General features: G+C 67.2%; 113 protein-coding genes and 1 tRNA gene (2 of these 114 running past the window's edge). 93 read left to right on the forward strand and 21 right to left on the reverse strand.

Annotated features, from left to right (window positions below):
• The 3 genes from AC5RT8_RS07390 to AC5RT8_RS07400 form a co-directional block, all read left to right on the forward strand.
• A protein-coding gene (locus tag AC5RT8_RS07390; RefSeq protein ID WP_494095058.1) for a glycosyltransferase crosses the window boundary here: on the forward strand, positions 1–1042 show its 3' portion. Its footprint begins 158 nt before the window's first position; only the last 1042 of its 1200 coding nucleotides appear in the window; its start codon lies off the left edge, out of view; the stop codon is at positions 1040–1042.
• 53 nt (positions 1043–1095) lie between these two features.
• Positions 1096–1169: transfer RNA gene (locus tag AC5RT8_RS07395), tRNA-Ile, on the forward strand.
• 214 nt (positions 1170–1383) lie between these two features.
• The gene (locus AC5RT8_RS07400; protein ID WP_494095059.1) at positions 1384–2568 is read left to right on the forward strand and encodes an acyl-CoA dehydrogenase family protein; all 1185 of its coding nucleotides are present in this window, start codon (positions 1384–1386) and stop codon (positions 2566–2568) included.
• Between the two features lie 88 nt (positions 2569–2656).
• On the opposite strand, the gene AC5RT8_RS07405 is transcribed toward AC5RT8_RS07400, so the two are convergent.
• Positions 2657–3247 carry a M23 family metallopeptidase gene (locus tag AC5RT8_RS07405; RefSeq protein ID WP_494095060.1) on the reverse strand — a complete coding sequence of 197 codons (591 nt, stop codon included), beginning with the start codon at positions 3245–3247 and terminating at the stop codon, positions 2657–2659.
• 446 nt (positions 3248–3693) lie between these two features.
• On the opposite strand from AC5RT8_RS07405, the gene rpsB reads away from it, so the two are divergent.
• From rpsB to AC5RT8_RS07435, 6 genes are all read left to right on the forward strand, one after another.
• On the forward strand, positions 3694–4563 hold the full coding sequence (gene rpsB / locus AC5RT8_RS07410) for a 30S ribosomal protein S2 (protein WP_494095061.1): 870 nt from the start codon (positions 3694–3696) through the stop codon (positions 4561–4563).
• 129 nt (positions 4564–4692) lie between these two features.
• Positions 4693–5532, forward strand: a complete 840-nt coding sequence (tsf, locus tag AC5RT8_RS07415; RefSeq protein ID WP_494095062.1) for a translation elongation factor Ts — start codon at positions 4693–4695, stop codon at positions 5530–5532.
• Between the two features lie 142 nt (positions 5533–5674).
• The gene (pyrH, locus tag AC5RT8_RS07420) at positions 5675–6406 is read left to right on the forward strand and encodes a UMP kinase (protein ID WP_494095063.1); all 732 of its coding nucleotides are present in this window, start codon (positions 5675–5677) and stop codon (positions 6404–6406) included.
• A 185-nt stretch (positions 6407–6591) separates the two neighbouring features.
• The gene (gene frr / locus AC5RT8_RS07425; protein WP_227904371.1) at positions 6592–7149 is read left to right on the forward strand and encodes a ribosome recycling factor; all 558 of its coding nucleotides are present in this window, start codon (positions 6592–6594) and stop codon (positions 7147–7149) included.
• Positions 7150–7229: 80 nt separating this feature from the next.
• Positions 7230–8099, forward strand: a complete 870-nt coding sequence (locus tag AC5RT8_RS07430; RefSeq protein ID WP_494095064.1) for a phosphatidate cytidylyltransferase — start codon at positions 7230–7232, stop codon at positions 8097–8099.
• 184 nt (positions 8100–8283) lie between these two features.
• A complete protein-coding gene (locus AC5RT8_RS07435; protein ID WP_494095065.1) occupies positions 8284–8862 on the forward strand; it encodes a DivIVA domain-containing protein in 579 nt (192 codons plus the stop codon).
• A gap of 16 nt (positions 8863–8878) precedes the next feature.
• On the opposite strand, the gene AC5RT8_RS07440 is transcribed toward AC5RT8_RS07435, so the two are convergent.
• Genes AC5RT8_RS07440 through AC5RT8_RS07455 form a run of 4 tightly spaced genes read right to left on the reverse strand, consistent with a single transcriptional unit; the run spans position 8879 to position 12714 of the window.
• On the reverse strand, positions 8879–10357 hold the full coding sequence (locus AC5RT8_RS07440; RefSeq protein WP_494095195.1) for a sodium/solute symporter: 1479 nt from the start codon (positions 10355–10357) through the stop codon (positions 8879–8881).
• 27 nt (positions 10358–10384) lie between these two features.
• Positions 10385–10765 carry a DUF485 domain-containing protein gene (locus AC5RT8_RS07445; RefSeq protein ID WP_494095066.1) on the reverse strand — a complete coding sequence of 127 codons (381 nt, stop codon included), beginning with the start codon at positions 10763–10765 and terminating at the stop codon, positions 10385–10387.
• On the reverse strand, positions 10762–11499 hold the full coding sequence (locus AC5RT8_RS07450) for a LytR/AlgR family response regulator transcription factor (RefSeq protein WP_494095067.1): 738 nt from the start codon (positions 11497–11499) through the stop codon (positions 10762–10764). Before AC5RT8_RS07450 ends, AC5RT8_RS07445 begins: the two co-directional genes overlap by 4 nt.
• A gap of 9 nt (positions 11500–11508) precedes the next feature.
• Positions 11509–12714: a sensor histidine kinase gene (locus tag AC5RT8_RS07455; protein WP_494095068.1), complete on the reverse strand. Its 1206-nt coding sequence runs from the start codon at positions 12712–12714 to the stop codon at positions 11509–11511.
• 208 nt (positions 12715–12922) lie between these two features.
• On the opposite strand from AC5RT8_RS07455, the gene AC5RT8_RS07460 reads away from it, so the two are divergent.
• The 4 genes from AC5RT8_RS07460 to AC5RT8_RS07475 all read left to right on the forward strand — a co-directional run bounded on the left by AC5RT8_RS07460 (position 12923) and on the right by AC5RT8_RS07475 (position 15933).
• Entirely contained in the window at positions 12923–13294 is a 372-nt protein-coding gene (locus AC5RT8_RS07460) for a DUF485 domain-containing protein (RefSeq protein WP_494095069.1), read from the forward strand.
• Between the two features lie 68 nt (positions 13295–13362).
• Positions 13363–14919, forward strand: a complete 1557-nt coding sequence (locus AC5RT8_RS07465) for a monocarboxylic acid transporter (protein WP_494095196.1) — start codon at positions 13363–13365, stop codon at positions 14917–14919.
• Positions 14920–15070: 151 nt separating this feature from the next.
• Positions 15071–15481 carry a hypothetical protein gene (locus AC5RT8_RS07470; RefSeq protein WP_494095070.1) on the forward strand — a complete coding sequence of 137 codons (411 nt, stop codon included), beginning with the start codon at positions 15071–15073 and terminating at the stop codon, positions 15479–15481.
• A 32-nt stretch (positions 15482–15513) separates the two neighbouring features.
• Positions 15514–15933, forward strand: coding sequence for a hypothetical protein (locus AC5RT8_RS07475; protein WP_494095071.1), 420 nt, complete (start codon positions 15514–15516; stop codon positions 15931–15933).
• 12 nt (positions 15934–15945) lie between these two features.
• On the opposite strand, the gene AC5RT8_RS07480 is transcribed toward AC5RT8_RS07475, so the two are convergent.
• Entirely contained in the window at positions 15946–16416 is a 471-nt protein-coding gene (locus AC5RT8_RS07480) for an Lrp/AsnC family transcriptional regulator (RefSeq protein ID WP_494095072.1), read from the reverse strand.
• A gap of 167 nt (positions 16417–16583) precedes the next feature.
• Here AC5RT8_RS07480 and pdhA point away from each other — a divergent pair, with 167 nt between their 5' ends.
• Genes pdhA through AC5RT8_RS07495 form a run of 3 tightly spaced genes read left to right on the forward strand, consistent with a single transcriptional unit; the run spans position 16584 to position 20127 of the window.
• On the forward strand, positions 16584–17726 hold the full coding sequence (gene pdhA / locus AC5RT8_RS07485; protein WP_494095073.1) for a pyruvate dehydrogenase (acetyl-transferring) E1 component subunit alpha: 1143 nt from the start codon (positions 16584–16586) through the stop codon (positions 17724–17726).
• Entirely contained in the window at positions 17726–18742 is a 1017-nt protein-coding gene (locus tag AC5RT8_RS07490; protein WP_494095074.1) for an alpha-ketoacid dehydrogenase subunit beta, read from the forward strand. Before pdhA ends, AC5RT8_RS07490 begins: the two co-directional genes overlap by 1 nt.
• Positions 18742–20127, forward strand: coding sequence for a dihydrolipoamide acetyltransferase family protein (locus tag AC5RT8_RS07495; RefSeq protein WP_494095075.1), 1386 nt, complete (start codon positions 18742–18744; stop codon positions 20125–20127). Before AC5RT8_RS07490 ends, AC5RT8_RS07495 begins: the two co-directional genes overlap by 1 nt.
• Positions 20128–20192: 65 nt before the next feature.
• Here AC5RT8_RS07495 and AC5RT8_RS07500 read toward each other — a convergent pair whose 3' ends face one another.
• On the reverse strand, positions 20193–20660 hold the full coding sequence (locus tag AC5RT8_RS07500) for a GNAT family N-acetyltransferase (RefSeq protein ID WP_494095076.1): 468 nt from the start codon (positions 20658–20660) through the stop codon (positions 20193–20195).
• Positions 20661–20723: 63 nt separating this feature from the next.
• Positions 20724–21353, reverse strand: a complete 630-nt coding sequence (locus AC5RT8_RS07505; RefSeq protein WP_494095077.1) for a TetR/AcrR family transcriptional regulator — start codon at positions 21351–21353, stop codon at positions 20724–20726.
• 142 nt (positions 21354–21495) lie between these two features.
• Here AC5RT8_RS07505 and AC5RT8_RS07510 point away from each other — a divergent pair, with 142 nt between their 5' ends.
• The 21 genes from AC5RT8_RS07510 to AC5RT8_RS07610 all read left to right on the forward strand — a co-directional run bounded on the left by AC5RT8_RS07510 (position 21496) and on the right by AC5RT8_RS07610 (position 42538).
• The gene (locus tag AC5RT8_RS07510) at positions 21496–23100 is read left to right on the forward strand and encodes a carboxyl transferase domain-containing protein (protein WP_494095078.1); all 1605 of its coding nucleotides are present in this window, start codon (positions 21496–21498) and stop codon (positions 23098–23100) included.
• 6 nt (positions 23101–23106) lie between these two features.
• The gene (locus tag AC5RT8_RS07515) at positions 23107–25257 is read left to right on the forward strand and encodes an acetyl/propionyl/methylcrotonyl-CoA carboxylase subunit alpha (RefSeq protein WP_494095079.1); all 2151 of its coding nucleotides are present in this window, start codon (positions 23107–23109) and stop codon (positions 25255–25257) included.
• Positions 25244–26407 (forward strand): acyl-CoA dehydrogenase family protein, encoded by a 1164-nt coding sequence (locus AC5RT8_RS07520; RefSeq protein ID WP_494095080.1) that lies wholly within the window; start codon positions 25244–25246, stop codon positions 26405–26407. The genes AC5RT8_RS07515 and AC5RT8_RS07520 overlap by 14 nt, the downstream gene beginning before the upstream one ends.
• A gap of 59 nt (positions 26408–26466) precedes the next feature.
• The gene (locus AC5RT8_RS07525) at positions 26467–27249 is read left to right on the forward strand and encodes a CoA transferase subunit A (protein ID WP_494095081.1); all 783 of its coding nucleotides are present in this window, start codon (positions 26467–26469) and stop codon (positions 27247–27249) included.
• A 1-nt stretch (position 27250) separates the two neighbouring features.
• Positions 27251–27892, forward strand: a complete 642-nt coding sequence (locus tag AC5RT8_RS07530) for a CoA transferase subunit B (RefSeq protein ID WP_494095082.1) — start codon at positions 27251–27253, stop codon at positions 27890–27892.
• A 31-nt stretch (positions 27893–27923) separates the two neighbouring features.
• Positions 27924–28430, forward strand: a complete 507-nt coding sequence (locus AC5RT8_RS07535) for a MaoC family dehydratase (RefSeq protein ID WP_494095197.1) — start codon at positions 27924–27926, stop codon at positions 28428–28430.
• A gap of 43 nt (positions 28431–28473) precedes the next feature.
• Positions 28474–29286 (forward strand): HpcH/HpaI aldolase/citrate lyase family protein, encoded by an 813-nt coding sequence (locus AC5RT8_RS07540; protein WP_494095083.1) that lies wholly within the window; start codon positions 28474–28476, stop codon positions 29284–29286.
• 58 nt (positions 29287–29344) lie between these two features.
• Positions 29345–30016: an SDR family oxidoreductase gene (locus AC5RT8_RS07545; protein WP_494095084.1), complete on the forward strand. Its 672-nt coding sequence runs from the start codon at positions 29345–29347 to the stop codon at positions 30014–30016.
• A gap of 71 nt (positions 30017–30087) precedes the next feature.
• A complete protein-coding gene (gene dxr, locus AC5RT8_RS07550) occupies positions 30088–31332 on the forward strand; it encodes a 1-deoxy-D-xylulose-5-phosphate reductoisomerase (protein WP_494095085.1) in 1245 nt (414 codons plus the stop codon).
• Positions 31333–31369: 37 nt separating this feature from the next.
• Positions 31370–32713, forward strand: coding sequence for a M50 family metallopeptidase (locus tag AC5RT8_RS07555; RefSeq protein WP_494095086.1), 1344 nt, complete (start codon positions 31370–31372; stop codon positions 32711–32713).
• 225 nt (positions 32714–32938) lie between these two features.
• Positions 32939–33406, forward strand: coding sequence for a hypothetical protein (locus AC5RT8_RS07560; protein ID WP_494095087.1), 468 nt, complete (start codon positions 32939–32941; stop codon positions 33404–33406).
• 206 nt (positions 33407–33612) lie between these two features.
• Entirely contained in the window at positions 33613–34239 is a 627-nt protein-coding gene (locus tag AC5RT8_RS07565; RefSeq protein ID WP_494095088.1) for a MarR family transcriptional regulator, read from the forward strand.
• The gene (locus tag AC5RT8_RS07570) at positions 34240–34593 is read left to right on the forward strand and encodes a hypothetical protein (RefSeq protein ID WP_494095089.1); all 354 of its coding nucleotides are present in this window, start codon (positions 34240–34242) and stop codon (positions 34591–34593) included. It begins immediately after the preceding gene.
• Between the two features lie 59 nt (positions 34594–34652).
• A complete protein-coding gene (locus tag AC5RT8_RS07575; RefSeq protein WP_494095090.1) occupies positions 34653–34943 on the forward strand; it encodes a YciI family protein in 291 nt (96 codons plus the stop codon).
• 138 nt (positions 34944–35081) lie between these two features.
• Positions 35082–36248, forward strand: coding sequence for a flavodoxin-dependent (E)-4-hydroxy-3-methylbut-2-enyl-diphosphate synthase (gene ispG, locus AC5RT8_RS07580; RefSeq protein WP_494095198.1), 1167 nt, complete (start codon positions 35082–35084; stop codon positions 36246–36248).
• Positions 36223–37107, forward strand: a complete 885-nt coding sequence (locus tag AC5RT8_RS07585; protein ID WP_494095091.1) for a GNAT family N-acetyltransferase — start codon at positions 36223–36225, stop codon at positions 37105–37107. The genes ispG and AC5RT8_RS07585 overlap by 26 nt, the downstream gene beginning before the upstream one ends.
• Before the next feature lie 191 nt (positions 37108–37298).
• Entirely contained in the window at positions 37299–38099 is an 801-nt protein-coding gene (locus tag AC5RT8_RS07590) for a hypothetical protein (RefSeq protein WP_494095092.1), read from the forward strand.
• Between the two features lie 141 nt (positions 38100–38240).
• Positions 38241–38972: a hypothetical protein gene (locus AC5RT8_RS07595; RefSeq protein WP_494095093.1), complete on the forward strand. Its 732-nt coding sequence runs from the start codon at positions 38241–38243 to the stop codon at positions 38970–38972.
• Positions 38973–39046: 74 nt separating this feature from the next.
• Complete coding sequence (locus tag AC5RT8_RS07600) at positions 39047–39769, forward strand: hypothetical protein (protein WP_494095094.1); 723 nt, start codon at positions 39047–39049, stop codon at positions 39767–39769.
• 165 nt (positions 39770–39934) lie between these two features.
• The gene (locus tag AC5RT8_RS07605; RefSeq protein ID WP_494095095.1) at positions 39935–41734 is read left to right on the forward strand and encodes a proline--tRNA ligase; all 1800 of its coding nucleotides are present in this window, start codon (positions 39935–39937) and stop codon (positions 41732–41734) included.
• A 6-nt stretch (positions 41735–41740) separates the two neighbouring features.
• Positions 41741–42538, forward strand: coding sequence for a TSUP family transporter (locus tag AC5RT8_RS07610; RefSeq protein WP_494095096.1), 798 nt, complete (start codon positions 41741–41743; stop codon positions 42536–42538).
• A 7-nt stretch (positions 42539–42545) separates the two neighbouring features.
• On the opposite strand, the gene AC5RT8_RS07615 is transcribed toward AC5RT8_RS07610, so the two are convergent.
• The gene (locus AC5RT8_RS07615; protein WP_494095097.1) at positions 42546–43526 is read right to left on the reverse strand and encodes an aminoglycoside phosphotransferase family protein; all 981 of its coding nucleotides are present in this window, start codon (positions 43524–43526) and stop codon (positions 42546–42548) included.
• Positions 43527–43616: 90 nt separating this feature from the next.
• A complete protein-coding gene (locus AC5RT8_RS07620; RefSeq protein WP_494095098.1) occupies positions 43617–44801 on the reverse strand; it encodes a DUF4439 domain-containing protein in 1185 nt (394 codons plus the stop codon).
• 85 nt (positions 44802–44886) lie between these two features.
• Between AC5RT8_RS07620 and rimP the strand changes: the two genes are divergently transcribed.
• The 6 genes from rimP (at position 44887) to AC5RT8_RS07650 (ending at position 51632) form a co-directional block, all read left to right on the forward strand.
• Positions 44887–45513 carry a ribosome maturation factor RimP gene (gene rimP, locus AC5RT8_RS07625; RefSeq protein WP_494095099.1) on the forward strand — a complete coding sequence of 209 codons (627 nt, stop codon included), beginning with the start codon at positions 44887–44889 and terminating at the stop codon, positions 45511–45513.
• Entirely contained in the window at positions 45514–46485 is a 972-nt protein-coding gene (gene nusA, locus AC5RT8_RS07630; protein WP_494095100.1) for a transcription termination factor NusA, read from the forward strand. It begins immediately after the preceding gene.
• Positions 46486–46534: 49 nt separating this feature from the next.
• Positions 46535–46924 carry a YlxR family protein gene (locus AC5RT8_RS07635; RefSeq protein WP_494095101.1) on the forward strand — a complete coding sequence of 130 codons (390 nt, stop codon included), beginning with the start codon at positions 46535–46537 and terminating at the stop codon, positions 46922–46924.
• Positions 46925–47056: 132 nt separating this feature from the next.
• The gene (gene infB, locus AC5RT8_RS07640) at positions 47057–49978 is read left to right on the forward strand and encodes a translation initiation factor IF-2 (RefSeq protein ID WP_494095102.1); all 2922 of its coding nucleotides are present in this window, start codon (positions 47057–47059) and stop codon (positions 49976–49978) included.
• A 72-nt stretch (positions 49979–50050) separates the two neighbouring features.
• Positions 50051–50530, forward strand: a complete 480-nt coding sequence (gene rbfA, locus AC5RT8_RS07645; protein ID WP_494095103.1) for a 30S ribosome-binding factor RbfA — start codon at positions 50051–50053, stop codon at positions 50528–50530.
• A 142-nt stretch (positions 50531–50672) separates the two neighbouring features.
• A complete protein-coding gene (locus tag AC5RT8_RS07650) occupies positions 50673–51632 on the forward strand; it encodes an aldo/keto reductase (protein ID WP_494095104.1) in 960 nt (319 codons plus the stop codon).
• A 2-nt stretch (positions 51633–51634) separates the two neighbouring features.
• On the opposite strand, the gene AC5RT8_RS07655 is transcribed toward AC5RT8_RS07650, so the two are convergent.
• Positions 51635–52786, reverse strand: coding sequence for a pyridoxal phosphate-dependent aminotransferase (locus AC5RT8_RS07655; RefSeq protein WP_494095105.1), 1152 nt, complete (start codon positions 52784–52786; stop codon positions 51635–51637).
• Between the two features lie 72 nt (positions 52787–52858).
• Here AC5RT8_RS07655 and truB point away from each other — a divergent pair, with 72 nt between their 5' ends.
• The 8 genes from truB to AC5RT8_RS07695 all read left to right on the forward strand — a co-directional run bounded on the left by truB (position 52859) and on the right by AC5RT8_RS07695 (position 60811).
• Complete coding sequence (gene truB / locus AC5RT8_RS07660; protein WP_494095106.1) at positions 52859–53767, forward strand: tRNA pseudouridine(55) synthase TruB; 909 nt, start codon at positions 52859–52861, stop codon at positions 53765–53767.
• Entirely contained in the window at positions 53768–54142 is a 375-nt protein-coding gene (locus AC5RT8_RS07665) for a hypothetical protein (protein WP_494095107.1), read from the forward strand.
• Complete coding sequence (locus AC5RT8_RS07670; protein ID WP_494095108.1) at positions 54139–54588, forward strand: hypothetical protein; 450 nt, start codon at positions 54139–54141, stop codon at positions 54586–54588. The genes AC5RT8_RS07665 and AC5RT8_RS07670 overlap by 4 nt, the downstream gene beginning before the upstream one ends.
• Positions 54589–54670: 82 nt before the next feature.
• Positions 54671–55342, forward strand: a complete 672-nt coding sequence (locus AC5RT8_RS07675; protein WP_494095109.1) for a DUF4345 domain-containing protein — start codon at positions 54671–54673, stop codon at positions 55340–55342.
• A 106-nt stretch (positions 55343–55448) separates the two neighbouring features.
• Complete coding sequence (locus AC5RT8_RS07680) at positions 55449–56432, forward strand: bifunctional riboflavin kinase/FAD synthetase (protein WP_494095110.1); 984 nt, start codon at positions 55449–55451, stop codon at positions 56430–56432.
• Between the two features lie 133 nt (positions 56433–56565).
• Positions 56566–56835 (forward strand): 30S ribosomal protein S15, encoded by a 270-nt coding sequence (gene rpsO / locus AC5RT8_RS07685; RefSeq protein ID WP_227913993.1) that lies wholly within the window; start codon positions 56566–56568, stop codon positions 56833–56835.
• 349 nt (positions 56836–57184) lie between these two features.
• A complete protein-coding gene (locus AC5RT8_RS07690; protein WP_494095111.1) occupies positions 57185–59410 on the forward strand; it encodes a polyribonucleotide nucleotidyltransferase in 2226 nt (741 codons plus the stop codon).
• Positions 59411–60811, forward strand: a complete 1401-nt coding sequence (locus AC5RT8_RS07695; protein ID WP_494095112.1) for a M16 family metallopeptidase — start codon at positions 59411–59413, stop codon at positions 60809–60811.
• A gap of 69 nt (positions 60812–60880) precedes the next feature.
• On the opposite strand, the gene AC5RT8_RS07700 is transcribed toward AC5RT8_RS07695, so the two are convergent.
• Together AC5RT8_RS07700 and moaA are read right to left on the reverse strand one after the other, a co-directional pair.
• The gene (locus AC5RT8_RS07700) at positions 60881–61141 is read right to left on the reverse strand and encodes a MoaD/ThiS family protein (protein ID WP_494095113.1); all 261 of its coding nucleotides are present in this window, start codon (positions 61139–61141) and stop codon (positions 60881–60883) included.
• Positions 61142–62299: a GTP 3',8-cyclase MoaA gene (moaA, locus tag AC5RT8_RS07705; protein WP_494095114.1), complete on the reverse strand. Its 1158-nt coding sequence runs from the start codon at positions 62297–62299 to the stop codon at positions 61142–61144.
• Positions 62300–62337: 38 nt separating this feature from the next.
• Here moaA and modA point away from each other — a divergent pair, with 38 nt between their 5' ends.
• Genes modA through AC5RT8_RS07750 form a run of 9 tightly spaced genes read left to right on the forward strand, consistent with a single transcriptional unit; the run spans position 62338 to position 69655 of the window.
• Positions 62338–63162 (forward strand): molybdate ABC transporter substrate-binding protein, encoded by an 825-nt coding sequence (modA, locus tag AC5RT8_RS07710; RefSeq protein WP_494095115.1) that lies wholly within the window; start codon positions 62338–62340, stop codon positions 63160–63162.
• A 40-nt stretch (positions 63163–63202) separates the two neighbouring features.
• Complete coding sequence (modB, locus tag AC5RT8_RS07715) at positions 63203–64003, forward strand: molybdate ABC transporter permease subunit (protein ID WP_494095116.1); 801 nt, start codon at positions 63203–63205, stop codon at positions 64001–64003.
• On the forward strand, positions 64000–65571 hold the full coding sequence (locus AC5RT8_RS07720) for a molybdopterin-dependent oxidoreductase (protein ID WP_494095117.1): 1572 nt from the start codon (positions 64000–64002) through the stop codon (positions 65569–65571). Before modB ends, AC5RT8_RS07720 begins: the two co-directional genes overlap by 4 nt.
• A gap of 43 nt (positions 65572–65614) precedes the next feature.
• Positions 65615–66919 (forward strand): molybdopterin molybdotransferase MoeA, encoded by a 1305-nt coding sequence (locus AC5RT8_RS07725; RefSeq protein ID WP_494095118.1) that lies wholly within the window; start codon positions 65615–65617, stop codon positions 66917–66919.
• A gap of 46 nt (positions 66920–66965) precedes the next feature.
• Positions 66966–67460 carry a cyclic pyranopterin monophosphate synthase MoaC gene (moaC, locus tag AC5RT8_RS07730; RefSeq protein ID WP_494095119.1) on the forward strand — a complete coding sequence of 165 codons (495 nt, stop codon included), beginning with the start codon at positions 66966–66968 and terminating at the stop codon, positions 67458–67460.
• Complete coding sequence (locus AC5RT8_RS07735) at positions 67457–67948, forward strand: MogA/MoaB family molybdenum cofactor biosynthesis protein (RefSeq protein WP_494095120.1); 492 nt, start codon at positions 67457–67459, stop codon at positions 67946–67948. The genes moaC and AC5RT8_RS07735 overlap by 4 nt, the downstream gene beginning before the upstream one ends.
• Positions 67938–68375, forward strand: coding sequence for a molybdenum cofactor biosynthesis protein MoaE (locus tag AC5RT8_RS07740; RefSeq protein WP_494095121.1), 438 nt, complete (start codon positions 67938–67940; stop codon positions 68373–68375). The genes AC5RT8_RS07735 and AC5RT8_RS07740 overlap by 11 nt, the downstream gene beginning before the upstream one ends.
• An 18-nt stretch (positions 68376–68393) precedes the next feature.
• Positions 68394–69152, forward strand: coding sequence for a 4-hydroxy-tetrahydrodipicolinate reductase (gene dapB, locus AC5RT8_RS07745; protein WP_494095122.1), 759 nt, complete (start codon positions 68394–68396; stop codon positions 69150–69152).
• A gap of 8 nt (positions 69153–69160) precedes the next feature.
• Entirely contained in the window at positions 69161–69655 is a 495-nt protein-coding gene (locus tag AC5RT8_RS07750; protein ID WP_494095123.1) for a hypothetical protein, read from the forward strand.
• On the opposite strand, the gene AC5RT8_RS07755 is transcribed toward AC5RT8_RS07750, so the two are convergent.
• Positions 69652–70839, reverse strand: coding sequence for a heparan-alpha-glucosaminide N-acetyltransferase domain-containing protein (locus AC5RT8_RS07755; RefSeq protein ID WP_494095124.1), 1188 nt, complete (start codon positions 70837–70839; stop codon positions 69652–69654). The genes AC5RT8_RS07750 and AC5RT8_RS07755 overlap by 4 nt on opposite strands.
• A gap of 134 nt (positions 70840–70973) precedes the next feature.
• On the opposite strand from AC5RT8_RS07755, the gene dapA reads away from it, so the two are divergent.
• The 6 genes from dapA (at position 70974) to AC5RT8_RS07785 (ending at position 78236) form a co-directional block, all read left to right on the forward strand.
• Positions 70974–71891 (forward strand): 4-hydroxy-tetrahydrodipicolinate synthase, encoded by a 918-nt coding sequence (dapA, locus tag AC5RT8_RS07760; RefSeq protein WP_494095125.1) that lies wholly within the window; start codon positions 70974–70976, stop codon positions 71889–71891.
• Positions 71892–71895: 4 nt separating this feature from the next.
• The gene (locus tag AC5RT8_RS07765; RefSeq protein ID WP_494095126.1) at positions 71896–73581 is read left to right on the forward strand and encodes a ribonuclease J; all 1686 of its coding nucleotides are present in this window, start codon (positions 71896–71898) and stop codon (positions 73579–73581) included.
• Between the two features lie 95 nt (positions 73582–73676).
• Positions 73677–76562 (forward strand): FtsK/SpoIIIE family DNA translocase, encoded by a 2886-nt coding sequence (locus tag AC5RT8_RS07770; protein ID WP_494095127.1) that lies wholly within the window; start codon positions 73677–73679, stop codon positions 76560–76562.
• A gap of 20 nt (positions 76563–76582) precedes the next feature.
• Positions 76583–77173 (forward strand): CDP-diacylglycerol--glycerol-3-phosphate 3-phosphatidyltransferase, encoded by a 591-nt coding sequence (gene pgsA / locus AC5RT8_RS07775; protein WP_494095128.1) that lies wholly within the window; start codon positions 76583–76585, stop codon positions 77171–77173.
• Complete coding sequence (locus AC5RT8_RS07780) at positions 77170–77658, forward strand: CinA family protein (RefSeq protein WP_494095129.1); 489 nt, start codon at positions 77170–77172, stop codon at positions 77656–77658. The genes pgsA and AC5RT8_RS07780 overlap by 4 nt, the downstream gene beginning before the upstream one ends.
• A 152-nt stretch (positions 77659–77810) precedes the next feature.
• On the forward strand, positions 77811–78236 hold the full coding sequence (locus tag AC5RT8_RS07785) for a helix-turn-helix domain-containing protein (protein WP_304659435.1): 426 nt from the start codon (positions 77811–77813) through the stop codon (positions 78234–78236).
• Positions 78237–78445: 209 nt separating this feature from the next.
• Here AC5RT8_RS07785 and AC5RT8_RS07790 read toward each other — a convergent pair whose 3' ends face one another.
• Positions 78446–79021, reverse strand: a complete 576-nt coding sequence (locus AC5RT8_RS07790) for a MarR family winged helix-turn-helix transcriptional regulator (RefSeq protein WP_494095130.1) — start codon at positions 79019–79021, stop codon at positions 78446–78448.
• Between the two features lie 100 nt (positions 79022–79121).
• Here AC5RT8_RS07790 and AC5RT8_RS07795 point away from each other — a divergent pair, with 100 nt between their 5' ends.
• From AC5RT8_RS07795 to dapF, 8 genes are all read left to right on the forward strand, one after another.
• Positions 79122–79346, forward strand: a complete 225-nt coding sequence (locus AC5RT8_RS07795) for a DUF3046 domain-containing protein (RefSeq protein ID WP_494095131.1) — start codon at positions 79122–79124, stop codon at positions 79344–79346.
• 234 nt (positions 79347–79580) lie between these two features.
• Positions 79581–80633, forward strand: coding sequence for a recombinase RecA (gene recA, locus AC5RT8_RS07800; protein ID WP_494095132.1), 1053 nt, complete (start codon positions 79581–79583; stop codon positions 80631–80633).
• Between the two features lie 138 nt (positions 80634–80771).
• Positions 80772–81629: a regulatory protein RecX gene (locus tag AC5RT8_RS07805; RefSeq protein WP_494095133.1), complete on the forward strand. Its 858-nt coding sequence runs from the start codon at positions 80772–80774 to the stop codon at positions 81627–81629.
• A 178-nt stretch (positions 81630–81807) separates the two neighbouring features.
• On the forward strand, positions 81808–83040 hold the full coding sequence (locus AC5RT8_RS07810; RefSeq protein ID WP_494095134.1) for a coiled-coil domain-containing protein: 1233 nt from the start codon (positions 81808–81810) through the stop codon (positions 83038–83040).
• Between the two features lie 89 nt (positions 83041–83129).
• Entirely contained in the window at positions 83130–83753 is a 624-nt protein-coding gene (locus AC5RT8_RS07815; protein ID WP_494095135.1) for an aggregation-promoting factor C-terminal-like domain-containing protein, read from the forward strand.
• Between the two features lie 55 nt (positions 83754–83808).
• Positions 83809–85329, forward strand: coding sequence for a tRNA (N6-isopentenyl adenosine(37)-C2)-methylthiotransferase MiaB (gene miaB / locus AC5RT8_RS07820; RefSeq protein ID WP_494095136.1), 1521 nt, complete (start codon positions 83809–83811; stop codon positions 85327–85329).
• Positions 85330–85338: 9 nt separating this feature from the next.
• The gene (gene miaA / locus AC5RT8_RS07825; RefSeq protein WP_494095137.1) at positions 85339–86298 is read left to right on the forward strand and encodes a tRNA (adenosine(37)-N6)-dimethylallyltransferase MiaA; all 960 of its coding nucleotides are present in this window, start codon (positions 85339–85341) and stop codon (positions 86296–86298) included.
• A gap of 23 nt (positions 86299–86321) precedes the next feature.
• A complete protein-coding gene (gene dapF / locus AC5RT8_RS07830) occupies positions 86322–87281 on the forward strand; it encodes a diaminopimelate epimerase (protein WP_494095138.1) in 960 nt (319 codons plus the stop codon).
• On the opposite strand, the gene AC5RT8_RS07835 is transcribed toward dapF, so the two are convergent.
• Positions 87278–87889: a class I SAM-dependent methyltransferase gene (locus AC5RT8_RS07835; protein WP_494095139.1), complete on the reverse strand. Its 612-nt coding sequence runs from the start codon at positions 87887–87889 to the stop codon at positions 87278–87280. The genes dapF and AC5RT8_RS07835 overlap by 4 nt on opposite strands.
• A 167-nt stretch (positions 87890–88056) precedes the next feature.
• Here AC5RT8_RS07835 and hflX point away from each other — a divergent pair, with 167 nt between their 5' ends.
• Together hflX and AC5RT8_RS07845 are read left to right on the forward strand one after the other, a co-directional pair.
• The gene (hflX, locus tag AC5RT8_RS07840) at positions 88057–89631 is read left to right on the forward strand and encodes a GTPase HflX (protein WP_494095140.1); all 1575 of its coding nucleotides are present in this window, start codon (positions 88057–88059) and stop codon (positions 89629–89631) included.
• Positions 89624–91669 carry an ATP-dependent DNA helicase gene (locus AC5RT8_RS07845; protein WP_494095141.1) on the forward strand — a complete coding sequence of 682 codons (2046 nt, stop codon included), beginning with the start codon at positions 89624–89626 and terminating at the stop codon, positions 91667–91669. Before hflX ends, AC5RT8_RS07845 begins: the two co-directional genes overlap by 8 nt.
• A 96-nt stretch (positions 91670–91765) precedes the next feature.
• On the opposite strand, the gene lexA is transcribed toward AC5RT8_RS07845, so the two are convergent.
• Positions 91766–92560, reverse strand: coding sequence for a transcriptional repressor LexA (gene lexA / locus AC5RT8_RS07850; protein ID WP_494095142.1), 795 nt, complete (start codon positions 92558–92560; stop codon positions 91766–91768).
• 406 nt (positions 92561–92966) lie between these two features.
• Between lexA and AC5RT8_RS07855 the strand changes: the two genes are divergently transcribed.
• The 8 genes from AC5RT8_RS07855 to AC5RT8_RS07890 all read left to right on the forward strand — a co-directional run bounded on the left by AC5RT8_RS07855 (position 92967) and on the right by AC5RT8_RS07890 (position 99201).
• Complete coding sequence (locus AC5RT8_RS07855) at positions 92967–93359, forward strand: LysM peptidoglycan-binding domain-containing protein (protein ID WP_494095143.1); 393 nt, start codon at positions 92967–92969, stop codon at positions 93357–93359.
• A gap of 66 nt (positions 93360–93425) precedes the next feature.
• Positions 93426–94526 (forward strand): histidinol-phosphate transaminase, encoded by a 1101-nt coding sequence (locus AC5RT8_RS07860; protein ID WP_494095144.1) that lies wholly within the window; start codon positions 93426–93428, stop codon positions 94524–94526.
• Positions 94527–94693: 167 nt separating this feature from the next.
• Positions 94694–95311, forward strand: coding sequence for an imidazoleglycerol-phosphate dehydratase HisB (gene hisB, locus AC5RT8_RS07865; RefSeq protein WP_494095145.1), 618 nt, complete (start codon positions 94694–94696; stop codon positions 95309–95311).
• Entirely contained in the window at positions 95308–95946 is a 639-nt protein-coding gene (hisH, locus tag AC5RT8_RS07870) for an imidazole glycerol phosphate synthase subunit HisH (protein WP_494095146.1), read from the forward strand. Before hisB ends, hisH begins: the two co-directional genes overlap by 4 nt.
• Before the next feature lie 8 nt (positions 95947–95954).
• Complete coding sequence (locus AC5RT8_RS07875; RefSeq protein WP_229950136.1) at positions 95955–96113, forward strand: hypothetical protein; 159 nt, start codon at positions 95955–95957, stop codon at positions 96111–96113.
• 22 nt (positions 96114–96135) lie between these two features.
• Complete coding sequence (gene priA, locus AC5RT8_RS07880; RefSeq protein WP_494095147.1) at positions 96136–96885, forward strand: bifunctional 1-(5-phosphoribosyl)-5-((5-phosphoribosylamino)methylideneamino)imidazole-4-carboxamide isomerase/phosphoribosylanthranilate isomerase PriA; 750 nt, start codon at positions 96136–96138, stop codon at positions 96883–96885.
• Between the two features lie 2 nt (positions 96886–96887).
• Positions 96888–97736 (forward strand): SseB family protein, encoded by an 849-nt coding sequence (locus AC5RT8_RS07885; protein ID WP_494095148.1) that lies wholly within the window; start codon positions 96888–96890, stop codon positions 97734–97736.
• Positions 97737–97770: 34 nt separating this feature from the next.
• Positions 97771–99201 carry an MFS transporter gene (locus tag AC5RT8_RS07890; protein WP_494095149.1) on the forward strand — a complete coding sequence of 477 codons (1431 nt, stop codon included), beginning with the start codon at positions 97771–97773 and terminating at the stop codon, positions 99199–99201.
• Here AC5RT8_RS07890 and AC5RT8_RS07895 read toward each other — a convergent pair.
• Positions 99194–99622: a DUF1844 domain-containing protein gene (locus AC5RT8_RS07895; RefSeq protein WP_255767216.1), complete on the reverse strand. Its 429-nt coding sequence runs from the start codon at positions 99620–99622 to the stop codon at positions 99194–99196. The genes AC5RT8_RS07890 and AC5RT8_RS07895 overlap by 8 nt on opposite strands.
• Positions 99623–100011: 389 nt before the next feature.
• On the opposite strand from AC5RT8_RS07895, the gene infC reads away from it, so the two are divergent.
• The 4 genes from infC (at position 100012) to AC5RT8_RS07915 (ending at position 103009) form a co-directional block, all read left to right on the forward strand.
• Complete coding sequence (infC, locus tag AC5RT8_RS07900) at positions 100012–101013, forward strand: translation initiation factor IF-3 (RefSeq protein WP_494095150.1); 1002 nt, start codon at positions 100012–100014, stop codon at positions 101011–101013.
• Between the two features lie 110 nt (positions 101014–101123).
• Complete coding sequence (gene rpmI / locus AC5RT8_RS07905) at positions 101124–101318, forward strand: 50S ribosomal protein L35 (RefSeq protein ID WP_146363238.1); 195 nt, start codon at positions 101124–101126, stop codon at positions 101316–101318.
• Positions 101319–101437: 119 nt separating this feature from the next.
• Positions 101438–102079 (forward strand): 50S ribosomal protein L20, sunset domain variant, encoded by a 642-nt coding sequence (gene rplT, locus AC5RT8_RS07910; RefSeq protein ID WP_494095151.1) that lies wholly within the window; start codon positions 101438–101440, stop codon positions 102077–102079.
• A gap of 18 nt (positions 102080–102097) precedes the next feature.
• Positions 102098–103009: a TrmH family RNA methyltransferase gene (locus tag AC5RT8_RS07915; RefSeq protein WP_494095152.1), complete on the forward strand. Its 912-nt coding sequence runs from the start codon at positions 102098–102100 to the stop codon at positions 103007–103009.
• A gap of 64 nt (positions 103010–103073) precedes the next feature.
• Here AC5RT8_RS07915 and AC5RT8_RS07920 read toward each other — a convergent pair whose 3' ends face one another.
• Positions 103074–104321, reverse strand: coding sequence for an MFS transporter (locus AC5RT8_RS07920; protein WP_494095153.1), 1248 nt, complete (start codon positions 104319–104321; stop codon positions 103074–103076).
• A gap of 232 nt (positions 104322–104553) precedes the next feature.
• Here AC5RT8_RS07920 and AC5RT8_RS07925 point away from each other — a divergent pair, with 232 nt between their 5' ends.
• Entirely contained in the window at positions 104554–105357 is an 804-nt protein-coding gene (locus AC5RT8_RS07925; protein ID WP_494095154.1) for a putative protein N(5)-glutamine methyltransferase, read from the forward strand.
• A gap of 18 nt (positions 105358–105375) precedes the next feature.
• Positions 105376–105855 carry a (deoxy)nucleoside triphosphate pyrophosphohydrolase gene (locus tag AC5RT8_RS07930; RefSeq protein WP_494095155.1) on the forward strand — a complete coding sequence of 160 codons (480 nt, stop codon included), beginning with the start codon at positions 105376–105378 and terminating at the stop codon, positions 105853–105855.
• Here the strand turns inward: AC5RT8_RS07930 and AC5RT8_RS07935 are convergent.
• The gene (locus AC5RT8_RS07935) at positions 105852–106982 is read right to left on the reverse strand and encodes an Rv2578c family radical SAM protein (RefSeq protein WP_494095156.1); all 1131 of its coding nucleotides are present in this window, start codon (positions 106980–106982) and stop codon (positions 105852–105854) included. The two genes, AC5RT8_RS07930 and AC5RT8_RS07935, sit on opposite strands and share 4 nt — an antisense overlap.
• 39 nt (positions 106983–107021) lie before the next feature.
• Positions 107022–107573: a hypothetical protein gene (locus AC5RT8_RS07940; RefSeq protein ID WP_494095157.1), complete on the reverse strand. Its 552-nt coding sequence runs from the start codon at positions 107571–107573 to the stop codon at positions 107022–107024.
• A 103-nt stretch (positions 107574–107676) separates the two neighbouring features.
• On the opposite strand from AC5RT8_RS07940, the gene pheS reads away from it, so the two are divergent.
• The 3 genes from pheS to AC5RT8_RS07955 form a co-directional block, all read left to right on the forward strand.
• Entirely contained in the window at positions 107677–108774 is a 1098-nt protein-coding gene (pheS, locus tag AC5RT8_RS07945) for a phenylalanine--tRNA ligase subunit alpha (protein ID WP_494095158.1), read from the forward strand.
• Complete coding sequence (pheT, locus tag AC5RT8_RS07950) at positions 108775–111312, forward strand: phenylalanine--tRNA ligase subunit beta (protein WP_494095159.1); 2538 nt, start codon at positions 108775–108777, stop codon at positions 111310–111312.
• A 123-nt stretch (positions 111313–111435) separates the two neighbouring features.
• A protein-coding gene (locus AC5RT8_RS07955) for an HAD family hydrolase (protein ID WP_494095160.1) crosses the window boundary here: on the forward strand, positions 111436–111988 show its 5' portion. Its footprint extends 56 nt past the window's final position; only the first 553 of its 609 coding nucleotides appear in the window; the start codon lies at positions 111436–111438; the stop codon falls past the right edge of the window.

Consider the following 111988-nt stretch of genomic DNA (forward strand, 5'->3'; position numbering starts at 1 on the left):
CGGCGGCAGCCGCAGCGACCTCGAGGGCGAATGGCCGGTGCACCGGCTGCGTTCCCACGGAGTGCCTACCCACGAATACTGGCGGATCTGCCTGCCCTGGGAGATCAAGAAGGAAATTGCACTGCTTTTCGACCGGGTGCAGCCCGACGTCGTGCATATCCAGTGCCATTACATGGTGGGGGAGTACACCCTCTACGAGGCCCGCAAGCGCGGCATCCGCGTCATCGCGACCAACCACTTCATGCCGGCGAACCTGGATCCGTTCCTGCCGTTCCCCAAGTGGTTCAAGCGCATCGTGGCGACCAACTCCTGGAAGGACATGGGCAAGGTGATGGGCCAGGCGCAGGTTGTCACCACGCCCACGCCGCTGGCCGCCGAGGCCATGTACCGCCATGCCTTCCTGCATGACGTGATGGCGCTGTCCAACGGCATCGACGCGTCGGTGTATGAGCTGCATCCCGGCGAGCAGATTACCCCGCACGAAGGCCCCACGGTCCTGTTCGTCGGCCGGCTGGCGGAAGAGAAGCACGTGGACGTCCTGATCGACGCCGTCGCCAAAACCCCGGCGCACCTGGGTGTGCGGGCCGAGATTGTCGGCGGAGGGGAAGTCCGCACCGCGCTGGAAGCCCAGGTCCAGCGGCTGGGCCTGCAGGACAGGGTGGTCTTCCGGGGACTCGTCTCCGACGAGGAACTGCGCGAAGCCTACCTAAAGGCCGATCTGTTCTGCATGCCGGGAACGGCGGAGCTGCAGTCCCTGGTGACGCTGGAAGCAATGTCGGCGTCCAAGCCGGTCCTGCTTGCCGATGCCATGGCCCTGCCGCACCTCGTGGAGAAGGGGCGCAACGGCTACCTCTTTACTCCGGGCGACAGCGAGGAGTTGGCCGGCCGCATTGCGGAAATCCTCGAACTCCCCAATGACGAGCGGCAGAAGATGGGCCGGATCAGCCGCGAGATGGTGGACCGGCACAGCCTGGAAGCCACGCTGTCCACCTTCGAAGACCTCTACCGCGGGGATCCCGGAAAACCGGTGCCCGCAGCCTGATTGGTTGTCCGGTCCCCGGACCCACTAGGATGGCATCGATGCCTTTCGGCAAGGGGGCTGTAGCTCAGCTGGTCAGAGCAGCGGACTCATAATCCGTGGGTCGTGGGTTCAAGCCCCACCAGCCCTACAATGCGTGCGCGACATCGGCAACACCCCGGTCTTCGGACCGGGGTGTTTTCTTTTGCCCCCGGACCGGAGCCGGAGAGCCCTCCCCGCAGTGCAGGCGACAGCAATTTCCACCGCGCATTGTGATCGTTGTTACTGGTGGGTAACATTGGCTCTGCCGGTTCCCGGACGGGCACCAGTGGATCACCGATGATCAGCAGCGAAGGACATTTTCCATGGGAATTATCGACGTCGACAACCTTCCGTACCCGGACGGCGACTTCTACGCATTCGAGGACCTGCTCACTGAGAAGGAGCGCGACCGCCTGCACGAAATCCGTGCGTGGCTCAACGCCGAGGTCAAGCCGCACGCAGCAGACTGGTGGAACGCCGGTGAATTCCCGCACCACATGATTCCCAAGATCGCCGAGCTGGACGTCATGAGCCCGGTCTACCGGCAGGGTTACTCCAACCTCTTCGCCGGTCTCTGCCACGCGGAAATGACGCGTGCGGATACGTCGTTCGCGACCTTCATGGGTGTCCACGACGGCCTCTTCACCGGTTCCATCGAGGCCCTGGCCTCCGAGGAGCAGAAGGCCGCCTGGCTGCCGGACATCTACGCCATGAAGAAGATTGGCGCCTTCGGCCTGACCGAGCCGCTCGGCGGTTCCGACGTCGCCGGCGGCACCCGGACCACCGCCCGCCGCGAAGGGGAGAACTGGATCCTCAACGGCGAAAAGCGTTGGATCGGCAACGCGACCTTCTCCGACTGGGTGGTCATTTACGCGCGCGATCTCGAGGACAACCAGGTCAAGGGTTTCCTGGTGGATACCAAGACGCCGGGGTACTCGGCCACCAAGATCGAAAACAAGATTGCGCTGCGCACGGTCCAGAATGCCGACATCGTCCTGGACAATGTGGTGGTCAGCGACGACTTCCATCTCAAGGGCGCCAACAGCTTCCGCGATACCAACAAGGTCCTGAAGGTTACCCGCCTCGCAGTGGCCTGGCAGGCCGTGGGCCAGCAGATGGCAGCCTTCGATGTCGCGCGGAAGTACGCCGTGGAGCGTAAGCAGTTCGGCAAGCCCCTGGCATCCTTCCAGTTGGTGCAGGAGCAGCTCGTGAAGATTCTGGGCAACACGGTCAGCTCCCTGGGCATGATGGTCCGTCTGGCGCAGCTTGAGGACCTGGGGCAGGCCAAGGACGAGCAGTCCGCGCTGGCCAAGGCATTCACCACCGCACGCATGCGCGAATCGGTGGCCCTGGGCCGCAGCATCCTGGGCGGAAACGGCATCGTGACCGACTACGGCATGGCCAAGATCTTCGCCGATGCCGAAGCCATCTACTCCTATGAGGGCACCTACGAGATCAATACCCTCGTCACCGGCCGCGCCATCACCGGAGTTGCCGCGTTCGTCTAATCCTGCGATGCCCTCCGGGGCCAATGACGACCTATCCCGGCCGGATCCTGCCCGAGGATCCGGCCGGATGGTTTAACTGGCGCATGGTTCACCCCCTGCCGGATCCGGGACGGAAGAGGGTTGTTGGCGCCGGCCGGTGGCGTGCCGGAAGGTCCGGGCCCGACAGGGGGAGAAGCACCGAAGGCCTGCGGTCGGATACATAGCCCAGCGGGTCCTTGTACACCCCGTGCAGGCGCACACCCCAGTGCAGGCATCCCGTGCTGCAGTGTGATTGCGCTTCGGGCCCAACCGATCCCACCACCGCGCCCTTGGCCACGACCGCACCCACCTGTACGGAGGCCTCCACCGGTTCGAAACTGCTCTTCAGTCCTCCGCCGTGGTCAATGGTCAGGACCTCCCTGTCCACTACCCGGCCGGCAAATACAACGCGCCCTTCGGCAGGAGCCCTTAGCCCGGCACCGGCGGACGCCGCGAGGTCTACGCCCCGGTGCCCCGCCAGCCACCGCTGCGCCGGGGGCTCGAAACCGCGGACGAGGGACGGCGCCGGATCCAGCGGCCAGACCCAGGGCGGAGAGTAAGCCCGAACTGCCGGCGGAAACGGGTCGGCTGCTGCCGAAGGAACCGGGATGTCCGCCGCCAGCACGGCCGCAAGCACCAACACCGTACGGATTCGTTTCATGCTGCAACCATCCGCCCGTACGGACACCCGAACCCGGCGCGCCGTACCGCCTGTGGACCGTCCGGAACGCAGGGCCGGCTGGGGAGGGGCGGTGGGGGAGAAGCGGGACAGCAGGAGTCCGGCGCTGTAGTACACTTGACGGAGCAGCTTGCTGTGCCATGGGACCTGCCCGGACGCTCTGTCCCGGTCCGGTCCCGGGTCCGGCCTTAACGGTCCGGCTCCATCGGTACGGAAGCTGACTACGCGTGTCCCAATTATCCCCGTCACAGGGGGTGCCTCTCCAACGGTCCGGCAACGCTGGCAGGGGAAGCATGCCGGAGCTCCGTCCAGGAGCAACGGCTGATGGACGCCAGGAGCTCCGCCCGCCCGGGCGTACAGCTAAAACCGTCAATAGGCAGTAGGAGAAGTGCGCCGTGCGCACGGATGCTGCCGGAAGGAGTGACGACATGCCCGTCGTTACCATGCGCCAGCTGCTCGACAGCGGCGTCCACTTTGGTCACCAGACCCGCCGCTGGAACCCGAAGATGAAGCGCTTCATCTTCACCGAGCGCAACGGCATCTACATCATCGACCTGCAGCAGTCGCTGTCCTACATCGACCGTGCCTACGAGTTCGTCAAGGCTACCGTCGCCCACGGCGGCACCGTACTGTTCGTCGGTACCAAGAAGCAGGCCCAGGAAGCCATCGCCGAGCAGGCCACCCGTGTTGGCCAGCCGTACGTCAACCAGCGCTGGCTCGGTGGCATGCTCACCAACTTCCAGACTGTTGCCAAGCGTATCCAGCGCATGAAGGAACTCGAAGAGATCAACTTCGAGGACGTCGCTTCCTCCGGCCACACCAAGAAGGAGCTCCTGCTCCTCAAGCGTGAACTGACCAAGCTGCAGAACAACCTCGGCGGTATCCGCAACCTGACCAAGGCACCGTCCGTGCTCTGGGTTGTTGACACCCCCAAGGAACACCTCGCCATTGACGAGGCCAAGAAGCTGAACATTCCCGTTGTTGCCATCCTGGACAGCAACTGCGATCCGGACGACGTCGACTTCCCGATCCCGGGCAACGACGACGCCATCCGCTCCGTCAACCTGCTGACCCGCGTCATTGCCGACGCCGTTGCCGAGGGCCTGATCGCCCGCAACAACAAGGCTGCAGGCAACACGGAAGCTCCGGCCGAGCCGCTGGCCGAGTGGGAGCGTGAACTCCTCGAGGGTGCTGCGCAGACCCCGGCTGCAGACGCCGCCGCAGAGGCTCCCGCCGCTGAGGCAACCGGCGTCGATGCGATCATCGACGCTCCGGCTGCTGACGTAAACGAGAAGTAAAGAACGTATTTCCTGAGGTCCGGGCGAATTCTCACCCGGACCTTAGGTTGTGGTGCGGCTGGCCGGTTTTCCGGCCAGCCGCACTGGCAGAACCGCACCAATACTTATTACGGGAGGACTTGAGTCCAAATGGCGAACTACACTGCTGCTGATATCAAGGCACTGCGCGAGCGCACCGGCGCAGGCATGATGGATGTAAAGAAGGCTCTGGACGAGGCCAACGGCGATGCCGACAAGGCCATGGAGCTCATCCGCATCAAGGGCCTGAAGGGCGCTACCAAGCGTGAAGGCCGTTCCACCGCCGAGGGCCTGGTTGCTGCCAAGGTCATCGACGGCACCGTCGGCGTGATGATCGAACTCAACTGCGAGACCGACTTTGTTGCCAAGTCCGCCAAGTTCATTGAACTGGCCGACAAGGTCCTTGCCGCTGCCGTTGAGTCCGCCGCTGCGGACGCCGACGCGCTCCTCGCCTACAACGTCGACGGCAAGCCGCTGTCCGAGGTTGTTGTCGAAGAAGGCGCCATCCTGGGCGAGAAGGTCGTCGTCCGCCGCGTGGCACGCATCGAAGGCAAGACCGTCGACGCGTACCTGCACAAGACGTCCAAGGATCTTCCGGCACAGGTCGGCGTGCTCTTCGCCGTTGACGGCGAAGGCGCAGAAGCCGCCACTGCCGCCCACGACGTTGCCGTGCACACCGCTGCCTACGCTCCGACCTACCTGACCCGCGAGGAAGTCCCGGCAGAGACGGTCGAGAACGAACGCCGCATCGCTGACGAGACGGCCCGCGCCGAAGGCAAGCCCGAAGGCGCCCTGACGAAGATCGTGGAAGGCCGCCTGACCGGTTTCTTCAAGGAAATCGTCCTGCTGGACCAGCCGTTCGCCAAGGATGCCAAGAAGACCGTGGGTAAGGTTCTCGAAGAAGCCGGCGTCGCACCGGTCGGCTTCGCCCGCTTCCGTGTAGGCGCCTGATCAATTAGGCAGCACACGGTTTCGACGTAACAACGTCATCATGACAGAGGGGGTGGTCACCACGGGTGACCACCCCTTTTGCCTGTCCAGAACAGCTCACTAGTCTTAAGAGCAGCACCAGCACCTATGCCCGGGAGGCACAATGTCCCACGTACTTAAAGAAACCGAATCGCCGCGCCGGCGCGTCCTGCTGAAACTCTCGGGCGAGGTGTTCGGCGGCGGCAAGCTCGGCGTGGACCCCGACACGGTGCGAGCGGTTGCCAAGCAGATCGCAGCAACGGTCGGCGAGGTGGAGGTGGCCATCGTCGTCGGCGGCGGAAACTTTTTCCGCGGCGCGGAACTCTCCACCAGCGGCATGGACCGTTCCCGCGCGGACTACATGGGAATGCTCGGCACGGTGATGAACTGCCTCGCGCTGCAGGACTTCCTGGAGCAGGCCGGCGTCGAGACCCGCGTCCAGAGCGCCATCACCATGGGACAGGTGGCCGAGGCGTACATCCCGCGGCGCGCCATCCGGCACCTGGAAAAGGGCCGCGTGGTGATCTTCGGGGCCGGCGCCGGCCTGCCCTACTTCTCGACCGACACGGTCGCCGCTCAGCGTGCCCTCGAGGTGCACGCCGACGAGGTGCTGATGGCCAAGAGCGGCGTGGACGGGGTCTACACCGCGGATCCGAATAAGGACGCCACCGCGGTGCGGCTGGAAACCCTGACCTACGACGACGCCCTGCGCCAGGACATCCGTGTCATGGACCAGACCGCCATGACCATGTGCAAGGACAATGACCTGAACATGGTGGTGTTCGGCATGGAGGGTGAAGGCAACGTCACCCGCGCCATCCGCGGCGAGAAGATCGGCACGATCGTTTCGAACTAGGCTTCCAGCACGCCCTTGCGGGTGATGGAACGGGGAGCGGAACCACCGCTCCCGAGTGCCCGAAGGGTTCCCTGTATCCGGTGCCGCCCGGTGCAGGGAACCCGCACCCTTTGGGCTTAGGATGATATTAGAGTCCGGCCACACAGCGGCAGCGTTGTGTGGACACTGTTTTATGAGGAGAGACCGTGATCGAAGACACCTTGAAAGAGGCCGCCGACAAGATGGACAAGGCGGTGGAAGTTGCTAAGGAGGACTTCTCCTCCGTCCGCACTGGGCGTGCCAACCCGGCGTTGTTCAGCCGGGTACTGGTGGACTACTACGGTTCCCCCACGCAGCTGCAGCAGTTGGCGTCCTTCGCCACCCCCGACGCCCGCACGCTGCTCATCACCCCCTATGACGTCACTGCACTGCGCGCCATCGAGCGGGCCCTCAGCGACTCCGAGGTAGGCGCAAACCCGTCCAACGACGGTAAGGTCATCCGGGTCATCATGCCGGAACTGACGCAGGACCGCCGCAAGGAATACGTCAAGATCGTCCGCGGCAAGGCCGAGGACGCGAAGGTTTCGGTCCGTAATATCCGCCGCAAGGCAAAGGACGGAATCGACCGCCTGGTCAAGGACAGCGAGGTGGGCGAGGACGACGGCGCCCGCGCGGAAAAGGACCTCGATGCCCTGACCAAGGCGCACACGGATTCCATCGACGAACTCCTCAAGCGCAAGGAAGCCGAGCTTCTCGAGGTCTGATGAGTGACGCCCAGCCTCCCACCCAGGCTGGCGGATCACCGTCCGTCGAGACCGTTCCGGCAGCAGCGAAGGCTAAGGACATGAGCGCAGCTGAACCCGGCAAGGTCCGGGGCCGCAGCGCCGCGAAGCCTGCAAAGGTCTCACGCGCCGGACGGAACCTGCCTGCTGCCATCGCCGTTGGCGTGATCCTGCTGGGATCGCTGCTCATCGGTCTGCTCTTCTTCCCCTTCGCCATCGTGATCATCGCGGTGGGTTTCGCCGCCGTCGGCGTCTGGGAAGTCAACCGCGCCCTTGAAGTGCGCGGCATGAAAGTGCCGCAGGTGCCCGTACTCGTCGGATCCGTAGGGCTGCCGTTCGCGGCGTTCTTCGGCGGCACGGAGGCGCTGGCGTTCGCGACGGTCGCAACAGCTGTGGCGATCCTGCTCTGGCGGAGCATCGACACGGCCGCCGAAGCGATCCAGAGCATCCTGGCCGGCATCTTCGTCGTGCTGTGGGTGCCCTTCCTGCTGAGCTTTGCCCTGTTGCTGCTGCGGGAACCCGACGGACAGGTGCGCGTGGCCGTGCTGCTCCTGCTCGTGGTCTCCAATGACACCTTCGGCTATCTGGTGGGTGCCTTCTTCGGCAAGCATCCGATGGCACCGAAGATCAGCCCGAAAAAGTCCTGGGAGGGATTTGCGGGTTCCGCCGCAGGCGCGGCAATCGTCGGCGTCGGCGCGGCGGTCCTGTTCCTGGACCAGCCCTGGTGGTTCGGCGTGGTGCTGGCCGTGGCGACGGTGGCTGCAGCGACCGCCGGCGACTTCTCCGAATCCATGGTCAAGCGGGAGCTGGGCGTCAAGGACATGTCCAACCTCCTGCCGGGACACGGCGGCGTGATGGACCGGCTGGACTCGGTCGTCTTCGCCTCCCCGGTGGTGTTCCTGCTTTCGGTGCTGCTCACCAGCGCTTCGTAGCGGGGCCGGGAGCGGAAGGGTAACGGTCCGGCAACGGCCGGTGCGCCGGAACAGGAACCCCGGCCGCCGGCATCGTAGGATGTTTCAGAGTTTTCAGACGATGCCGGTTCCGGGCCCCGGAAGAACAGCGGGTTCCGGCGGCATCAGTTCCGCAAGGAAATGACCACAGAGGAACAATTTATTCATGGACGATGCGCGGCAGGCCAGTGCCCCTTTCGAACGCGTGGGACGACGGGACTACGGCTACAACATCCGCCAGGTCGATGAGTTCCTGACCAAGGCCCGGGACTACTACAACTCGGATTCCACGTCGGCCCATCCGGTTACCAGCGCAGACGTCCGGTCCATGGCGTTTGATCCGGCAAAGGGCGGCTACGAACCGCAGGCGGTGGACGCCGCCCTCGACCGCCTGGAGGACGTCTTTGCCCAGCGGGAACGCGACCACCTGATCGCGGACCGCGGCGAAGAGGCATGGCTCCTGCAGATCGGACGGATGTCCGCCGTCCTGCGGGCACGCCTGCACCGGAAACCGGGGGAGAGGTTCCGCCGCCCCGGGAAGAAGCGGGTCACCAGCTACAACGTCGAGGACGTCGATGCACTGTGCAACGAACTCCTCGGCTACTTTGAACACGACCGCCCGCTCAGCGTCGACGTAGTGCGCCGGGCCGTCTTCCGCGAGGCCAAGGGAGCGCAGGGGTACGAGGAGAGCCAGGTGGACGCCTTCCTGGACCGGGTGGTCGAACTGATGGCATCCATCGACTAACCAGCCCCGGCACCGGTCAGCTACGCGGCCGGTCCAGCGGCTCCGGCGTATGCAGTCGGGCCAGGAACTTCGCTGCCCCGCCCGGCGCCGATCCGGCGGTCAGCCGGGACACCAGGACCGTTACCGCGAAAGCCGCCGGCACGGTCCAGGCCGCCGGCTGCTCCACCCAGGCGGGAATCGCGGCGCCTGCCCGGGGCAGGACGGCAGCGGCGACCATGGCCCCGCCGCACAAGAGGGCACCGGTCAGCATTCCGGCTCCGGCCCCGGACGCCGTCAGCCGGCGCCACCAGATCCCGAGCACCAGCAGCGGACAGAGGGTGGAGGCCGTGAAGGCAAACACCATCCCGATACTCCCGGCCAGTGCAGAGGATTCGGTCAGCAGCGCAATGGCCAGCGGTACGACGGCGGCCACCACGGCGGAGATGCGGAATCCGGCGACACTGCCGCGGAAGAATTCCTGGCTGATCACCCCCGCCAGCGATACCGTCAATCCGCTGCTGGTGGAGAGGAAAGCCGCAAAGGCCCCGGCCGTCACCAGGGCCGCCAGCAGGTCACCGGTGGCGCCGTCGAACACCCGGCCGGGCAGCAGCAGCACTGTTGCATCAGCCCCGCCGGCGGCCAGGTCCGGGGTATAGATCCTCCCCAGCACGCCGTAGGTGATGGGAAAGATGTAAAAGAGGGAGAGCAGACCCAGAACAATTAACGTGGTCCGGCGGGCCGAGGCCCCGTCGGGGTTGGTGTAGAACCGCACGAGCACGTGCGGCAGGCCCAGGGTGCCGCAGAGCAGGGCGATACTCAGCGAAACGTTGCGGTACAGCGGGGCATGGGTTTCCGGATTCAGCGCTTCGGCCAGGAGCTCGCTGCCGCCGGGTCCGGGCGGCCCGTCGCCGGCGAGCCGGAAAAGGACAAAGAGCACCGGCACGCCGATGGCCACGAGTTTGAGCCAGTACTGGAAGGCCTGGACAAACGTAATGGAACGCATGCCGCCGGTCACCACGCTCAGGCAGACCACGCCCGTCACCACCAGGCAGCCGATTGCTGCGGGCAGACCGGTGGTGATGTGCATGGTCAGGGCCGCACCGTGAAGCTGCGGCACAATGTAGAGCCAGCCGACGGCGATCACCAGCAGGCTGGTCAGGCGCCGCACCGGGAGGGACTCGAGGCGGGCGTGCGCGAAATCCGGTACCGTGTAGGCCCCTGACCGGCGCAGCGGTGCCGCGACGAAGAGCAGCAGCATCAGGTAGCCCGCGGTGTAGCCGATGGGGAACCAGAGGGCATCCACGCCGGACGCGACAATCAGTCCGGCCACGCCCAGGAAACTGGCCGCGGACAGGTACTCGCCTCCGATGGCGGAAGCGTTCCACCAGGGTTTCACGGTCCGGGACGCCACGTAGAAGTCGCTGGTGGTCCGCGAAATCCGCAGGCCGTAAAAACCGATCAGCAGCGTGGCTGCGGAAACCAGTGCCAGCGCGGTGTACCCGATGCCGGGGCTCATGTCCGCGGCTGCGTCCCAAGTCACCGGCTACCGTCCGTCCACCAGGTCGCGGTATCTGTTTTCATTCCGCTGAGCGCTGTGCACGTACAGCAGTCCGCAGCCGATGACCAGCGGATAGACGCCGACACCGAGCAGGATCCACGGGGCCGGGACGTTGAAGACCGTCAGTTCGGCAATCACCGGCAGGAAGGCCAGCAGCACGGGCACGCTCAGCAGGATCAACAGGAACCCGCCGCCCACCACCAGTGCCAGCCGGAGCTGGCTGCGGATCAGCGAACCGATGATCAGCTCGCCCACCTCGGACTGTTCGTCCAGCTCCCGGGAGACCGGGAACGGCGCGGCACCCGTGCCGGGAGCGGTGACCCGGACCCGCCCGGGCGCCGGGCCGTCCGTCGGTTCCCCGGTCATGACGTCGGCCGGACCCGGCCGGCCTCGAGCGTGCCTCGTACGGCGGGCAGGTGCCGCCGGCTGACCGGAAGATCCACCTCGCCCAGCTGCACGCTTGCCCGCCCGCCCGTCAGCCGGACCTGGCGGATATGGTGCCGGGCCACCAGGTAGGAACGGTGGATGCGGACGAAGCCGGCGCCGGCCCACTGTTCTTCCAGGTCGGCCAGGGGAACCCGGATGAGGTAGCTGGCGTCGGCGGTGTGCAGCCGGGCATAGTCGCCCTGCGCCTGGACGTAGCGGATGTCGCCGCGGGGGATGATCCGCGTCGTCGCGCCCTGGACCACGGTCACGACGTCGGCGTCCCGGGGGACATCGTCAGCGAGTTCACAGATCCGGCGCACTGATTCGGACAACCGCTCCGGCCGCACCGGCTTGAGTAGGTAGTCCAGGGCTGCCAGGTCAAAAGCCCGCAGCGCCTGGTCCTCGTCCGCCGTCACGAAGACGACGGCGGGCGGCCGCTCGCGGCGGCCCAGGGCCTTGGCAATGTCGAGTCCCGAAAGTGCCGGCATGTGGATGTCCAGGAACACCGCATCGACGTCGCGGGCCTCGATCTCCTGCAGCACCTGGGCGCCGCTGGCGGCACGGTGCACAGTGCCGACCCGCGCATCCAGGCCCAGGAGGTAGGCAAGTTCCTCGACGGCAGGGGCTTCGTCGTCGGCGACGATAACCGTGAGCGGCCGGAGTGGTTTGCGCATGGATAAAGGCTACGCGTCCGTGGGGCGGTTCTCCGGCTGCGACTTGGGGACACGCATGGTGATCAGGGTTCCGGCACCGGGCGCGGTGTCGATCACCAGTCCGTGGTCCTGTCCATAGACCTGGCGCAGGCGCACATCGACGTTCCGCAGGCCCACGTGGTCGCCGTCGGCGTGCCCGGCCAGGACGGACCGCAGATATTCGGGGTCCATGCCCACCCCGTTGTCCTCGATGGTGATCACGGCGTCCGCTCCGGCGTCGACGGCGGCAATGCTGATCCGCCCCTGCCCGTCCTTGGTTTCCAGGCCGTGGCGGACGGAGTTTTCCACCAGGGGCTGCAGGGACAGGAAGGGTATGACGGTGCCCAGCACTTCGGGGGCAATCTGCAGGCTCACCTTCAACCGTTCGCCGAACCGCGCGCGTTCAAGCAGCAGGTACCGGTCCACCGACTCCAGTTCCTGGGCGATGGTGGTGAAGTTGCCGTGGCGGCGGAAGGAATAACGGGTGAAGTCGGCGAACTCCACCACCAGCTCCCGTGCCCGTGCCGGGTCGGTGTTGATGTAGGAGGCAATGGCGTTCAGGGAGTTGTAGATGAAGTGGGGACTGATCTGCGCCCGCAGCGCCCGCACCTCGGCCTCCATCAGCTGTGCCCGGGAGGCATCCAGTTCCGCCAGCTCCACCTGTGTGGCGAGCCAGGCGGCCACCTCGTTGGCTGCCCGCACCAGACCGGCGCGGACCACCGGCGCGAAGACCGCCACCGTGCCCAACGTCTGGCCGTTCACCGGCAGGGGGCAGATCAACAGTTCACGGCCCTCCAGCCCCAGTGCGCGCAGTGCGGCACCGCGGAAGACCCGCGTCCGGCCGGAGTCGATCACCAGCGCCGCTGCGGACAGCAGCCGTTCCCGGCGGAAGGGCGTGTCATTAACCGCACCGTCCCATGCCAGCACGGCGGAGGCATCGGTAATGACCAGGGTGTCGCAGTCCAGCATGCCGCGCAGGTGGCGGCTGGCCTTGCGGGCTCCGGCCGGCGTGAGGCCGGCCCGCAGGTGGGCCGAGGCGAGCGACGCCGTGTGGAGGGTCGCGTAGGTGGCCTGCTCGGCGTCGGACCCCAGGTCCCGCTGCGAGCGGCTGAGCCGGAAGCCGAGCGCGCCCACGCCGGCGATGGTCAGGACGGCGACGGCGCAGACCAGGGCGATATCGACGGCGGGGCTGAGCATGCCCCCACCCTAGCCGGATGCCGACGGAGGCGCCGTTTGGTGCCGTTCACCGCAGAGAACCGACCGTTCACCGACGCCTGCGGGCTGTGGGAAGACAAGGATGCGGACACCGTAGGACAGTGATGGAAGTCACAGCCTGCACAGCGTCGTGTCCTGACCTCATGGGTGGATGCAGTTCGCGGAGCGGGCGTCCAACAGAGGAGGAACAATGGCTGAAGAGCAGCCGGTTTCACATGCTGCGCACCCGGAACAGGTGGATTTCCGGGAAGTCCAGAGCTCGCCTGAGTTCCAGGAACTGCGCAAGCGCCAGCGCAGCTTTATTTTCCCCATGGCCGTGGTTTTCCTGGTCTGGTATTTCGCGTACGTCCTTCTGGCCGACTATGCGCACGACTTCATGGCTACACCGGTCATCGGCAATATCAACGTGGGCCTGATTCTCGGCCTGCTGCAGTTTGTCAGCACATTCGGCATCACCATGGCGTACGTCAGCTACGCCAACCGCAGGATGGACCCCATTGCGGCGGACCTCCGGCGCGACCTTGAGGCCCATGGCGTGAGCCGTCCGGAGGAGACCAAGTGAACACCGTGCATATTTCCGCCGCCACTGATGTCACGGCCGAGTCCATTAAGGACACCGGCCTGCTCAACATGATCATCTTCGGCGTGTTCGTGGCCGTCACCCTCGTGGTGGTGCTGCGCGCCAGCCGCAACAACAAGACGGCGGCCGACTACTACGCCGCCGGCCGGTCCTTCACCGGACCCCAGAACGGCACCGCCATCGCCGGTGACTATCTCTCTGCCGCGTCGTTCCTCGGCATTGTCGGAGCCATCGCCGTCAACGGCTATGACGGCTTCCTCTACTCCATCGGCTTCCTCGTTGCCTGGCTCGTGGCCCTGCTTCTGGTTGCCGAGATGCTCCGCAACACCGGCAAGTTCACCATGGCCGATGTGCTCTCCTTCCGGCTCAAGCAGCGCCCGGTCCGCATTGCGGCGGCCATCACCACGCTGGCCGTCTGCTTCTTCTACCTCCTGGCGCAGATGGCCGGCGCCGGCGGACTGGTCTCCCTGCTGATGGGCATCGACAGCAAGATCGGGCAGTCACTGGTCATTACCGTCGTCGGTGCCCTGATGATCATCTACGTACTGATCGGCGGCATGAAGGGCACCACCTGGGTGCAGATCATCAAGGCTTTCCTGCTGATTGCAGGCGCGGCCATCATGACCATCTGGGTGCTGGCGATGCACAACTTCAACCTCTCGGACCTGCTCGGAGCCGCGGTGGAGACCACCGGCAATCCCGCCATCCTCGAGCCGGGGCTGCAGTACGGGAAGACGGAGACCTCCAAGCTGGACTTCATTTCCCTCGGGCTGGCGCTGGTGCTGGGCACCGCCGCCCTGCCGCACGTGCTGATGCGCTTCTACACGGTGCCCACCGCCAAGGAAGCCCGCCGGTCCGTGGTCTGGGCCATCTGGCTGATCGGCATCTTCTACCTGTTCACCCTGGTCCTGGGCTACGGTGCCGCGGCGCTGATCGGTTCGGAAGCCATTGCGGGCGCTCCCGGCGGAGTGAATTCGGCGGCACCCCTGCTGGCCTTCGCGCTGGGCGGACCGGTGCTGCTGGGGCTGATTTCCGCCGTCGCCTTCGCCACCATCCTTGCGGTGGTTGCCGGCCTGACCATCACGGCTGCCGCCTCCTTCGCCCACGACATCTACGCCAACGTCATCCGCAAGGGCCAGGTGGACGCCGACGGCGAGGTGAAGGTGGCCCGCACCACCGTGGTGGTGATCGGCATCATCTCCATCCTGGGCGGCATCGGCGCCCAGGGGCAGAACGTGGCCTTCCTGGTGGCCCTTGCCTTCGCGGTGGCAGCCAGCGCCAACCTGCCGACCATTGTCTACTCGCTCTACTGGCGGAAGTTTTCCACCCAGGGCGCCATCTGGAGCATGTACGGCGGTCTCGGTTCCGCGATCCTGCTGATTGCCTTCTCCCCGGTGGTTTCCGGGGCGGAAACGTCCATGATTGCTGGTGCGGACTTCTCCTGGTTCCCGCTGAGCAACCCGGGGCTGGTGTCCATTCCGCTGGCCTTCTTCCTGGGCTGGCTGGGCACCGTGCTGGATAAGAACACCGAATCCGCCGTCAAGCAGGCGGAGATGGAAGTCCGGTCCCTGACCGGCGTCGGCGCGGAAAAGGCCGTGGACCACTAACACAGCCGCTCTACAACGAAAGGCAGGACCCGTTTCGGCGGGGCCTGCCTTTCGTGCGCTGTGGCAGCGAAAATGCGCACCGGTGAAGCGTCCCACGCCTCGGTTAGTGTTGTGGAATGCAATGTGCTGCTGACGGGATTGCCGGCCCCTGGTGACGGACGGCAGCGAATTGAACCTCAAGAATGATGAACCGCCGGGCGATTTAACCTCCGAGGATCTTGTTTTGGGCAGGAAAGCCAGCAGATATCTGGATGCGCTGTGTCTGGCCGCCATGGCAGTCTGCGCGGGGACCGCCGTCTTCGTGGCGTTCAGCGTACCGACGGGGACACGCATGCCGTACAGCGGGCAGTTCGGCAGGAATGGAATTCCCTGGCCAATCGCTATGGGTGCAATGTTGCTTCTCTTTTTGGGCTGTGGCGTTCCGGGAAGAAGCCGGATGCGCACCATATGGGAAAGAAAGCGCGTTTCGGCGTTTACCCTCGAAAGCGTGCTGGTTGTCGGCTGCGTTATCGGCCAATGGGTGATGGCTCTGTCGATACTTGGTGCAGGCGGAGAATCGTAGTGGTGCAGGAATGAAATCGTCAGGAAGTAACCGTGCAAACTGAGAAGCAGCCGGCGCCCGGGAGTGAACGCCGCGGCAAGGAGTTGACCGAAGAGGATCTCCTGCGGGGGAAGAAAACGGTTCGAATCGTGGAAATCATGTGCCTGGCCGCGATCATCGTCTGCGCCGGAACTGCGGTTTTTGTGTTTGCGAGTGTCCCGCTGGACACCAGGTTGCCCTACAACGGGCAGTTCGGCAGGAACGGCATTCCCATGCCGCTGGCGATGCTTGCCGTGTTCGTGGTCCTCCTGGGCCTGTGGAGGGCAACGAAGAAACCGGACGCACATCATTTGGGTCACGGCGCCCGTGTGAGGGTGCCGATCCTCGGTGCCGCGCTGATACTGGCTTTTGTAGGGGCGCAGTGGGCCATGGCGCATGCCATCCTCGTGGAGGCAGGAGCCCTCCCCGCATAGTCCGTGATCCGCCTAGCGCCCGGCGCTGCGGCGCAGCAGGGGAGCGGCGCGCAGCGGAATCAGTTCGCCCATGGCCAGGTTGGTGTCGCAGCGCTGCACGCCCTCGATGGCCAGAATCTGCTTGTTGATCCGGAACAGGTCCTCGGCGTCGGCCGCCACCACCCGCAGCAGGATGTCGGCGTCACCGGTGAGGCCGTGGGCCTCCGTGACTTCGGGCAACCCGGCCAGGTCTTCGGTGATCCTCGCCAGGCTTGGCTGGTGGACGTGGACATGGACAAACGCCATGAGGGGATACCCAAGAGCCGCAGTGCTGATCCGTCGTTCGAACGGCAGGAATGCACCCTTTCGCTCCAGCCCGGCCAGCCGCGCCTGCACCGTGTTGCGGGAAAGGCCGAGGACCGCTGCCAGGGCCACCGCTGTGCGCGTTGAATCCTGGGCAAGGGCCAGGAGTAATCGTAGGTCGGTGCTGTCAAGGGGCTGCATAGTGCGCAACGCTAGCACGGCCTTTTTGCTGTTTATAGGGCACAATGCTCGGTCTTTCGGCAAATGGTTGTGCCGGGTGTTGAATGTGAGTAGGGTCACATCTACCCGGGCAACGGAGCCCGGCCATCGGTTTGGCCCCGCCACCCCAGAGGCCCAAACACGGAAGGATGCGTATCAAAGTGTCCCTGCATACCCCAGTGAGGCATCCGGAAAACTCCGGCAGTTCGCCTACTGACCCCTACGTCCAGCTGGTTGCCCCCGACGGCGTGCGGACCCCCGACCCCCTGTACGACCGCTGGGTCGAGGATGTCGACGGCGCCTGTCTCCAGGAGCTCTACATCGACATGGCGGTCATCCGTCGGATTGACACGGAGGCCACTGCCCTTCAGCGGCAGGGTGAACTGGGCCTGTGGCCGCCCCTGCTCGGGCAGGAAGCGGCGCAGATCGGCTCCGCACGCGCCCTGCACTCCTCCGACTTTGTCTTTCCCAGCTACCGGGAGAACGGCGTGGCCTACTGCCGGGGCGTTGAGGTGGGGGACCTGATGCGGGTGTGGCGCGGCAACGCGGGTGCCGGCTGGGACCCGTATCAAGTGAATATGGCGCCCACGCAGGTCATCATCGGTGCGCAGGCCCTGCACGCTGCCGGGTACGCCATGGGTATCACCTACGACGGAGCCGACGACGCCGTGATCAGCTACTTCGGCGACGGCGCCACCAGCCAGGGGGACGTCAACGAGGCCATGGTGTTTGCCGCCAGCTTCAACTCGCCGGTGGTGTTCTTCTGCACGAACAACCAGTGGGCAATTTCTGAGCCCGTCGCCCTGCAGGCGCAGGTCCCGATCGCCAACCGTGCCCCGGGCTTCGGCATCCCGTCCATCCGGGTGGACGGCAACGACGTACTTGCGGTCATGGCCGCCACCAGGGAAGCCCTGGACCGTGCCCGCTCCGGCAACGGACCGACCTTCATTGAAGCGGTCACCTACCGGATGGGCCCGCACACCACGGCCGACGATCCCACGCGGTACCGGGATGAAGCGGAACTGGAGCACTGGCGGGCCAAGGACCCGCTCTCACGGCTGCAGGCACTGTTGGAATCGATGGGCCTGTTCACCGACGAATTCGCTGCCGAAGCCGGCCGCAGGTCCGACGCCGTCGCGGCCGAGCTGCGCGCTGCGTGCCTGGGCATGCCGGATCCGGTGGCCGCGGATGTATTCGCCCACGTCTATTCCGAGCCCAACTCCTGGCTGGACCGCCAGCAGGAGCAATACTCGCGCTATCTCAGCGGTTTCGCTGGCGAGGAGAAGCAGTAATGACCAGCATGACTTTCGGGCGGGCAATCAACGCCGGTCTGCGCCGGGCCATGGAGCAGGATCCCCGTGTCCTGATTATGGGGGAGGACGTGGGCACGCTCGGCGGTGTCTTCCGGATCACCGACGGACTCCAAAAAGACTTCGGTCCGCAGCGGGTGGTGGACACGCCGCTCGCCGAATCCGGGATCATGGGCACTGCCGTGGGCCTGGCATTCCGCGGCTACCGTCCCGTGGTGGAAATCCAGTTCGACGGGTTCATTTACCCGGCGTTCGACCAGATTGTTTCCCAGGTGGCCAAGATGCACTACCGGACGCGCGGGGCAGTGAAACTGCCGCTGACCATCCGGGTACCATTCGGCGGCGGCATCGGTTCACCGGAGCACCACTCCGAATCACCCGAAGCTTATTTCACGCATACCTCGGGGCTGCGGGTCATTAGTGTGTCCAACCCCCAGGATGCCTACACGATGATCCAGCAGGCCATCGCGTCCGATGACCCGGTGCTCTACTTCGAGCCCAAGCGCCGCTACCACGTCAAAGGCGACGTGGATGAAACAGCGTCCCCGCTGCCCATGGGCTCCGCCCGGGTGGTAACCGAAGGCAGCGATGTCACCCTGGTGACCTACGGTCCGCTGGTTCCCACCGCACGCGACGCGGCAGTGGCGGCATCCGATGAAGGTGTCTCCGTGGAAGTGATCGACCTGCGCTCGCTGGCGCCCATCGACTTCGCTGCCGTGGAGGCTTCCGTCCGCAAGACCGGCCGGCTGGTCATTACGCATGAGGCGGCCCAGTCCGGCGGGCTGGGTGCGGAGATTGCCGCCAGCATCACCGAGCGCTGCTTCAACTACCTCGAGCATGCACCGGTACGGGTCACCGGGTTCGACATCCCGTATCCACCGTCCCGGCTCGAATCGCACCATCTGCCGGACCTGGACCGGATCCTGGACGGGGTGGACTGTGTCCTGGACCGGCCCAGCTCGCTGGCCGGCGTCGTCTCCGGATCGGCGGTGGGCTGATGCTGCGCGAATTCCGCCTCCCGGACCTGGGGGAGGGGCTTACCGAGTCCGAGATCTTGAACTGGCACGTCACTGTCGGGGACAACGTGGAGTTGAACCAGGTGATCGCAGACGTCGAGACCGCCAAGGCCGTAGTTGAGTTGCCGTCGCCGTACGCCGGCATCGTGACCCGCCTGCATGAACAGGCGGGGACCGTGGTGGAAGTCGGGTCGCCGATTGTCTCGTTCGAGGTCGAGGCGCCGGCCGGTGCCGGTCTCGATGCTCCCCGTGACGGCGGGGACCCGGCGCCCGCAAAGCGGGAGCCGAACCTGGTGGGGTACGGCGCCGTTCCGGATGCCGCGGGGCGGCCCGCCCGACGACGCCGCGGGCCGGCTCCCGCCGCCGGTTCAGGCCCTGCCGGCGGACGTGGGCCGGCAGCATCTGCGCCCGCGCCGACGCCCGCCCCTACGCCGCCACCCGCGCCCGCCCCGGTATCCGCCTCCGCTCCGGAGCCGGTGCGCGAACGTCCCCGCTCCACTCCGCCGGTCCGGAAACTTGCCCGGGACATGGGCGTGGACCTCACCGAGGTGCAGGGCTCAGGGCCGGGCGGACTCGTGGTGCGCGCCGACGTCGTCCGCGCCGGCTCACCCGTTGCGGCAGCGGCACCTGACGCCGTCGCCGCCCCGCAACCGCTTGGGAGCGCCGGCAGGGAGGAACGGGTACCGGTCTCGGGCATGCGGAAACACACTGCCGCAGCCATGGTGGCCAGCGCCTTCACTGCTCCCCACGCCACGGTGTTCCTCACCGTGGATGTCACGCCGACCATGGAGCTGCTCAAGCGGCTCCGGCAGCAACCGTCCTTCGACGGGGTGAAACTGTCCCCGCTGACGCTTGCCGCCAAGGCGGTCTGCCTGGGGCTGCGGCGCTTCCCCGAGCTGAACTCCCGCTGGGATGAGCAATCCCGGGAGATCATCCGCTACAACTACGTCAACCTCGGCATTGCCGCGGCCACCCCGCGCGGACTGATGGTTCCCAATATCAAGGACGCCCATGAGCTGAGCCTGCACGGCCTCGCATCGGCCGTGACGGTGTTGGCGCAGACGGCAAGGGAAGGGAAAACGCCGCCGGCAGACCTGGCCGGCGGGACCATCTCCATCTCCAACGTGGGAGTGTTCGGCGTCGACGCCGGGACACCCATCCTGAACCCGGGAGAAGCCGCCATCCTGGCGCTGGGGGCGGTTCGCCGGCAGCCGTGGGAGTACGAAGGGAACATAGCGCTGCGTTCCGTGATGACGCTGAGTCTCTCCTTCGACCACCGCCTGGTGGACGGGCAGCAGGGGGCCGGGTTCCTGAGCGAAGTGGGAGCGGTGCTGGCTGATCCTGTGCTGGCCCTGGCCATGGCCTAGCGGATTCGTGCCGGCGTGCTCCCGGGGAGCGGACCGTGGTCCGCCCGTCCCCGGGAGCACGCCGCCTAGGCGAGTTCGAGCTCGAGTTCCTTCACCACGGCTCCGCGGGCATTGGCAAAGCCCTGGGTTTCGCCGATTACCGTGAAGCCGTACTTCTCCAGGATGCGGATCGAGCTGACGTTGTCCGCGACCGCGCGTGCACGGATCGGCCGCTCGGCGAACTCCTCCAGGAAGAGTCCTACGGCCGCAGTGGTGATGCCCTGCCCCCAGCGCGCCTTGTCGATCCAGTAGCTGATTTCCGGGATGTCGCCGTCCCGGTAGGCCAGGATGCTGCCGGCCACCTCGCCGTCCGCCACAATGGTCCGCACCGTGACGGTCGGATCGTTCAGGATGCTCTGCCAGTGATGGTCGAAGACGCCGCGGTCCGCCGGGTTCTTGGCGCTGAACGCGGCCATATGGTTGGCACTGGGATCCAGCTGGTGGGAGAAAAACTCCTCCAGGTCGGCGGGAACTACGGCACGAAGCTCAATCACGGCAGGTCTTTCTGCTCGGAGGGGTGAAGTTCGGCCCGCCAAGGGATCCGGCGGGCCGATAAGTTACTGGGCGTTCAAGGCCGCCCACGCCATTCTATCGAGCAGCGTACGCAGCCTTGCCGTTTCACGGGCGCTGATACGGCCGTGGACGGAATGGGAGGTGGAGTTGATCAGGCCGAAGACGCCCTGCGCCCGGTGGCGCAGCAACGGCAGGTCCGACGCTGAGTGCAGCGCGGAAAGGGCATCCACCCAGACCTCCACGTACTGCCGCTGCAGGGAGCGTACCCGCCGCTCGTCGTCTTCCGGCAGGCTGCCCAGATCCCGGTCCTGGACCCGGATCACGTCCGGCTGCCGGAGCGCGAAATCGACCTGGAATTCCACCAGGCCGCGCAGGGCCTTCTCGGGCGTCTCGGACTCGGCAACTACTGCCTTCCCGCCTTCCAGCAGATCCTCGCTGACTCCGACCAGCAGGGCGGAAAGCACCGCCGGTTTGCCGCTGAAATGCCGGTAGACAGCCGGTCCACTGACCCCTGCCGCTGCTCCCAGTTCCTCAATGGACACTCCGTTGTAGCCGCGTTCTGCAAACAGGGCTGCAGCGGCCTCGAGCATTACCGCCCGGCGGGAAGCCTTGGCCCGGCTGCGCCCTGTCATCCGCACCGCTTCCGGAGCTGCTTCCTTTTTTGCTGCGTCCATCCCCACCCTCCTGATTGGACTGCGCATATCTTTCCATTGTGGTGGACAGGTGAGTTAATAACCAATAACCTGACTTGGGTTAGGGGTTATTAACCCAGCTTCGGGTGGGGTTCCGCCTCGCCACTGTTGCAGGAAGACGTCAATGGAGACACTGAAATCCGGGCTGGACACAGCCTCTGCGGCCTTTGGACAAAATACGGCTGCGCAGCAGGCGCTGGCGCAGGAGTTGCGCGGACGGCTGGCGGATGCCGCGGCCGGCGGGCCGCAGCGATCGCGCGAGCGGCACACCGCACGCGGCAAGCTGCTGCCCCGTGAACGCGTTATCCGGCTTCTGGACGAGGGCAGTCCGTTTCTGGAAGTGGCGCCGCTGGCCGCCGAGGACATGTACGACGGCGAGTGCCCCGGTGCGGGACTGATCGCCGGCATCGGGCTGGTGCAGGGCCGGCAGGTGATGGTCCTGTCCAACGACGCCACGGTCAAGGGCGGCACCTACTATCCGATGACGGTCAAAAAGCATCTGCGGGCCCAGGAAATCGCCCTGGAGAACCGGCTGCCGTGCATCTACCTGGTGGATTCCGGCGGCGCATTCCTGCCGCGCCAGGACGAGGTCTTCCCCGACCGGGACCATTTCGGCAGGATTTTCTTTAACCAGGCGCAGATGTCCGCCCGGAAAATCCCGCAGATCGCCGCTGTCCTGGGCTCCTGCACGGCCGGCGGGGCGTATGTGCCGGCGATGAGTGATGAAACCGTCATTGTGCGCAACCAGGGCACGATCTTCCTGGGCGGCCCACCGCTGGTGAAGGCCGCCATCGGCGAGATCGTCACCGCGGAGGAGCTGGGCGGCGGCGATGTGCACTCCCGCACCAGCGGTGTGACGGACCATCTGGCCGAAAACGATGCCCACGCCCTGGAGATTGTGCGCAGCATCGTGGAGACCTTCCCGGAGCAGCAGCCGGTGGAGGGCCTGGCTGAATCCCGGCCGCCCGTCGAAGACCCTGCGGAGATCTACGGACTGGTCCCCACCGACCTGCAGACCCCGTATGACGTCCGTGAACTCATCGCCCGCCTGGTGGACGCCAGCGAGTTCCATGAGTTCAAGAAGGAGTACGGCACCACGCTCGTGACCGGCTTTGCCCGGCTGCACGGCCACCGCATCGGCATTGTCGCCAATAACGGTGTGCTGTTCAGCGAATCCGCGCTCAAGGGGGCGCACTTCATTGAACTGTGCGACCAGCGCGGCATCCCGCTGGTGTTCCTGCAGAACATCTCCGGATTCATGGTGGGCCGGGACTACGAGGCCGGCGGCATCGCCAAGAACGGCGCCAAGATGGTTACGGCAGTGGCCACGGCTCGGGTGCCCAAGCTGACAGTGGTGGTGGGAGGGTCCTTCGGTGCCGGCAATTACTCCATGTGCGGGCGGGCCTATTCGCCGCGCTTTCTGTGGATGTGGCCGGCGGCCCGGATCTCCGTAATGGGCGGGGCCCAGGCGTCCTCGGTGCTGGCTACCGTGAAGCGGGACCAGCTGGAAAGCCGCGGGGACGAATGGGCCGCCGAGGACGAGGAGGCCTTCAAGGCCCCCATCCGCGAAACCTACGAAACCCAGGGCAGCCCCTACTACTCCACCGCCCGGCTCTGGGACGACGGCATCATCGACCCCCTCGATACGCGCACCGTCCTGGGCCTGGCCTTGGACGTCTGCGCCAACGCACCCCTGCCGGAGACCTCCTTCGGCCTGTTCCGGATGTGAGCGACCATGACACCCTTTGATGCTCCGCTGTTCGACACCGTCCTGGTCGCCAACCGCGGCGAAATCGCCTGCCGGGTGATCCGCACCCTGCGGGTACTCGGGATCCGCTCGGTGGCGGTCTACAGCGACGACGACGCCGGCGCCCGCCATGTGCGCGAAGCCGACCTTGCCGTCCGCCTGGGCCCGGCCCCGGCACGGCAAAGCTACCTGTCCGTCGACGCCGTGCTCGCCGCCTGCCGCAGCACCGGGGCGCAGGCCGTGCATCCCGGCTACGGCTTCCTGAGCGAAAACGCGGACTTCGCCGCAGCCCTGGCGGACGCCGGCATCACCTTCATCGGCCCGCCCGTCCGTTCGCTCGACCTGATGGGGGACAAGATCCGGGCGAAGAACCATGTGCAGGACCACGGCGTCCCGGTGGTTCCCGGGATCGCCGAACCCGGGCTGGACGATGCCCGCCTGCTGGAGGCTGCCTCCGACATCGGCTATCCGATTCTCATCAAGCCCTCCGCCGGGGGCGGCGGGAAAGGCATGCACGCCGTACTGGAGGCCGCGGACCTGCCGGGGGCGCTGCAGACCGCGCGGCGGGTGGCCGCCTCGGCCTTCGGCGACGACACGCTGTTCCTGGAACGGCTGGTCTCCTCACCCCGGCACATCGAGGTGCAGATCCTGGCCGACAACCATGGGAACGTGGTCCACCTGGGAGAGCGCGAATGCTCCCTGCAGCGCCGGCACCAGAAAGTCATCGAGGAAGCACCCTCCGTGCTGCTGGATGCTGCCACCCGGGAACGGATCGGCGAGGCAGCGTGCAACGCCGCGCGGTCCGTGGACTACACCGGTGCCGGAACCGTGGAGTTCCTGGTGTCCGACGCCGCTCCGGATGAGTTCTTCTTCATGGAAATGAACACCCGGCTGCAGGTGGAGCATCCCGTCACCGAGATGGTCACCGGCGTGGACCTGGTGGCCGAGCAGATCCGCATTGCCGCCGGCCATCCGCTGTCCCTCAAGCAGGAGGATGTCACCCTCACGGGGCATGCGGTGGAGGCACGGATTTACGCGGAGGACCCGGAGCGGGACTTCCTGCCCACGTCGGGCTCGGTGCAGTGGCTGCGCGAGCCGGCCGGCGAGGGCATCCGGGTGGACTCTTCCCTGCTGCCCGGGCTGGCCGTGTCCTCCAGCTATGACCCGATGCTGGCCAAGGTCATTGCCTGGGGGCCGGACCGGGCGGCAGCGCTGGCACGCCTGGACACGGCGCTCGCCGGTACCGCCGTGCTGGGCATCGGCACCAACGTGGAATACCTGCGGCTGCTGCTGGCCGATCCGGACGTCCGGGCCGGCCGGCTGGATACCACGCTGATCGAACGCCGGCTCCCCGGGCTGGAGTTCCGTTCCCCGCAGGAGCCCGAACTGGCGGCCGCCGCGCTGCTGTACGCACAGGGCCTGGCGGGTGAGGCGTCGGGTTCACCGTGGCGGCGGGCGGACGGCTGGCGGATCGGCGGAAGGGGAACGGGCGGCGGGGACGGGAACGCCGGAGGCACGCCCCTGCAGCTGGTGTTCGCCGCCCCGGACCTCGGCGGTGACGACGTCGTCGTGAGCGTTACGGGCACCGCGCGGCAGGCGACGGTGCGGATCGGCGGAGCCGAGCACTCGGCCGCCCTGATGGCCGACGCCGACACCAGCCAGGCCGGGGCCCGCGTGAACCTGAGCCTGGACGGGGTGCTGCACACCTTCACCGTCGCCGCGGAACCGGACACCGGCGCCTTCTGGCTGGCCGGAGGCAGTACCGGGGAGCTGTTCACGGTCCGGCTGCGGCTGCGCAGCCGCAGCGAACAGCTGAACCGCCAGCTGGCGGCGGCGGGCCGGGACACCGGTGACGCGGACCCGGTGGTCCGTTCCCCGATGCCGGGCACCGTGGTGGCGGTGGCAGTAACGGACGGCGAGCGCGTTTCCGCCGGCGCACCCCTGCTCAGTGTTGAGGCCATGAAAATGGAGCACCAGCTCCGGGCTCCGGTGGACGGCATAGTGTCCCTCAGCCTGCGCCCCGGGGATCTGGTGAAGGCCGACCAGGTCCTGGCCACACTGACACCGGAACCGGTGCCGGCTACCGACAGCGCAACAGACCCGCACACTACCGAAGGAGCAGACCATGCCCGACTTTGAACTCAGCGAGGAACACCAGGACCTCTCCGACACCGTGCGCGACTTCGCTGACGAGGTCATTGCCCCCGTCTCCGCCCAGCACGATGCGGAGCACAGCTTCCCGTACAAGGTCATTTCCCAGATGGGGGAGATGGGACTGTTCGGGCTCCCGTTCCCGGAGGAATACGGCGGCATGGGCGGGGACTACTTCGCCCTGGCCCTGGCGCTGGAGCAGATTGCCCGGGTGGACCAGTCCGTGGCCATCACCCTGGAGGCGGGGGTCTCCCTGGGCGCCATGCCGATTTACCGGTTCGGCAACGAGGAGCAGAAACAGCAGTGGCTGCCCCTGCTCGCCAGCGGCGAAGCGCTCGCAGGCTTCGGCCTCACCGAACGCGAGGCAGGCTCCGACGCCGGCGGCACCAAGACCACCGCCCGGCTCGAGGACGGGCAGTGGGTCATCAACGGCAGCAAGGAGTTCATCACCAACTCCGGCACCGACATCACCCGCCTGGTGACCGTCACCGCCGTTACCGACACCGTGACCGAACCGGACGGCACCTTCCGCAAGAAGATCTCCACCATCCTGGTTCCCACCGACACGCCCGGCTTCACCGCCGAAAAGCCGTACAACAAGGTCGGCTGGAATGCCTCGGACACGCATCCGCTGACCCTCACCGACGTCCGGGTGCCCGAGGCGAACCTGCTGGGTGCCCGGGGGCGGGGCTTCGCGAACTTCCTGCAGATCCTGGATGAGGGCCGCATTGCCATTGCTGCCCTTGCCACCGGTGCAGCGCAGGGCTGCGTGGACGAATCGCTCCGGTACGCCAAGGAACGCGAGGCGTTCGGTGCGGCCATCGGCACCTACCAGTCCATTTCCTTCCGGATTGCGCGCATGCAGGCACGGGCACACACGGCCCGGCTGGCCTACTACGACGCCGCCGCCCGCATGCTCGCCGGACGACCGTTCAAGACGCAGGCCGCGATCGCCAAGATGGTGGCCGGCGAAGCCGCCATGGACAACGCCCGCGACGCCACCCAGATCTTCGGCGGCTACGGCTTCATCAACGAGTTCCCCGTGGCCCGGCATTACCGGGATTCCAAGATCCTGGAGATCGGCGAGGGAACTACTGAGGTGCAGCTGATGCTGATTGCCCGCAGTATGGGCCTGTGACACCTCTGCCCCGACCGCAATACCGTGACCCGGCTACCTGAGACTGAACGGACACTGCCATGATCAACAAGGTGTACCCCGGTGCGGCCGAGGCCGTCGCCGATATCCCGGACGGCGCTTCCCTGGCCGTGGGCGGCTTCGGCCTCTGCGGCATCCCGGTGGCGTTGATCGATGCCCTGCATGACGCGGGCACCACGGACCTGGAAACCGTCAGCAACAACTGCGGCGTGGACGACTGGGGCCTCGGCCGGCTGCTGGCGGACCACCGGATCCGGCGCACCGTCAGCTCCTATGTGGGGGAGAACAAGGAATTTGCCCGCCAGTTCCTCTCCGGCGAGCTGGAAGTGGTCCTCACCCCGCAGGGCACGCTCGCCGAGAAGCTGCGCGCCGGCGGCGCGGGCATCCCGGCCTTCTATACCCCGGCCGGGGTAGGCACGCAGGTGTCCGAGGGCGGCCTGCCGCAGAAGTACGACGCCGAGGGGGCCGTGGCGCTGGCCTCCGAGCCGAAGGAGGTCCGCAGCTTTTCCGGCGCGGACTATGTGCTGGAGGAATCGCTCACCCCCGACTTCGCCCTGGTCCATGCGGCGAAGGGGGACCGGCACGGGAACCTCGTCTTCCACGCCGCCGCCATGAACTTCAACCCGCTCTGCGCCATGGCAGGGCGCATCACCATCGCCGAGGTCGAGGAACTCGTGGAACCCGGCGAGCTGGACCCGGAGCACATCCACGTACCGGGAATCTTCGTCCAGCGGGTGGTCCTGGCCGCCCATCCGGAAAAACGCATCGAGAAGCGGACGGTCGCGGCCGGCCAAGGCGGCACCGGCGGAAGCAAGGAGTCCTGAGATGGCACTGAACAGGCAGGAACTGGCCGCACGCGTCGCGCGCGAACTGCACGACGGCCAGTACGTGAACCTCGGCATCGGCATGCCCACGCTGATCCCCAACTACATCCCCGAGGGCGTGGAAGTGGTGCTGCACTCCGAGAACGGGATCCTCGGCGTCGGCCCGTACCCCGCCGAAGACCAGCTGGACCCCGACCTGATCAACGCCGGGAAGGAAACCGTCACCGTGAACAAGGGGGCCGCCTTCTTCGACTCCGGCGCCTCCTTCGGCATGGTGCGCGGCGGCCACGTGGATGTCGCGGTGCTGGGCGCGATGGAAGTGGCGGCCAACGGAGACCTGGCCAACTGGATGGTGCCCGGGAAGATGGTCAAGGGCATGGGCGGGGCCATGGACCTGGTGTTCGGTGCCAAGCGGGTGATTGTCATGATGGAACACCTGGACCGGTCGGGACGGCCCAAGATCGTGAGCGAATGCTCGCTGCCGCTGACCGGAAAAGGCTGCGTGGACCTGATCGTGACCGACCTGGCCGTGATCGAGGTGGGACCGGAGGGGCTGATCCTGCGCGAGACCGCCCCCGGCGTCAGCGTGGAGGACGTGGTGGCAGGCACCGGCGCTCCGCTGGAGGTTTCCCTTGACGTATGAGGAGCCCGACGCCGGCACCGAAGAGATCGCGATGGCACCGCGGGTCATTGAGCAGCGGGGCCTCTGGTACGAGGAGTTTGAACCGGGCGTCATTTACCGCCACCGGCCCGGACGCACCGTCACCGAGGCGGACAATGTCCTGTTCACCACCTTGACCATGAACACCCAGGGCCTGCACCTGGATGCCGCCTACAGCGAGGCCCAGCCGTTCGGGCAGCGCCTGGTGAACTCCATGTTCACCCTGGCCACCATGGTGGGCCAGTCCGTGGCGCAGCTGACCCAGGGCACCCTGGTGGCGCAGCTGGGGCTCGGGGAGATCAGCTTCCCGCGCCCGCTGTTCCACGGGGACACCCTGTACACCGACACCGAAGTGGCGGACAAGCGTCCTTCGGCCTCCCGGCCCGGCCAGGGCATCATCACGCTGACCCATACCGGCCGGAACCAGGACGGCGACGTCGTGGCGCAGTGCACCCGCACCGCACTGATGTGGACGGCGGAGGGCTACGCCGCGAAAGAGGCAGGGACAGGTCCGCGATAGGTTGGAGCGGAAAGCATCGCCGGAGACACCGAGGAGTACAGCCATGACCACCTTCCCCATGGGACCAGCACTGCTTTTCTGCCCGGGGGACCGGCCGGAACGCTTCGGCAAGGCCGCCGAGCGGGCGGACGCCGTCATCCTGGACCTTGAGGACGCCGTCGCTCCCCGGGATAAGGAAGCGGCAAGGAAGAACCTGGTTGCCGCGGAGCTGGACCCCGAACGCACCATCGTCCGGGTCAACCCCCTGGGGACCGAGGATTTTGAGCGGGACCTGGCCGCCCTGTACCAGACGCCGTACCGCACCGTCATGCTGGCCAAGACGGAGGACGCCGCCGCCGTCGCCCGGGCGCTCGCCGGGTTCGCCGTGGTCGCCCTGCTGGAAACAGCACTCGGCGTGGTCCGGGCCGCGGACATTGCCGCCACGGAAAATGTGGCAGCCCTGATGTGGGGCGCCGAGGACCTGCTGGCATCCCTCGGCGGGGAATCGAGCCGCCACCAGGACGGCACCTACCGCAGCGTCGCCGTGCAGGCCCGGTCCACCGTGCTGCTCGCCGCCGGCGCCTTCGGCAAGGGAGCCATCGATTCGATCTACGGCAACATCTCGGATACTGAAGGACTGGAGGCCGAAGCACGCGACGCCGTCGCCTCCGGTTTCGCGGCCAAAGCCTGCATCCATCCCGGGCAGGTAGCCGCCGTGCGTGCGGCCTACGCCCCGGACCCGGCTGATGTTACGTACGCCGAGCAGGTGCTGGACGAGGCCCGCCACCACGGGGGTGTCTTCAACTTCCGCGGGCAGATGATCGACGGACCGCTGCTGAAGCAGGCCGAGCAGACCCTCCGCCGGGCGCAGGGCTGAGACCACGTGTTTGCCGCCCCGGGAAGCGTCCGCCGGTGACGGACGCTACTCTGTCACCATGCGCATAGTCATAGCGGGAGCCCACGGAAGAATCGCACGCGAACTGGGACGCCTCCTGGCTGCCGACGGGCACGACGTGGCCGGCCTCATCCGCAACCCGGACCACGCCGCAGACCTGGAAACGGACGGCGTTGCCCCCGTGGTGCTGGACCTGGAGAACAGCACGCTGGAGGACGTTGTCCAGGTCCTCACCGGAGCAGACGCAGCCGTGTTCGCCGCCGGCGCCGGACCCGGAAGCGGCGCGGCCCGCAAGGACACCGTGGACCGGGCAGCGGCAGTGCTGCTGGCCGACGCCGCCGAGCAGGCAGGAGCAGGCCGCTTCCTCCAGGTCTCCTCCGGCGGCCTGGATGCCGTCCGGGCCGGCTCCCGCCCGGAGTCGATGGATGAAGTCATGTACGCCTACCTGGTGGCCAAGCTCGCCGCCGAAGAGGACCTGATGGCCCGCAGCTCACTGGACTGGACGATCATCCGGCCCGGCATCCTCACCAACGACGCGCCGTCGGACCGGGTGGACCTGGCTCCGGAGGTGGAGCGCGGCAGCATTCCCCGCGCCGACGTCGCCGCGGTCCTGGCCGAACTGCTGCGAACCGGCAACGGCGTCCACCAGGCCCTGGGCCTGGTCTCCGGAACCGTTCCCGTTACCGAAGCCGTGCAGGCGCTGTCTGCGTAGTTCCGGACACGCGGCTAGGCCCGAAGCTGCGGCGCCGCAGCATCGGAGCCGGGCTGCGGGATACTAAAGGTATGCAGCCCTCCGAACCGATTTCCTCAGACCACGACTACGTCCGTTCCCGCCGGCCCGGCTCGGACCACCTGCCCCGGCGCGTGGTCCTGCTCGGCTCCACCGGCTCGATCGGAACGCAGGCCATCGACGTCGCCGACAATGCCCCCGAGCGGTTCCGGATCGTGGCCCTGGCCGCAGGCGGATCCAATCCGGAGCTGCTGGCGCGCCAGGCCGTGCACACCCGGGCGGAAGCGGTGGGCTGCGCCGCCGTCGACCTCCCCACCCTGCACCGGCACATTTCCGACGCTGCCGCCGCAGCGGGAATCACCGGCTACGCCCCTGAACTGTTTGTTGGAAAGTCCGCGGCCACGGCCATCGCGGCGTGGACCGAAGCCGATGTGGTCCTCAACGGCATCACCGGTTCCATTGGACTGGAACCGACCCTGGCAGCCCTGGCCGCTGGGCACCTGCTGGCCCTGGCGAACAAGGAATCCCTGATTGTCGGCGGGGAACTGGTCAAGCGCGCCGCGGCTCCCGGGCAGCTGGTTCCCGTGGACTCCGAACACTCCGCGCTGGCACAGGCGCTGCGCTCGGGCACGCATGCCGAAGTGGACCGGCTCGTGGTCACGGCTTCCGGCGGCCCGTTCCGCGGACGCAAGCGCTCCGAGCTGGCCGACGTGACACCTGAGCAGGCGCTGGCACACCCGACCTGGAATATGGGCCGGGTCATCACCACCAACTCGGCCAGCATGGTCAACAAGGCCCTGGAAGTCATCGAAGCCCACCTGCTCTTCGACATCCCGCTGGAGCGGATCGACGTCGTCGTCCACCCGCAGTCCATGGTGCATTCCATGGTGCAGTTCGTGGACGGCTCCACCCTGGCCCAGGCCTCCCCGCCGGACATGCGGCTCCCGATTGCCCTGGGCATGGGCTGGCCGCACCGCGTACCCGGCGCGGCCCGGCCCTGTGACTGGACGCAGGCTACGGAATGGACCTTCGAGCCCCTCGACGAGGAAGCCTTCCCCGCCGTCGCCCTCGCCAAGCAGGCGGCAGCGGCCGGAGGGACGAACATGGCGGTCTACAACGCCGCCAATGAGGAAGCCGTCGATGCGTTCCACGAGGGACTCATCGGATTCACAGACATCGTTGATACGATCGCCGCCGTATTGGACCAGGCCCCGGCGTCGGGGCCGCTCACGCTCCAGTCGGTGCTGGCAGCGGAGGAGTGGGCACGTGCCGCCGCGCGGAAGCGCTGCGGACGATGACCGGCCCGGCAGCTGCAGTTGAAGTGAAGGAAGCCCGTTGACCATTCTGCTTTTCATCCTTGGGGTGCTGTTCGTGGCGATCGGCATTGCCGTCTCCATCGCCCTGCACGAGGTGGGCCACCTCCTGCCCGCCAAGGCCTTCAAGGTGCGGGTCACCCAGTACATGATCGGGTTCGGCCCCACCGTCTTCTCCCGCACCCGCGGCGAAACCGAATACGGCTTCAAGGCCCTTCCCCTGGGCGGCTACGTCTCCATGGTCGGCATGTTCCCGCCCAACAAGGAGCACGACGGCGAGGTCCGCCGGTCCAGCACCGGCATGTTCCAGCAGCTCGCCGCCGAAGCGCGGCAGGCCGAAACCGACCGCCTGGTCGAGGGCGATGAGAAGCGGGTGTTCTATCGGCTTCCCGTCTACAAGCGGATCATCATCATGCTCGGCGGGCCGTTCATGAACCTGCTGATCGGCGTCGTGCTGTTCGCCGTGCTGCTCATGGGTTTCGGCACCGCCCAGACCACCACCACCCTGGCCGAAGTCAACGAGTGCGTCATCACCGCGGAACAGCAGGAAACCACCGGGCAGACGGACTGCACGGCCGCCGATCCCGCCGCGCCCGCCTACGAGGCCGGGCTCCTTCCCGGGGATACCATCACGACGTTCGACGGCCGGGACGTGACGTCCTGGGAAGAGCTCACGGGCTGGATCCGCGAGGCGGCCGGCAAGACCGTGCCACTGACTTACGAGCGGGACGGTGTCGAAGCGCAGACGACCATCACTCCGCTGCTCACCGAGCGCCCGGTGGTGGGCGACGACGGCGCGGCCAAGACCGACGATGACGGCAAGTACCTCACGGAAGAAGTGGGCTTCATCGGCGTCGGCGCCGAGCAGGCACTGGTCAAGCAATCCGCCGGCGCCGTCCTGCCGGCGGTGGGGGAGAACCTCGCCAACATCGCCGGCGTCGTGGTCAACCTGCCCCAGCGCCTGGTGGACGTTGCCGAGGCAGCATTCTCCTCCGAACCGCGTGACCCCAACGGACCCATGAGCGTGGTGGGCGTCGGCCGCATCGCCGGCGAGATTTCCTCCCAGGAAGTCATCCCGGTGGCGGACCGGGTGGCAACGCTCATCGGGCTGGTCGCCAGCGTGAACCTGGCGCTGTTCGTCTTCAACCTCATTCCGCTGCTGCCCCTCGACGGCGGCCACGTTGCCGGAGCCCTGTGGGAGGGACTGCGGCGCCGACTGGCCAAGCTGTTCCGCCGCCCGGACCCGGGGCCGTTCGACATGGCCAAACTGCTTCCGCTGACGTATGCGGTGGCGGTGCTGCTGATGGGGATGGGTGCGCTGCTGATCTATGCCGACATCGTGAAGCCGGTCAGCCTGTTCAACTAGGTTTCCCGGTGCCCGGGCTGTCCCGGTGCCGCTTCGGCGCCCGGAACGGCGGCAACGAAATCCCTTGCTCGCAGAGCTCGCCGGGATATTAAAGCCGCCTAACCCGGGCGCCTGCGCGGGTTAGCAACGCAGCCGCCTAACCCGGGCACCTGCGCGGTCTTGTCACCCCGGGCACCTAAACCGGGCGCCTATGCGGGCTGCGCGGGGCGTGGCAGGATGGCAGGCATGAGTTCCGGGGGAGAAGCAGAAGCAACCACCTTTCGTACCGGTATGCCGGTGCGGTATCGGTTGATCGTGGGGCTGCTTGGCTTCGCAGCCACTGGCGGGACCGTTCTTGCCACTCTGGGAGCGGGACCGACGCCGCTCGTAGTGGGCCTGTTGATGGCCGTAGCGTTCGGTGCCGTCGTCGTGATGACGGTTCGTGTCAGCGTGGGAGCTGAAAGCATGCAGGTCCGGGCGGCGGCTGTGTTTGCCACGGAGATTCCCTATCGGGAGATCACGGGGGCCTCTGCAGGGCCGACGACCGGGCTGCGCGAGGGCATGGGGCTTCGGATCCTCCCCAATGCCACGGGCTATCTGGTGGGGGGACCGTCGGTGCGGATCGAGTGCCGTCAGAGTGCCGTCTTGGTGTCCTGCCGCGAACCTGAACGCCTCCTGTCCAGCCTGGCCGGTCAGGGCGTGCCTACGGCTTAGATCTTCGGGTTTCCCTGCAGTCCGGGCCCGAAAGCCGCAGAGCGTCCCACGAACTGTGACCGGTGAGTGCTCCTGGGGTCACTTTCGCCACAGCAGGACCACCGGGCGGGAAGCTGTGTCCGCGCGCACCCTTCCGTCAGGAGTTGCAAACAGAAATGAGCCCTCAAACGGTTGCAATTAAATTTGCATACGATTACGGTTTCAACATGTTTGTCCTCACGATCGACCAGCGCAACAGCCAGGGCAGCGGCGACAGGGTGCCGCAGCTCCTGGCGTCCCTGGCAGACCTGCCGATGCTGCTGGCCTTCGAGCGGTCGGTGGGTGATGAGATTCAGGGTGTCTGCGACTCGGCACAGACCGCTACCGACGCCGTGCTCCGGGTCCTGCGGGACGGAAACTGGTACGTGGGAGTGGGTGTTGGCCCGGTCTATGAACCGCTGCCGCCCAGTCCCCGGGAAGCAGGGGGACCGGCCTTTGTAGCGGCACGGCAGGCGGTGGACCGGGCCAAGAAAAGCGGTGACCGCCCGCCCGTTGCGGTGGAGGGATCGCCGGGCGCTCCCGAGGCGGAAGCGGTCCTGGTCCTGCTCGGACGTCTGATCAGGGAACGGACGGATGCCGAATGGCGGATCCTGCAACACGTCGAACCCGGTACATGGGGTGCCCAGACGGCGGCCGCCCGTAAGCTCGGCATCAGTTCGCAGGCAGTGAGCAAAGCCGCCCGGAGAGCCGGCTGGCAGGAGGAATGGGCCGCACGGCCCGCGGCCGCAGTTCTGCTGGACCGTGCGGATGACCTGGCAGGCAGAACGGGAAACAGCTCAACGAAGGACGGATAAATGACGATTGTGTGGGTCGTAACCGGGCTCCTGGCCGCCGCGCTGCTCGGCTGGCCCGTGACCGCCGGCGTGCTGCGCCTGGCCAGCGCCGTCCAGCACCCTCCGCCCCCGCCGCCGAATGCCGTCCTCCGCGGCGGGCTGGCCATCGGCATGCTGGAACGCCTCGCCGTCGCCGCGGCCGTCCTGGCTGATGAACCGGTGGCGATTGCCTACGTCGTCGCCGTGAAGGGGCTTGGGCGGTATGCCGAACTCAAGGAAACCCCGGCTGCGGCGGAACGCTTTATTATCGGCACCCTGGCGTCGATGCTGTGGGCGGTTGCGGTAGCCGTTCCTATCCGGCTGTTCCTGCTGTAAGGCCGTGCATGCCGGCCAGTCTTCCTGCCGGGGTCCGGGCATCCCGTAGGCTTGAGGGCATGAGTATTTTTGCAGTTGAGTATGTCTACGACGCCGATTCGGCCGAACTCCGCGACCAGCACCGTCCCGCACACCGCCAGTGGCTTCAGCAGCTCGTGGATGAGGGGCATGTCCTGTCGGCGGGAGCGTTCGTGGACGGAGCGGGTGCGCTGCTGCTGTTCGTCGCAGAGGATGAAACAGCGCTGCTCGCCCTGCTGAAGCAGGACCCGTTCGCCGTAGCAGGCGCCATCTCCGGCATGAAAACCACCGCATGGAAGCCGGTCCTCGGCGCGTTCTCCGACGGGGCCTAACCTCCGCTCTAAGCCCACAGTGATATTCGCCCGGCCCCGGCAGTCTCTGCCCGGGCCGGGGTGATAATAGGAAGGGCGCGTTTGAATAGCGCGCGTTTCACAGCCTAATACCTGCCGTTTCGGCACATGGAGGACGTTTTGACCTCGGTCAACCTTGGAATGCCAGCTGCACCGCCGCCCACGCTTGCGCCCCGGCGCAAGACCCGCCAGATCAAAGTGGGCTCCGTTGGAGTCGGCTCGGACTCGCCGATCAGCGTTCAGTCCATGACCACCACCCCCACCACGGATATCAACGCCACCCTGCAGCAGATCGCTGAACTGACGGCCTCCGGCTGCGACATTGTCCGCGTTGCCTGCCCCAGCGCAGATGATGCCGCCGCACTGCCGATCATTGCGAAGAAGTCCCAGATCCCCGTGATCGCCGACATCCACTTCCAGCCGAAGTATGTCTACGCCGCGATTGAGGCCGGCTGCGCCGCCGTGCGCGTGAACCCGGGCAACATCCGCAAGTTCGACGACCAGGTCAAGCAGATCGCCAACGAAGCCAAGGCTGCCGGCGTGTCCATCCGCATCGGTGTCAATGCCGGTTCCCTGGACCCGCGGCTGCTGGCCAAGTACGGCAAGGCAACGCCCGAGGCCCTGGTGGAATCCGCCGTCTGGGAAGCATCCCTGTTCGAGGAACACGACTTCCACGACTTCAAGATCTCTGTGAAGCACAATGACCCCGTGGTCATGGTGCGTGCCTACGAGCTGCTGGCCGAACGCGGCGACTGGCCGCTGCACCTGGGCGTGACCGAAGCCGGTCCCGCCTTCCAGGGCACCATCAAGTCCGCCACTGCCTTTGGTGCGCTGCTCTCCAAGGGCATCGGCGACACCATCCGCGTCTCCCTCTCCGCCCCGCCGGTGGAGGAGGTCAAGGTGGGAAACCAGATACTGCAGTCGCTGAACCTGCGGCCCCGCAAGCTCGAAATCGTCTCCTGCCCGTCCTGCGGCCGTGCCCAGGTGGATGTGTACACGCTCGCCGAGCAGGTCACCGCCGGCCTGGAGGGCATGACCATCCCGCTGCGTGTTGCCGTGATGGGCTGCGTAGTAAACGGACCCGGCGAAGCGCGGGAGGCCGACCTGGGTGTAGCCTCCGGTAACGGCAAGGGCCAGATCTTTGTCAAGGGTGAAGTCATCAAGACCGTTCCCGAAGACCAGATTGTGGAGACCCTCATCGAAGAAGCGATGAGGATTGCAGAAGATATGGGAGAACCCGATGGCGAGGATGCTGGGACGGGTGGCCCCATGGTTACCGTCAGCTAAGTCCGAAATCCGCAGCGCCGCCTCGAACGCGGCGCTGCGGGTCCTGCGCGACGAGGACACCGTTGCGCTGTGGGATCTGGCCGCCGCTGACCCGGTGGCCAACATTTTTATGCTTTCCCATTTGGAAGCAGCCCGGACGGCAGCACCCACCTCCTCGGGTGGACGGATTGTGGGAGTGTTCGACGGCGGCACGCTCATCGGCGCCTGCTGGTCCGGCGTCAACGTGGTGCCGGTTGAACTGGATGCGGATACAGCTCCCGAGGTCGGACAGTTCCTGGCCAGGCAGCGGAACCGGTTTTCCTCCATTTTCGGCCCCTCGGAGGCCGTGCTCCCGCTCTGGTCCGAACTGCGGAACGTTTCCCCCCGGCCGTTCGACGTCCGTCCGGAGCAGCCCCTGCTGCAGATTGCCGCGCCGTCCGCCGTCGCTCCGGCGCCCGGACTGCGCCCCGCCCGCCCTGATGAGCTCGATGTCCTGCTGCCGGCCTGCACCGCCATGTTCGAGGAAGAAGTGGGGTACTCGCCGGTCTCCAACGGCGACCGCCACTACCGGCAGCGGGTCAAGGGACTGATCGAACGACGGCATTCACTGGCGGATTTCGACGCCGCCGGGCGGGTGGTCTTCAAGGCCGAACTCGGTACCGTCTCCAAGCAGGCCGTCCAGGTGCAGGGCGTGTGGATGAACCCTGAGTACCGCGGACAGGGGCTGAGTGGGTCCTACATGTCCGCCGTCGTCGACGCGGCACTGGGCGTTGCCCCCGTGGTCAGCCTTTACGTGAACTCCTACAACGCACCTGCCCGCGCCACCTACGAGGCCGTCGGCTTCGAGCAGGTGGGCACGTTCGCGACCATCCTGTTCTAGCCGGTCCCGGGACACCTGTCCGGTGCGGTGTGCTGCGGTGCGCCGGGGATGCCGTAGGCTCTGGGGCACGCACTCAGGCACGGGGTAGCACGGTGCACTGCGCCCGGCATCAGGGGTTGCCCGCCCCGGTCCGCTGCGAAGGAGCGGGCAGGGACACTGTCCGCCGACGACGACGTTGGGGGATCACGAAGATGGTTGCTTTCACCACGAGGACAGCTGGCGCCATGTTCCGGACGGGCGGATCCAAGCGGGCAGGAGCCGCAGGCATTGGCGTGGCGCTGGCCATGATCCTCTGCGGCTGCGGCGGAGGGGATGAGCCGCCTGCCCGGGACGACGGCGCCGCCACCGTGAGCCCGAAGCCGTCGCCGTCTGCCTCGAAGTCCGCGGCCAAGGGCAGCGAAACCGGCGCCGGCGCACTTAGCGGTGCGGAGCTAGCTGCCGTCCTCAACGAACTGAACACCGACCTGGACATTGGCGGGACGGTGATCGAAGAAACGCAGCTGAAGGAATCCACCGCGCAGAGCATGGCGGCATTGCAGGACGTCGAGTACACCCCCTGCAACCCGACCGAAGGCACCGATCCGATGAAGGCTGTGCGTGAGGCGGGCATGGGCGCGCTGGCGATCGAAGGCAACGCTCCGGGCAGACCGGACACGATCTCCGTCCTGAGCTGGCCCAGTGAGGCACCTGTCGCCGACGAAATCGAGATAAGCAGGAGCCAGCTCGCATCCTGTCCCGAGTTCACCCTGAGTGCCGACGGGCAGACAGTTTCCTCGGTCACCGAAGCCGTGGACATGCCGGAGATCGGTGAGGCATCACAGGCCTACGTCACCCGCCAGACTGCCAACGGCACCACGCAGACCTCAGTGGTGCTGACCGCGTGGTCCGGCACCCATTCGGTGCAGATCACGCTTTACGAGGCCGATCCCCAGGAAAGCGTCCGTTACGTCGCGCCGATACTCGAAGAGGTATTGGACCGCATGGAGGGCTAGCCGCGAGTTAGGGTGAGCGGCGTCACATGGTTAGGATTCTCAGTGAGCTTCCTATTCGGAAGTGATGGCATCGATACCGGCGGCGAAACAAAGATGAGCTGCCGGATTGCGGCCGGAAGAGCATCCACATATGGGGGAAAAGTGAAGAAAACCATCAAGGCAGGCGCCCTGCTTGTTGCCGGCGTCTTTGTCCTTTCAGGCTGTGGCAGCTCAGAGGGGAATTCTGAATCCGCGCCGGCAGAGTCGCCTTCAGCCTCTTCCGCCCCGGAGCTGAGGGTAGGCCAGGACCAGTACACCGCAGAAGAGCTTGAAGCGGCACTGGCAGCAGTGAAGGCCGATCAGGGCGTGAGCGGGGAAATCACCACCGAGGAGGCTCTTCGTCCGCGGTTGGAAGATGCCGCCGGCTCTCTTTCCGACGTTACGGTCACGCCGGAGAAGTGTTCGGAGGCTCTGGGCTTTGCAAGCTTCTTCGGGGACGTGGCGGAGGCCCACATCGCCGAGCTGGAGCTCAGTGACACCGAAAGGCTCACGGTGGTGAGCCACGCCGACGCGTCCACCCTGGACAAGCACATGGAAGAAACCGGAAGCATGCTCGATGAATGCGCCGATTTCGACATGACGATCGAAGGGGACGAAGAGGTCGCCAGCGGCACCACAGAGCGTCAGGAAGTGTCCACCGACGCGCCGTCCACAGAGGCTTTCGCCCTGACCCTCAGTGCTACCGGCGTCGAACTCAGCGGGCTGAAGGTCGCCGCAGCTTCGGGCACCACGAACATCTCGGTGACGGTCAGCGATGCCGCTGACATGCCGGCCGCCGTGGCCAAGGCCGAGGAAGCCATCAACGCGGTGTACGCGCAGCTGGAATCAAAGTAACGGACCTGCAAGATCCAGATCACCACATCGGCCGCAGCACGAGTGGCCGGCGGAACAATTCCATTGGGGGAACCATGAAGAACACCATGAAAGCCAGCGCACTCCTCGTGGCAGGAGTCATTGCACTCTCGGGCTGCGGCAGCTCCGACGAGAATCCGGAGTCGGCGCCGGCGGAATCCGAGTCCGTGTCGGCAACGCCCACGCTGGCGGTCGGCCAGGATCAGTACACAGCGGACGAGCTGGAAGACGCACTCACGGCGGTGAAGGAAGCCGAGGGCCTGAGCGGCCAGATCGCCAATGACGCGATGGTGCGTCCCGAGCTCGGAGCCGCACAGGATGCCTTCGAAGGAATCGTTGTCACCCCGGAGGAGTGCGGGGACCTGGTGACCCAGGGGCTGGGCGAAAAGCTCGAGGACGGCACCTTCGGCATCATGCAGCTCAGTGCAACCGACACGCTGACGATCATCAGCTACACGGATGAGTCCTTCATCGAAGACCAGATCGAACTGAACAACCGGCAGATGGAAGACTGCGCCGCCTTCACGATGGAAGCCAATGGACAGTCGCTGGCAGCCTCCGGCAAGGAAATTGAGATGACCACGGACGCCCCGACCACGCAGGCATACGAAGTCGTGACAACCATGGGCGGGGAGGCCAGTTCCGCCCTCCAGATCGCTGCACTTTCCGGCACGACCAACATCACCGTCGCCATCCAGGATCCCGCAGACACCGAAGCGGCCGTCGCCGAAGCCAAGGAGCTCATTAACGCGGTGTACGCCGAGCTGGAAAAGAAGTAGCCGGCACCGCACCTATGTGAAGCCCGAGACGGGGCCGGGCCTGCAGTGCAGGTCCGGCCCTGCCGCCGTCCGAGCCCTGTCCGGGAACAGCGGCCCGGCGCGTTAGATTAGTAGGGCATACATTCTTGAGATGCAGCCCTGTGGCTGCAGAAACGGATTCCCAGCGTGGTCCTTCGACTTTCCACTCTTTTCCTGCGCACCCTGCGCGAAGACCCGGCCGACGCCGACGTCGCCAGCCACCGGCTCCTGGTCCGTGCCGGTTACATCCGCCGGGCCGCGCCGGGCATCTACTCCTGGCTGCCGCTGGGCCTGCGGGTGCTGGGCAAGGTGGAAGCCATCATCCGTGAGGAAATGGAAGCCATCGGCGCCCAGGAAGTCCACTTCCCGGCCCTGCTGCCGCGCGAGCCGTACGAACTCTCCAACCGCTGGACGGAATACGGCGAGAACCTGTTCCGCCTGCAGGACCGCAAGGGCGCGGACTACCTGCTGGCACCGACCCACGAGGAAATGTTCACCCTCCTGGTCAAGGACCTGTACAACTCCTACAAGGACCTCCCGGTGTCCCTGTTCCAGATCCAGACCAAGTACCGTGACGAGGCACGGCCGCGCGCCGGCCTGCTCCGCGGCCGCGAGTTCATCATGAAGGACTCCTACTCCTTCGACATGGACGACGAGGGCCTAGACGCCAGCTACCAGGCACACCGCGAGGCCTACCTGCGCATCTTCGAGCGCCTCGGCCTGGAAATCGTCGTCGTCTCGGCGGTTTCGGGCGCCATGGGCGGGTCCAAGAGCGAAGAGTTCCTGCATCCGATGGCCGTGGGCGAAGACACCTACGTCCGCTCGGCGGGCGGCTACGCTGCCAACGTCGAAGCCGTCACCACCGTGGTGCCTGCGGATATCGACTACACCGGCGCGCCGGAGGCACGCGTGGTGGACACCCCGGACACCCCCACCATCGACACCCTGGTCACCGACGTCAACGCCCGCTTCCCGCGGGAATCCGGCGAGTGGACGGCAGCGGACACCCTGAAGAACGTGGTCCTGGCCGTCACCCTGCCCACCGGGGAACGCCGCATCGTCGTCGTCGGCGTTCCGGGCGACCGCGCCGTCGACCTCAAGCGCATCGAAGCGAACATCAGTTCCCACATGGAAATCGGCGGCGAACTGGCCGTCGACGCCGCCACGGACGAGGACCTGAAGAAGCACCCCGGCCTGGTCAAGGGATACATCGGCCCGGGCCTCAGCACGGACCAGCCCGTCCTGGGCACCGAATCCGCCACCGGCCTGCTGTACCTGGTGGATCCCCGCGTGGTCTCCGGCACCAGCTGGATCACCGGCGCCAATGAGGCCGGCAAGCACGTCATCGGGCTCGTCGCCGGCCGCGACTTCACCTGGGACGGCACCATCGAAGCCGTTGAGGTCCGCGAAGGCGACGAAGCACCGGACGGCTCCGGCCCGCTGGAAGCAGCCCGCGGCATCGAAATGGGCCACATCTTCCAGCTCGGCCGCAAGTATGCCGAAGCGCTCGGCCTGAAGGTCCTGGACCGCAACGGCAAGCTCGCCACGGTGACCATGGGATCCTATGGCGTGGGTGTCACCCGCGCGATCGCTGCCCTGGCCGAATCCCACCACGACGACAAGGGGATCATCTGGCCCCGCGCAGTGGCGCCGGCCGATGTGCACGTTGTCGCCACCGGCCGCGGCGCGGAGATTTTCGACGCCGCCGCACAGCTCTGCGAAGAACTCGAGGCTGCTGGACTGGAGGTCATCTATGACGACCGCCCCAAGGTGTCCCCGGGCGTGAAGTTCGGTGACGCCGAACTCATCGGCGTTCCGACCATCCTCGTGGTCGGCCGCGGCCTGGCCGACGGCGTCGTGGAAATCAAGGACCGTGCCACAGGCAACGCCGAAAACGTGCCCGTTGCCGAAGCGGTGGAGTACGTGCGCCGCACCGCAGCGCAGTAGCCCTCAATGGTCTCCGGTCTCGAGGAGGTCACGCTTGCCACCATCGCGCTTGTGGTGGTGGCAGGCCTGGCTGCCGGCTGGGTTGACGCCGTGGTGGGCGGCGGCGGACTGATCCAGCTTCCCGCGCTCCTCCTCGTACCGGGGATCACCCCGGTCCAGGCGCTGGCCACCAACAAGATGGGCTCCATTTTCGGCACCACCACCAGTGCCGTCACCTATTACCGGCGCGCCCATCCGGACCTGCGCACGGCCCTGCCAATGGCCGGCGTCGCCCTGGCCGGGAGCTTCGGCGGCGCCATCCTGGCCGCCTCGCTGCCGTCATCGGTCTTCAAACCCATCATCGTGGTGGCCCTGGTCGCGGTGGCGGTGTTCACCGCCACCAAGCCCACCGTAGGGGAGCTGACGAAGCTGCGGCACACCGGGGGCCGCCATTACGGCACCGCGGCCGGCATCGGCCTGGCGATCGGTTTCTATGACGGGCTGATCGGCCCGGGCACCGGCTCGTTCCTCATCATTGCCATGGTTACCCTGCTCGGGTACAACTTCCTCGCGGCCAGCGCCAAGGCCAAGATCGTGAACATGGCCACCAACCTCGGGGCCCTGGCGTTTTTCCTGCCCAACGGGTCCCTGCTCTGGGGGCTGGGGCTGGTCCTTGGTTTCGCCAACATGATCGGCGGCTATCTCGGTGCACGGATGGCCGTGACGCAGGGCAGCAAGTTCATCCGGATCGTTTTCCTGGTGGTCGTTGCCGCACTGATCGTCAAACTTGGCCACGACGTCTGGGTCGAGAACATCCGCGGCTAGGAGGCGGTCAGGCGGCCGGCAGCTCCTGGACCGGCGGAATACCCGGATGCCGCCGGCCGGTCAGCGCCGACGCCACCCAGATGGACCGCTGCGCGTCCCCGTGCTGGCCTTCACGCACGTAGTCAAGCGCATTGGTTACCTCCCGCAGGATGCTCCATTCCACGGCCGCCTTCCGGTCCAGGCCCGCGGCGGTGCACAGCCCCTCCAGCCGTGCCGCCAGGGACTCCTCCGGTGCCGACGCATCCAGGTCCTGCAGACGGTTCCACAGCATGGGCGCCACAGCATACTCAGCCTCGCCGAGTACCGCCTGGGGATCGATCGCCGCGTATTCTCCGGGAGTCCGGGCCAGGATGTTGGCGTAGTGCAGGTCTGCATGCACCAGCACATCCCGCGCCGAGCGCCGCCCCACCGCGCCGCGGGTCTGGCAGACGTGCAGCGCCGCCTCCAGCAGCCAGCGCTCGAACGGCCGCCCCAGGGCTTCCCACTCTGCGGGCAGTTCATCCGAGAGCTGTTCCGCATGTGCCGCCAGGGACGGAACGGCAGCCCAGTGCGGGGAGTCGGACTCGGGCAGGCTCAGGCGGCGGACCAGCGCGCCCCAGACCTGCACGGCAGCATCCATATCCGCCTCCAGCAGGGTGTTCTCCGGGTCGAGGCGTTCCAGCACCAGGCAGGTTCCCGCAGCGTCCCGATCCAGCAGCCGCACGGCGCCCCGTCCGTCCCACAGGGAAAGCGCCGCCGGCTCGGTCGCGGCTTCGGCGTGGGGAAACGGGAATTTCAGCACCGCCGGCAGTCCGTCAGCGAACCGGACGGGCAGGACGAGAGCGCCCTGCCCGTGCCATGGAACAGCACCGGGCGGATCGGGGACCACATCGAAGGCCGCGAGGCTGGCCTCGGCCAGCCCGGGCAGCCCCGCCAGCCAGGTACGGCCGCCGCGGGTGCCCTGATAGCGCCGGCGCAGGGCCTCGGGGACGACGACGGCGGGTGGCATGCTTCTCCTACGCGGTTGCAGTTACGGATACAGCGGGTGCGGCGGCGCCCGCGGGGCGCACCGGTAGGCAGACCCGGCAGCCCCGGCGGATCAATTCCACGGCAGATCGTCCGGGACGGCGTCCACTCCGGGGGCCGCGGGGACGGAGTCCGCCTGCAGGTACAGGTCCTCCGTCACTGCGGCGAGCCGCTCGATGGCCCAGCCGCGGAGGCTGCCTTCACTCAAAGCCACCAGGTCAGCGTAGACCGCCGGGAACTCCTGTTCCAGTGCGGGCAGGGCACCGCCGGGATCCTGCAGGAAGCCCGCCTCCAGCCGGTAGGCGGGGGCGGGAGCCACGGCCGGTAGGCACAGGTCGGGCAGGTAGGCCACTGCGTCCGTGCCCCGGGAGGTGTGCTCGCTCACGCGGTCGAGCCACTGTTCCCGCACTGCCGCTGCGGGGGGATCCTGTGCCAGTGCCACCTCATAGGCGTACGCGGCCCCGAATTCCGCGTCGATGGCAGCCTGCAACGCGGCGGCTGCGTCGGGCGGGGAGCTGCCCGCCGGTACCGTGCCGGACGCCGCCGTTCCGCCCGGGGACGGTGCCGGCAGGGCAGGCGTGGGCTGGCTGCCCGGTGTTCCGGCGTCCGGGCACTTCGACGTGTCCGTCTGCGCCGCCGGCCCGGCGTCGTCACCGGTGCCGCCGGCTGCCGGGCCGCCGTCGTCGTCGTTCCCGGGGGAGGCGGGAACCGCCAGGCCGGTGGCACGCGCCGCCCAAACCCGCTGCGCGGCCCCCGCCGCGGCGAGCAGGCGTGAGGTCCCGGGGTCGGCCCGCCATGCGGAGCGAAGGTTGGCGTCCGCCGCCGCTGCCAGGGCCTGCGCGTAATCCTCCGGTGCCCGGGAGGCCGCGTTCGTTCCTTCCGGCAGCTGCTTGGCGTCACCAGCATCCGTGCGGCCGGTATCGGTCAGGAGCGCCGCCTGGGTGCGCAGACCCTCGGCCTGTTCCCGAAGCTCGGACGCGAGGGGGCTTTTCCCGTCGCCGGCCAGCGCCAGCGCCTCTGCGGCCAGGGCCCGGGCATCCTCCCGTGCGTCGGCCAGCGCCGTCTCGGAGAAGGTGCGGGTGCGCTCCGTCGCGTCCCCGGTGCCGGCCACCAGGCCGAAACTCAGGATGACCGCCCCCAGTGCGAGGAACAACACAACCCGCCGCGCGGCGGCACCCAAACGGCGGAACCGGCGGGCAGGTCCCGGCCCGGGTCCGGGGTTTTCCAAAGGCGCGTCCACAACAGTCGATGATGTCACGAACGCGCTCCCATCTGCATCGATGCCTCAAGGCACGGCGAATGTCGGTAGTCTAGGAAGACAACAACATCTAGTGGGAGGCAGCATGGCGGTTCGGCCCAACCCCAAAAAAGACACGTCGTCGGATTACCGCAGGAATGCGATGCGTGCGGAAGTAGCCGCGGAAACCCAGCGGCTGAAGAATTACCTGGCCCCCACGGTAGAGATGCAGGATCTGTTCCTGGAAGACATCGAGATCAAAATGGCCGGTGCGCACCGTACCGTGCATGTCATCCTCGACCTTCCCGAGAACCAGCCCGGAGGCGTGAGCCTGGACAGGATTTCGGCCGCTGCACAGGCGATTTCCGAGGCGATGGACAACGATCCGGGCGACGACGGGCGCCCCTACAACCTCGAGGTTTCGTCCCCCGGGGTTTCCCGTCCCCTGACCGAGCCGCGCCATTGGCGCCGCAACACGGGCCGCATGGTGTCCGTATCCGTGGAGCACGGAGACGACGTCATGGGACGGCTCGTCTCCGTCGACGACGACGGCATTACGTTGATACCGGAATTACCGGTCAAGAAAGGGATGAAAGCCAAGCAGGGGGACCCGGTCCACCTGGCATTCGGCACCATCCGCAAGGGGCGTGTGGAAGTTGAATTCGCCCACCTTGAAGACGACCCGGCCGGCGAGGACGCCCCGGATGATGAAACCACAGCTGAGGAGGCCTAGATGGAAATAGATATGAGTGCGCTGAGGCTGCTGGAACGCGAACGGGAGATCCCCCTGGATCTGCTCGTGCCGACCATTGAGCAGGCCCTGCTGGTTGCCTACCACAAGACGAACGGCGCCCAGGAGCGGGCAAGGGCGGAACTGGACCGGAAGAGCGGCCACGTCACCATTTGGGCCGCAGAGCTCGACGACGACGGCACCATGGTGGGGGAGTTCGACGACACTCCCGCCGGGTTCGGCCGCATCGCCGCCAGCACCGCCCGGCAGATCATCCTGCAGAAGCTGCGCGACGTGGAAGATGACAACATCCTCGGCGAGTTCAAGGGCCGCGAAGGGGAACTGGTCTCCGGCCAGATCCAGCAGGGCAACAACCCGCACATGATCCAGGTGAACCTGGGTTCGGTGGAGGCACTGCTGCCCCCGCCCGAGCAGGTGCCGGGGGAGAAGTACCTGCACGGATCCCGCCTGCGCGCTTATGTCGTGGACGTGCGCCGCGGCTTCAAGGGTCCCTCCATCACGCTTTCCCGCTCCCACCCGGGACTGGTCCGCAAGCTTTTCGAACTGGAAGTTCCGGAAATCGCCGACGGCAGCGTGGAAATCGTGGCGCTGGCCCGCGAGGCCGGACACCGTTCCAAGATCGCGGTCAAGGCCAACATCCCGGGCATCAACGCCAAGGGCGCGTGCATCGGCGAGATGGGTTCGCGTGTGCGGGCGGTCATGAACGAACTGCATGACGAGAAAATCGACATTGTTGACTTCAGCGAGGATCCGGCGACGTTCATTGCCAACTCCCTTTCGCCGTCGCGCGTTAACTCGGTGACCATCACGGACGAGGAGATGCGGTCCGCACGCGTTGTGGTTCCGGATTACCAGCTCTCGCTGGCGATCGGCAAGGAAGGGCAGAACGCCCGCCTGGCCGCCAAGCTGACCGGCTGGCGGATCGACATCGTTTCCGACGCGAAGGCCTCCTAGGCCGCCGGTGCCGCGGATGGATGCGGCGCCGGCCAAGAAAGGCGCTAGAATGTATAAGGCCGGGTCACCCTCCGCCTCCCGTTCAGCCGCTTCCGGCGCTGCCCTGGGAAACCGGGCATCCAGGCACGTTCCGCAGCGGACGTGCATCGGATGCAGGAAAAGGGATGATCAAGGTGTTCTGCTGCGGCTGGTCCGTGTCAGCATGGAAGGCGTCAACGCCGTCCGTGTCGATGAGGACCGCCGAATGCCCGGAAGGGGTGCCTGGTTGCACCCCGACATGGCATGCCTGAAATTGGCAGTGAAACGTTCGGGCTTTCCACGGGCCTTTAGGGGTTCCGTGGGAATATCCGACGTTGAACGTTGGTTTAAGGCCCTTGGAGACGTTCCGACCGGGAACGGATCCAAAACCGTCCAACCTGAAAGCGGGTCAGAAATCTGATGGAAACCCGATGAGTACCCAGCGATGAGTACTTTGTTGTGCTCTGTGATGGGCGCCGCTGCAACTGCAGTGGAAGCCCGCAGCAAATAGACGGTTCGTGCCTGGCTCGGTGCGGACCGAGACAGGAGAAATGTGGCCAAGGTCCGCGTACACGAGCTTGCTAAAGAGCTCGGCATTACCTCGAAGGATGCAGTTGCAAAGCTGCAGGAACTGGGCGAATTCGTCCGTTCCGCCTCTTCCACCATTGAGGCCCCGGTAGTCAAGAAACTTCGGGGCGCCTTCCCGGCGTCCAACACCAACGCTTCCGCTTCCACAGCGGGAGAGTCCAAGCCTGCAGCCGGCGCTCCCTCGCCCCGGCCCGCAGCATCCGCTCCCAAGCCCGGTGCGGCCCGGCCGGCAGCGCCTGCGGAACAGCCGGCTCCGGCTGCTCCGGCTCAGGCAGCTCCCGCCCCGGCGGCACCCGCACCCGCACCCGCAGCTCCTGCCCCGGCGGCTCCCGCCCCGGCAGCCCCTGCTGCGGAAACGCCTGCCGCCCCGGCTCCGGCCGCGGAATCGGCAGCCGCGGAGGCAGATTCCGCGAAGCCGTCCACCTCTTCGGCTCCCCGTCCCGGTGCTCCGCGCCCCGGTGCCGGTGGTCCCCGTCCGGGCAACAACCCCTTTGCAACTTCCCAGGGCATGCCGCGTCCCCGCGGCCGCGGGGAAGGCGACCGGGGCCAGGGCGCGCCGCGTCCGGGCAACAACCCGTTCGCTACCTCCCAGGGCATGCCGCGTCCGGGCGGACGCCGCGATGAGGCTGAACGTCCCGGCACGCCGGGTCCGGCAGGTCCCCGTCCCGCAGCCGGTGCCGGCGGACCCCGTCCGGGTGCTCCGCGCCCCGGGGCTCCCCGTCCGGGCGCACCGCGTCCGGGAGCTCCCCGTCCGGGCGCACCACGTCCGGCAGGCGCCGGCGGCGCACGCCCGACACCGGGCATGATGCCCAACCGCACCGAGCGTCCGGCAGCTCCGGGCCGTCCCGGTGCCGGTGGCGGACCCCGCCGCGGACCGGGCGGAGCCCCGGGTACCGGTGGCGGCGCACCTGTCGGCGGCGGTTTCGGCAAGGGCGGCCGCGGACGCGGCGGCACTGCCGGTGCTTTCGGTAAGGGCGGCGCAGGCCGTGGAAAGCAGCGCAAGTCGAAGCGGGCGAAGCGGCAGGAACTGGAGCAGATGTCAGCTCCGTCGCTGGGTGGCGTTTCGGTTCCCCGCGGCGACGGCAACACTGTTGTGCGCCTGCGCCGCGGCGCGTCCATCACGGACTTCGCCGACAAGATTGAGGCAAACCCGGCCGCACTGGTGACCGTGCTCTTCCACCTCGGTGAAATGGCAACGGCCACCCAGTCCCTGGATGAGGAGACCTTCGGTGTCCTTGGCGAGGAACTGGGCTACAAGATCCAGGTTGTTTCCCCCGAAGACGAAGAGCGCGAACTGCTGAGCAGCTTCGACATCGACTTCGAGGCCGAGCTGGAAGCCGAAGGCGACGACGAACTCGAAGCCCGTCCTCCGGTAGTCACCATCATGGGCCACGTTGACCACGGTAAGACCCGCCTGCTGGACGCCATCCGCAACTCGAATGTTGTTGAGGGTGAACACGGCGGCATTACCCAGCACATCGGTGCCTACCAGATCCCGTTCGAACACGAAGGCGTCGAGCGCGCCATCACGTTCATTGATACTCCGGGCCACGAGGCGTTCACCGCCATGCGTGCCCGTGGTGCCAAGGTCACCGACATCGCGGTCCTGGTTGTTGCCGCCGACGACGGCGTGATGCCGCAGACGGTGGAAGCACTGAACCACGCACAGGCGGCCGACGTGCCGATCGTCGTGGCCGTGAACAAGATCGATAAGGAAGGCGCCAACCCGGAGAAGGTCCGCGGACAGCTGACCGAATACGGCCTGGTTCCCGAAGAATACGGTGGCGACACCATGTTCGTGGAGGTATCTGCCCGGCAGAACCTCAACATTGACGCCCTGCTCGAAGCAGTGCTGCTCACCGCAGACGCTGCCCTGGACATGCGCGCCAACCCGAACAAGGACGCCCGCGGTATCGCGATCGAAGCCAACCTGGACAAGGGCCGCGGTGCGGTGGCAACCGTGCTGGTCCAGTCCGGAACGCTGAAGGTCGGCGACACCATCGTGGCGGGTACGGCCCACGGCCGTGTCCGTGCCATGTTCGACGAGAACGGCGACAACGTCACCGAAGCCGGGCCCTCGCGTCCGGTCCAGGTGCTTGGCCTGTCCAACGTTCCCCGCGCCGGCGACACGTTCTTCGTCACCGATGACGAGCGCACCGCCCGCCAGATCGCTGAAAAGCGTGAGGCAGCGGACCGCAACGCGGCTCTGGCCAAGCGCCGCAAGCGCATCAGCCTCGAGGACTTCGATCAGGCCGTCGCCGACGGCAAGGTTGACACCCTTAACCTCATCCTCAAGGGTGACGTTTCCGGTGCCGTGGAAGCCCTGGAAGACTCGCTGCTCAAGATCGACGTCGGCGAAGGCGTGCAGCTGCGCGTCATCCACCGCGGCGTCGGTGCCATCACGCAAAACGACGTCAACCTGGCGACGGTGGACAACGCCGTCATCATCGGCTTCAACGTCAAGCCGGCCGAGCGCGTTGCCGACCTGGCAGAGCGCGAAGGCGTGGACATGCGCTTCTACTCCGTCATCTACGCCGCAATCGATGACATTGAGCTTGCACTGAAGGGCATGCTCAAGCCCGAGTACGAGGAAGTCCAGCTCGGCACCGCCGAGGTCCGCGAAGTCTTCCGTTCCTCCAAGTTCGGAAACATCGCCGGCTCGATCGTCCGTTCCGGTGTCATCCGACGCAACGCCAAGGCACGGGTCACCCGCGACGGCAAGCTCATCGGTGAGAACCTCTCCGTGGATTCGCTCAAGCGGTTCAAGGACGACGCCACCGAGGTCCGCACGGACTTCGAATGTGGTATCGGCCTGGGCTCGTTCAACGACCTGCGCGAAGGCGACATCATCGAGACCTTCGAAATGCGCGAGAAGCCCCGCGTCTAATCCGAGGCCGCAGGCCGCCGGTACATCCGGCGGCCTGCGGATACTTGTTTCCAGTCTTAGTTAGGAGAGGTAATGGCAGATCCAGCACGCGCTGCGAAACTCGCTGACCGTATCAAGGTAGTAGTTGCCCAGGCGCTTGAACGGCGGATCAAGGATCCCCGGCTGGGATTCGTGACCATCACCGATGCACGGGTTACCAATGACCTGCAGCACGCCACGTTGTACTACACGGTCTTCGGCGACGAGGAACAGCAGGCAGATACCAAGGCCGCCCTGGAATCCGCACGCGGGATCCTGCGTGCCGAGGTGGGCAAGAACATCACCGTCCGCCTGACTCCCACGCTTGAATTCGTTGCCGACGAGATTCCGGTCAACGCCGGACACCTCGAGGAACTGATCCGGGCGGCCAAACAGCGCGACGCCGAACTGGCCGCGCTGAAGGAAGGCGCCAGCTACGCAGGCGACGCCGATCCGTACCGCAAGGATGACGACGAGGACTTCGACGAAGACCTCGACGGCGCCGATGAGCCGGCGAATTCCGACGCCAAGTAGCAAAAGCGGCAGCTGAACGCTGACGAAAAAAGGAAGCGGTTCCCTCCGGAGCCGCTTCCTTTTTTACTGCCGGTGCGGTTTTTGCCCCCGATCGGGGCCAGACGGGAAGCACATCCACCGGTGTGTAGAGCGTGGAGCCGGATTGCAGGTTTCCGAACTGGGACTGGGCTGCATGGGCTTCAGCCAAAGCTACGGCCCGGGCGGGACCAGGGAAGAGGCCATCACGCTGATCCGCACCGCGGTGGACCGCGGCGTGACCTTCTTTGATACCGCCGAGGTGTACGGACCGTTCAGCAATGAGCAACTGGTGGGTGAAGCACTCGCACCGGTCCGGGACAACGTGGCCATCGCGACCAAATTCGGGTTTGCCTTCGACGGCGCCGGCCGTCAGATCGGGCTGGACAGCCATCCGCGTCACATCCGGGAAGCAGCCGAGGGGTCCCTGCGCCGTCTGGGCGTGGAAACCATTGACCTGTACTACCAGCACCGGGTGGAGCCGGCCGTACCCATCGAAGAGGTCGCCGGCGCGGTGCAGGAGCTCGTCAGCGAAGGCAAAGTGAAGCACTTTGGCCTGTCCGAAGCCTCCGCCGCGACCATCCGGGCCGCCCACGCCGTCCAACCGGTCACAGCAGTGCATAGCGAATATTCACTGTGGTGGCGGCAGCCCGAAACGACGGTCCTTCCCACGCTCAGGGAACTCGGCATCGGTTTTGTCCCCTTCAGCCCGCTGGGCAAAGGCTTCCTCACCGGAAAAATCGACGCGTCCACCACCTTCGCCGGCGACGACATCCGTACGAGCATCCCGCGGTTCACCCGCGAAGCGCGGGAGGCGAACCAAGCCGTCGTGGACCTGCTGGGCCGGATGGCACGCCAGAAGGACGCCAACCCCGCCGAAATTGCGCTGGCATGGCTGCTGGCGCAGGAACCGTGGATTGTGCCCATCCCCGGCACCCGGAAACTCGAGCGGCTGGAAGAAAACCTGGAGGCATGCACGGTGGAACTGACACCGGCGGACCTCGCAGAGATCAACGAGGCCGCGGCGCAGATCCCCATCGAGGGCGCACGGTATCCGGAGGCCCTGGAAAAGCTCATCGACAAATAGCCTCAGCCCGCAGCAGAGGGAAGCCGTCCCAGGCCTTCGACAAGTCCGCCCCGGTCCCCGCACAGGGCGATCCGGATCCAGCCCTCCCCGATGGAGCCGAACGCGGTGCCCGGCGCAACGGCCACTCCCTGCTCCTCGAGGAACCGGACCGTCCAGTCCCGGACGTTCCCGCCGGAGGCATGGGACACATCGGCCCAGAGATAGAAGGCGCCCTGGGCCGGAAGATACGGAATGCCCTTTTCCGCCAGCACCGCGCAGGCGGCGTCCCGGTTCGCCCGGTAATGCGCCGCGGCGTCGGCGACGTACTGCTGGGGGCCGGTGAGGGCCGCCAGTGCGGCGTACTGCGAGGGCGTGGCCACACAGGAAACGATGGACTCCATCACGGTGTTCAGCACCGGTTCCAGGCCGGCCGGAAGGATCAGGGCGCCGATCCGCAGCCCGGTCAGGCCGTAGGTCTTGGAGAGCGTCAGGGAAGTGATGACGCGTTCCCCGCCGGCGCCGTCGAACATCAGCGGACTGACGTGGGGGACGTCGAAGGTGAAGGCCTCGTAGCATTCGTCGGAAATGATCCACAGATCATGCCGGCGGGCCAGATCCACCAGCTGTTCCGTCAACTCCGGACTGAACACGGCCCCCAGCGGATTGGACGGCGAATTCAGCAGCAGCACCCGCGTGCGCGGGGTCAGCAGGTCCTCGATGTCGGCGATGCGCGGCTGGAAGCCGTGCTCGGGATACAGCGGATACTCCACCGGAACAGCGTGCAGCAGCTTCGCCGTCATCGCAAAAGTGGGGTACCCGGGATTCGGCACCAGGATCTCATCCCCGGCATCCAGGAGCAGGCTCATGGCCAGGTGCAGCCCCTGCTGCGCTCCGGAGGTCACGAACACGCGGTCCTCCGTGATGTCCAGCCCGGTTCCTTCGCTTGCCCGGCGGGCGAAGGCGCTGCGCAGGGGAGCGATGCCCGCATTGGGGGTGTAGCCCGTTTCATCCCGGTCCAATGTGGCCCGCGCCGCGTCGAGGATGTGCTCCGGCGTGGGGAAACCCGGTTCGCCGATGCTGAGGATAATGGAATCCGGCTTCGCCCAGGCGGCCTGGGTGATCTCCCTGATCTGGTTGGCGGGAACGTTGCGGACGTGCGGTGAAAGCTGAGCCATATCCGAATGTTAGCGGCAGGGGACGACGGCGGTGGCCCCGGGGGCAGCGCGCCGCAACATATACTGAAAGGCGTGAATTCAGGGCAGGTCCGTTCAGGACTGATTATTGTGGACAAGCCGCAGGGATGGACGAGCCACGACGTGGTCGGACGCCTGCGGAGGCTGGCGGGAACCCGGAAGGTCGGGCATGCGGGCACCCTGGATCCCATGGCCACCGGTGTACTGGTGGTCGGCATCAACAAGGCCACGCGCCTGCTGACCTATATTGTCGGCACCACCAAGACCTACGAGGCCACCATCCGGCTGGGCCAGTCGACCGTCACCGACGACGCCGAGGGCGAAGTCACGGCCGAAACCATTGCCGCCGCCGTCACCGATGAGGAGATCCGCGCCGCAGTGGCGGACCTCACCGGCGACATCCAGCAGGTCCCCAGCAGCGTCAGCGCGATCAAGGTCAACGGTGAACGTTCCTATGCGAAGGTCCGCGCCGGCGGCGAGGTAAGCCTGCCCGCGCGGCCGGTCACCGTCTCCCGGTTCGAAATCCATGACATCCGCCGCGAGAGCGGCGGTAAGCTGCGCGACGTCGACGTCACAGTGGACTGCTCCTCCGGGACCTACATCCGTGCCCTGGCGCGGGACCTCGGAGCTTCACTGGGCGTCGGCGGGCACCTGACCGCGCTGCGCCGGACCTGCGTGGGGCCGTTCAGCCTGGATCAGGCCTCCACCCTTGAGGAGCTGGCCGAAGACCTGCGGGTCCTGGACCTGGATGCCGCCGCCGCCGACCTTTTCCCGGTACGCAGCCTTTCCGCCGCCGAAGCGGAGGACCTTTCACACGGCCGCAGGATCCCCGCCACCGACGGCGGGCAGCCCGGGCCGGTGGCAGCAATCGACCCTGAGGGGCACGTGGTGGGACTGCTGGAGGACAAGGGCGGGCAGGCCAAAGCACTGCTGGTCTTCACCCCCGGAAACGAGAAAGCGTAAATGGCCGTGGATCCGCTGTTCCTTGTCGGCTCCCTGGTCTGCCTGGTGTCCGTGGTGCTGTGCCTCGGCGCCGCCGCCCTCAAGCAGGGCCCCAACGACCTCACCATCCTCTCCGCCGCCGCCGTGGAACTGTTCCTGCTCGTCTACGGCGCCGCCTCCCTGTTCCGCCTTGCCGGAGGACAGGGAATCGCCGGAGCCGACTGGGAATTCTGGGGCTATCTGCTGACGGCGCTGGTCATTCCCATCGGCGCTGTCTGGTGGTCCCTCATGGACCGGAGCCGGTGGAGCAACATTGTGCTTTCCGCCGTGGGGATCACCGTATTTGTCATGCTGTTCCGGATGGAACAGATCTGGGACGGAGCAAACCTTCTATGAACCGCAGCATCAACTCCAACGACGCCGGGGCGCAGGACGCGCCTCCGCCGGCAGGCCGCAACGCGGGCCCCGGCCGGCTGCTGGTAGCGGTCTATGCAATCTTCGCGCTGGCAGCGACCGCCCGGGCCGCGTTCCAGATCCTCACCAAGTTCGAGCACGCACCGCTGGCGTACCTGCTCTCAGCCTTCGCCGCCGTGGTCTACATTGTCGCCACCGTCGGCCTGGCCCGGTCCGGCGCCGCCGCTTACCGGATGTCCCTGGCGGCAGTGGGCGTGGAAATGGTCGGCGTCCTGGCGGTCGGAATCTTCGGACTGATTGACCCCGGCGCCCTGCCCGACGACACGGTCTGGTCCGGCTTCGGCAGCGGATACGGCTATGTGCCGCTGGTCCTGCCGATGATCGGGCTGTGGTGGTTGTACCGGCACCGTGCGGACGCCCGCCGGTAAATAAGTATGCTTAGCTGTTTCGCGCACCCGCGTGAGACTATGGCAGGAACACGTACCGTTCCCACTCCGTCAAGGGAGAGCCATGAGCAACACAGCACCGACACCGGCTGACCGGAACAGCCCTTCGGGCTCCGAGACGCCCCAGGCGCAGACGCCGCGGACGGCGGGGACGCCGTCGCCGAATGCGGCGGCACCCGCGGCCCGCACCGCTACGGACGGGCAGCCCGGCAGGAAGCAGGGCAAGCCCCGGAAATCCGCGAAGGAGTCCAAGCCGGCCAAGCCGTACAAAAGCAGCGACGACTGGGGCGTCTTCCGGGCCGTCGTCATCGGCGTAGGCATCCTGGTGGCAGGCTTCGGGCTGTATAACCTCGTCACCGGCACCGCAGGGCTTCCGGACGTCTCCGGGGGAGAGGTCAATCCCACCCTCGAAAGCCAGTACCGGTTCTTCGCCGCCATGATGGTCGGCGTAGGTGCCGCCTTCGTGGCCATCGCCGTGAAGTTCCAGTGGGCGAACATGCTGTGGCTGGTCTGCCTGATGGTCTTCCTGGGCGGCATCGGCCGGGTGCTCTCCTGGGCGTTCTCCGGAACGCCGCACTTCACCTTCATTGTGCTGATGATCGTTGAGCTTGCCTTCCCTCCGGCGCTGCTGGTCTGGCACCGGTTCATTGCCAAGACCTCGGACCTGCGCCGGGAGTTCAGCGGGCAGGCAGACGGAGGCACCGGCGGTCCCGGGATTGCGGGCGGTTCCCGGTAAGCGGCGCCCATCGGACATAATGGATAGGTCCCGGCGCGGCGGAAGCCGCCCGGGAGCCTGGACCTGCCGATCAACCGGCACTGGAAAATGCTGCTAAGGAGCCTGTGTGTACTACTGGAATGACCTGGCGGACATCCCTGCCGATATCGGTCCGACAGTAATCACCATCGGCAACTTCGACGGGGTGCACCTGGGACACCAGCACGTGCTTAACCGGCTGGTGAAAGTTGCGCGGACCCAGGATGCGGCCGCCGTCGCCATTTCCTTCGATCCCCACCCTGCGCAGGTGCACCGCCCCGAAAGCGCCCCAGAACTGATCATGGGCACTATGGACCGCGTGCAGGCGCTGGCCGATACCGGGCTGGACGGCCTGCTGATGATGCACTACACGCTGGACCTGGCTGCCCTGACCGCGGAGGAGTTCGTGCGCCGGGTCCTCGTGGACGCCCTGCATGTGCGTACCGTTGTCATTGGCCACGATGTACGGTTCGGCCGCGGCAACGCCGGGGACCTGGACACCATGCGCCGCCTTGGCCGCGAACTGGGATTCGACGTCGAGGCCGTGGATGACTTCGGCGCTCTTCCGGACGGTCCCGCCTCCGGACGGCGTTGCTCGTCCACCTGGATCCGGGAGGCGCTGCGTGAGGGCGACGTCCGCACCGCCGCCCGCCTGCTCGGACGCACCCACCGCATGCGGGGGGAAGTGGTGCACGGCGCGGCACGCGGACGGGAACTCGGATTTCCCACGGCAAACCTGGCACCGGAATCCTCCGGCCTCATTCCGGCTGACGGCATCTATGCCGGCTGGCTGGTGGACGAAGCCGGCACCCGGTGGCCCGCCGCCGTGTCCGTGGGATCCAATCCGACCTTCGAGGGCGTGAGGCGGCAGGTGGAGGCACACGTGATCGACCGCCCGGAAGAGGAAGTCGGCGACTTCAACCTGTACGGCCAGCACGTGATCGTCGAGTTTGTGGACCGGCTGCGGGGCATGGTGGCCTACACGGGCCCCGAAGCACTGGTGGACCAGATGCGGCTCGACGTCGAACGCACCCGCAAGGTCCTTTCGACAGAAAGCGGCGCGGGCAGGTAAACTGGATTCAAATTCGGCTGCGGTCCGTGGCGGCTGAATTTCTTTATGTTCCGGGGATTCACGTCCCGGGGCAGAAAGATTCCCGGCAGCGAAGTGCTGACTCGGGCCTCACGGCACAACTCTAGGAGTTACATTGGCACTCGATCCCGCCGTCAAGCAGGAAATCATTCGGGAATTCGCTCGGGCCGAAGGGGACACCGGTTCCCCCGAGGTTCAGGTTGCTGTGCTGTCACGGCGCATCCTCGACCTGACCGAGCACCTGAAGACCCACAAGCATGACCACCACACCCGCCGCGGCCTGATGGCCCTGGTTGGTCGCCGTCGTCGCATGCTTACCTACCTGCGCGAGACCGACATCGCCCGCTACCGTGCGCTCATCGAGCGCCTCGGCCTGCGTCGATAGTCTTTGTGGAAGGCGGCACCTGTGCATTGCACGGGGAGCCGCCTTTTGCGCAGGCAGGCATGGACACCGGGAAAGCCGGAAGCGCACCTGTCTGATTTCGGTCTCCGCGCCAGAGGGCCGGCACAAGGTAGTTCAGCAGTAAAAGAAGCACAGCAGTAAAGAAGCACACACCACAGGAGTCAGCCAGCATCGCAGCATTCGCGGTCCTCGGTAGTGGTCTCCGGGAGAATCTGCCCGAGGACCTCGATCGAAGACCGGGTGTTGAACGTACGGCCCGTGCCGCACGGAAATGAAATTCGAAACGGTGCTGGGTGCCTCCGCCCACAGAAGAAACGGAGGTGACTCTCATATGGAGGGTCCCGAAATTCAGTTCTCAGAAGCCGTCATTGACAACGGCAAATACGGCAAGCGCGTCATCCGGTTCGAAACCGGCCGCCTTGCCCAGCAGGCAGCCGGTTCCGCGATGGTCTACATCGACGAAGACACCGCGCTGCTCTCGGCCACGTCCGCCGGCAAGTCCCCGCGTGAAGGCTTCGACTTCTTCCCGCTGACCGTGGACGTCGAGGAGCGCATGTACGCTGCCGGCCGCATCCCGGGCTCGTTCTTCCGCCGCGAAGGCCGCCCGTCCACCGAAGCCATCCTGGCCTGCCGCCTGATGGACCGCCCGCTGCGCCCCGCCTTCGTCAAGGGCCTGCGCAACGAGGTCCAGATCGTGGTCACCGTCCTGGCGATCAACCCGGACGTCCTCTACGACGTGGTGGCTATCAACGCTTCCTCCATGTCCACCCAGCTGAGCGGCCTGCCGTTCTCCGGCCCGATCGGCGGCGTCCGCGTTGCCCTGGTCGACGGTCAGTGGGTTGCCTTCCCCAAGCACTCCGAGCTGGAGCGCGCAGTCTTCTCCATGGTGGTTGCCGGCCGCATTGCCGGTGACGACGTCGCCATCATGATGGTCGAGGCCGAAGCCACCGACAACGCCTGGAACCTCATCAAGGACGAGGGCGCCACCGCCCCGACCGAAGAGATCGTTGCCGAGGGCCTGGAAGCGGCAAAGCCGTTCATCAAGGTCCTGTGCGACGCCCAGTCGGACCTGGCCGCACGCGCCGCCAAGCCCACCGTCGAGTTCCCGATCTTCCTGGACTACCAGGATGACGTGTACGAGGCCGTTGAAGCCGCCGCCGCTGACAAGCTGGCCCAGGTCTTCTCCATCGCCGACAAGCAGGAGCGCGACGCCGCCGCCGATGTCCTCAAGGACGAAGTCAAGGCTGAGCTGTCCGAGAAGTTCGAAGGCCGCGAAGGCGAAATCTCCGCTGCCTTCCGTTCCGTCACCAAGCAGGTTGTGCGCCAGCGCATCCTCAAGGAGCAGGTACGCATCGACGGCCGCGGCTTGACGGACATCCGCCAGCTGACCGCCGAGGTTGAGGTTCTGCCCCGCGTGCACGGCTCGGCCATCTTCGAGCGCGGCGAAACCCAGATCCTGGGCGTCACCACGCTGAACATGCTGAAGATGGAACAGCAGATCGATTCGCTGTCCCCGGTAACGCGCAAGCGCTACATGCACAACTACAACTTCCCGCCGTACTCCACCGGTGAGACCGGCCGCGTGGGTTCGCCCAAGCGCCGCGAAATCGGCCACGGTGCCCTCGCCGAGCGCGCCCTGGTTCCGGTGCTGCCCTCGCGCGAAGAATTCCCGTACGCCATCCGCCAGGTCTCCGAAGCCCTGAGCTCCAACGGTTCCACCTCCATGGGTTCGGTCTGCGCCTCGACGCTGTCCATGCTCAATGCAGGCGTGCCGCTGCGCGCTCCGGTTGCCGGCATCGCCATGGGCCTGGTTTCCGACCAGGTTGACGGCGAAACCCGCTACGCAGCCCTGACCGATATCCTCGGCGCCGAAGATGCCTTCGGCGACATGGACTTCAAGGTTGCCGGTACCTCCGAGTTCGTCACGGCCATCCAGCTGGACACCAAGCTCGACGGCATCCCCGCCTCGGTGCTGGCAGCAGCACTGAAGCAGGCCCGCGAAGCCCGCCTGCACATCCTCGACGTGATGCAGGCAGCGATCGACGCACCGGACGAGCTCTCCGAGTTCGCCCCGCGCATCATCTCGGTCAAGATCCCCGTGGATAAGATCGGCGAGGTCATCGGCCCGAAGGGCAAGATGATCAACCAGATCCAGGAGGACACCGGCGCTGACATCTCCATCGAAGATGACGGCACCGTCCTCATCGGCGCAACCGACGGCGGCTCCGCCGAGGCTGCCCGCTCGGCGATCAACGCGATCGCCAACCCGCAGGTCCCCGAGATCGGCGAGCGTTACCTCGGGACGGTAGTCAAGACCACCACCTTCGGTGCCTTCGTCTCCCTGACCCCGGGCAAGGACGGCCTGCTGCACATCTCCGAGCTGCGCAAGCTGGCCGGCGGCAAGCGCGTGGACAACGTCGACGACGTCGTCTCCGTGGGCCAGAAGGTCCAGGTGGAAATCACCAAGATCGATGACCGCGGAAAGCTTTCGCTCTCCCCGGTGGTTGCTGAAGACGCCGAAGGCGAAGAAGCAGCAGAGACCGAGTCTGCAGAGTAAATGCCGGACTACTCCGATGGAAACCGTTCCGTGTCCTCTTCCTCACCGAAGGGACACGGGACGGTTGTCCAGCTTCCGCTGACCACCCTTTCCTCCGACCCCACCCTGGTTGTCGGCACCCCGGGAGGCGCCGTGGTGCGCCGTTCGGTGCTGCCCGGCGGCGTCCGGGTCCTGACGGAGGAAATGCCCGGCCAGCGCAGCACGGCCATCGGATTCTGGGTTGGTGTCGGCTCGCGGGATGAAGCCGCGGGCCGGCACGGCTCCACCCACTTCCTTGAGCACCTGCTGTTCAAGGGCACCAGCCGCCGTTCGGCGCTGGACATCGCCTCGGCCTTTGACGAGGTGGGCGGCGAGTCCAATGCGGCCACCGCCAAGGAAAGCACCTGCTACTACGCACGCGTGCTGGACACCGACCTTCCGATGGCCATTGACGTCATCACCGACATGGTCACGTCCGCCGTCCTGGATCCGGAGGAACTGGAACAGGAACGCGACGTCATCCTCGAAGAGATCGCCATGGACAATGACGATCCTGCCGATCTCTGCCACGAAAAGTTTTCCGAGGCGGTCCTCGGCGACCACGCCCTCGGCCGTCCCATCGGCGGCACCCCCGATGCCATCCGCAGCGTCTCCCGCGAAGCCGTCCTGGACCACTACCGGCGCTACTACCGCCCGGAGGAGCTGGTGGTCACCGCCGCCGGGGGATTGGACCACGAAGAGGTCTGCGCACTGGTGCTGCAGGCCCTGCAGACCGCCGGCTGGGAGCTGGACCCCGCCGCAACGCCCGCGCCCCGCCGCGACACCGCACCGGCGGTCATTTCCGGGACCGCCGGAGTGCAGGTCATCAACCGTCCGGTCGAACAGGCCAACATCGTGATGGGCTGCCAGTCGCTGACCGCCACCGATGACCGGCGTTTTGCCATGAGCGTGCTCAACACCATCCTGGGCGGCGGCATGTCCTCGCGCCTGTTCCAGGAGATCCGTGAGAAGCGCGGACTTGTGTACTCCACCTACTCCTTCTCGGCGTCGTACGCCGACGCCGGATACTTCGGCATGTACGCGGGCTGCTCGCCGGCCAAGACCCGCCAGGTCATCGACCTGATGGGCAGCGAACTCGAGCGCCTGGCCGCCGACGGCGTGGAGCCGGCCGAGCTGGCCAAGGCGCTGGGCCAGATCTCAGGGGGGATGGTCCTCGGGCTGGAGGACTCAGGTTCGCGGATGTCCCGGCTCGGCCGGGCCGAACTGGTCAGCGGCGAGTTCATTGACATCGACGAGTCCCTGCGGCGGATCCATTCCGTCACGGCCGAACAGGTGCAGGAGCTGGCGGCTGAATTGGCTGCCGCGCCCCGCACCATCACCGTGGTGGGCCCGTTCGAATCAGCGGCGGAACTGGGTTTCTAGACCATAGAAAAAGGCCCGCCCGGGACATTGTCCCGGGCGGGCCTTTTTCTGCCTCCAGTGCAGGCCGGGCTAGCCGCCGGCGAACGGCGGCAGGATGTCGACAACGTCGTCCGGCTGCAGCAGCAGCGCCGGATTGCGTGCTGCAGTCTCGTTCACCAGGAAGGTGCTGCGCGCAATCACCGCGGCCAGGGACGGAACCCCGCCACCCGGAGCCGGATACCGAACGGCGAGTTTTTCCGTCAGTTCAGCCAGCGTCAGCGGCCCCTCGTCCAGGTGTTCTTCTTCTGTGCCGGCTGCTGCCTTCGCAGCGCCGAAGTATCGGATCAGCACTTAGCCGCCTATCGCGCTCATGGTTCGGTCGGGCTGGACGTAGTCGGCGTCGCCGAGCCCGGTATGGCCCATTCCGTGGGCCTTGGGCTTGCCCCACATGGCTTCCTGCCAGCGGCGGACAACGGCGTCATCGTCCACCCCGCTGCGCAGCAGTGCCAGCAGGTCCGTCTCGTCGTGGGAGAAGAGGCAGCTGCGGACCTTGCCCTCGGCCGTGATCCGGGTGCGGACGCACTCGGCGCAGAAGGGCTCGGTGACGGAGGCAATGATGCCGACCGTTCCGACAACCGTTGACGGATCGGCGTTCCGGCGCACTTCCCAGCGCTGGGCGGGGGCCCCGTTCCGCTCCCGCGGATCAGGCGTGAGGACGAAATCCCGCTCCAGCAGCGAGCGCATTTCCTCGGCGGTGATCATGCCGTCCCGCGTCCAGCCGTGGTCCGCGTCCAGCGGCATCTGTTCGATGAACCGCAGTTCGAAGCCGCGGCTGACGGCCCACTCCAGCAGGTCCGGGGCCTCGGCGTCGTTGATGCCGCGCATCAGCACGGCGTTGATCTTGACCAGGCCCAGGCCGACGCGCGCTGCTTCCTCGACTCCGCGCAGCACCCGGTCCAGGAACGGGCGGCGGGTGAGCTGGGCAAAGGTGTCCGGGTGCAGGGAGTCCAGGGACACGTTGATGCGGGTCAGGCCCGCGTCCTTGAGTGCCTGGGCCTTCTTGTCCAGGCCCAGGCCGTTGGTGGTGAGCGAAATCGGCAGGTCCGGGTGGTTCGCCCGGATGCCCGCAATAATGTCCACAAGGTCCGCACGGACCAGCGGCTCCCCGCCGGTCAGGCGGAGCTCCCGCACGCCCAGCCGGTCCACTCCGAGCCGGACAAGGCGGATGATTTCGTCCCGCGCGAGCACCTTGTCCCGGGCGAGCCAATCCAGCCCCTCTGCGGGCATGCAGTAGGTGCAGCGAAGGTTGCATTTGTCCGTCAGGGACAAACGCATGTCAGTGGCACGCCGGCCGTACCGGTCCAGGAGTCCGTCAGCCGGAGCAAGCGCGTGCGCGGACGCGGGCGGGGGCACCGGTGACGAGCCGCCGTCCGCCCGGGCGGACGGAGCGCTGATGTCTGATGTACTGGGGGAAGGGCTGATTACAGGCATTCCCAGCTGTGTTCCCATCCCTCGAGGTTACGCCCTTTCACAGTTAGGCTCTATAAATGCGCTTTGTCCACCGGGCCTCCCGGGCCCTGGCAGCGTGCACCGTGACCATTCTCACTGCCGCTACGGCGGCGTGCACGTCCCCCGGCACCGCCGACGGCGGCGGTGCGGCCGGGATCACGGTCTTCGCTGCCTCCTCCCTCACGGATGTGGTGGAAGACCTTGATGCTGCGTACGACGGCGGCGGCCGCCTGCGGATCAACGTAGGCTCCAGCAGCCAGCTCGTCGCGCAGCTGGAGTCCGGTGCGGAAGCAGATGTCATCATTACCGCCGACCTCGAGGCGCTGGAACCCCTGCGGGAGGACCTCGACCAGGAGAAGGTGCTGGCCAGCAACCGCCTGGTGCTTGCCCTGGCCGACGGCAACCCAGCGGGGATCGAAGTGTTACGCGATGTTACGGCCGAGGGTGTCCGCGCCGCGCTGTGCGCCCCCTCGGTGCCCTGCGGCCGGGCTGCGGGGCGGGTCCTTGCGGCAGCCGGCATGTCCCTTTCCTCACCGAGCCTGGAGGACAGCGTCCGTTCCGTGTTGACCAAGGTCTCCAGCGGGCAGGCCGACGCCGGATTTGTTTACCAAACCGATGCCCTGGCTGCCGCACCCTCCGGCATCACCTATCTGCCGCTGGATGATCCCGAGCCCAACAGATACCCGGCGGCGCTGACCGCGCAGGGTGCCGGCAACGCTGACGCAGCGGCGTTCTATGCATGGCTCACCGGGCCGGAAGCGGCAGCCATCCTCGCCGAAGCCGGGTTCGGCCCTGCCGGCCCGGAAACCGGCACGGAAACCAGACCGACGGGCAGCACCCCGGAGGGCACCGATGCTCCGTAAGACACCCCGGACGGGCGGCGCCCCCGGGTCTCCGTCAGCCATGAGCAGGGAAGCACGTGCCACCACACCCGGCTGGCTGTGGGTTCCGGCCGGACTAGCGCTGCTGCTGAGCGCCGGACCCGTGGCCGCCCTGCTGCTCAATGTCCCCTGGACCTCATTGCCGGAGCTGCTGGGGACGGACGCCGCCCGCACGGCACTGGGCCTGTCCCTGGCCACCTCCGCCGGGTCCACGCTGCTCTGTGTCCTCCTGGGACTGCCGCTGGCCGTGCTGCTGAGCAAGCTGGAAGGCCCCTGGATCCAGCTGATGCGGGGAATCCTGCTGATCCCGCTGGTGCTCTCACCGGTGGTCTCCGGCATTGCCCTGCTGTACTTCTGGGGCCGGGAAGGAATTGCCGGGAAGCTGCTCGATACGGTGGGCGTGGATGTGGGGTACTCGCCCGCGGCCGTCGTCATTGTCCAGGTATTCGTTTCCCTGCCGTTTTTCGTGGTCGCCTCGCTGAACAGCCTGTCCGCAGTGGACCGTGACCTCGAAATGGCCGCCGCGACCTCCGGGGCCGGTCCCACAGCGATCCTGAGGCATATCACCCTGCCGCTCGCGCTTCCGGGCATTGTGGCCGGGACCCTCCTGGCCTTCGCCCGTTCGCTGGGCGAATACGGAGCCACCATCACGTTTGCGGGAAGCATCGAGGGCAGCACCAGGACCCTTCCGCTGCAGATCGAACTGAGCCTGAATTCCAACCAGCCCCAGGCCGCCCTGGGCATCTGCCTGCTGCTCATTGCCCTGTACCTGATGGTCCTGCTGCTGGCCCGGGCCGCCACCGGACGGTTGCTGCCGCGATGAGCAGCCGCGACCAGTCAGCGCGTCCGCCGGCCGGGGGACCCCGCCCTCCGGCCCGGCGGTGGTCCGCCGCCGCCGGGTTGGTGGCGGCCGGCCTGGGCGTTGCCGCCGGTGAGCTGCTGGCCGCGATTGTCAGCCCCTCGCTTTCCCCGGTGTCGGGGGTCGGATCGGTGGTCATCGATGCCGTTCCCGGACCGGTCAAGGATGCGGCAATCGGCCTGTTCGGAACGGCGGACAAGGCAGCGCTGCTGGTGGGCATGGGGCTGGTCATTGCCCTCGCCGCCGTGGCCGCAGGCCTTCTGGAGCTGCGCCGTCCGCCGTCCGGCGCCGTGGTCCTGGGACTGTTCGGGGCGGCCGGGCTGGCAGCCGTCTTCTCCCGGCAGCAGTTCTCCCTCCTGGCCGTCCTGCCGCCGCTGGCGGCCGCCGTCGTCGCCGTCATGGTCCTCCGCGCCCTCATCGCCCGGATCCGGGACCTCGGTGCGGCGCAGACCAACGACGACGCCGCGGTGCGGCGGCGCACGGTGCTGACCTCCGTGGGCGGGGGAGCGGTGGTGGCCGTGCTCGGCGCCGCCCTGGCCGGCATTGCCCGCGGCGGGCAGGTGGGCGTCACCGCCCTGCGCGAAACGGTGCGGCTGCCGGTGCCTTCCCGGCGGGCGGCACCCATACCCGCCGGAGCCGAGCTGGCCGTCGACGGGCTCGGACCGCTGGTAACGCCCGCCGCGGACTTCTACCGGATCGACACGGCGCTGAGCGTGCCGCTCATCGATCCGTCCGACTGGCGGCTGCGGGTCACCGGCATGGTGGAACACGAAGTGGAACTGAGCTACGCGGACCTGCTTGCCGCCCCGCTGCAGGAAAGCTACGTCACCCTCGCCTGTGTTTCCAACGAGGTGGGCGGTGACCTGATCGGCAACGCCAAGTGGCTGGGCATGCCCGTCCGGGACCTGCTGGCCCGGGCAGGGGTCCGGCCCGGCGCGGACATGGTCCTTTCCACCAGCCGGGACGGCTGGAGTGCTTCCACTCCTCTGGAAGCGCTCACCGATGACCGCGACTCCCTCCTGGCCGTGGGCATGAACGGGGAACCCCTGCCGCTGGAACACGGATTTCCCGTCCGCCTGGTGGTGCCCGGACTCTACGGATATGTATCCGCGACCAAATGGGTCACCGAGCTGCGGGTCACCCGGTTTGCGGACGAGACCGCGTACTGGACGGACCGGGGGTGGGGTGAGCGCGGCCCGGTCAAGCTTTCCTCGCGCATCGATGTGCCCGGACGGGCGCCCGCCGCGGCAGGCACCGTCACAGTGGCCGGGGTGGCATGGGCACAGCACACCGGCATCAGCGCGGTGCAGGTGCGCGTGGACGACGGCGGCTGGCAGGATGCGGAGCTGGCGCCGGGCATCTCGGCCGACACCTGGCGGCAGTACCGGCTCGGGGTCGAGCTGGCACCCGGGGAGCACGACATTACCGTCCGGGCAGTAGACGCCAACGGCGTCCGCCAGGCGGAAGAAAAACGGCCGGTGCTTCCCGACGGTGCCACCGGACTGCATACAATTCGGGTGACCGCGGCGTGAAGTCCGCCTTCCGGTCCCGCCCATCCACGTCCCCAGGAGGAACATGTCCGCACAACCTGCCCCGGAGGGCACCCCGGCACGGGCCTCCGATGCTTCCCCTGCCGCGCGGCGGGAGGTAGCGGCGCACCGTGCCGCCGTAGAGGACCTCCTCCGGAGCTGGTTCCAGGCTCATCCGCCGGCAAGCGAAACCGTTGCCCTCACTGCGGCAGCCGGCCGGCTCCTCGCAGCCGGGGTGGAGGCGCCGGGGAACCTGCCGCCCTTCACCAACTCGCAGATGGACGGATACGCGGTCCGCACTGCCGACCTGGCCGCCGCCGGCGCAGCTCAGGACACCGGCAGGGTGCGCCTCACCGCCGCCGCGCCCATCCCCGCGGGTTCCGCGCCGCCGCCCCTGCTGCCTGGAACGGCGGCCCCCGTCATGACAGGGGCCATGCTGCCCGAGGGCGCCGACGCCGTGGTGCCGATCGAAGCCTGCATCCCCGACTCGTTCCTTCCGGCCGCCGGTGCCGGAGGCACCGTGGCGGTCCCCGCCGAAACGCCAGCAGGACAGTATGTCCGCCGTGCGGGCAGTGATATCGCCGCCGGCACCCCCGCCCTGCCCGCCGGGTCCGTCTTGGGTCCGCTGCAGCTGGGACTGCTGGCCGCCCTCGGCCTGGACCGCGTCACGGTCCAGGCAAGGCCGCGGGTGTTGCTGCTGACCACCGGAGACGAGGTCGTGGAACCGGGCCGGCCGCTGGAGCCGGGCCAGATCCACGATGCCAACACCACCCTGCTCCGGAGCTCGCTCCAGGACGCCGGCGCAGAGGTGCTCCGGTCCCGGATCCTCGCGGATTCCCCGCAGGACTTCCTGGCCCGGCTGCACGACGATCTCGCCGCGGATCCGCCGGACCTGATCCTCTCTTCGGGAGGCATCAGCAAGGGCGCCTACGAGGTGGTGCGCCAGGGACTCGCCGCGCAGGACGTCGCGTTCGTGTCCGTCGCCATGCAGCCGGGCGGCCCGCAGGGCATCGGCACCGTGGAAGGCATCCCGTTCCTGGGGTTCCCCGGCAACCCGGTCAGCTCGCTGGTGTCCTTCGAGATGTTCCTCCGGCCGGCACTTTCGGCTGTCACCGGCACGCCCCGGCCCCGGATCGAGGTCCAGGCCCGCCTCACTGCGCCGCTGGGCAGCCCCGCCGGCAAACACCAGGTCCGCCGGGGACGCTATACCGCCGGCACGGTGGAGCCCGTGGGCGGACCGGAATCCCATCTGCTGCATGCGCTGGCCTCCTCCAACGCGCTGATCCCCGTGCCCGTGGGCACCGAGCACCTCGAGGCGGGCGCGGAAGTGACAGTATTACTACTGGAATAACCCCAACCGCCTCCTGCCCGGATGCGTGCCCCGAAAGGACCCTCCCGTGAGCGCCGAACCCGAAGACCTCCACCCCGCCGGACTGACCCACGTCCGCGAGGACGGCTCAGCGCACATGGTGGACGTCTCCGCCAAGACCGAAACCACGCGCCAGGCCACCGCGCAGGCCGTGCTGCGCAGCACGGCCGAGGTGGTCCGTCTGATCGCCGACGGCGGCCTGCCGAAGGGCGATGCGCTGGCCGTGGCACGGGTGGCCGGAATCATGGCCGCGAAGCAGACCTCCAACCTCATCCCGCTGTGCCATCCGCTGCCGCTGACAAAGGTCACCGTGGACTTCACCCCCCGCGAAGGCGACGTCCTCGTCGAGGCTACGGTGAAGACCAAGGCACTGACCGGCGTCGAAATGGAAGCGCTGACCGCCGCGTCGGTCGCCGCCCTGACGCTCTACGACATGATCAAGGCCGTGGACAAGCACGCCGGCATCACCGACATCATGGTGCTCGCCAAGTCCGGCGGCAAGAGCGGGGACTGGGCGCTGTGAGCGATCCTTCCCCCCGGCGGACGGCCGGGGTCCTGATCGCCTCCACCCGTGCCGCTGCCGGTACGTACCAGGACGAATGCGGGCCGCTCATCGCGGACTGGCTGTACGCCCTGGGATTCGACATTGTGCTGGCCGAAGTGGTGCCCGACGGTGTGGAGGTTGCCGCGTCGCTGCAGCGCATCCTGGCCCTGGAACCGTCGGTGCTGCTGACCAGCGGGGGCACCGGGCTGAGTCCGGACGACGTGACGCCGGAGTCCACTGAACCGCTCCTGGACCGCCAGGTGCCCGGGATCATGGAAGCCCTGCGCGCCAAGGGAATGGCGTCCACGCCCATGGCTGCCATCAGCCGCGGGTTCGCCGGCACCGCGGGCAAGACGTTCGTGGTCAACCTGCCCGGCTCCCCGGGCGCCGTGGCGGACGGACTTGCCGTGCTTGAACCGATCATCGGCCACATCTGCGGCCAACTGGAAGGAAAACGTGAACACTAGCGAAGTCATCCTCGCCGCTGTCTCGGCGGAACCGCTGAGCAGCACCGAGGCCGAACGTGCCGCCTGGTCCCCGGACTGCGGTGCAGTGGTGCTGTTCAGCGGGATTGTACGCAACCACGACGACGGCAAGTCCGTGACTGCCCTCGGCTACAGCGCCCACCCCACGGCCGCAGCCGTGCTCAGCGAGGTGGCCGCCTCGATTGCGGCGAAGTACGACGGCGTCCGGATCTGGGTTGCACACCGCACCGGGGACCTGGACATCGGCGACGCCGCGCTCGTTGCCGCCGTCGCCTCGGCCCACCGCGGCACTGCCTTTGCCGCCTGCACCGAGTTGGTGGACACGGTCAAGGCGAACGTGCCGATTTGGAAAGAGCAGGGCTTCACGGACGGCAGCACCGAGTGGGTAGGCGTCAGTGACCGGCCCTGAGCCGGTAATCTGGAGCATATGAGCGAAAAACTTGCCGTAGCGGTCCTCGGTGCCGCAGGCCGCATGGGCTCCGAGGCCGTCGCTGCCGTCGAAGCCGCCGAAGACATGGAACTGGTGGCGGCACTGGGCCGGACCGATCCGCTGGAAACCCTGGTCTCCGCCGGGGCCCGGTACGTGGTGGACCTGACCGTGCCGGACAGCACCGAGGCGAACGTGCGCTTCGCGGTCGAGCACGGCATGCACGCCGTCGTGGGAACCACCGGCTGGGATGCGGAACGGCTGGCCCGGCTGGCGGACCTGCTGGACACAGCCCCGGGCACCGGTGTGCTTATTGCCCCCAACTTCGCGCTGGGATCGGTGCTGGCCACGGCTTTTGCGGCGAAGGCGTCCCGCTATTTCGAATCGGTGGAACTGATCGAACTGCACCACCCGGACAAGGTCGATGCCCCGTCCGGTACGGCGGTCCGGACCGCGCAGCTCATTGCGGCGGCACGTGCCGCCGCCGGCGTCGCAGCCTCACCGGACGCCACCGCAAAGGAGCTGGACGGTGCCCGCGGCGCAGAGGTGGACGGAGTGCACGTGCATTCCGTCCGGCTGCGCGGCCTGGTGGCCCACCAGGAAGTGCTGCTGGGCGGCCCCGGGGAGCAGCTGACCATCCGGCATGACTCCTTTGACCGCGCCTCTTTCATGCCCGGGGTCCTGCTGGGCCTGCGGCAGGTTGCCGAGCACCCCGGACTGACCGTCGGGCTCGACGGCTACCTCAACCTGAACGATTAAGGAACCCGTTGTCTTTCTTCACCGGCCTATTCTCCAACCGCGCCAAACTCGGCGTGGCCCTGGTGACGCTGCTGCTGTTTTTCTACCTGGTGGTTGCGGGGCAGCGCGGCTGGCTCCTGCTCACCTCTCCCGAGGCAGCTGCCAAACTGATGGGCCTGGCCTATCTGGTGCTGCCCGTGGTCGGCGCCTGGGCGCTCATCCGTGAACTGATGTTCGGCGGCCGGACCGAACAAATGGCCCGAATCCTAGCCGCGGAAGGCGGCCTGCCGGTCGATGACCTGCCACGGACGCCTGCCGGGCGGATCGTGCGCGAAGCAGCCGACGCGCAGTTCCCCCGCTACAAGGCCGAAACCGAGGCCGCGCCACAGGACTGGCGCAGCTGGTTCCGGCTGTCCTGCGCCTACGACGCCGCGGGGGACCGCACCCGGGCACGGCGGACCATGCGGCAGGCCGGCAGGCTCTTCGCCGCCGGCGGCCGTCCGGGGAACCAGCCGGACGCCTAGCGCTTCTGCCGGGCGGGAGCCGAGCCCCGTCCGGCTTTGCCGCGGGCCAGGCGCGAGGCCCCCGAGGTGAGGAATTCCAGGGGCCCCCGGGCCCCGACGCGCTGGAACAGGACGGCCAGCACCACATAGAACGTCACCTGGATCCAGTACACCGGCAGCGGCTCGAGCGGCGGAGTCTGCATGTCCACTAAGGTCATGACCCACACGTGCAGGCTGTACAGGGTCAGCGTCATGGCACCGGCGGCGGACAGCGGGAGCAGCAGCAGCGGCCGGGAACGGGTCAGCAGCAGGCACACGCCGAGCGCCGCAGCCGCGGTTCCGCCCGTATGGAGCATGTCGAGGCTGGTGTCCGAGTGCGGCCCGGACAGTGCCAGCCACCACCAGGATCCGGTCTGCTCCACCGGACTGAGGCTGACGTCCATCATGCGTTCCAGCGGCCACCGCTGCCCGGATTCGGTGGCGGCGAGCTCCTGGAGCCCGCCCAGCTCGCCAAGCAGGTAGGAGGAGATGAACTTGGCGGACACCGCGGCAAAGACTCCGGCGGCAAGCAGCCCCGCCTGGACCGCCAGGCTCGTCAGGGGCAGCCGTCCGATCACCAGGCCCAGCAGGATATAGCTCAGCCACTGCAGCACGGGGTAGGACCCGGTGACGAAAACGTCCGCCGCCAGGGCGGCAGGAGTGCCGAAGGTGTCCCAGGTGATGTTCCCCTTGATTTCCGCCGGCGCCAGGGCGCCGAGCAGCCAGCCGCGCAGCAGGTAGGCGAGCACGGGGGACAGCAGCAGCCACCCTCCGGCCCAGACGGCCAGGCGGCGCAGCGGCATGCCCAGGAACGGCAGCGCCAGCAGGAACAGCACGGCGTAGTCGAACAGGATTACTGCGATGTTGGTTTCCAGGCCGCCCAGCAGCAGGCCCACCAGGGCGATGACGAGGGCCCGGACCGCGATTCCCCGCCGGTCCCTGCCGAGGGTCCCGGCGTCATGGGGCTCGCTGCCTCCGGTCAGCAGCGCCAGACCGACGCCGGCCACCACCGCGAACAGTGCCGAGGAGCGCCCGGAAAACACCAGGCCGGTCAGGGTGGGCTCGCCGGTTTCCTGGTGGTAGAGCGGCAGCGCATGTGTCGCGATCATGCCCAGGAGGGCAATCCCGCGGGCAGCGTCGATGCCGGTCAGGCGGCGTTGAATCATGCATAGCATCGTCTCACAGCCGTCCCCGGCGGAGCCCGCGCCCCTCAGGACCGGGAACACACCTCCGCCGGGACAGCACCGTTCCCCGGTGCTACGTTGTCCCAATGGCTTCTCCAACGGGTAACGTTTTACCCATGGAAACAGATAACCGCACGCTTCCCTTCGGCACCCTCGTCACCGCCATGGTGACCCCGTTCACCGAGGACGGGGACGTGGACTTCGATGCCACTGCCTACCTCGCGAACAAGCTGGTCGAAGACGGCTGCGACGGTCTGGTGGTCTCCGGAACCACAGGCGAGACCTCGACCCTGGAGGACAGCGAGAAGGAAGACCTGTTCCGCGTCGTTGCGGAGACGGTAGGGGGCCGGGCCAAGGTCATCGCCGGCACCGGCACCAACCACACCTCCCACTCGGTGGAAATGGCCCGCCGCGCCGAGCGTGCCGGCGCCGACGCCCAGCTGGTGGTGACCCCGTATTACAACAAACCGACGCAGGCGGGCGTGATCGCGCACTTCGACGCCGTCACCGCTGCGACCGACCTGCCGGTCATGCTGTACGACATTCCCGGCCGCTCCGGCATTGCCCTGAGTACCGCCACCATCTTCAAGCTGGCCGAGAACCCCCGGATCCTGGCCCTGAAGGACGCCAAGGCGGACTTCGCCGGGATCACCCGGGTGCTGGCCAACACCACCCTGGACGTCTACGCCGGCGACGACGGCCTGACCCTCCCGTGGATGACCGCCGGCGCCGTCGGCGTCGTCAGTGTGTCCGCGCACGTGGCCACCGCGCAGTTCCGTGCCCTGGTCGACGCCGCGGCCGCCGGCGACTTTGCCACGGCCCGCCGCATCCACTTCGAACTGGATCCGGTGATCCGGGCAGTGATGACCCACATTCCCGGCGCTGTGTCGGCGAAGCAGATCCTGGCCATGCAGAAGGTCATTCCCTCCGCCGCCGTCCGGCTGCCGCTGGTGGCCCCCGACGCCATCGAGATGGAAACCATCCTGACCGACCTGGCCGAAGCAGGTATGGACTTCTCCCGGAACGAGGCCTAAAGCCATGACTGAAACTCCCGGCCTGCTGACCCCTCCGCCGCTGGAGGAGGGCACCCTCCGGATCGTCGCCCTTGGCGGGCTGGGGGAGATCGGCCGCAACATGGCCGTCTTCGAGATCGACCGCAAGCTGCTGATCGTGGACTGCGGTGTCCTCTTCCCCGAGGAGACCCAACCCGGCGTCGACCTCATCCTCCCGGACTTCTCCTACATCGAAGACCGCCTGGACGACGTCGTCGGCGTGGTGCTCACCCACGGCCACGAGGACCACATCGGTGCCGTGCCCTACCTGCTGCGCCTGAAGAACGACATCCCGCTGATCGGCTCGCAGCTGACGCTGGCGCTGGTGGAGGCGAAACTGCAGGAACACCGCATCAAGCCGTTCACCCTTACCGTCACCGAGGGACAGATCGAGCAGCTCGGCCCGTTCGAATGCGAATTCGTAGCCGTCAACCACTCCATCCCGGACGCGCTGGCGGTGTTTATCCGCACCGCAGCCGGCACCGTGCTGCACACCGGTGACTTCAAGATGGACCAGCTGCCGCTGGACGGCCGGATCACCGACCTGCGCGCCTTCGCCCGGTTAGGCGAAGAAGGCGTGGACCTGTTCATGGCCGACTCCACCAATGCCGACGTCCCCGGGTTTACCACCGCCGAACGCGAAATCGGGCCGGTGCTGCAGGAACTGTTCGGCAAGGTGGACAAGCGCATCATCGTCGCTTCCTTCTCCTCCCACATCCACCGCGTGCAGCAGGTCCTCGACGCCGCCGCCGCCCACCACCGCTTCGTCTGCTTTGTCGGCCGGTCCATGGTGCGCAACATGGCCATCGCCGAGAAGCTCGGCTACCTCCACGTGCCCGAAGGGATCCTCGTCGACCTGAAGAACGTCGACGAGCTGCCGGACAACAAGGTGGTGCTGATGTCCACCGGATCCCAGGGCGAACCCATGGCGGCCCTCTCACGGATGGCCAACGGCGACCACCGCATCCGCGTCGGCAAGGGGGACACGGTCATCCTGGCGTCCTCGCTGATTCCGGGCAACGAAAATGCCGTGTTCCGCGTGATCAACGGGCTGCTGCGCCTGGGCGCCGACGTCGTCCACAAGGGCAACGCGAAGATCCACGTCTCGGGGCACGCTGCGGCCGGTGAACTGCTGTACTGCTACAACATCCTGCAGCCGAAGAACGCCATGCCGGTGCACGGCGAGACCCGGCACCTCATTGCCAACGGCCGGCTCGCGGCCGCCACCGGCGTCCCGGAACAGAACATCATCCTGGCCGACGACGGCACGGTGGTGGACCTGCGTGACGGCAAGGCACGGGTGGTCGGCGAGGTCGAGTGCGGTTTCGTCTATGTGGACGGATCCAGTGTCGGCGCCATTACAGACACGGACCTCAAGGACCGGCGGATACTCAGCGAGGAAGGCTTCATTTCCATCATTTCCGTGGTCAACCGCAGCACCGGCACCATTGTCTCCGGCCCCGAGATCCACGCCCGGGGATTCGCAGAGGGCGATGCGGTGTTTGACGAGATCATCCCGAAGATCAGTGCGGCGCTGGAAGAAGCGGTGCGCTCGAATACCGACCACACCACGTACCAGCTGCAGCAGGTGGTACGCCGGGTGGTCGGCACCTGGGTCAACCGGCGGCTGCGGCGCCGGCCCATGATTGTGCCGGTGGTGGTCGAGGCCTAGCCGGGCCGTTGTACCCGGGAGGAAAGTAGTCCCCGGAGCGTTCCCTGCCGCGTAAATTCAAGGAATCGGGGGACGCATCGGGTAGCGTGGCACGTATGGCGACTCGTACTTCCCCTGCCGCACGCAGCGGTGCCTCCGGCCGGACCCCGGCCCGGAACACCGGCGGCAGCTCCAGCAAGACATCCAGCAAAGGCAGTCCGCGATCCGGGGGCCGGGGGACCTCCGCATCGCGGCAGGCGCCCCCGGAGCAGCTGCCCCTGCCGCTGCGTGCGGTGGAGAGCGCCTGGATGGGGATCTCCCGCCTTGCCGGAGCCGGCATCCGCAAGCTCGGCACCGATGTTTCCCCCGACCGGGAAATCCGCCGGGACGGTACCGGTTTCTTCCTGATCCTGATGGCCCTTGCCGTCGCTACGGTTGAATGGTGGGCGCTGCGCGGACCCGTTGCCGACGTCATCCATGCCGGTGCCGCCGGAACATTCGGCTGGATGGCGGTGGTCCTGCCCTTTATGCTCGCCACCGGCGCCGTGCGCCTGTTCCGCTACCCGGAGCGCCACCGTGCCAACAGCAGGATCAGCATCGGCATGGTCCTCATGCTGCTGGCCGGCTCCGGAATCACCCACATTGCCGGCGGCTCACCCGCCCTCTCTGACGGGTTCGACCGGCTCTGGGCGTCGGGCGGCATCGTCGGCTTCCTTGTCGCCGGACCGTTGTCCGCGGCCCTGACCACCTGGCCGGTCCTTGGTCTCCTGTCCTTCCTGGCGTTTGTGAGTGTCCTGATCATCACGGCCACGCCGTTCCGCCACATTCCGCTGCGCCTGCGGGCAATGTACGAACACCTGATGGGCCAGGACCTCGCCCCCGACGATCCCGAAGCACACGACCAGAGCTACCTCTACGGCACGCCGAAACCGGAAAAGGTCCGCAAACCGCGCAAGAGCCGCCGCGAAAAGCAGGCCGAGGCCGAAGCCGCGGCGTCCGAAGGGTTCGCCGGCGACGAAGCCTTCGAACGTGCACTGCTGCAGGACGAAGAAGACGAGGCGGCCGCTGCCGCCGCCGCGGCGCCCGCCGTGCCGCCGGGCGTCCGCCGCCCCACGCAGGCCGAGCTGGCCACGCAGAAGATCCGCCGCAACCAGGGTCTTCCCGTCGACGGCGGCAACGACGCCGAGCCGCCCACCGAGGCGATCAGCACCGTGCCCGGAGCCACGGAGGTCCTGAACCTCGCCTCGGTGCCCCCCGTGGCACCCGTACCTTCCCGCCCGGTCCAGGCCGTCCCCCCGGCCACTCCCATTCCGCAGCGGACCGAACAGCTGCAGCTCTCGGGCGACATCACCTATACGCTGCCGCCGTCGGACTTCCTGCCGCCGGGACCGCCCGCCAAGGAACGCTCCGAAGCCAACGACGCCGTCGTCGCCGCCCTGACCCACACACTCGAGCAGTTCAACGTGGATGCCAAGGTCACCGGGTTCTCCCGCGGACCGACGGTCACCCGCTACGAGATCGAACTCGGCGAAGGCACGAAGGTGGAACGCGTCACGGCGCTGTCCAAGAACATTGCCTACGCCGTGGCCAGCTCGGACGTACGTATCCTGAGCCCGATCCCGGGCAAGTCCGCCATCGGCATCGAGATCCCCAACGCGGACAAGGAAGTCGTTGCCCTAGGCGATGTCCTGCGTTCCAACTCCGCGCGGAAGACCGAGCACCCCATGGTCATGGGCGTGGGCAAGGACGTCGAGGGCGGTTTCGTTGTCGCCAACCTCGCCAAGATGCCCCACCTGCTGGTGGCCGGTGCCACCGGCGCCGGTAAGTCCTCCTTCGTGAACTCCATGATCACCTCCATCCTCATGCGTTCCACGCCGGACGAGGTGCGCATGGTGATGGTGGACCCTAAACGCGTGGAACTGACCGCCTATGAAGGCGTGCCGCACCTGATCACCCCGATCATCACCAACCCGAAGAAGGCCGCCGAGGCGCTGCAGTGGGTGGTCCGGGAAATGGACACCCGCTATGACGACCTCGCGAACTTCGGCTTCAAGCACATCGACGACTTCAACAAGGCCGTCCGCAACGGTAAGGTCGTCCCTCCGGCCGGCTCCAAGCGGGTCATCCGCGCCTACCCGTACCTGCTGGTGATCGTGGACGAGCTCGCCGACCTGATGATGGTCGCCCCGCGGGACGTCGAAGACTCCATCGTGCGCATCACCCAGCTGGCCCGTGCCGCCGGCATCCACCTGGTGCTGGCCACCCAGCGCCCGTCCGTGGACGTCGTGACCGGCCTGATCAAGGCCAACGTGCCCTCCCGCATGGCGTTCGCGACGTCGTCGGTCACCGACTCCCGCGTGGTCCTGGACCAGCCGGGCGCCGAGAAGCTGCTGGGCCAGGGTGACGCACTCTTCCTGCCGATGGGCTCCAACAAGCCCATCCGCGTCCAGGGCGCGTGGGTCACCGAATCCGAAATCCACCGCGTGGTGGAACACGTAAAGAACCAGCTCCAGGCCGTCTACCGTGAAGACGTCACCGTGACGGCGCCCAAGAAGCAGATCGACGACGACATCGGAGACGACCTCGACGTGCTGCTGCAGGCCACCGAACTGGTGGTCACCACGCAGTTCGGCTCCACGTCCATGCTCCAGCGCAAGCTGCGCGTCGGATTCGCCAAGGCAGGCCGCCTCATGGACCTGCTGGAGTCCCGCGGCGTGGTCGGCCCGTCCGAAGGTTCCAAGGCCCGTGACGTGCTGGTCAAGCCGGACGACCTGGCGGCCACCCTTGCCGCCATCAGCGGCGGCGAGGCCCCGGCCCCGTCCGGGGGAGCGGACGCGGCTGCACTGGCGGACAACGCCAACGTCAACCACGGCTTTGACGGTTCCGGTCCGGTGGACCTGGTCTCAGCCGACCTGGACGGCAGACAGCAGGCGAGCGACTACCACGACGGCGCAGACGACCCGGACGGTTCCGAAGATGCCTGGAGCCTCACCGGCCGGTGAATCTTCGCTACCCTGAAGGAGTGAGCAATTCTCCTACCGAGAGGGTCCCGACCCTCAATATCGCCAATGCACTGACGGTGGCGCGGATCCTGATGGTTCCGCTCTTCATCTGGTTCCTCGCGGCCGACGACGGCCGTGACGGCCTCTTCCGCTGGCTCGCCGTGGCAACGTTCGCCGTCGCCATTTACACCGACAAGCTCGACGGCGATATCGCCCGCAGCCGCGGGCTGATTACCGACTTCGGCAAGATCGCCGACCCGATTGCGGACAAGCTGCTGATCGGCTCGGCGTTGGTGATGCTGTCGCTGCTGGGCGAATTGTGGTGGTGGGTGACCATCGTGATCCTGGTCCGCGAACTCGGCATCACCCTGATGCGTTTCGTGGTGATCCGCTACGGCGTCATGGCCGCTTCGCGCGGAGGAAAGCTCAAGACCGTGGTCCAGACCTTCGCCATCTTCGTGTTCTTGCTTCCGCTGACCACCTGGCTGGGTGCCTGGGCCTGGTGGATCGGAGCCGTCTTCATGGCCGCGGCGGTTGTCATTACCGTTGTCACCGGCGTCGACTATGTCCTGCAAGCCGTGAAGCTGCGCCGCGCCGGGAAGCGCGTGTGAGCCAGGTGCCGGCTGCCGCCTCCGCGGAGCAGGTGCTGTCCGCCGCCCGCCGGACGGGGCAAACCGTGGCGACTGCCGAGTCGCTTACCGCCGGGATGCTCTGCGCCGAGCTGGGAGCCGTCCCCGGGGCGTCGACGGTTTTGCAGGGCGGTGTGGTCGCGTACCAAAATGGAGTCAAGCTTTCCGTCCTCGGGGTTTCGGCGGAGCTCCTGGCAGAAGCCGGATCCGTTGACGGAAGGGTCGCCGAACAGATGGCAGCCGGTGCACGGCGTGTGCTTGGCGCCGACGTCGGGGTGTCGACCACCGGTGCCGCCGGGCCCCAGGCCCACGACGGCAAACCCGTGGGGACCGTGTTCGTGGGGATCGCTACTGCCGAAGGGACCGCCTTCCGGGAGTTCCTGTTTCCCGGGGACCGTACGGCCATCCGGACAGCGGCATGCACCGAAGCACTCTCCATGCTCGCGGCCGCGCTCCGGGACCGTTAGCGCGGCAGGCGGACCGGAAGCTGTGCGGCGGGAACAAAACCTGCAGGGCGTCAGTTGTTAGTATCAGGAACCGCCAAGGTTCTTTTATTACGATCTTTGGACAGTCTGCGGCACCTCCGCAGTCCGTACTCACAGGGAGCAGGACGATACACATGGTTAAGCAACCCGTATCCGTGAACGGCGTGATCCGCTGGCGGGATGTAGGGTTGGCGGAAGACGCACACCGGGAGCCTAAGGAGCGCAAGATGGTAGTTCTTCGTCACGAGATTGGTGATGTTCTCCGCGACGTGCGCCAGCGCCAGGGCCGTACCCTGCGCGAGGTGTCGCACAGCGCCCGCGTTTCTCTCGGCTACCTCAGCGAGGTTGAGCGCGGACAGAAGGAAGCTTCCTCGGAACTTCTGTCGTCAATCTGCACGGCCCTCGATGTGCCCCTGTCCCTGATGCTTCGAGAGGTCAGCGACCGGGTGGCAAACGCCGAAGGCGTTGCCATTCCAGACACCGTGCCTACCGAGTTTTCCCGGGAGTTCGCCCGCGAATTCCCCGAGGACCTGGCACGGGACCTGGCCCGCACATCCTAGAACCGCACACCGCAGCGCGGTAGCGGCACCGGAGAACACCGGCTGCAGCCACGGCGTTGGCCCATAGACATACCCCTGGTCCTGCAACATCAGGGGAAGAGGAGGAAACCCCCGCAGGCGCGGTGCCTGCGGGGGTTTGTTCTGTCATTAGGCGCTTTCGGCGGTGCTCCGGCTGCACCCCGCCGGCCCCGGCAAGGAGGACCTGTGCATCAAGGGCCGGGCACATCCTCCCCATGCGGTTCGCCGGCCGGTCGGACGGCGGCATTGAGTTTATGCAGCAGCCGGACCAGGGTGTTCAGCTCGTCCGTGTCCCACCCTTCCCAGGTCTGCCGGGAGCGTTCCTTGCGTGTGGCGGCCGTGCCCTCCAATCGGGCCGCGCCTACGGCCGTGAGATTGATCGGCTGCGCACGTCCGTCCACCGGGTCCGTGTGCTTCTCCACCAGCCCCAGTCCCTGCAGCATCGCGACCTGCCGGCTCAGCGACGGCTTGCCCACGCCTACCGCGGCGGCCAGGTCCGTCAGCCGCATCGCGCCCTGCTGATGGAGCAGGACCATGAGGCCGTACGCCGAGGGCTCCATGTCGGGATGGACCTCACGGGCGATCCGGTGGGAGCTGGCCCGAGCCCGGCGCCACAGCACCCCAAGCTCCTGTTCCAGGTCTTCGATCGCCGTGTCCTTGTCCGTGGACGGGGACAGGGCGGCGTCGCCGTCGGGGACCTGGCCCGGAGCGGGAGGCGGCACAGCGTCGGCGGCGGGGAATCGAGGGGGACCGGGTGTCTCGGTCATGGTCCATTGTAGGATCGGAGCGCCGATCCGGCACCGGGCACTGTCCGCCTTTTCGCCCGTCCGGTTCGCCGCCCCCGTGCGTGCGTGAGAGGATTAATTGATGCGAATCAGTGATTTCTGGCGGCTTATGGATGACGAGTTCGGTTCGGCCTACTCCCGGGTCCTCGCCGCGGACCTGGTCCTCGGCCAGCTCGGCGGCGTCACCGCTTCGCAGGCACTGGAGAAGGGCATGGAACCCAAATCCGTGTGGCTTGCCGTGTGTGACATCCAGGATGTTCCCGCGGAACGCCGGCTCGGCCGCGACATCAAGCCCAAGGCACAGTAAGGCCCGAGGCAGGGTGCGTGAACGGACACGCCGGCGACGCTGTTCGAATATTTGTTCGGATAAAGATATGCTCCTACACAAGGGTCATCCGGAGCCGACGCGGCCCGGGGATATCCACAACAGAACCAGTTATGCGTTCCGGTCAGCCGTTTTGTCAGTGCCGCCGGATAGGGTCGTAGATAAGAAATGACGACCGGCCCCCGGGCCGCCCACAACCACAACACGAGGTGAAGAATGGCTGCTCCAGCCGACCGCGCAAAAGCACTAGAGGCAGCGCTGGCCCAGATTGACAAGCAATACGGCAAGGGCTCGATCATGCGCCTTGGCGACGAGGTGCGTGCTCCCGCCGAGACCATTTCCACCAGCTCCGTGGCGTTGGACGTGGCGCTGGGCATTGGCGGCCTGCCGCGCGGCCGCGTGGTGGAGATCTACGGGCCGGAATCCTCCGGTAAAACCACCCTTGCCCTCCATGTGGTGGCCAACGCGCAGAAGAGCGGCGGTATTGCCGCGTTCATCGACGCCGAACACGCGCTGGATCCCATCTACGCAGCCAAGCTCGGCGTGGATACGGACTCCCTGCTGGTGTCGCAGCCGGATACCGGCGAGCAGGCCCTGGAAATCATGGACATGCTGATCGGATCCGGGTCCGTCGACGTCGTCGTCATTGACTCGGTCGCCGCCCTGGTTCCGCGGGCCGAAATCGAAGGCGACATGGGCGACAGCCACGTGGGCCTTCAGGCACGCCTGATGAGCCAGGCACTGCGAAAGATCGCAGGCCGGCTAAGCCACACCAACACCACCGCCATCTTCATCAACCAGCTGCGTGAAAAGATCGGCGTCTTCTTCGGCAGCCCGGAGACCACCACCGGCGGCAAGGCCCTGAAGTTCTACGCATCGGTCCGCATCGACGTCCGCCGTATCGAGACGCTGAAGGAAGGCACCAACCCGGTCGGCAACCGCACCCGTGCCAAGATCGTCAAAAACAAGATGGCGCCGCCCTTCAAGCAGGCGGAATTCGACATCATGTACGGTGTCGGAATTTCCCGTGAAGGCGGACTGATCGACATGGGCGTGGAGCACGGCCTGGTCAAGAAATCCGGTGCCTGGTTTACCTACGACGGCGACCAGTTGGGTCAGGGCAAGGAAAACTCCCGCAACTTCCTCAAGGACAACCCCGATCTGGCGGACGAATTGGAGCGGCGCATCCGCGAAAAGCTCGGTATCGGTGTTCCTGCCGCCGAAGAGCCGGCAGCGCCGAAGCTGAAAGCCGTCGGGAAGGACTCCTAGGCGCAGCGCTTCCCGGGCCGGCTGCTCATTGCCGCCGGCCCGGAGTGCCCGGGGAGCGCGACCTCCCGGGTATGCCGCTTCCGAAGCACCGCCTCGTCCCTGACCGACCGGGAATGCAATGCCCAGGAGCGGATACGTATGGATACCTCGCAGCAAGAAACCCTCGCGGAACTGAAACGCCGCCTCGCCGACATTACGGCGGGTACGGCGCCGGCTGAAGCCGGCGGCCCCGGGGCGAACGTCGGCGGCACCGGCAGCGGGAACGCCGCCGGACAGTCGGAGACCGGCAGGAGCGCTGCCAAACGGCCCCGCCGCAGGAAGGCACCGGACTCGTTCAAGGAGGACGGATTCGGGGAGGAAGCTCCCGCCGACGAGCCGTGGGCCGCAGCTGATGCGGGTGGCGGAACGGCCGGACGGAAACGGCAGGGAAAAAAGTCCGGCCGGCAGGGTCTGGACCCGGAGGCGCCGGAGCAGACACCCGAGCCGCTCACGCCGGCAGAAGCCTATGCCGAGGCGAAAGCAATCGTCCTGCGTCAGCTCACGGCTTCGCCGAAGAGCCGCCGGCAACTCGAAACGAAGCTCGCGGAACGGGACATTCCAGCCGATGCCTCCGCAGCGGTCCTGGACCGTTTCGAGGAAATCCAGCTTGTGGATGACGCTGAGTTTGCCCGCCTATGGGTCCGCACCAGGGCACAGAGCAAATCGCTGGCACGTGGAGCTTTGCGCCGCGAACTGACGGAAAAGGGCATTGCACCAGATCTCGCCGCCGAAGCCCTGGAGCAGCTGAGTGCCGACGACGAACTGGAGGCGGCCCGCGTCCTCGCCCGCAAAAAGCTCCAGGCATCCGCCGACTTTTCCGACCGCAGCGTCCGTGACAAGCAGACCCGCCGGCTGGTGGGGATGCTGGCCCGAAAAGGGTACTCGCCGTCGCTGGGGTTTCGCGTGGCGGCTGAAGTGATCAGTGAAGTGCGGGACGCGCGGAGCGATACTCCCTAGCACTTGCCGGCCCCACCGTGCCGGACGACGACGGACGACGGTGTCAATCCGATGAGCGGTGTCGTATGCTGTGCCAACTATGTTAAGGATGAGGTTGGCGGGGCCCATGGTACGTGTTGCAGGTCGATTCCCTCTGCCGCGGCGCTCGGCTTCCCTCTCCGTTCTCGTCCTCACCGGCGTGCTTGCCTCAGCTGTGCTCACAGCGGCACCGGGCTCCGCAGCGGATCCGTACCCCTCCTGGGACGATATCCGGCAGGCAAAGACCTCGGCGGCCGCGAAGGCTGCCGAAGCGGAGAAGCTGGAGGGCCTGCTCACGGATCTCCGTGAGGAAGCCGGAACCCTGGGCGACGCTGCAGTCGAGGCGGCCGACGGTTACAACGCAGCCAGGGATGCCCTCGCCGCCAGCGACGCAGAGTTGGCATCGCTCGCTGCACAGCGGGACACGGCGTCGAAGCACGCGGAGAACCTGAAACGGCGGGTCGCCGGGCTGGCGGCACAGACGTATAAGTCCGGCGGTCCGGCCACCGCACTGGTGCTGCTGGATACGGAGGCATCCGCGGATGCCCTCCACGGCGCTGACCTGATGGACCGTGTTTCGTCGCAGGCAGGCAACCTGTACGCCGAGGCGGTCGCCTCGGAAAAAGTCGCTGCGCAGTTCGGCGAACAGGAACAGCGGGCCAGGGATGCGCGGGCCGAACTGGCGGCAGAGGCCGAAGACGCATCGCAGGAAGCGCGTTTGACGGCTGAGGCGGCAGGCAAGGCGGTGCAGGATGAGGAGACCCGGAAATCCGTCCTGCTGGCACAACTGGCCGACCTGCACGACAGTACCGCCGCAGCGGAGGAGGCCCGGCTGCGGGGGATAACCGCTGAAAAGGCATTCCAGGACCAGCAGGCAGCCGCCGAACGTGCGGCCGCGGAAAAGTCCCCGCCTTCGGGTGGGCAACAGGCGGGCCCGCCGGCCGGTAAGAAACCGCCCGCCGCCCCGGCACCTCCGGCCCCTGCGCCCGCACCGGCCCCGGCACCCGGCCCGGCCCCTGCACCTCCGGCGCCCGCGCCCGCCCCGCCTGCCCCGCCGACCGCTCCGGCACCGGCCCGGCCGGTGGATGATCCCGCCGGAGCCCAGAATTACGCATCGGGGCGCATGTCGGCCTACGGCTGGGACGGAAACGAGTTCCGCTGCCTGGTGGTCCTGTGGAACCACGAGTCCGGCTGGCTGACCAGCGCAGACAACCCCTACAGCGATGCGTACGGGATCCCGCAGTCGCTTCCCGGCAGCAACATGTCCAGCCACGGTTCCGACTGGCAGACCAATTACCGGACCCAGATCAACTGGGGATTGGATTACATCCGGTCCCGCTACGGGACGCCCTGTGCAGGGTACAGCTTCTGGCAGCGGAACAACTGGTACTAGGTCCAGGGGCCCTCCAGCCGCGGTAACCGCACCCGCAGCGCCGTTACCGTTTTGAGACTTTTGAAAAACTCCGCTAGTGTCCTGCGCTTGTGAACTCATCTAACCTCTCCCGGCGGGAACAAACCCGCATCCGACGGGCACTGCGGCGGCGCCGTCGTGCGCGCCTCGGCGCGGCGACTGCTGTCGGGTCCCTTGCCGTGCTGGGTGTCTCCGGCGCTTCCCTCGGCACTGCCGGCGCCGCCCCGCGCACCGCTGCCGGCGTCCACCTGGTCAGCCTGGCCGATGCGCAGGAGCCGGACGCCGACACCGCTGTCGAGATAGACGCCGAGGCGCAGGCAGCGCAGGCGGCCGTGACCGCGCAGCAGGCAGCGGAGGAGGCTGCGGCCCGGGCCGCTGTCCCGGTTGACGACCCCGCTGCAGCCAAGGCCCATGCGGCTTCCGTCCTGCCTGCCCGCGGCTGGGACGTCGCCCAGATGGTCTGCCTGGACACGCTCTGGACCAAGGAATCCGACTGGCTTACCAGCGCGGTCAATTCCAGCAGCGGAGCCTACGGAATTGCGCAGTCGCTTCCGGCCGACAAGATGGCCGTTGCCGGGGACGACTGGAAGGTCAGTTATTCCACGCAGATCAGCTGGGGACTGGACTACATCTCCTCCCGCTACGGCAGCCCCTGCGCCGCCCTTGGTTTCCACTACGCGAACAACTGGTACTAGAAAGACCGCCGCGGGGGATACCGGACAGCCCGGCGGATGGACGTACCCTAGGAGGGTGAGTTTGACTGTTTCCTCTCCTGCCCCTGCCGCAGCTGCGGCCCAGCCCCGCACCTACGAGGTCCGCACCTTCGGCTGCCAGATGAACGTGCACGATTCGGAGCGTATTTCCGGACTGCTCGAAGGCGCCGGCTACATACCCTCCGAGGGCGGGCAGCCCGATCTGGTGGTGTTCAATACATGCGCCGTGCGGGAGAACGCGGACAACAAGCTGTACGGCAATCTCGGCCTCCTGGCCCCGGTGAAGGAACAGCGCCCCGGGATGCAGATTGCCGTGGGCGGCTGCCTGGCGCAGAAGGACCGGGAGACCATCCTGCGCAAGGCGCCGTGGGTGGACGCCGTCTTCGGCACCCACAACATCGGGTCCCTGCCTGCGCTGCTGGAACGTGCGCGGCACAACGCCAAGGCTGAACTGGAAATCCTGGAGTCGCTGGACGTCTTCCCGTCCACGCTGCCCACCAAACGGGACTCGGTGTACTCGGGATGGGTGTCCATTTCCGTGGGCTGCAACAACACCTGCACGTTCTGCATCGTCCCGTCGCTGCGCGGCAAGGAACGCGACCGGCGCCCGGGGGAGATCCTGGCCGAGATCAAGGCCCTGGTGGACGACGGCGCCATCGAGGTCACGCTGCTGGGCCAGAACGTGAACTCCTACGGGGTCGAGTTCGGCGACCGCGGTGCGTTCGCCAAGCTGCTGCGCGCCTGCGGCGAGATCGAGGGCCTGGAACGGGTCCGGTTCACCAGCCCCCATCCGGCCGCCTTCACCGACGACGTCATCGAGGCCATGGCCGAGACGCCCAACGTCATGCCGCAGCTGCACATGCCCCTGCAGTCCGGTTCGGACAAGGTCCTGAAGGACATGCGCCGCTCCTACCGGTCCAAAAAATTCCTCGGCATCCTGGACCGGGTCCGCGAGCGGATGCCGCAGGCAGCCATCTCCACCGACATCATCGTGGGTTTCCCGGGCGAGACCGAGGAGGATTTCCAGGCCACGCTCGACGTCGTGGAGAAGTCCCGCTTCGCCAACGCCTTTACCTTCCAGTACTCCAAGCGTCCCGGCACTCCGGCGGCAGAACTCGCCGACCAGCTGCCCAAGGCCGTGGTGCAGGAACGCTATGAACGGCTCACTGCGCTGCAGGACCGGATCGCCGCCGAAGAAAACGCGAAGCAGGTCGGTACCACGGTCGAGGTCATGGTCACCGCGGCCTCCGGCCGCAAATCGGGGGAGACCGGCCGTCTCTCCGGGCGTGCGCGGGACCAGCGGCTGGTGCACTTCTCGGTGCCCGACGGCGCCCCGGTGCCTCGTCCCGGTGACCTCGTGACGGTGCCGGTCACCGCCGCCGCGGCCTTCCACCTGATCTCCGATCCCGCCGGTCCGGAGGATTACTCGCTGCGGCGTTCGCGCGCCGGCGACGCCTGGGACCGGTCGCAGGCCGATTCCTGCGGTGTGCCGGCCGTGCCTGCAGGTTCCCGTGCGGGCGTGTCCCTGGGCATGCCGGCGCTCCCGCCGCGTTCCTGAGTCCCGGTGATGTCTTCCCCGAACAGCAAAGAGGCAGCAGTGTCCGCAGGAGGTACCGCTGTGCGGTCCGGCGCTGAACGCCCGGTGATCGCCGTCGTCGGACCCACCGGCTCAGGCAAATCCGACCTCGGCGTGGCGCTGGCGCTGGAACTCGGCGGCGAGGTGATCAATGCCGACTCTATGCAGTTCTACCGCGGCATGGACATCGGCACCGCCAAGATTCCGGTAGCCGAACGCCGCGGAGTGCCGCACCACCTGCTGGACATCCTGGACGTCACCGACGAGGCGAGCGTCTCGGACTTCCAGGCGCAGGCGCGGGCGCTGATCGAGGAGATCCGGGGGCGGGGCAGGTACCCCATCCTGGTCGGGGGCTCCGGGCTGTATGTCCGGGCCGCCCTGGATGTCCTGGAATTTCCCGGCACCGATCCCGCCGTCCGGGCCCGTCTGGAAGCCGAACTGGAGGCGGACGGCCTGCCGGCCCTGCGGCGCCGGCTGCAGGACGCGGACCCGGTCTCCGCGGAGCGGATCTCCGATGCCCGCCGGGTGGTGCGGGCACTGGAGGTGGTGGAGCTGACCGGGCGCCCGTTCAGTTCGTTCATGCCCGTACGCGAGTACGTCACCCCGGCCGTACAGATCGGCCTAAGCGTCGAGCGGCCCGTCCTGCACAGCCGGTTGGCCCGCCGCGTGGACGCCATGGTGGAACAGGGTCTGCTGGAGGAAGTGCGGCGCCTGGAGCCGGCGGGGCTGCGGACCGGCCGGACCGCGTCCCGTGCCCTCGGATACGCCCAGTTCCTGGCAGTCCTGGACGGCAAATCCTCCGTGGCGCAGGCAACTGAGGCGACGGTGGTGGCCACCCGCCAGTTCGCCCGCCGCCAGCTCACCTGGTTCCGCGCGGATCCCCGGATCACCTGGCTGGAACACAACGATCCTGACCTGCTGGCCCGGGCAGCCACGGCCGTCCGTCAGTAGTGCGGTGCCCGTATCCTAGATAGGTGACCAATACTTCAGCCGCCCCCGCAGCTTCCCCGTCCGCTTCCGGCCTGCCCGCCGCCCTTGCCGGCCTGCCCTTTGCGAAGGGACACGGCACCGGCAACGACTTTGTCCTGGTGGCCGATCCCGAAGGCATCCACGATCCGGCGGCCGCGGACGTGGCCGCGCTCTGCGACCGGCACCGCGGCGTGGGCGGCGACGGCTTTATCCGGGCGGTCCCTTCCGAGCACCTCCCCGAGGGCAGGGTGCTGCTGCAAAATGCTCCCGAAGCCCAGTGGTTCATGGACTACCGGAACTCGGACGGCAGCATCTCGGAAATGTGCGGGAACGGCGTGCGCGTATTCGTACACTTCCTGCTGGAAGAGGGCCTGGTGGACCTGGCCGAGGGCGGCAGCCTGGTGATCGGCACCCGGGCCGGACTGAAGACCGTTACCCGCACGGCCGGAGGCTATGCGGTGGATATGGGCCCCTGGGACTTCATTTATCCGGACCACGCGGCCGCCAAAGCCATGGATTCCGTGGTCAATGCGGACGGACTGGAAGTACCCCGTCCCGGACTGTCGGTGAGCATGGGCAACCCGCATACCGTCGTCGCCCTCGCCGAGCTGTCCGAACTTGCCGTCACCAACCTGGCGCTGGCCCCCTCCGTGCAGCCCGAGCCGGAAAACGGAACCAACGTGGAGTTCGTCGTTCCGGCGGAGCCGCTCGTGGAGGACGGTGTAGGGCTGGTGACCATGCGGGTCCACGAACGCGGAGTGGGGGAGACCCTCTCCTGCGGCACCGGTGCCTGTGCCGCCGCGGTCGCCACCCGGTTCTGGGCCGGAGCCGGAGCGCCGGATGACTGGGCCGTGACTGTCCCGGGCGGCGTCGTCGGCGTCCGTTTCCTTACCGGTCCGGACGGCCGCGAACATGTAGAACTGAGCGGGCCGGCAGTGCTCGTAGCGCGCGGAACCCTGCTTTAGGCGCTCCGTTCCACTTTCAGGATCCGGAAGGACTTGGCGGTACTGTGCCGGGAAACGGTGAAGCCGGCGGGCAGGGAGTCGGCCAGCCAGCGCTGCAGCGAGTCCGAGCCCAGGTTCTTCTGGACCACCAGCCACGCGGTTCCGCCCGGCGCCAGGCGGGGCAGCCAGAGCAGTAGCAGGGCATGCAGTTCGTCCTTGCCGATCCGGATGGGCGGGTTGGACCAGATGGTATCGAAACTGACGTCGGGATCCACGTCCCCGGGCAGTGCGGCAGTGACGTTCCCGCAGCCCAGGGCCGCTGCGTTGTCGCGGGTCAGGCCCAGGCTGCGTTCATTCACATCGACGGCGTAGACCTGCGCCGCGGGGGACTTCAGTGCCAGCGTCAGGGCGATGGGGCCCCAGCCGCAGCCGATGTCCAGGAGGGTGCCGGTTGCCGGCGGGGCGGGCACCTCCTCCAAAAGTACGGCCGTGCCCTTGTCGATCCCGTCGGGGCTGAAGATTCCACCCGCCGTCTGGAGCGTGCGTTCGGCCCCGTCGAGGCTCACCCGCAGGGGTCTGCGGACCTCGGGTCCGGACGGTGTGGAGGAGAAGTAGTGGTCTGAACCCATAACAGTCCAGATTAGTCGGTCCACGGGCCGGACAAGGAATTTATGGGGGGCCGAGCGGGTTGTAAAACACGGTGGGCACAGCAGTGATCCCTTGCGGAGGTGCTGGTTTTCCTCATAGTTTGTCGGTGCACTGGCCTACCATAGAAGCACATCCCACTAAGGAGATTATGACCATCAACAACTCCCGCGCCGTGGATTCTGCGAACAGCTCCACGCCGGAACTGAGCCCTTCGGACATCCAAGGGGTCATCGACAGGATCCTCGCCAAGGACAGCGCGGTCGAATCCAAGTCCGCCGCTGCAGGCGATGCCACGCGCGGGCGTGCCCTGGCGCTGTCCGACAATGACGACGCCGAGCATTCCGCCCACGACGGCGAGCAGCAGGATCTGGCCGAACGCCGTGCCCTGCGCCGCGTCGCAGGCCTGTCCACCGAACTCGAAGACGTCACCGAGGTTGAATACCGCCAGCTGCGGCTGGAGCGGGTTGTCCTCGCCGGACTGTGGAGCGAAGGCACCGCAGCCGACGCCGAAAACTCATTGAAGGAACTCGCCGCACTGGCGGAAACCGCAGGTTCGGAAGTCCTCGACGGCATCATTCAGCGCCGCTTGAAGCCGGACCCCGGCACGTTCCTCGGCTCCGGCAAGGCACAGGAGCTCAAAGAAATCGTGATGGCCACCGGTGCCGATACGGTCATTGTTGACAGTGAACTCGCCCCGTCCCAGCGGCGCGGCCTGGAAGACATCGTCAAGGTGAAGGTCATCGACCGGACTGCGCTCATCCTGGACATCTTTGCCCAGCACGCAAAGTCCCGCGAAGGCAAGGCCCAGGTGGAACTGGCACAGCTGGAATATCTGCTTCCGCGCCTGCGCGGCTGGGGCGAATCCATGTCCCGCCAGGCCGGCGGCCAGGTCGGCAGCGCCAGCGCCGGCATGGGTTCGCGCGGCCCCGGTGAAACCAAGATCGAGCTGGACCGCCGGAAGATCCGCACCCGTATGGCCAAGCTGCGCCGTGAAATCGCCGGGATGAAACCTGCCCGGGAAACCAAGCGCGCCAACCGCCAGCGGAATGCCGTACCTTCCGTCGCAATTGCCGGCTACACGAATGCCGGCAAGTCCTCGCTGCTGAACCGGCTCACCGATGCCGGCGTGCTGGTGGAGAACGCCCTGTTCGCCACCCTGGACCCCACCATCCGCAAGGCCCAGACCGAAGACGGCATCGGCTACACCCTGGCGGACACGGTCGGCTTCGTCCGGTCGCTGCCCACCCAGCTGGTGGAGGCTTTCCGCTCCACCCTGGAGGAAGTGGCCGACGCCGACCTCATTCTCCATGTCGTTGATGCCTCCCACCCGGACCCGGAGGGCCAGATTGCCGCCGTCCGCAGCGTTCTGGCAGAGGTCGACGCCCGCAAGGTGCCGGAAATCATCGTGTTGAACAAGGCAGATGCCGCGGATCCGTTCGTCCTCGAACGGCTCCGTCAGCGCGAGTCCCGGCACGTGGTGGTTTCCGCGCGTACCGGCGAAGGCATCCCCGAGCTGCTGCAGGCGATTTCCGAGGGCATTCCCCGTCCCGGCGTTGACCTGGAACTGCTGGTGCCGTACGAGCGGGGAGACGTGGTGTCCCGCCTGCATGAGCAGGATGCGGAAATCCTGGCGCTGGAGCACGGCGAGGCAGGCACCCGGCTGCACGTCAAGGTCCGTGAGGGGCTGGCAGCGGAGCTGGAGCCGTTCGTGGCGCATGGGTAGGAAGAGCACCCCGGCGCCGGGGCAGGTCCTGGAACTGCTGGAAACCGCGGTCTCGGCCATGGGCGGGCAGAACCGCCCGGGCCAGCATGAGATGGCCCGCCAGGTGGCGGAAGCCATCGAGTCCGGGGATCACCTGCTGGTCCAGGCCGGCACCGGCACGGGCAAGTCCCTGGCCTATCTGGTTCCGTTGATTGCGCATGCCCTGGAGAGCGACAAACCGGCGCTGGTCTCCACCGCAACGCTCGCCCTGCAGTCACAGATTGTGGGACGCGATCTGCCGCGCCTGCTGAAGACCCTCGAGCCGAAACTCCCGCGGGAAATCGATGTGGCCCTGCTCAAGGGCCGCAGCAACTACGTCTGCCTGCACAAGACCGGCGGCGGCTTCCCGGAAGAAGATGAAGCCGGGACGTTGTTCATGCTCGGGGACGAGAAGGCCGTTTCGCACCCGGCAGCCGCAGCCGGTCCGAGCTCCGCCCTGGGGCGCGACGTCGTCCGCCTGCAGGAATGGGCGCAGGAGACGGAAACCGGCGACCGGGACGAGCTGCTGCCCGGCGTCAGCGACCGCGCCTGGCGCCAGGTGTCCGTCACCTCAATGGAATGCCTGGGCGCACAGAAGTGTCCCGTTGCGGAGCTGTGTTTCAGCGAACGTGCCCGGGCCAAGGCCGCCGAAGCGGACCTGGTGATCACCAACCACGCGATGCTGGCCATCAGTGCCTTCGAAGGCCTCGCGGTGCTGCCCGACTATGACGTGGTGGTGATCGACGAGGCCCATGAACTGCAGGACCGAGTCACCGGCGCGGTCACCGGGCAGCTTTCCGGGACCATCATCTCGGCTGCGGTTTCCGCCGCGCGCAAACACACCTCCGCGACCATGGAGCCGCTTGCCGCTGCCGGACGGGCCTTCGACCTGGTGTTCGCGCCGGTTCCCTCCGGCCTGCTCTCGGCAGGACTGACCGAAGACCAGGAACTGGTCCTGGGACAGGTGCGTGAAGCGTGCCGTACGGCCCTCTCCGATTCCAAGCCCGAAGGGTCCGACTCCGTGGACGGAGGACGCCAGATGGCGCGCTCCCGGCTGATGGCCGTCCTGGAACTGTGCGAACGCATCCTCGAAGCAGGGGATTCCGGCGAGGTGCTCTGGGCCTCGCGGGCCAGCACGTTCTCGCCCGGGTCCGGATACACCGCGCCCGAGGAGGACGCGCCGCCCACCCTCAACGTTGCGCCGCTGTCCGTGGCCGGCCGCCTGCGGGAGGGCCTGTTCGACGGCCACACCGTAGTGCTGACCTCGGCCACCCTGGCGATCGGCGCGGAATTCGGCCCCGTCGCAGGCGCCTTGGGATTGCTGGGCACCGGCGCACCCAAATGGACCGGCGCCGACGTCGGCAGTCCCTTCGACTATCCGCGGCAGGGCGTTTTGTACGTGGCCAAGGACCTGCCCAAGCCGGGACGCGGTACGTCCGAAGAGCAGCTCGATGAGCTGGAGGCACTGATCAAGGCCTCCGGCGGCGGCGCCCTGGGGCTCTTCTCCTCCCGCCGGGCGGCAGAGGAAGCCGCCGACGCCCTCCGGTCGCGGGTGGACTTCCCGATCCTGTGCCAGGGCGAATCCACCATGTCCGCCCTGGTCCAGCAGTTTGCCGACGACGACGAGACGTGCCTGTTCGGCACCATGTCGCTGTGGCAGGGCGTGGACGTTCCCGGCGCATCCTGCCGGCTGGTCATCATCGACCGCATCCCGTTCCCGCGTCCCGACGATCCCCTGATGACGGCCAGGACCCGGGCAGTCGCGAAGGCGGGCGGAAACGGCTTCATGAGCGTGTCAGCCACCCATGCCGCCGTCCGGCTGGCACAGGGAGCCGGACGGCTGATCCGCGCCTCGGGTGACAGGGGAGTGGTGGCCATCCTGGACTCACGCCTGGCGACCGCCCGCTACGGCAGTTTCCTGCGGGCGGCCCTGCCGCCCTTCTGGTCAACCACCGACCGGTCCGTGGTGCTCCAGGCATTGAAGCGCCTTTCCGCGGCACCGGCGGGAGCCAAGAAGTAGGCCTCTGCCCCGCAGAACACAAAGGAGCGCTGCCGGCACGACAATGCCGGCAGCGCTCCCTTCGTCTTGCTGCGCCGGGGCGGCGCGGTCGGAGGCCTAGAGCGAGCGCATGACCGATACGACCTTGCCCATGATGGTGGCTTCGTCACCGAGAATCGGCTCATAGCGGGTGTTCTGGGGCAGTAGCCAGGTGTGTCCGTTGCGCTGCCGGAAGGTCTTCACCGTGGCCTCGTCCTCCAGCAGGGCCGCAACAATGTCACCGTTTTCGGCCGTGGGCTGACGCCGCACCACCACCCAGTCACCGTCGCAGATGGCAGCATCGACCATGGAATCGCCCGCCACCCGAAGCATGAAGAGGTCGCCGTGTCCGACGAGCTGGCGCGGAAGGGGGACCACTTCCTCCACCTGCTGGTCCGCGAGGATGGGCCCGCCGGCGGCGATCCGTCCCACCAGGGGGACCATAGCCGTGTCGATTGCGGTGGTGAGCTCGGAAACGTTCTTCGCTCCGGCCTTGCCGCCTGCGGCGGGGGCGCCGTTGGCTTCGGCATCAACCGGCGCCGCCGTGGCCTCCGCGGCAGCACCGTTGCTCCGCCGCGCGGGGGCATCGCGGAGCAGGAGCGGAACCAGGATTTCCATTGCCCGGGGTCGCTTGGGATCCCGGCGGATATATCCCAGCTTCTCCAGCTGGCTCAGCTGGTGGGTAACGCTGGAGAGGCTGGCGAGGCCGACGGTGTCACCGATTTCCCGCATGGAGGGCGGGTACCCGTTGGCGTTCACCGAACGCTGAATTGTTTCGAGGATCTTGGTCTGACGGGCAGTTAGTCCCTTGGTGCGGCCGGCCGGCGACGGCGCGGCAGGGGAGGGGGTGCTGCCACTGGTAACACGGGCCACGTCGGCTTCCCTTCACAGTCGGCCCGCTGCTGCGGGCCGGATGGTTCTAGCGGTCTATCAGGTGTTCTGCGGTGATTCTTCGGGCGGAACCAGCTGCACGGTAAATGCGCCGCCCCGTTTTGTCAGTGCCGGATGGTTAGGTTTTCCCAGCGGCTTCCAACAGGTTCAACGCTAGGGGAGCGCACACAGATTTTCAAACATATATTCGACCGAGTCTCGACAATGTTCGTAGATAGGTGCTAGAAATATTCGAGTACACGTTAGAACATACGTTCGAGTACGGTTCACCGGCACCCCGGTGAACCCACCTGATGTTCGAATGCAGTTTCGAGACGAGGCCTTTCACCGGTGCTGCACCGGGGCCAAAAATCGAAACGGCGGCACTTCGAACCGGAAAGGTATTGACATGTCAGTACACGTACTTCCCTCTGCAACGCACACCGACGCTCCGGCCGGGAGCGTTCCGCCGGCAGGCGACACCCGGGAAGCCGGACCCCTCCGGCTTACCCGCCGCGGCCGGCTGGTCCTGGTAGGGGCACCGCTGATGCTCGCGGCGGCGGCATTGCTGGCCTTCATCGGGTTCTTCACCGCCCCGGCCATGGCTTCCGGCGCATCCCCGGAAAAGACCCGCACCATCCAGGTAAGTGTTTCCGCAGGGGACTCCCTGTGGTCACTCGCCACGGAATTCGCTCCGGAGCAGGATCCGCGCACGGTGGTGGCCGACATCGTGGAACTGAACAACCTGGCGGATGCCACTGTCCCGGCCGGCCGCCAGCTGTTTATTCCGGTCTCACGGTAGATACGTTCCGACGGGCAGGCAGGGCCCCGCATGCGGCGCTCCTGCGGAACGTCCTAAGCTGTAGTGGTGAACGAACAGCTGGATAACCTGAACCGACTTCCCCTGCGCGACGATCTGCGCGGACTGAGCCCCTACGGCGCCCCGCAGCTGGATGTGCCGGTCCTGCTGAACGTCAACGAAAACACGCACGGACTTCCCGAGCATGTACGCCGGGCAATAATGGCCGAAATCGAATCCGTAGTCGGCGGCCTGAACCGGTATCCGGACCGCGAATTCACCCAGCTGCGGGAAAACCTGGCCGCATATCTCGGCCATGGCCTGGCAGCCGAGAATATCTGGGCCGGCAACGGTTCCAATGAGGTGCTGCAGCAGATTCTGCAGGCCTTTGGCGGACCCGGACGGACAGCCATGAGCTTCCCTCCCACGTACTCCATGTATCCGCTGCTCTCCAGCGGCACCGGTACCGCCTACGTCACCGGCACCAGGGAACGGGACTTTTCCCTCAGCGCGGATTCGGCTGCGGAGCAGATCCGGGCCCAGGCACCCGACATCGTCATCCTCTGCACGCCCAACAACCCGACCGGAACGGCCCTGGGACTGGACGTCATTGAAGCGGCCTACGAGGCGGGCGAAGCGTCCAACACGATCGTCGTCGTGGACGAGGCCTATGCCGAGTTCTCCCACGAAGACACCCCCAGCGCACTGAAGCTGCTTCCGGGGCGGGAACGGTTGATCATCTCCCGCACCATGTCCAAGGCATTCGCCCTGGCAGGCGCCCGCATCGGCTACTTCGCGGCAGCACCCCAGATCGCAGACGCCCTGCGCCTGGTCCGGCTGCCCTACCACCTCTCGGCCATCACGCAGGCCACGGCCAATGCCGCGCTTACCCACGCCGACGCCCTGCTCTCCAACGTGGAGGCCATCAAGGGCCAGCGGGACCGGATCGTCACGGAACTGCGCGCCCTCGGGCTGGAACCGGCACCGTCGGATTCGAACTTCGTCCTGTTCGGCGGGCTGGAGAACCCCCGCGCCGTATGGGAAGGGCTGCTCGAAGCAGGGGTCCTGGTCCGGGACGTCGGCATTGAAGGCCACCTCCGCGTCACTGCCGGCACCGAAGCTGAAACCACGGCGTTCCTGAACCGACTGCGGGAACTGCTGGCAGCCTGAGTCCGGCCCGATCCCGTTCCGACGGCCATCCCGCGGCGAAGGCCCGCGGCGTGTGTTCCCGATCCTTCACGGCACCGGTTTCGGGGAGTCGGCGCCTTCGGGACTAAACTGATGACCTGCCGGAGCTTTGCCTATTGCTCCGACCCCGATCTTCGTGAAGGAACCCCATGACTGTGGAGACCGCCACCGGACGCACCGCCCGCCTCGAGCGGATCACCAGCGAATCGTCCGTCGTTGTCGAACTGGACCTGGACGGCACCGGCCGCGCCGACATCAGCACCTCGGTGCCGTTCTATGACCATATGCTGACGGCGCTGGCCAAGCACTCCCTGATGGACCTCACGGTCCGGGCTACGGGCGACACCCACATCGACGTGCACCACACCGTGGAGGACGTCGCGATCAGCATCGGCGAGGCGCTGAAGACCGCCCTGGGCACCAAGGCCGGCATCCGTCGCTTCGGGGAAGCCACCGTGCCCCTGGACGAGGCACTGGCCAACGCCGTGGTGGATATTTCCGGGCGGCCCTACCTGGTGCACTCCGGGGAACCGGCCGGCCAGGAATACCACCTGATCGGCGGACACTTCACCGGTTCCCTGACCCGCCACGTGTTTGAAGCAATCACCCTCCACGCCCAGATCTGCCTGCACATGCGGGTCCTCGGCGGCCGCGACCCCCACCACATCGTCGAGGCCCAGTTCAAGGCCTTCGCCCGCGCCCTGCGCGCAGCCGTCGAATCCGATCCGCGCGTCGAGGGAATCCCCTCCACGAAGGGAGCACTGTGAGTCCCCGCAACGTCACCGTCCTGGACTACGGTTCCGGCAACATCCGCTCCGCGGTACGCGCCCTGGAGCACGCCGGCGCCAACGTCACGCTCAGCGCCAAGCCCGAGGACGTGCTGAACGCCGACGGGCTGGTGGTACCCGGCGTCGGTGCCTTCGCCGCAGTCATGCAGGGCCTCAAGGAGGTGGACGCACTCCGGATGATCGGCCGCCGCGTCGCCGGTGGCCGGCCGGTCCTGGGCATCTGCGTGGGACTGCAGGTCCTCTTTGACGAGGGCGTGGAACACGGGGTCCGGACAAAGGGGATGGGTGAATGGCCCGGGGTCGTCGAGCGCCTGGCCGCCGACGTCGTCCCGCACATGGGCTGGAACACCGTGACACCCCCGGAAGGTTCCGCACTGTTCGAGGGCATCGAGGACCAGCGCTTCTACTTCGTCCACAGCTACGGCGTGCAGAAGTGGGACTTCGACGTCACCCAGCCCGCCATGCGCCCGCCGCAGGTCACCTGGGCGGACCACGGCGGACCGTTCATTGCCGCGGTGGAGAACGGCGCACTGTCGGCCACCCAGTTCCATCCGGAAAAGTCCGGTGACGCCGGCGCGGCGCTGCTGAACAACTGGCTGAAGACCCTGGGCTAGGCGCAGACATGTGGAGCGTTGTCCTCATGGGCCTGGCCGGACTCCTTATCGGCGGAGCGGTGTCCTTCCGCAGCCAGGGAATGTCCAAAATCATCGTTATCAGTTTCTGGGTCCTGGCCGGCATGGCCCTGCTGGGCGCGTACCTGCTGACCCTCGACCTTTCCTGACCCCACCACCGAAAGCAGCAAAATGCCCTTCAGCGAAACCCCTGTCCTTGAACTGCTGCCCGCCGTCGACGTCGCGGACGGCCAGGCCGTGCGCCTTGTGCAGGGCGAAGCAGGCAGCGAGACCAGTTACGGCGATCCGCTGGACGCCGCGCTTGCCTGGCAGAACGACGGCGCCGAATGGGTCCACCTCGTGGATCTCGACGCCGCCTTTGGGCGGGGCTCGAACCTTGACCTGCTCAGCCGCGTGGTGAAGGCAATGGACATCAAGGTGGAACTCTCCGGCGGCATCCGGGACGACGAGTCCCTCGAAAAGGCCTTGGAGCTGGGTGCAGCCCGGGTCAACCTGGGCACCGCGGCACTGGAGAACCCCGGGTGGACCGCCAGCGCGATTGCCCGTTACGGCCAGGCAATCGCCGTCGGCCTGGACGTCCGGGGCACCACCCTTGCCGCGCGCGGCTGGACCAAGGAAGGGGGAGACCTCTGGGAGGTCCTCGCCCGCCTCGAAGAAGCCGGCTGCCCGCGCTACGTCGTCACCGACGTGACCAAGGACGGCACACTCCGCGGCCCCAACGTGGAACTCCTGCGTGAGGTGCTCAAGCGCACCGACCGCCCCGTAGTCGCGTCCGGCGGCATTTCCAGCCTCGATGACTTGGCAGCGCTGCGGGAACTGGTGCCGCTCGGCCTTGAAGGCACCATCGTGGGCAAGGCACTTTACGCCGGCGCGTTCACGCTCCCGCAGGCCTTCGACGTCGCCGGGCATCCGGAACGCTAAGCATGGCCGCACGTGAACTGCCCGGCCATATTGCCGCTGCCCTCGCCGGGGCGGGCGGCCCCGGCGACTCCGCCGGCCGGGCCTGGACCGGGCGCGACCTGAGCGGCGAGGGAAACCCGCTGCACAATTTCGATGCCGACAACGGGGAAGCCGACGCCGGCTACACGGCCGCGCTGGCGAAGCTGATCGCCGGCACCGGGAGCGAGGCCGGGGTTGTCGCATCCCTGGCCACCGCCCGTGTCTTCGTGCCGATCGTCGCCGTGCTCGGCGAGGAAACCGAAGCCGAATCCGGCCTGACTGCCGACAAACAGGCAGACATGGCGCTGGTGTCGCTGACGGCTCCGGACGGACGCAAGGCGCTGCCCGTGTTCACCTCCGTGGCCGCCCTGGAGCGCTGGCATGGCGAAGCCCGGCCGGTGGCGGTCTACGCCAACCGTGCGGCGCTGTCCGCCGTGGCCGAAGATGCCCAATTGCTGGTGATTGACCCCGGCGCGGACTTCACGTTCGTGGTGCGGCGGCCGGCGATGTGGGCGCTGGCCCAGCAGCAGCAGTGGGTGCCGTCCTATGCGGACACCGACGTTGCCGCCATGGCCGAAAGCGCCGCCGCGCCCGATCCCCGGATCCTGGCCGTTATCCTCCAGCAGGGGCCGGGCACTGCCTCACGGACCGCCGGCGGCGCGGCGGTGGCAGGGGGAGGGGCAGGACCTGAGCTTAGAATGGTGCTTCAGCTGGCGCCCGGACTGGATCCGCAGGACATCTCCGCCTTAGCGGCGGGCCTGCAGCAGCGCCTGACTGCCAACCCCGAGTTTGTCGAGCGCGTGGATTCCCTGGACCTCAAAATCACGCGCTGACCCGTCCGGCGTAGCCCGCCAGAAGAGAACCGCCGTGAACTTTGGCCTGTACCGCGAGCTGCTTCGGATAGCACCTATCCGCCGTGTCCTGCTGATCGGGATGATCGCCCGATTCCCCCATTCGGCGGCCGGCGTGCTGCTGACCCTGCACGTGGTCAACACGATGGACAAGGGTTACGCGGCCGCGGGTACCGTGGCAGCCGTCGTTACCATCGGCATCGCCGTGGGCGCTCCCTGGCGGGGCCGCCGTGTCGATACCGTGGGGCTGCGGCGTGCGCTGATTCCCTCGGTCATTGCCGAAGCCGCCATCTGGAGCATTGCTCCCCACGCGAGCTTCGAGTGGCTGCTGGTCCTGGCACTGATCGGGGGAGTGTTCACGCTTCCGGTCTTCAGCGTGGTGCGGCAGTCCCTGGGAGTCCTTGCCTCGGGCGAACAACGGCGCACCGCCTTTGCGCTGGACTCCATCGCCACGGAGCTGATCTTCATGATGGGCCCTGCCCTGGGTGCGGTGATCGCCACGCATTCGTCGGTCATCGGCCTTACGGCCGTCGGCGTGTCCACGGCAGTAGCCGGACTCCTGCTGATCTGGTTCAACCCGCCGACCCGTTCCGCGGAACCCCGGAAGTCCGTGACGGCCGCGGACGAGCAGGAAGCGGCCGCGGCCGCCGCCGTTGCCGTGGCTCCGGCCAACGTGCAGGAAGCACCGATGGAACTGACCGGAGCCGGCCTGCCGGGCGGGCCGCAGAATCTTTTCGGCAGGCTGCGCAACGGCATTGCGGGCAACTTCGGCTGGTTCACCCCGAGCGTTGCCGTGGTCTTTGCGGTGTCCGTGGGGGCAGGCCTGCTGCTCTCCAGCACCGACGTCGGCATCGTGGCGCTAGTGGAGGACGGCGGAAACCCGTCCGAAGTCGGCATCGTCTTTGTCGCGTGGTGCGCTGCCAGCGCCCTCGGCGGCATCCTCTACGGCGCCATGGACCGGCGCATCTCGCCGATGCTGCTCCTGCTGGCCATGTCCGTGCTGACCATGCCCATGGCCTTCGCCACGGGAACACTCAGCCTTGCACTCCTGTCGATCCCTGCTGGTCTGCTCTGCGCGCCGGTGCTGTCTTCGGCGTCCGAGCGGGTGGCTGACCTGGTGTCCGAGGAACGCCGAGGAGAAGCCATGGGCTGGTACGGCTCATCCATGACCGCCGGAACCGCCCTGGGCGCACCGGTCGCCGGACTGGCCATCGATGTGATCGGGCCCTGGTCCGGGTTCCTGATGGCCGGCGGCGCTGCGTTCCTGCTGGTGCTGCTCACACTTACCGCGAGGTACTTCGTCCGCTACGCACCGTGCCCGCCGCGTAGCGGACACGGGAGGGCTGCGGCCCAAAGAAAAAGCCCGAAGAGTCTGTCCCGGTGTAACTGCCGGGGACAGGCTCTTCGGGCCAGTGGAAAAGCGGTAAGGGAAGGGGCGCCTAGCTGACGGGCCCGGTGAACTTTTCCCCCGGGCCCTTGCCCGGAGCGTCCTGGATTACCGATGCTTCGCGGAAGGCCAGCTGAAGCGAACGAAGTCCGTCGCGCAACGGGCCGGCATGCTGGCTGCCGATTTCCGGGGCGGCCGCGGTGACAAAGCCCGCGAGGGCAGTGATCAGTTTGCGGGCCTCGTCCAGGTCCTTCAGCTCTTCGGCGTCGTCGCCTTCGGCCAGGCCGCACTTGACGGCTGCCGCGCTCATCAGGTGGACGGCCGCCGTCGTAATGACCTCGATGGCCGGAACTTCAGCGATGTCGCGCATCTGCTCGACGACTTCCTGCTGTGCTGCGGCGGCAGATTCGGACTCTGCTGACGTTCCCGGGAAGGAGTGGCGGGTTGCTTCCCCTGCCGGATTGCTCTGTGGGGTACTCATACTGGTAAGCTTGTCACAGACCGACTGGTTGTCGTTACTTTCAGTGCCCTTCACGGGCGGGATGAAAATCACACTTTCCTCCTGGAAGCTTCCGGCACCGGTATGCAAGCGGAGACCCCTCCCACCCGCGTCAGCCTGGCCGCCCTCGTAGGCGCCGGAGTTGCCGGGTTCAGGTCGGCCCCGGACGGGCGCAGCATGGCTGCGGCTTATTCCGGGAGCTAACTGCCGTCGAACCGGTTTCGACGGCGGCTACTGCCGACCTCCCCAGGGCCTTCGATTGCGCTTGCAATTGGAGGCCTTCTTCATTTGCAGGCGGTAGCCGTCTTGAACAACACAGGAGCTGCAACATTAGCGAGCCAAGAATCAATGATCGAATCCGCGTCCCCGAGGTGCGGCTGGTAGGTCCGGCAGGCGAACAGGTAGGAGTGGTCCGGATTGAGGATGCGCTTCGTCTGGCTGCCGAGTCTGACCTGGATCTTGTTGAGGTAGCACCGCAGGCGAAGCCTCCGGTGTGCAAACTAATGGACTTCGGCAAGTACAAGTACGAAGCCGCCGTCAAGGCACGCGAAGCCCGGAAGAACCAGACGAACACCGTTCTGAAGGAAATCCGGTTCCGCCTGAAGATTGACACCCACGACTACGAGACCAAGCGCGGACACGCCATGCGCTTCCTCGCCGCCGGTGACAAGGTCAAGGCCATGATCCAGTTCCGCGGACGTGAACAGCAGCGGCCCGAAATGGGCATGAAGCTCCTGAACAAGTTCGCGGAAGACGTCGCCGAGGTGGGCGTGGTTGAGTCCACGCCGCGCATCGACGGCCGCAACATGGTGATGGTCATCGGTCCGCTGAAGAACAAGGCGGAGGCCAAGGCCGAAGCCCGGCGCGCGTCGCAGCGTGCCGATGCGAAGGCAGCCAATGAGGCAGCCAAGAACGGTGAGGCCCCCGCACGGGTGGACACCTCATCCGACAAGGCACCCATGACGCAGAGCCTGGCGGATCTGTTGCCCGACGGTCTGCGTCTGGGCTCCTCCGCTGCCGAAGCCGACAGGGCCCGGGCAGAGCAGGAACAGGCCGAGAAGGAACAGGCCGCCAAGCGGGCCCGTGCTGCAGCTGCCGAAAAGGCTGCAACCGAGGCACGCCGCGTGGCAGCAGCCAGCAGGCCGGCCGCAGCGCCAGCCGCTCCGGCCCAGCCGGCCGAAGCAGCGAAGCCTGCGGAAGCGCCGAAGCCTGCCGCAGCGCCGAAGCCTGCAGCGGTTCCCAAGCCCTCCGCAGCCAAGCCAGCGCCGAAGCCGGCTGCCCGACCGAAGCCGGCCGTAGCACCGAAGCCTGCCGGCAAGCCGTCCTCCCCGCGGGGGACCACCGGCCAGAACAAGCCCGGAACGGCAGAGTAGTTTCACTGCGCTGCGCCTCGTTCCGGCGTCCAGTAACAAGCCCTGGCACCCGCAAGGGTGTCCGAAGCCCCGCGGGCCTGCCCGCGGAAACCTAAAGGAGATCGGTAGACATGCCGAAGATGAAGACCCACAGTGGCGCCAAGAAGCGCTTCAAGCTGACCGGTACCGGCAAGCTCAAGCGCCAGCAGGCCAACCGCCGCCATTACCTGGAGCACAAGCCCTCCACGCTGACCCGCCGCCTCGCCAACGACAAGCTCGTTGCACCGGCGGACGCCAAGGTCATCAAGAAGATGCTCGGCATCTAACTAGTCCCCGACGGCTGTCCCATCAGGGCTGGCCTCACCCATCAAGCTTTCCCCGCTCCTGGGCTATTCAGGCGCAGCGACTTACCAAGTCGGGGAGATTTACCAAAAGGAGTACGCACGTGGCACGTGTGAAGCGGGCGCTTAACGCCCACAAGAAGCGTCGGGTTATTCTCGAGCGCGCCAAGGGTTACCGCGGACAGCGTTCGCGCCTGGTCCGTAAGGCCAAAGAGCAGCTGCTGCACTCGTTTGTGTACAGCTACGGCGACCGCCGCAAGCGCAAGGGCGACTTCCGCCGCCTGTGGATCCAGCGCATCAACGCGGCTTCCCGCGCCAACGGCCTGACCTACAACCGCCTGATCCAGGGCCTGAAGCTGGCCGAGATCCAGGTTGACCGCCGCATGCTGGCCGAGCTGGCCGTCAATGACGCCGCTGCCTTCGCCGCACTGGTGCAGCTCGCCAAGGACGCACTGCCGTCCGACACTTCCGCTCCGGCCGTCCAGGCTGCTCCGGCCGCCGCACCCGTTGCCGCGAAGCCGGCTGCTGCCGTTGCCTCCGCTCAGGGCGGTTTCAAGGCTTCCGAGGGCGACGCCCCGGAAGGCTTCGTCATCAAGGGCAACCTCGGTTCGGGCAAGTACCACGTCCCGGGTTCCACCTGGTACGAGCAGACCGTTGCCGAGTACTGGTTCAACTCCGTCGAAGCAGCCAAGGCTGCCGGCCTGGAGCCTGCTGGCGGAGAATCCCGCCAGAAGTTCCAGGGCTAAGTCGGTTCTCCACAACCGATGAACCTTGAAGGGCGCCCGCAGGCACCGCTTATGTCCAACCCCCGAGCTGATCGGGTCCGTGATGTAGCCAAGCTTGCCGGGCGCTCTTCGCGCTTTAAAACCGGCCGCTTTGTGGCTGAAGGGCCGCAGGCCGTACGGGAGGCGCTTGCCGCGCACCGTGCGGCCGCGGTCGACGGCGGTCCCGCCGTTGTCCACGAGGTCTACGCGACGCAGGCCTGCCTGGACCGTCTTCCGGAGCTCGCCGACCTGGCCCGGGGCGTCACTCTGCGTCTGGCCACCGATGAAGTCCTGGCCGCAATGGCCGACACTGTCTCGCCCCAGGGCATCGTGGCAGTCTGCCACACGTCGACCGCGACCCTGGAGGATGTCCTGGCGTCCGGTGCCAGGCTCGTGGCCGTGCTGTGCGAAGTGCGGGATCCGGGCAACGCCGGTACCGTGCTGCGGGCAGCGGACTCCGCCGGCGCGGATGCGGTGGTGCTCACCGCATCCAGCGTGGACATCTACAACCCCAAAGCGGTGCGTTCCACCGCCGGGTCCCTCTTCCACCTGCCGGTAGTCACCGGCGCTGACTTTTCCACTGTCGTTGACGGTCTGCGTGCGGCGGGGATTACCGTCCTGGCAGCCGACGGCTACGGCAACGTCAACCTCGACCGGCTCCAGGACCTCAGTGCAGTACGCCGGTTCGGCGGTACGCAGGGAACCGACGCCGGTAACGAAGACCCCCTGCCGCAGCTTGAACAGCCCACGGCCTGGCTTTTCGGCAACGAGGCCCAGGGCCTGTCCGATGCTGAACTGGCTGCAGCGGACCACCGCGTGGCCGTGCCGCTGTACGGCCGGGCGGAAAGCCTGAATGTCGGCACCGCTGCAACCGTCTGTCTCTACGCGTCGGCCCGCGCGCAGAACGGGTAACGGCCCGGCGGACGGACGCCGAAGCGCCCGCCGCCGGCCCCGTGGGGCAGCGCCCTTGCCCGGCCTACGTACCGGGCGCCAGCGGCTGCGAAGGACGCGCGGCGCGCCGGTCAAGTGATCCGCTGATCAGCGCAATAGCCAAGCCCAGCAGTGCCAGCACCGCTCCCACCACGGCGGGCGAGCGGTACCCCCAGCCCCAGGCAATGACGACGCCGCCCAGCAGGGCTCCCAGTGCGTTGGCCAGGTTCAGTGCCGCATGGTTCAGCGACGACGCCAGCGACTCGGCGCCGGGTGAAACATCCAGCAGCCTGGTCTGCAGCGGCGGCGTCAGCATGGAACCAATGAGCCCCACCAGGAAAACGAGCACCATCGCAGCCACCGCGTACTGCACTGCCCACGCATACGCGAGCAGGATGACGACGGTACCGGCCAGGACCGCGTAGATGCTGCCCATGACATTGATGTCCGCCAGCCGTCCGCCGGCGACGTTGCCGATCACCTGGCCCACGCCGTAGAGTCCGACGACGACGGGCAGGACATGCTCTGACACGCCGGCCACCTCGGTCATGGTGGGGGCGATGTAGGAATAGACGGCGAAGAACCCGCCGAAGCCGACGGTTCCCACCAGCAGGGCCAGCCAGACCTGGGACCGTCCCAGGGCGCTGAGTTCAGCCTTGATGCTGGCGCCGGCCAGCGTGGGCTGGTACGGCACGAACCTGGCCACCAGGGCTACCGTCAGCGCTCCGATGCCGGCCACCAGGACGAACATCCACCGCCATCCCGCCTGCTGTCCGAGCCAGGTGGCAAACGGTACTCCCACGACGTTCGCGATGCTCAGCCCCAGCATGACCATGGAGATGGCCCAGGCGCGGCGGGTCGGAGCCACCAGCGACGCGGCAATGACGGCCGCCACGCCGAAGAAGGCTCCGTGCGGCAGCCCGGACAGGAACCGGGTGAAGAGCAGCCAGGAGTAGTCCGCGGCAAAGAACGAGGACAGGTTGCCCAGGGCGAAGAAGAGCATCAGTCCCAGGACCAGCATTTTCCGCGGCACCCTGGCGCCGAGGGCGGCAAGCACGGGAGCGCCGACCACCACGCCCAGCGCGTATGCGGAAATGACGTGGCCGCCTGCAGGAACGGAAATGCCAAGGTCATCGACCATTTCCTGGAGCAGGCCCATGATGCTGAATTCGGTGGTGCCGATGGCGAAGCCGCCGACGGCTAGGGCAATGATGGCGCTGGCGGCCGATGTGCGGCGGGTGCCGGGCGTGCGCTGGTTGGACAATGAAATGGGCGCGGTGGTGCTGCGGGACATGTTCGCTTTCACAAGTGGGGGGATGCAGCGGTGCCGCTGCGGACGGCGTACGCCGGTCGGGAGATGTTCTCCCCGGACGCCGGGACGGCTTCGTCCCTTCCAGCCTAGTGCACGGCCGGGGAAGGGCACGGTTCCCGGCTGCCGGTGCATCTTTGTGCACCGGTGCGGTGTCAACCGGGCCGCCATGCCCGGGGCACTGGTGCCGGTTGCGCCGGTCTGTCACTATCAACGCGTGCAGAGCCGCGAAATTCCCGCGGACCTGGTCTCCCGGCTGCGGGCGGCCGGGTGTGTCTTCGCGGAAGAGGAGGCGTTGACGCTGGTATCCGCTGCCGGAACCGCAGCGGCGCTCAACGACATGGTGAAGCGGCGGCTGGCCGGAGAGCCGCTGGAACAGATTCTGGGCTGGGGAGCGTTCGGGGGTGTCCGGGTAGCGCTTCGGCCGGGAGTTTTCGTTCCACGGCGGCGCACGGAGTTCCTGGCCGTCCTGGCCGTCAGCCTGCTCGCAGGGCATCGGGCGGCCGTGGTGGCGGACTTGTGCTGCGGCTCGGGGGCAGTCGCGATGGCCGTCTCGGCGGGCGTACCGGACTGCCGGGTCTACGCAGTTGACCTGGACCCGGACGCGGTCGCCTGCGCACGCATCAATCTGCCGCAGGCGGTGGTGCTGCGGGGAGACCTCTTTCCGGCGCTTCCCGCAGAGCTGCACGGGAGGCTCGACCTCGTGGTGGCCAATGCACCCTATGTGCCCACCCCGTTCCTCGCGACGCTGCCCCGCGAAGCACGCGACTATGAGCCGACGGCCACCCTCGACGGCGGCCGGGACGGACTGGATCTCGTGCGGCGGATCATCAGCGACGCTCCGCCGTGGCTTGCGTCCGGGGGGAAGATCCTGCTCGAGTGCAGTGAGGAACAGGCAACCGCAGTGGGCGGGCTGCTTGTCTCGGCCGGTTTGTCCCCGCGGGTTTTCCGTGACGAGGAAACCGATGCCACGGTTGCCGTCGGCAGTGCAACCGTGCGGAGGGGGAGGGGTAACGGGTAAACCGGTTAGGCTCGATGTGTGAATACACCCGAAACCTCCGACCCTGCCGCTACCGTAGTTCCCCGTTCATCGCCCAGCGTGCAGGTGGTGGGTGCCGCGATCCTGGATTCCCTGGTCCGGCCCTCGAAGCTCCTGGCAGCACGCCGGAGCGCTCCCGAAGCGCTCGCCGGATTGTGGGAGTTTCCGGGCGGGAAGGTGGAGCCCGGGGAAGGCAGCGTCCAGGCGCTGCACCGCGAGCTGGCCGAAGAACTGGGCATCCGGGTCGAGCTGGGGGATGAAGTGCGGGGACCGTCCGAGCAGGGCTGGCCGCTCAACAGCTCCGCGGCGATGCGGGTGTGGCTGGCCGAAGTCACCGGCGGAACCCCCGAGCCCCTGCAGGACCACGACGAGCTTCGCTGGGTGGATCTCACCGAAAGCGCGCTGATGGAGCTGGCCTGGATACCGGCCGACCTGCCGATCGTCACCGCGCTACGGAAAGCGGTCCACGCAGGACGCTAGAACAATGCCTCCTGGCCGACCGTGGGTGCGGCGGCCGTCGGTTCCGCTGCGGCGGGTCCCTGCGACGCCGGGCGCAGGAACCGTGCACCGCCGGTGAAGCCGTACTTGGCCTTGAAGAACCGGATCCTCCCGGCCAGCCAGTCGCGGTATTCCTTGGACGCGTAGGTCCCCTTGCCGTACAGCCGGGCGTACTTGCCGGACAAAGCGGGGTAATTCCGGGCAATGAACTCCAGGTACCACTCCCGTGCCCCGGGCCGCAGATGCAGGGCGCCCGCCGTGACCCCCGTGGCTCCGGCCGATGCCAGCGCCGAGAAAAGGGCGTCCAGGGATTCGTCGCCGTCCGTCAGCCACGGCAGGATCGGCATGGCCATGACCGAACACGGCAGGCCGGCGTCCCGCAGCCGGCTGATCAGCTCCAGCCGTGCTTTTGGGGTGGGGGTTCCCGGTTCTGCCAGCTTGGCCAGTTCCGGATCCACCAGGGCCAGCGAAATCCCCATTCCGATCTCCGTCTGGGCGGAGGCTTCCTTCAGGAGCGGGATGTCCCTGGCCAGCAGGGTGCCCTTGGTCAGGATGGAGAAGGGAGTGCCGCTGTCGGCGAGCGCCCGGATGATCCCCGGCATGAGCTTGTAGCGGCCCTCTGCCCGCTGGTACGGGTCGGTGTTGGTGCCCATCGCCACGTGGGCGTGCTGCCAGGAAGGGCGGGCGAGTTCCCGGCGCAGGACCTCGGCGGCATTGACCTTGACCACCAGCTGGCTGTCGAAGTCCGCCCCGCTGTCCAGGTCCAGGTAGGTGTGGGTTTTGCGGGCGAAGCAGTACACACAGGCATGGCTGCAGCCGCGGTAGGGGTTTACGGTCCATTCGAACGGCATGTTGGAGCCCCCGCCGACCTTGTTCAGCACCGATTTCGCGGCCACTTCGTGGAAGGTCACTCCGGCAAAGTCCGGAGTGCGCACGGAGCGGACCAGGCCCTGCAGCGGGATGAGGGGATCCATGGTGCCGGCCGGTAGGGGCAGCGCCGCGCCGGTGGGTGGCCCTCCCGGGTTGGTGTCCGTGCCGGAATGGCCCCTGCCGGTGGCCTCGCCGCCGTGTTGGGGAGTTGCCTTCAGTTCCTGACCTTGCCACCTCATTCCCCCATTAGAACATATGTTCGAATGATGGGGGAGGGGTTATGTGCGGCGGCCGCGGAGGCCCTGCCCGGGAGTCCGTGGCCCCGCGGGCCGGTAGCCTCCGTCACGCAGTCCGGCCAGCCGTTCAAACGGATTGGCCGACGCCGGATCCCCGGTGGCGGCATGCGAGAGGGCCGAAGCGGCGAAGTATGCCGGCAGGAAGAAAGGGCCCAGAAGCGCGTACTGGGAGCTGTGGCGGATCTCGTGCCGCAGCAGCGGGCTGTCCGGTGCGTGGATGCGGCGGGCCGAAGAGGAACGGTAGAGGACCACGTTGCCCACGGTGAAGGCGGCCGCCCGGGGAAGGGGCAGCGGATAATCCCCGGCAAGGGTGGTTTTCTGCGGCCCCGCGGTAAGGGTGCATCCGGTCGCGCGTGCCAGCAGCACACCTGCAGGGGTGGAAAGGTTCAGCAGGTTGAGCCAGCGCCGGATGGACACCGCACGCGGGGAGTGCGGACGTGCCGCGGGGGAGGGCAGCCGGGACGGGATTCCGCTGCGGCCGGGGGCGGCGTTCTGAAGCCTGCGCGGACGGAGAACGGTGGGTACGGACGGCATGGCACCTCCCTGCGGCAGTATGACGGCCCTGCTGGGTGCGTCTACTAGACTTGCAATGATAAGCCAGAACCCAACTAGGGCCGGAAACAGGTAAGAACAGTACATGTCTAACTCCACACCGGGGACCGGTTCCCCAGATACTTCCCCTGAGGGCGCCCTGCCCGAGCCGCCGAATCCGCTGGATGAAGCCGCCATAGCCGGAGCGGTCGAGCAGGCGCTCGCCGCCATTGCCGCTGCCGCGGACCTGAACGGGCTCAAGGAGGTCCGGATTGCCGTCACTGGCGAGAAGTCGCCGCTGAGCCTCGCGAACCGGACCATCGGCAAGCTCCCCAAGGACCAGAAGGCCGCCGCCGGCAAGCTGGTGGGCCCGGCCCGCGGCCGGATCAACTCCGCGCTCGCCGCCCGCACCGTTGAGCTCGAGGCGGAGCGTGATGCCCGGATCCTTGTAGAGGAAGCCGTAGACGTCACCGCAGCCCCGCGCCGCCGCCGCATCGGCGGCCGGCACCCCATTTCCACCCTGCAGGACCGGGTGGCGGACGTGTTCGTGGGCATGGGCTGGGAAATCGCCGAAGGCCCCGAGGTGGAATCCGAGTGGTTCAACTTTGACGCCCTGAACTTCAAGCCGGACCACCCTGCCCGCGAAATGCAGGACACCTTCTTCGTCGAGCCGCCCGAGGCGCACCTGGTGATGCGCACGCACACCTCCCCGGTCCAGGTCCGTTCCATGCTCGAACGGGACCTGCCGATCTACGTACTGTGCCCGGGCAAGGTCTTCCGCACCGACGAACTGGATGCAACGCACACTCCGGTGTTCCACCAGTTCGAGGGGCTGGCGGTGGACAAGGGCCTGACCATGGCCGACCTGGTCGGCACCCTGGAGCACTTCACCCGTGTGCTCTTCGGCGACGAGGCGAAGGTGCGACTGCGGCCGAACTACTTCCCGTTCACCGAACCCAGCGCCGAGCTGGACATCTGGCACCCGGGCGCCAAGGGCGGCCCGCGCTGGATCGAGTGGGGCGGCTGCGGCATGGTCAACCCCAACGTGCTCCGCGCCGCAGGGATCGACCCCGAGGTCTATTCAGGTTTTGCTTTCGGCATGGGCATTGACCGTGCCCTCATGTTCCGCAACGAGGTTTCGGACATGCACGAAATGATCGAAGGCGACGTACGTTTCAGCGAACACTTCGGGATGGAGATCTAAGTGAGAATCCCACTTTCCTGGCTGCGCGAGTATGCCCAGGTACCGGCGGATGCAACCGCCGAAGACGTGATGGAAGACCTCGTACGCGTAGGTCTTGAAGAAGAAGACGTGCACCGTCCCTCCGACGAGCTGCAGGGTCCGATTGTGGTGGGCCAGGTGCTCAGCATGGAACCGGAACCGCAGAGCAACGGCAAGACCATCAACTGGTGCTCCGTCCGCGTGGTGCCCGAAGGTACCGAACAGACCCTGACCGGCAAGGGCATCGAGCCCTCCGGCGTGCAGGGCATTGTCTGCGGCGCGCACAACTTCAAGGTCGGGGACAAGGTTGTCGTGACCCTGCCCGGCGCCGTGCTGCCCGGCGATTTCCGGATCAGCCCGCGCAAGACCTACGGCCACGTCTCCGCCGGCATGATCGCCTCCGTGCGTGAACTGGGTATCGGCGATGACCACGACGGCATCCTGGTGCTCTCCACTCTTGGCCTGGACCCCGAAGTGGGCACCGATGCCATGGAGCTGCTTGGCCTGTATGACCAGGCAGCGGAAATCAACGTCACTCCGGACCGCGGCTACGTCTTCTCCATCCGCGGCGCCGCCCGCGAATACGCGCACGCCACCGGCACCAAGTTCACCGACCCGGCCGCCGCCGTCGTCGTTCCCGCCGCCGACGGCAAGGGTTACCCGGTCCGGGTCGACGACGCCGCGCCCATCTACGGCAAGCCCGGCTGCGACCGGTTCGTGGCACGCACGGTCCGCGGTGTGGATACGTCCCGGCCCACCCCGCCGTGGATGTCCTCGCGCCTGCGTCTGGCCGGCATGCGGTCCATCTCGCTGGTGGTCGACATTTCCAACTACGTCATGCTTGAGCTCGGCCAGCCGCTGCACTTCTACGACCTGGATAAGCTCACCGGCGAGATCGTGGTCCGCCGCGCGGCCGAGGGCGAGACGCTGAAGACCCTGGATGAGAAGGAACGCCGGCTCTCCCCGGAGGACCTGCTGATCACGGACGGCTCCGGTGCCATCGGCATCGCCGGCGTCATGGGCGGAGCCGCCACCGAGGTGGGCGACGGCACGCAGAACGTCCTCATCGAAGCCGCGCATTTCGAAGAGGTCAGCATCGCCCGCTCCCGCCGCCGGCATAAGCTGCCCTCCGAGGCGTCCAAGCGCTTCGAGCGCGGCGTGGACCCGGACGTGGCCGACGTCGCTGCGCAGCGTGCGGTGGACCTGCTGGCGGAACTCGCCGGCGGCACCGCCGATGAGTCCATCACCGACGTCGGAACCGTACCCGAACCGCGCCGCATCGAGCTGCCCGCAGACTTCCCCGCGCAGCTGATCGGCCTGGAGTTCACGGAGTCCCAGATCACCGGGAGCCTGGAGGATCTGGGTGCTGCCGTGGAGAAGACCGACGGCGGCTACCTCGTCACGCCGCCGAGCTGGCGCACGGACCTGGAGACACGTGAAGACCTCACCGAGGAAATCATCCGCCTGGTGGGCTACGACAAGATTCCCTCCACCCTCCCGGTCGCGCCTCCCGGGCGCGGCCTGACGCGTCTGCAGCAGCAGCGCCGCCGTCTGATGTCATCCCTGGCCGCGGCCGGCCTCACCGAGGTGCTGGCCTATCCGTTCGTGACGGAGGCGGACAACGCCGCCTTCGGCGCACCGGAGGGAAACGTGCAGGCACTGAAGCTGGCCAACCCGCTCAGCGCCGAATACGGCTACCTGCGCACCTCGGTGCTGCCGGGCCTGTTCGAGGTGGCCAAGCGCAACATGTCCCGCGGTTTCCGCGACCTGGCCCTGTTTGAGTCCGGTACGGTCTTCCTGCCCGGTGAGCACCTCGGCACGGAAAGCATCCCGCCGCTGGGCGTAAAGCCGTCCGATGAGGTCCTGGACGAGCTGTACGCCGGCATCCCGGACCAGCCGCTGCACGTGGGCGTAGTCCTCACCGGCCACGAGTCCGCTCCCGGCGCCGGCAGCACTCCGCGCGCCTGGGACTGGGCAGACGCCATCGACTTCGCCCGGCTGATGGGCGACGTCCTCGGCGTGGAACTGGTGGTGGAACAGGGGGCCCACCAGGCATTCCACCCCGGCCGCACCGCTCGCATTGCGCTGCGCAGCGGCGAGACCGTGGGCTACGCCGGCGAACTGCACCCGAAGCTGCTGGCCGAACGGGATCTGCCCGCCCGCACGGTGGCCGCGGAGCTGAACGTGGATGCGGTCTTCGACGCCGCCCCCGACGTCATTGTGGCCCGTCCCATCTCCAGCTTCCCCATCTCCACGCAGGACGTGGCCCTGGTGGTGGCTGAGGACGTTCCCGCCGAGCAGGTCCGCGAGGCGCTGCGCGAGGGCGCCGGGGAACTGCTCGAAGACGTGGCCCTGTTCGACGTGTACGCGGGATCCGGCATCGAGCCCGGGCATAAGTCGCTGGCCTTCGCGCTGCGTTTCCGCGCCCCGGACCGGACGCTGACCGCCGACGAAGCCTCCGAGGCACGTGCCGCCGCCGTCGCCCTCGCTGCCGAACGTTTCGGCGCCGTGCAGCGGTAGGGTAATCCAGCCATCAGCAGCCCCCGCCGCAATCCGGCGGGGGCTGCTGCCGTTAAGGGCTCCTTCCGGTGAACCGGACCGCAAACGGCTGCCCGCATACACGCCGGCCGCTAAGCTGTGGCGATGACATCCCGCGGCACCTCCTGGTACCTCTTCGACTACGGCATGGTGATTTCCGCCGCTCCTGCCCCGGAGGACTGGCACCTGCTGGAACACGCCACCGGCCGCCGGAGCCTGGAGGCCGGAACGAGCCCGTACTGGGCTAGGCGCGAGGATTTCGACGCCGGCCGGCTGACCCCGGCGCAGTACTGGGCCAGCGTGCTGGGCCGGGACCCCGGCCCGGACGAGGTGGAAACCCTGGAGGAACTGGACGCAGCGCAATGGTCCCGCCTGAACCCGCGGACGATGGAGGTGCTGGGGGAGCTGCACGCCGAGGGGGCCCGCCTCGCCCTGCTCTCCAACATGCCGGCGGGCATGTCTCGCAGGTATGCCGCCGGGTCGCCCTGGGCGCGCTACTTCGAGAAGCTGTACTTCAGCGGGCAGATGGGCCTGGTGAAGCCGGACCGGAGGATCTTCGAGCGCGTGGTCGGGGACCTTGGCTCAGCGCCGGAAGAGATCGTCTTCATCGACGACAACCCGCAGAACATCGCAGCGGCCCGGGCCCTGGGGTTCCGGA

It is taken from the genome of Arthrobacter sp. Ms25, from assembly GCF_059090365.1.

Bases quoted from the DNA above. Each gene is read 5' to 3' on its own strand.
- AC5RT8_RS07665 (WP_494095107.1), top strand. From the start codon at position 53,768: ATGGCCGTGGATCCGCTGTTCCTTGTCGGCTCCCTGGTCTGCCTGGTG.
- moaA (WP_494095114.1), bottom strand. From the start codon at position 62,299: ATGGGAACACAGCTGGGAATGCCTGTAATCAGCCCTTCCCCCAGTACA.
- AC5RT8_RS07935 (WP_494095156.1), bottom strand. From the start codon at position 106,982: ATGAGGTGGCAAGGTCAGGAACTGAAGGCAACTCCCCAACACGGCGGC.
- AC5RT8_RS07785 (WP_304659435.1), top strand. From the start codon at position 77,811: ATGGTTAAGCAACCCGTATCCGTGAACGGCGTGATCCGCTGGCGGGAT.
- AC5RT8_RS07755 (WP_494095124.1), bottom strand. From the start codon at position 70,839: ATGATTCAACGCCGCCTGACCGGCATCGACGCTGCCCGCGGGATTGCC.
- AC5RT8_RS07560 (WP_494095087.1), top strand. From the start codon at position 32,939: ATGAGTTCCGGGGGAGAAGCAGAAGCAACCACCTTTCGTACCGGTATG.
- AC5RT8_RS07790 (WP_494095130.1), bottom strand. From the start codon at position 79,021: ATGACCGAGACACCCGGTCCCCCTCGATTCCCCGCCGCCGACGCTGTG.
- rbfA (WP_494095103.1), top strand. From the start codon at position 50,051: ATGGCAGATCCAGCACGCGCTGCGAAACTCGCTGACCGTATCAAGGTA.
- AC5RT8_RS07725 (WP_494095118.1), top strand. From the start codon at position 65,615: ATGTCCGCACAACCTGCCCCGGAGGGCACCCCGGCACGGGCCTCCGAT.
- pdhA (WP_494095073.1), top strand. From the start codon at position 16,584: ATGCGTATCAAAGTGTCCCTGCATACCCCAGTGAGGCATCCGGAAAAC.
- AC5RT8_RS07505 (WP_494095077.1), bottom strand. From the start codon at position 21,353: ATGGACGCAGCAAAAAAGGAAGCAGCTCCGGAAGCGGTGCGGATGACA.
- AC5RT8_RS07675 (WP_494095109.1), top strand. From the start codon at position 54,671: ATGAGCAACACAGCACCGACACCGGCTGACCGGAACAGCCCTTCGGGC.
- recA (WP_494095132.1), top strand. From the start codon at position 79,581: ATGGCTGCTCCAGCCGACCGCGCAAAAGCACTAGAGGCAGCGCTGGCC.
- AC5RT8_RS07635 (WP_494095101.1), top strand. From the start codon at position 46,535: ATGTATAAGGCCGGGTCACCCTCCGCCTCCCGTTCAGCCGCTTCCGGC.
- modA (WP_494095115.1), top strand. From the start codon at position 62,338: ATGCGCTTTGTCCACCGGGCCTCCCGGGCCCTGGCAGCGTGCACCGTG.
- AC5RT8_RS07520 (WP_494095080.1), top strand. From the start codon at position 25,244: ATGCCCGACTTTGAACTCAGCGAGGAACACCAGGACCTCTCCGACACC.
- AC5RT8_RS07805 (WP_494095133.1), top strand. From the start codon at position 80,772: ATGGATACCTCGCAGCAAGAAACCCTCGCGGAACTGAAACGCCGCCTC.
- AC5RT8_RS07875 (WP_229950136.1), top strand. From the start codon at position 95,955: ATGTGGAGCGTTGTCCTCATGGGCCTGGCCGGACTCCTTATCGGCGGA.
- AC5RT8_RS07460 (WP_494095069.1), top strand. From the start codon at position 12,923: ATGGCTGAAGAGCAGCCGGTTTCACATGCTGCGCACCCGGAACAGGTG.
- AC5RT8_RS07510 (WP_494095078.1), top strand. From the start codon at position 21,496: ATGGAGACACTGAAATCCGGGCTGGACACAGCCTCTGCGGCCTTTGGA.
- AC5RT8_RS07615 (WP_494095097.1), bottom strand. From the start codon at position 43,526: ATGCCACCCGCCGTCGTCGTCCCCGAGGCCCTGCGCCGGCGCTATCAG.
- AC5RT8_RS07795 (WP_494095131.1), top strand. From the start codon at position 79,122: ATGCGAATCAGTGATTTCTGGCGGCTTATGGATGACGAGTTCGGTTCG.
- pheS (WP_494095158.1), top strand. From the start codon at position 107,677: ATGTCTAACTCCACACCGGGGACCGGTTCCCCAGATACTTCCCCTGAG.
- AC5RT8_RS07695 (WP_494095112.1), top strand. From the start codon at position 59,411: ATGCCGGACTACTCCGATGGAAACCGTTCCGTGTCCTCTTCCTCACCG.
- AC5RT8_RS07430 (WP_494095064.1), top strand. From the start codon at position 7,230: ATGAGCGCAGCTGAACCCGGCAAGGTCCGGGGCCGCAGCGCCGCGAAG.
- AC5RT8_RS07855 (WP_494095143.1), top strand. From the start codon at position 92,967: ATGTCAGTACACGTACTTCCCTCTGCAACGCACACCGACGCTCCGGCC.
- AC5RT8_RS07835 (WP_494095139.1), bottom strand. From the start codon at position 87,889: ATGGGTTCAGACCACTACTTCTCCTCCACACCGTCCGGACCCGAGGTC.
- priA (WP_494095147.1), top strand. From the start codon at position 96,136: ATGCCCTTCAGCGAAACCCCTGTCCTTGAACTGCTGCCCGCCGTCGAC.
- dapB (WP_494095122.1), top strand. From the start codon at position 68,394: ATGAGCGAAAAACTTGCCGTAGCGGTCCTCGGTGCCGCAGGCCGCATG.
- AC5RT8_RS07590 (WP_494095092.1), top strand. From the start codon at position 37,299: ATGGTTGCTTTCACCACGAGGACAGCTGGCGCCATGTTCCGGACGGGC.
- AC5RT8_RS07770 (WP_494095127.1), top strand. From the start codon at position 73,677: ATGGCGACTCGTACTTCCCCTGCCGCACGCAGCGGTGCCTCCGGCCGG.
- AC5RT8_RS07920 (WP_494095153.1), bottom strand. From the start codon at position 104,321: ATGTCCCGCAGCACCACCGCGCCCATTTCATTGTCCAACCAGCGCACG.
- AC5RT8_RS07570 (WP_494095089.1), top strand. From the start codon at position 34,240: ATGACGATTGTGTGGGTCGTAACCGGGCTCCTGGCCGCCGCGCTGCTC.
- AC5RT8_RS07885 (WP_494095148.1), top strand. From the start codon at position 96,888: ATGGCCGCACGTGAACTGCCCGGCCATATTGCCGCTGCCCTCGCCGGG.
- hflX (WP_494095140.1), top strand. From the start codon at position 88,057: ATGACCATCAACAACTCCCGCGCCGTGGATTCTGCGAACAGCTCCACG.
- AC5RT8_RS07610 (WP_494095096.1), top strand. From the start codon at position 41,741: ATGGTCTCCGGTCTCGAGGAGGTCACGCTTGCCACCATCGCGCTTGTG.
- AC5RT8_RS07525 (WP_494095081.1), top strand. From the start codon at position 26,467: ATGATCAACAAGGTGTACCCCGGTGCGGCCGAGGCCGTCGCCGATATC.
- tsf (WP_494095062.1), top strand. From the start codon at position 4,693: ATGGCGAACTACACTGCTGCTGATATCAAGGCACTGCGCGAGCGCACC.
- AC5RT8_RS07565 (WP_494095088.1), top strand. From the start codon at position 33,613: ATGTTTGTCCTCACGATCGACCAGCGCAACAGCCAGGGCAGCGGCGAC.
- AC5RT8_RS07655 (WP_494095105.1), bottom strand. From the start codon at position 52,786: ATGGCTCAGCTTTCACCGCACGTCCGCAACGTTCCCGCCAACCAGATC.
- miaA (WP_494095137.1), top strand. From the start codon at position 85,339: ATGTCTTCCCCGAACAGCAAAGAGGCAGCAGTGTCCGCAGGAGGTACC.
- rpmI (WP_146363238.1), top strand. From the start codon at position 101,124: ATGCCGAAGATGAAGACCCACAGTGGCGCCAAGAAGCGCTTCAAGCTG.
- dapA (WP_494095125.1), top strand. From the start codon at position 70,974: ATGGAAACAGATAACCGCACGCTTCCCTTCGGCACCCTCGTCACCGCC.
- AC5RT8_RS07720 (WP_494095117.1), top strand. From the start codon at position 64,000: ATGAGCAGCCGCGACCAGTCAGCGCGTCCGCCGGCCGGGGGACCCCGC.
- AC5RT8_RS07440 (WP_494095195.1), bottom strand. From the start codon at position 10,357: ATGAGCCCCGGCATCGGGTACACCGCGCTGGCACTGGTTTCCGCAGCC.
- AC5RT8_RS07495 (WP_494095075.1), top strand. From the start codon at position 18,742: ATGCTGCGCGAATTCCGCCTCCCGGACCTGGGGGAGGGGCTTACCGAG.
- AC5RT8_RS07575 (WP_494095090.1), top strand. From the start codon at position 34,653: ATGAGTATTTTTGCAGTTGAGTATGTCTACGACGCCGATTCGGCCGAA.
- AC5RT8_RS07455 (WP_494095068.1), bottom strand. From the start codon at position 12,714: ATGCTCAGCCCCGCCGTCGATATCGCCCTGGTCTGCGCCGTCGCCGTC.
- AC5RT8_RS07765 (WP_494095126.1), top strand. From the start codon at position 71,896: ATGACTGAAACTCCCGGCCTGCTGACCCCTCCGCCGCTGGAGGAGGGC.
- AC5RT8_RS07490 (WP_494095074.1), top strand. From the start codon at position 17,726: ATGACCAGCATGACTTTCGGGCGGGCAATCAACGCCGGTCTGCGCCGG.
- AC5RT8_RS07540 (WP_494095083.1), top strand. From the start codon at position 28,474: ATGACCACCTTCCCCATGGGACCAGCACTGCTTTTCTGCCCGGGGGAC.
- AC5RT8_RS07445 (WP_494095066.1), bottom strand. From the start codon at position 10,765: ATGACCGGGGAACCGACGGACGGCCCGGCGCCCGGGCGGGTCCGGGTC.
- AC5RT8_RS07530 (WP_494095082.1), top strand. From the start codon at position 27,251: ATGGCACTGAACAGGCAGGAACTGGCCGCACGCGTCGCGCGCGAACTG.
- AC5RT8_RS07450 (WP_494095067.1), bottom strand. From the start codon at position 11,499: ATGCGCAAACCACTCCGGCCGCTCACGGTTATCGTCGCCGACGACGAA.
- AC5RT8_RS07480 (WP_494095072.1), bottom strand. From the start codon at position 16,416: ATGCAGCCCCTTGACAGCACCGACCTACGATTACTCCTGGCCCTTGCC.
- rpsB (WP_494095061.1), top strand. From the start codon at position 3,694: ATGCCCGTCGTTACCATGCGCCAGCTGCTCGACAGCGGCGTCCACTTT.
- AC5RT8_RS07435 (WP_494095065.1), top strand. From the start codon at position 8,284: ATGGACGATGCGCGGCAGGCCAGTGCCCCTTTCGAACGCGTGGGACGA.
- AC5RT8_RS07535 (WP_494095197.1), top strand. From the start codon at position 27,924: ATGGCACCGCGGGTCATTGAGCAGCGGGGCCTCTGGTACGAGGAGTTT.
- dxr (WP_494095085.1), top strand. From the start codon at position 30,088: ATGCAGCCCTCCGAACCGATTTCCTCAGACCACGACTACGTCCGTTCC.
- AC5RT8_RS07400 (WP_494095059.1), top strand. From the start codon at position 1,384: ATGGGAATTATCGACGTCGACAACCTTCCGTACCCGGACGGCGACTTC.
- AC5RT8_RS07545 (WP_494095084.1), top strand. From the start codon at position 29,345: ATGCGCATAGTCATAGCGGGAGCCCACGGAAGAATCGCACGCGAACTG.
- pyrH (WP_494095063.1), top strand. From the start codon at position 5,675: ATGTCCCACGTACTTAAAGAAACCGAATCGCCGCGCCGGCGCGTCCTG.
- nusA (WP_494095100.1), top strand. From the start codon at position 45,514: ATGGAAATAGATATGAGTGCGCTGAGGCTGCTGGAACGCGAACGGGAG.
- AC5RT8_RS07690 (WP_494095111.1), top strand. From the start codon at position 57,185: ATGGAGGGTCCCGAAATTCAGTTCTCAGAAGCCGTCATTGACAACGGC.
- AC5RT8_RS07915 (WP_494095152.1), top strand. From the start codon at position 102,098: ATGAACCTTGAAGGGCGCCCGCAGGCACCGCTTATGTCCAACCCCCGA.
- AC5RT8_RS07845 (WP_494095141.1), top strand. From the start codon at position 89,624: ATGGGTAGGAAGAGCACCCCGGCGCCGGGGCAGGTCCTGGAACTGCTG.
- AC5RT8_RS07670 (WP_494095108.1), top strand. From the start codon at position 54,139: ATGAACCGCAGCATCAACTCCAACGACGCCGGGGCGCAGGACGCGCCT.
- AC5RT8_RS07940 (WP_494095157.1), bottom strand. From the start codon at position 107,573: ATGCCGTCCGTACCCACCGTTCTCCGTCCGCGCAGGCTTCAGAACGCC.
- modB (WP_494095116.1), top strand. From the start codon at position 63,203: ATGAGCAGGGAAGCACGTGCCACCACACCCGGCTGGCTGTGGGTTCCG.
- AC5RT8_RS07600 (WP_494095094.1), top strand. From the start codon at position 39,047: ATGAAGAACACCATGAAAGCCAGCGCACTCCTCGTGGCAGGAGTCATT.
- hisB (WP_494095145.1), top strand. From the start codon at position 94,694: ATGACTGTGGAGACCGCCACCGGACGCACCGCCCGCCTCGAGCGGATC.
- AC5RT8_RS07895 (WP_255767216.1), bottom strand. From the start codon at position 99,622: ATGAGTACCCCACAGAGCAATCCGGCAGGGGAAGCAACCCGCCACTCC.
- AC5RT8_RS07465 (WP_494095196.1), top strand. From the start codon at position 13,363: ATGATCATCTTCGGCGTGTTCGTGGCCGTCACCCTCGTGGTGGTGCTG.
- rimP (WP_494095099.1), top strand. From the start codon at position 44,887: ATGGCGGTTCGGCCCAACCCCAAAAAAGACACGTCGTCGGATTACCGC.
- AC5RT8_RS07515 (WP_494095079.1), top strand. From the start codon at position 23,107: ATGACACCCTTTGATGCTCCGCTGTTCGACACCGTCCTGGTCGCCAAC.
- AC5RT8_RS07405 (WP_494095060.1), bottom strand. From the start codon at position 3,247: ATGAAACGAATCCGTACGGTGTTGGTGCTTGCGGCCGTGCTGGCGGCG.